Source organism: Streptomyces sp. NPDC005402 (assembly GCF_040606575.1).
Classification (GTDB): Bacteria; Actinomycetota; Actinomycetes; order Streptomycetales; family Streptomycetaceae; genus Streptomyces.
The window spans coordinates 115,039-228,660 of sequence record NZ_JBEXFB010000004.1; the positions used below are offsets into that span (position 1 = coordinate 115,039).

At 69.6% G+C, this 113,622-nt stretch carries 100 protein-coding genes and 2 pseudogenes (2 of these 102 cut by a window edge); 40 read left to right on the forward strand and 62 right to left on the reverse strand.

The genetic code is table 11. The features are described 5' to 3' along the window. From ABZT02_RS08950 to ABZT02_RS08960, 3 genes are all read left to right on the forward strand, one after another. A protein-coding gene (locus tag ABZT02_RS08950) for a DEAD/DEAH box helicase (protein WP_356015726.1) crosses the window boundary here: on the forward strand, positions 1-311 show its 3' end. It extends 6,352 nt beyond the left edge of the window; 311 of the gene's 6,663 nt are visible here — the last part of the coding sequence; its start codon lies off the left edge, out of view; it ends in the stop codon at positions 309-311. Continuing rightward, entirely contained in the window at positions 308-2,566 is a 2,259-nt protein-coding gene (locus ABZT02_RS08955; RefSeq protein ID WP_356015728.1) for a UvrD-helicase domain-containing protein, read from the forward strand. The genes ABZT02_RS08950 and ABZT02_RS08955 overlap by 4 nt, the downstream gene beginning before the upstream one ends. A gap of 384 nt (positions 2,567-2,950) precedes the next feature. Further along, positions 2,951-5,227, forward strand: coding sequence for a DUF262 domain-containing protein (locus ABZT02_RS08960; protein ID WP_356015729.1), 2,277 nt, complete (start codon positions 2,951-2,953; stop codon positions 5,225-5,227). A 49-nt stretch (positions 5,228-5,276) separates the two neighbouring features. On the opposite strand, the pseudogene ABZT02_RS08965 reads toward ABZT02_RS08960, so the two are convergent. From ABZT02_RS08965 to ABZT02_RS09000, 8 genes and pseudogenes are all read right to left on the reverse strand, one after another. Then, positions 5,277-6,123, reverse strand: a pseudogene (locus tag ABZT02_RS08965) (IS5 family transposase). 290 nt (positions 6,124-6,413) lie between these two features. Then, positions 6,414-6,851 (reverse strand): hypothetical protein, encoded by a 438-nt coding sequence (locus ABZT02_RS08970; RefSeq protein ID WP_356015731.1) that lies wholly within the window; start codon positions 6,849-6,851, stop codon positions 6,414-6,416. 352 nt (positions 6,852-7,203) lie between these two features. Beyond that, complete coding sequence (locus tag ABZT02_RS08975) at positions 7,204-8,730, reverse strand: putative T7SS-secreted protein (RefSeq protein ID WP_356015733.1); 1,527 nt, start codon at positions 8,728-8,730, stop codon at positions 7,204-7,206. 22 nt (positions 8,731-8,752) lie between these two features. Beyond that, the gene (locus ABZT02_RS08980; protein ID WP_356015735.1) at positions 8,753-9,337 is read right to left on the reverse strand and encodes a hypothetical protein; all 585 of its coding nucleotides are present in this window, start codon (positions 9,335-9,337) and stop codon (positions 8,753-8,755) included. A 107-nt stretch (positions 9,338-9,444) separates the two neighbouring features. Next, a complete protein-coding gene (locus ABZT02_RS08985) occupies positions 9,445-9,753 on the reverse strand; it encodes a hypothetical protein (protein ID WP_356015737.1) in 309 nt (102 codons plus the stop codon). Between the two features lie 136 nt (positions 9,754-9,889). Next, on the reverse strand, positions 9,890-11,011 hold the full coding sequence (locus ABZT02_RS08990; RefSeq protein ID WP_356015739.1) for a Xaa-Pro peptidase family protein: 1,122 nt from the start codon (positions 11,009-11,011) through the stop codon (positions 9,890-9,892). A 116-nt stretch (positions 11,012-11,127) separates the two neighbouring features. Then, complete coding sequence (locus ABZT02_RS08995) at positions 11,128-11,484, reverse strand: MazG-like family protein (RefSeq protein WP_356015740.1); 357 nt, start codon at positions 11,482-11,484, stop codon at positions 11,128-11,130. Between the two features lie 100 nt (positions 11,485-11,584). Further along, entirely contained in the window at positions 11,585-12,160 is a 576-nt protein-coding gene (locus ABZT02_RS09000) for a DoxX family membrane protein (protein WP_356015742.1), read from the reverse strand. A 132-nt stretch (positions 12,161-12,292) separates the two neighbouring features. On the opposite strand from ABZT02_RS09000, the gene ABZT02_RS09005 reads away from it, so the two are divergent. Continuing rightward, positions 12,293-12,619, forward strand: a complete 327-nt coding sequence (locus ABZT02_RS09005) for a nuclear transport factor 2 family protein (RefSeq protein WP_356015743.1) — start codon at positions 12,293-12,295, stop codon at positions 12,617-12,619. A 68-nt stretch (positions 12,620-12,687) separates the two neighbouring features. Further along, the gene (locus ABZT02_RS09010) at positions 12,688-13,668 is read left to right on the forward strand and encodes an aldo/keto reductase (RefSeq protein WP_356015746.1); all 981 of its coding nucleotides are present in this window, start codon (positions 12,688-12,690) and stop codon (positions 13,666-13,668) included. 12 nt (positions 13,669-13,680) lie between these two features. Here ABZT02_RS09010 and ABZT02_RS09015 read toward each other — a convergent pair whose 3' ends face one another. From ABZT02_RS09015 to ABZT02_RS09025, 3 genes are all read right to left on the reverse strand, one after another. Continuing rightward, positions 13,681-14,373: an ABC transporter ATP-binding protein gene (locus ABZT02_RS09015; protein WP_356015748.1), complete on the reverse strand. Its 693-nt coding sequence runs from the start codon at positions 14,371-14,373 to the stop codon at positions 13,681-13,683. A 78-nt stretch (positions 14,374-14,451) separates the two neighbouring features. Beyond that, positions 14,452-15,921 carry an ABC transporter permease gene (locus tag ABZT02_RS09020; RefSeq protein ID WP_356015750.1) on the reverse strand — a complete coding sequence of 490 codons (1,470 nt, stop codon included), beginning with the start codon at positions 15,919-15,921 and terminating at the stop codon, positions 14,452-14,454. Between the two features lie 343 nt (positions 15,922-16,264). Further along, positions 16,265-17,044, reverse strand: coding sequence for an SDR family oxidoreductase (locus ABZT02_RS09025; protein ID WP_356015752.1), 780 nt, complete (start codon positions 17,042-17,044; stop codon positions 16,265-16,267). A 146-nt stretch (positions 17,045-17,190) separates the two neighbouring features. Between ABZT02_RS09025 and ABZT02_RS09030 the strand changes: the two genes are divergently transcribed. Next, complete coding sequence (locus tag ABZT02_RS09030; RefSeq protein WP_356015754.1) at positions 17,191-18,831, forward strand: alkaline phosphatase D family protein; 1,641 nt, start codon at positions 17,191-17,193, stop codon at positions 18,829-18,831. On the opposite strand, the gene ABZT02_RS09035 is transcribed toward ABZT02_RS09030, so the two are convergent. Beyond that, positions 18,818-19,840, reverse strand: a complete 1,023-nt coding sequence (locus tag ABZT02_RS09035) for a Gfo/Idh/MocA family oxidoreductase (protein WP_356015756.1) — start codon at positions 19,838-19,840, stop codon at positions 18,818-18,820. The two genes, ABZT02_RS09030 and ABZT02_RS09035, sit on opposite strands and share 14 nt — an antisense overlap. An 88-nt stretch (positions 19,841-19,928) precedes the next feature. On the opposite strand from ABZT02_RS09035, the gene ABZT02_RS09040 reads away from it, so the two are divergent. From ABZT02_RS09040 to ABZT02_RS09050, 3 genes are all read left to right on the forward strand, one after another. Then, positions 19,929-21,263 carry a multidrug effflux MFS transporter gene (locus ABZT02_RS09040; RefSeq protein WP_356015757.1) on the forward strand — a complete coding sequence of 445 codons (1,335 nt, stop codon included), beginning with the start codon at positions 19,929-19,931 and terminating at the stop codon, positions 21,261-21,263. Further along, on the forward strand, positions 21,260-22,390 hold the full coding sequence (locus ABZT02_RS09045; RefSeq protein WP_356016322.1) for a serine hydrolase domain-containing protein: 1,131 nt from the start codon (positions 21,260-21,262) through the stop codon (positions 22,388-22,390). The genes ABZT02_RS09040 and ABZT02_RS09045 overlap by 4 nt, the downstream gene beginning before the upstream one ends. Positions 22,391-22,649: 259 nt before the next feature. After that, on the forward strand, positions 22,650-23,639 hold the full coding sequence (locus ABZT02_RS09050; RefSeq protein ID WP_356015759.1) for a small ribosomal subunit Rsm22 family protein: 990 nt from the start codon (positions 22,650-22,652) through the stop codon (positions 23,637-23,639). A 118-nt stretch (positions 23,640-23,757) separates the two neighbouring features. Here ABZT02_RS09050 and ABZT02_RS09055 read toward each other — a convergent pair whose 3' ends face one another. Next, on the reverse strand, positions 23,758-23,952 hold the full coding sequence (locus ABZT02_RS09055) for a DUF6243 family protein (protein WP_356015762.1): 195 nt from the start codon (positions 23,950-23,952) through the stop codon (positions 23,758-23,760). 108 nt (positions 23,953-24,060) lie between these two features. On the opposite strand from ABZT02_RS09055, the gene ABZT02_RS09060 reads away from it, so the two are divergent. Together ABZT02_RS09060 and ABZT02_RS09065 are read left to right on the forward strand one after the other, a co-directional pair. Beyond that, complete coding sequence (locus tag ABZT02_RS09060) at positions 24,061-24,690, forward strand: TetR/AcrR family transcriptional regulator (RefSeq protein WP_356015763.1); 630 nt, start codon at positions 24,061-24,063, stop codon at positions 24,688-24,690. A 122-nt stretch (positions 24,691-24,812) separates the two neighbouring features. Then, positions 24,813-25,550, forward strand: coding sequence for a bifunctional DNA primase/polymerase (locus ABZT02_RS09065; RefSeq protein WP_356015765.1), 738 nt, complete (start codon positions 24,813-24,815; stop codon positions 25,548-25,550). A 19-nt stretch (positions 25,551-25,569) separates the two neighbouring features. Here ABZT02_RS09065 and ABZT02_RS09070 read toward each other — a convergent pair whose 3' ends face one another. Genes ABZT02_RS09070 through efeO form a run of 4 tightly spaced genes read right to left on the reverse strand, consistent with a single transcriptional unit; the run spans position 25,570 to position 29,807 of the window. Further along, a complete protein-coding gene (locus ABZT02_RS09070) occupies positions 25,570-26,568 on the reverse strand; it encodes a hypothetical protein (RefSeq protein WP_356015767.1) in 999 nt (332 codons plus the stop codon). Then, positions 26,528-27,400, reverse strand: coding sequence for an iron uptake transporter permease EfeU (gene efeU / locus ABZT02_RS09075; RefSeq protein WP_356015769.1), 873 nt, complete (start codon positions 27,398-27,400; stop codon positions 26,528-26,530). Before efeU ends, ABZT02_RS09070 begins: the two co-directional genes overlap by 41 nt. A 3-nt stretch (positions 27,401-27,403) precedes the next feature. After that, entirely contained in the window at positions 27,404-28,651 is a 1,248-nt protein-coding gene (gene efeB, locus ABZT02_RS09080) for an iron uptake transporter deferrochelatase/peroxidase subunit (RefSeq protein WP_356015771.1), read from the reverse strand. A gap of 10 nt (positions 28,652-28,661) precedes the next feature. Next, complete coding sequence (gene efeO / locus ABZT02_RS09085; protein ID WP_356015772.1) at positions 28,662-29,807, reverse strand: iron uptake system protein EfeO; 1,146 nt, start codon at positions 29,805-29,807, stop codon at positions 28,662-28,664. A 212-nt stretch (positions 29,808-30,019) separates the two neighbouring features. Between efeO and ABZT02_RS09090 the strand changes: the two genes are divergently transcribed. Beyond that, complete coding sequence (locus ABZT02_RS09090; RefSeq protein ID WP_356015773.1) at positions 30,020-30,664, forward strand: PhzF family phenazine biosynthesis protein; 645 nt, start codon at positions 30,020-30,022, stop codon at positions 30,662-30,664. An 11-nt stretch (positions 30,665-30,675) separates the two neighbouring features. Here the strand turns inward: ABZT02_RS09090 and map are convergent, their stop codons facing one another. Then, complete coding sequence (gene map, locus ABZT02_RS09095; RefSeq protein WP_356015776.1) at positions 30,676-31,533, reverse strand: type I methionyl aminopeptidase; 858 nt, start codon at positions 31,531-31,533, stop codon at positions 30,676-30,678. A 58-nt stretch (positions 31,534-31,591) separates the two neighbouring features. On the opposite strand from map, the gene ABZT02_RS09100 reads away from it, so the two are divergent. After that, positions 31,592-31,822: a hypothetical protein gene (locus tag ABZT02_RS09100; RefSeq protein WP_356015778.1), complete on the forward strand. Its 231-nt coding sequence runs from the start codon at positions 31,592-31,594 to the stop codon at positions 31,820-31,822. Here the strand turns inward: ABZT02_RS09100 and ABZT02_RS09105 are convergent, their stop codons facing one another. Both ABZT02_RS09105 and ABZT02_RS09110 read right to left on the reverse strand, forming a co-directional pair. Beyond that, a complete protein-coding gene (locus tag ABZT02_RS09105) occupies positions 31,823-33,079 on the reverse strand; it encodes an MFS transporter (RefSeq protein ID WP_356016323.1) in 1,257 nt (418 codons plus the stop codon). Positions 33,080-33,172: 93 nt separating this feature from the next. Then, a complete protein-coding gene (locus ABZT02_RS09110; RefSeq protein ID WP_356015780.1) occupies positions 33,173-33,811 on the reverse strand; it encodes a hypothetical protein in 639 nt (212 codons plus the stop codon). A 183-nt stretch (positions 33,812-33,994) separates the two neighbouring features. Here ABZT02_RS09110 and npdG point away from each other — a divergent pair, with 183 nt between their 5' ends. Both npdG and ABZT02_RS09120 read left to right on the forward strand, forming a co-directional pair. Beyond that, positions 33,995-34,702, forward strand: coding sequence for an NADPH-dependent F420 reductase (npdG, locus tag ABZT02_RS09115; protein ID WP_356015782.1), 708 nt, complete (start codon positions 33,995-33,997; stop codon positions 34,700-34,702). Positions 34,703-34,761: 59 nt separating this feature from the next. After that, on the forward strand, positions 34,762-34,941 hold the full coding sequence (locus tag ABZT02_RS09120; protein WP_356015784.1) for a hypothetical protein: 180 nt from the start codon (positions 34,762-34,764) through the stop codon (positions 34,939-34,941). On the opposite strand, the gene ABZT02_RS09125 is transcribed toward ABZT02_RS09120, so the two are convergent. Next, a complete protein-coding gene (locus ABZT02_RS09125; RefSeq protein WP_356015786.1) occupies positions 34,931-35,728 on the reverse strand; it encodes a site-2 protease family protein in 798 nt (265 codons plus the stop codon). The genes ABZT02_RS09120 and ABZT02_RS09125 overlap by 11 nt on opposite strands. Before the next feature lie 106 nt (positions 35,729-35,834). On the opposite strand from ABZT02_RS09125, the gene ABZT02_RS09130 reads away from it, so the two are divergent. Next, the gene (locus ABZT02_RS09130) at positions 35,835-36,458 is read left to right on the forward strand and encodes a DUF6578 domain-containing protein (protein ID WP_356015788.1); all 624 of its coding nucleotides are present in this window, start codon (positions 35,835-35,837) and stop codon (positions 36,456-36,458) included. A gap of 722 nt (positions 36,459-37,180) precedes the next feature. After that, complete coding sequence (locus ABZT02_RS09135; RefSeq protein WP_356015790.1) at positions 37,181-40,540, forward strand: BTAD domain-containing putative transcriptional regulator; 3,360 nt, start codon at positions 37,181-37,183, stop codon at positions 40,538-40,540. A gap of 18 nt (positions 40,541-40,558) precedes the next feature. Here the strand turns inward: ABZT02_RS09135 and ABZT02_RS09140 are convergent, their stop codons facing one another. Both ABZT02_RS09140 and ABZT02_RS09145 read right to left on the reverse strand, forming a co-directional pair. After that, a complete protein-coding gene (locus tag ABZT02_RS09140; RefSeq protein WP_356015791.1) occupies positions 40,559-41,380 on the reverse strand; it encodes an ABC transporter permease in 822 nt (273 codons plus the stop codon). After that, positions 41,377-42,402 carry an ATP-binding cassette domain-containing protein gene (locus ABZT02_RS09145; RefSeq protein WP_356015792.1) on the reverse strand — a complete coding sequence of 342 codons (1,026 nt, stop codon included), beginning with the start codon at positions 42,400-42,402 and terminating at the stop codon, positions 41,377-41,379. The genes ABZT02_RS09140 and ABZT02_RS09145 overlap by 4 nt, the downstream gene beginning before the upstream one ends. A gap of 101 nt (positions 42,403-42,503) precedes the next feature. Between ABZT02_RS09145 and ABZT02_RS09150 the strand changes: the two genes are divergently transcribed. Beyond that, the gene (locus ABZT02_RS09150) at positions 42,504-42,977 is read left to right on the forward strand and encodes a hypothetical protein (RefSeq protein ID WP_356016325.1); all 474 of its coding nucleotides are present in this window, start codon (positions 42,504-42,506) and stop codon (positions 42,975-42,977) included. A gap of 64 nt (positions 42,978-43,041) precedes the next feature. On the opposite strand, the gene ABZT02_RS09155 is transcribed toward ABZT02_RS09150, so the two are convergent. The 4 genes from ABZT02_RS09155 to ABZT02_RS09170 form a co-directional block, all read right to left on the reverse strand. Next, on the reverse strand, positions 43,042-44,262 hold the full coding sequence (locus ABZT02_RS09155) for an MFS transporter (RefSeq protein ID WP_356015793.1): 1,221 nt from the start codon (positions 44,260-44,262) through the stop codon (positions 43,042-43,044). Positions 44,263-44,355: 93 nt separating this feature from the next. Further along, on the reverse strand, positions 44,356-45,405 hold the full coding sequence (locus ABZT02_RS09160; protein WP_356015794.1) for an endonuclease/exonuclease/phosphatase family protein: 1,050 nt from the start codon (positions 45,403-45,405) through the stop codon (positions 44,356-44,358). A gap of 222 nt (positions 45,406-45,627) precedes the next feature. Then, complete coding sequence (locus ABZT02_RS09165; protein ID WP_356015795.1) at positions 45,628-46,251, reverse strand: TetR/AcrR family transcriptional regulator; 624 nt, start codon at positions 46,249-46,251, stop codon at positions 45,628-45,630. Between the two features lie 420 nt (positions 46,252-46,671). After that, on the reverse strand, positions 46,672-48,258 hold the full coding sequence (locus ABZT02_RS09170; protein WP_356015797.1) for an MFS transporter: 1,587 nt from the start codon (positions 48,256-48,258) through the stop codon (positions 46,672-46,674). Between the two features lie 181 nt (positions 48,259-48,439). Between ABZT02_RS09170 and panB the strand changes: the two genes are divergently transcribed. Continuing rightward, positions 48,440-49,306: a 3-methyl-2-oxobutanoate hydroxymethyltransferase gene (gene panB / locus ABZT02_RS09175; RefSeq protein ID WP_356015799.1), complete on the forward strand. Its 867-nt coding sequence runs from the start codon at positions 48,440-48,442 to the stop codon at positions 49,304-49,306. Positions 49,307-49,410: 104 nt separating this feature from the next. Continuing rightward, positions 49,411-49,915, forward strand: a pseudogene (locus ABZT02_RS09180) (VOC family protein). Here the strand turns inward: ABZT02_RS09180 and ABZT02_RS09185 are convergent. Further along, entirely contained in the window at positions 49,912-51,948 is a 2,037-nt protein-coding gene (locus ABZT02_RS09185) for an NAD(+) synthase (protein ID WP_356015801.1), read from the reverse strand. The pseudogene ABZT02_RS09180 and the gene ABZT02_RS09185 overlap by 4 nt on opposite strands. 143 nt (positions 51,949-52,091) lie before the next feature. On the opposite strand from ABZT02_RS09185, the gene ABZT02_RS09190 reads away from it, so the two are divergent. Next, complete coding sequence (locus ABZT02_RS09190; protein ID WP_356015802.1) at positions 52,092-52,520, forward strand: hypothetical protein; 429 nt, start codon at positions 52,092-52,094, stop codon at positions 52,518-52,520. An 86-nt stretch (positions 52,521-52,606) separates the two neighbouring features. Here the strand turns inward: ABZT02_RS09190 and ABZT02_RS09195 are convergent, their stop codons facing one another. The 3 genes from ABZT02_RS09195 to ABZT02_RS09205 all read right to left on the reverse strand — a co-directional run bounded on the left by ABZT02_RS09195 (position 52,607) and on the right by ABZT02_RS09205 (position 55,964). After that, positions 52,607-54,547, reverse strand: coding sequence for a S53 family peptidase (locus ABZT02_RS09195; protein WP_356015804.1), 1,941 nt, complete (start codon positions 54,545-54,547; stop codon positions 52,607-52,609). Positions 54,548-54,693: 146 nt separating this feature from the next. Next, complete coding sequence (locus ABZT02_RS09200) at positions 54,694-55,293, reverse strand: DUF305 domain-containing protein (protein WP_356015805.1); 600 nt, start codon at positions 55,291-55,293, stop codon at positions 54,694-54,696. Positions 55,294-55,304: 11 nt separating this feature from the next. Continuing rightward, on the reverse strand, positions 55,305-55,964 hold the full coding sequence (locus ABZT02_RS09205; protein ID WP_356015806.1) for a DUF3105 domain-containing protein: 660 nt from the start codon (positions 55,962-55,964) through the stop codon (positions 55,305-55,307). A gap of 340 nt (positions 55,965-56,304) precedes the next feature. On the opposite strand from ABZT02_RS09205, the gene glnA reads away from it, so the two are divergent. Then, positions 56,305-57,666: a type I glutamate--ammonia ligase gene (gene glnA / locus ABZT02_RS09210; RefSeq protein ID WP_352383150.1), complete on the forward strand. Its 1,362-nt coding sequence runs from the start codon at positions 56,305-56,307 to the stop codon at positions 57,664-57,666. Positions 57,667-58,177: 511 nt separating this feature from the next. Here the strand turns inward: glnA and ABZT02_RS09215 are convergent. From ABZT02_RS09215 to ABZT02_RS09290, 16 genes are all read right to left on the reverse strand, one after another. Beyond that, entirely contained in the window at positions 58,178-59,722 is a 1,545-nt protein-coding gene (locus ABZT02_RS09215) for a hypothetical protein (protein WP_356015808.1), read from the reverse strand. A 109-nt stretch (positions 59,723-59,831) separates the two neighbouring features. Further along, positions 59,832-61,082: a tyrosine-type recombinase/integrase gene (locus tag ABZT02_RS09220; RefSeq protein ID WP_356015810.1), complete on the reverse strand. Its 1,251-nt coding sequence runs from the start codon at positions 61,080-61,082 to the stop codon at positions 59,832-59,834. An 80-nt stretch (positions 61,083-61,162) separates the two neighbouring features. Then, complete coding sequence (locus ABZT02_RS09225; protein ID WP_356015813.1) at positions 61,163-61,408, reverse strand: helix-turn-helix domain-containing protein; 246 nt, start codon at positions 61,406-61,408, stop codon at positions 61,163-61,165. Positions 61,409-61,888: 480 nt separating this feature from the next. Then, the gene (locus tag ABZT02_RS09230; protein ID WP_356015815.1) at positions 61,889-63,364 is read right to left on the reverse strand and encodes an ATP-binding protein; all 1,476 of its coding nucleotides are present in this window, start codon (positions 63,362-63,364) and stop codon (positions 61,889-61,891) included. 2 nt (positions 63,365-63,366) lie between these two features. Then, positions 63,367-64,242, reverse strand: coding sequence for a bifunctional DNA primase/polymerase (locus ABZT02_RS09235; protein WP_356015816.1), 876 nt, complete (start codon positions 64,240-64,242; stop codon positions 63,367-63,369). Positions 64,243-64,329: 87 nt separating this feature from the next. Next, a complete protein-coding gene (locus tag ABZT02_RS09240; protein ID WP_356015818.1) occupies positions 64,330-65,610 on the reverse strand; it encodes a DNA cytosine methyltransferase in 1,281 nt (426 codons plus the stop codon). Between the two features lie 87 nt (positions 65,611-65,697). After that, complete coding sequence (locus ABZT02_RS09245; RefSeq protein ID WP_356015819.1) at positions 65,698-66,300, reverse strand: hypothetical protein; 603 nt, start codon at positions 66,298-66,300, stop codon at positions 65,698-65,700. Positions 66,301-66,314: 14 nt separating this feature from the next. Beyond that, positions 66,315-66,509, reverse strand: coding sequence for a hypothetical protein (locus ABZT02_RS09250; protein ID WP_356015821.1), 195 nt, complete (start codon positions 66,507-66,509; stop codon positions 66,315-66,317). Continuing rightward, positions 66,506-66,781 carry a hypothetical protein gene (locus ABZT02_RS09255; RefSeq protein WP_356015823.1) on the reverse strand — a complete coding sequence of 92 codons (276 nt, stop codon included), beginning with the start codon at positions 66,779-66,781 and terminating at the stop codon, positions 66,506-66,508. The genes ABZT02_RS09250 and ABZT02_RS09255 overlap by 4 nt, the downstream gene beginning before the upstream one ends. A 141-nt stretch (positions 66,782-66,922) precedes the next feature. Continuing rightward, a complete protein-coding gene (locus tag ABZT02_RS09260) occupies positions 66,923-69,166 on the reverse strand; it encodes a cell division protein FtsK (protein WP_356015825.1) in 2,244 nt (747 codons plus the stop codon). Between the two features lie 129 nt (positions 69,167-69,295). Beyond that, positions 69,296-69,463 (reverse strand): pRL2-8, encoded by a 168-nt coding sequence (locus tag ABZT02_RS09265; protein WP_356015828.1) that lies wholly within the window; start codon positions 69,461-69,463, stop codon positions 69,296-69,298. Between the two features lie 2 nt (positions 69,464-69,465). Beyond that, entirely contained in the window at positions 69,466-69,879 is a 414-nt protein-coding gene (locus tag ABZT02_RS09270) for an RRQRL motif-containing zinc-binding protein (RefSeq protein ID WP_356015830.1), read from the reverse strand. Then, entirely contained in the window at positions 69,879-70,529 is a 651-nt protein-coding gene (locus ABZT02_RS09275; protein WP_356015832.1) for a GGDEF domain-containing protein, read from the reverse strand. The genes ABZT02_RS09270 and ABZT02_RS09275 overlap by 1 nt, the downstream gene beginning before the upstream one ends. Beyond that, positions 70,526-71,527: a DUF2637 domain-containing protein gene (locus ABZT02_RS09280; protein ID WP_356016327.1), complete on the reverse strand. Its 1,002-nt coding sequence runs from the start codon at positions 71,525-71,527 to the stop codon at positions 70,526-70,528. Before ABZT02_RS09280 ends, ABZT02_RS09275 begins: the two co-directional genes overlap by 4 nt. Before the next feature lie 8 nt (positions 71,528-71,535). Then, on the reverse strand, positions 71,536-71,796 hold the full coding sequence (locus ABZT02_RS09285; RefSeq protein ID WP_356015834.1) for a hypothetical protein: 261 nt from the start codon (positions 71,794-71,796) through the stop codon (positions 71,536-71,538). Beyond that, the gene (locus tag ABZT02_RS09290) at positions 71,796-72,080 is read right to left on the reverse strand and encodes a hypothetical protein (RefSeq protein ID WP_356015836.1); all 285 of its coding nucleotides are present in this window, start codon (positions 72,078-72,080) and stop codon (positions 71,796-71,798) included. The genes ABZT02_RS09285 and ABZT02_RS09290 overlap by 1 nt, the downstream gene beginning before the upstream one ends. A 491-nt stretch (positions 72,081-72,571) precedes the next feature. Here ABZT02_RS09290 and ABZT02_RS09295 point away from each other — a divergent pair, with 491 nt between their 5' ends. Next, complete coding sequence (locus tag ABZT02_RS09295; RefSeq protein ID WP_356015838.1) at positions 72,572-72,967, forward strand: GntR family transcriptional regulator; 396 nt, start codon at positions 72,572-72,574, stop codon at positions 72,965-72,967. Positions 72,968-73,183: 216 nt separating this feature from the next. On the opposite strand, the gene ABZT02_RS09300 is transcribed toward ABZT02_RS09295, so the two are convergent. The 3 genes from ABZT02_RS09300 to ABZT02_RS09310 form a co-directional block, all read right to left on the reverse strand. Continuing rightward, entirely contained in the window at positions 73,184-73,684 is a 501-nt protein-coding gene (locus ABZT02_RS09300) for a flavoprotein (protein WP_356015841.1), read from the reverse strand. 59 nt (positions 73,685-73,743) lie between these two features. Further along, on the reverse strand, positions 73,744-74,979 hold the full coding sequence (locus ABZT02_RS09305; protein ID WP_356015843.1) for a helix-turn-helix domain-containing protein: 1,236 nt from the start codon (positions 74,977-74,979) through the stop codon (positions 73,744-73,746). 250 nt (positions 74,980-75,229) lie between these two features. Continuing rightward, positions 75,230-77,521, reverse strand: coding sequence for a HEAT repeat domain-containing protein (locus ABZT02_RS09310; RefSeq protein WP_356015845.1), 2,292 nt, complete (start codon positions 77,519-77,521; stop codon positions 75,230-75,232). 471 nt (positions 77,522-77,992) lie between these two features. Between ABZT02_RS09310 and ABZT02_RS09315 the strand changes: the two genes are divergently transcribed. Beyond that, a complete protein-coding gene (locus tag ABZT02_RS09315; protein ID WP_356015847.1) occupies positions 77,993-78,169 on the forward strand; it encodes a glutamine synthetase in 177 nt (58 codons plus the stop codon). Positions 78,170-78,228: 59 nt separating this feature from the next. On the opposite strand, the gene ABZT02_RS09320 is transcribed toward ABZT02_RS09315, so the two are convergent. Further along, positions 78,229-78,663, reverse strand: coding sequence for a VOC family protein (locus ABZT02_RS09320; RefSeq protein ID WP_356015849.1), 435 nt, complete (start codon positions 78,661-78,663; stop codon positions 78,229-78,231). Positions 78,664-78,703: 40 nt separating this feature from the next. Further along, the gene (locus tag ABZT02_RS09325) at positions 78,704-79,213 is read right to left on the reverse strand and encodes a pyridoxamine 5'-phosphate oxidase family protein (RefSeq protein ID WP_356015851.1); all 510 of its coding nucleotides are present in this window, start codon (positions 79,211-79,213) and stop codon (positions 78,704-78,706) included. 457 nt (positions 79,214-79,670) lie between these two features. Between ABZT02_RS09325 and ABZT02_RS09330 the strand changes: the two genes are divergently transcribed. Beyond that, a complete protein-coding gene (locus tag ABZT02_RS09330; protein ID WP_356015853.1) occupies positions 79,671-82,658 on the forward strand; it encodes a bifunctional [glutamine synthetase] adenylyltransferase/[glutamine synthetase]-adenylyl-L-tyrosine phosphorylase in 2,988 nt (995 codons plus the stop codon). On the opposite strand, the gene ABZT02_RS09335 is transcribed toward ABZT02_RS09330, so the two are convergent. Both ABZT02_RS09335 and ABZT02_RS09340 read right to left on the reverse strand, forming a co-directional pair. Then, complete coding sequence (locus ABZT02_RS09335) at positions 82,646-83,542, reverse strand: phosphatase PAP2 family protein (RefSeq protein ID WP_356015855.1); 897 nt, start codon at positions 83,540-83,542, stop codon at positions 82,646-82,648. The genes ABZT02_RS09330 and ABZT02_RS09335 overlap by 13 nt on opposite strands. A gap of 131 nt (positions 83,543-83,673) precedes the next feature. Beyond that, positions 83,674-84,708 (reverse strand): LacI family DNA-binding transcriptional regulator, encoded by a 1,035-nt coding sequence (locus tag ABZT02_RS09340; RefSeq protein WP_355737955.1) that lies wholly within the window; start codon positions 84,706-84,708, stop codon positions 83,674-83,676. Positions 84,709-85,069: 361 nt separating this feature from the next. Here ABZT02_RS09340 and ABZT02_RS09345 point away from each other — a divergent pair, with 361 nt between their 5' ends. The 9 genes from ABZT02_RS09345 to ABZT02_RS09385 all read left to right on the forward strand — a co-directional run bounded on the left by ABZT02_RS09345 (position 85,070) and on the right by ABZT02_RS09385 (position 100,181). After that, positions 85,070-86,338, forward strand: a complete 1,269-nt coding sequence (locus tag ABZT02_RS09345; protein WP_356015857.1) for an extracellular solute-binding protein — start codon at positions 85,070-85,072, stop codon at positions 86,336-86,338. Positions 86,339-86,471: 133 nt separating this feature from the next. Next, positions 86,472-87,476 (forward strand): sugar ABC transporter permease, encoded by a 1,005-nt coding sequence (locus ABZT02_RS09350; protein ID WP_356015860.1) that lies wholly within the window; start codon positions 86,472-86,474, stop codon positions 87,474-87,476. Positions 87,477-87,489: 13 nt separating this feature from the next. Further along, positions 87,490-88,398: an ABC transporter permease subunit gene (locus ABZT02_RS09355; protein ID WP_356015862.1), complete on the forward strand. Its 909-nt coding sequence runs from the start codon at positions 87,490-87,492 to the stop codon at positions 88,396-88,398. A gap of 193 nt (positions 88,399-88,591) precedes the next feature. Beyond that, complete coding sequence (locus ABZT02_RS09360) at positions 88,592-90,253, forward strand: glycoside hydrolase family 13 protein (RefSeq protein WP_356015864.1); 1,662 nt, start codon at positions 88,592-88,594, stop codon at positions 90,251-90,253. A gap of 129 nt (positions 90,254-90,382) precedes the next feature. Continuing rightward, on the forward strand, positions 90,383-90,949 hold the full coding sequence (locus ABZT02_RS09365) for a dihydrofolate reductase family protein (protein WP_356015866.1): 567 nt from the start codon (positions 90,383-90,385) through the stop codon (positions 90,947-90,949). Positions 90,950-91,083: 134 nt separating this feature from the next. Then, a complete protein-coding gene (locus ABZT02_RS09370) occupies positions 91,084-92,475 on the forward strand; it encodes an alpha-amylase family protein (protein WP_356015869.1) in 1,392 nt (463 codons plus the stop codon). 225 nt (positions 92,476-92,700) lie between these two features. After that, positions 92,701-98,106 carry a pullulanase-type alpha-1,6-glucosidase gene (gene pulA / locus ABZT02_RS09375; RefSeq protein WP_356015871.1) on the forward strand — a complete coding sequence of 1,802 codons (5,406 nt, stop codon included), beginning with the start codon at positions 92,701-92,703 and terminating at the stop codon, positions 98,104-98,106. A 73-nt stretch (positions 98,107-98,179) separates the two neighbouring features. Further along, a complete protein-coding gene (locus ABZT02_RS09380) occupies positions 98,180-99,799 on the forward strand; it encodes a fused response regulator/phosphatase (protein WP_356015872.1) in 1,620 nt (539 codons plus the stop codon). A gap of 28 nt (positions 99,800-99,827) precedes the next feature. Beyond that, positions 99,828-100,181: an isomerase gene (locus ABZT02_RS09385; RefSeq protein WP_356015873.1), complete on the forward strand. Its 354-nt coding sequence runs from the start codon at positions 99,828-99,830 to the stop codon at positions 100,179-100,181. Here ABZT02_RS09385 and ABZT02_RS09390 read toward each other — a convergent pair. The 3 genes from ABZT02_RS09390 to ABZT02_RS09400 form a co-directional block, all read right to left on the reverse strand. Beyond that, positions 100,178-100,867: a TetR/AcrR family transcriptional regulator gene (locus tag ABZT02_RS09390; RefSeq protein WP_356015875.1), complete on the reverse strand. Its 690-nt coding sequence runs from the start codon at positions 100,865-100,867 to the stop codon at positions 100,178-100,180. The two genes, ABZT02_RS09385 and ABZT02_RS09390, sit on opposite strands and share 4 nt — an antisense overlap. A 97-nt stretch (positions 100,868-100,964) precedes the next feature. Then, positions 100,965-102,920, reverse strand: coding sequence for a hypothetical protein (locus tag ABZT02_RS09395; RefSeq protein ID WP_356015878.1), 1,956 nt, complete (start codon positions 102,918-102,920; stop codon positions 100,965-100,967). Between the two features lie 109 nt (positions 102,921-103,029). Beyond that, positions 103,030-103,530 (reverse strand): tetratricopeptide repeat protein, encoded by a 501-nt coding sequence (locus ABZT02_RS09400; RefSeq protein ID WP_356015880.1) that lies wholly within the window; start codon positions 103,528-103,530, stop codon positions 103,030-103,032. A gap of 129 nt (positions 103,531-103,659) precedes the next feature. Between ABZT02_RS09400 and ABZT02_RS09405 the strand changes: the two genes are divergently transcribed. Further along, positions 103,660-104,094: a hypothetical protein gene (locus tag ABZT02_RS09405; RefSeq protein ID WP_266381194.1), complete on the forward strand. Its 435-nt coding sequence runs from the start codon at positions 103,660-103,662 to the stop codon at positions 104,092-104,094. A 59-nt stretch (positions 104,095-104,153) separates the two neighbouring features. Here the strand turns inward: ABZT02_RS09405 and ABZT02_RS09410 are convergent, their stop codons facing one another. The 3 genes from ABZT02_RS09410 to ABZT02_RS09420 form a co-directional block, all read right to left on the reverse strand. Continuing rightward, the gene (locus tag ABZT02_RS09410; protein WP_356015881.1) at positions 104,154-105,728 is read right to left on the reverse strand and encodes a DUF1996 domain-containing protein; all 1,575 of its coding nucleotides are present in this window, start codon (positions 105,726-105,728) and stop codon (positions 104,154-104,156) included. Between the two features lie 183 nt (positions 105,729-105,911). Further along, positions 105,912-106,565, reverse strand: coding sequence for a response regulator transcription factor (locus tag ABZT02_RS09415; RefSeq protein WP_356015883.1), 654 nt, complete (start codon positions 106,563-106,565; stop codon positions 105,912-105,914). Continuing rightward, entirely contained in the window at positions 106,556-107,827 is a 1,272-nt protein-coding gene (locus ABZT02_RS09420) for a sensor domain-containing protein (protein WP_356015885.1), read from the reverse strand. The genes ABZT02_RS09415 and ABZT02_RS09420 overlap by 10 nt, the downstream gene beginning before the upstream one ends. Positions 107,828-108,083: 256 nt before the next feature. On the opposite strand from ABZT02_RS09420, the gene glnII reads away from it, so the two are divergent. The 4 genes from glnII (at position 108,084) to ABZT02_RS09440 (ending at position 112,075) form a co-directional block, all read left to right on the forward strand. Next, on the forward strand, positions 108,084-109,112 hold the full coding sequence (gene glnII / locus ABZT02_RS09425; protein ID WP_356015887.1) for a glutamine synthetase: 1,029 nt from the start codon (positions 108,084-108,086) through the stop codon (positions 109,110-109,112). Between the two features lie 85 nt (positions 109,113-109,197). Next, positions 109,198-110,139 carry a hypothetical protein gene (locus ABZT02_RS09430; RefSeq protein ID WP_356015889.1) on the forward strand — a complete coding sequence of 314 codons (942 nt, stop codon included), beginning with the start codon at positions 109,198-109,200 and terminating at the stop codon, positions 110,137-110,139. A 303-nt stretch (positions 110,140-110,442) separates the two neighbouring features. Further along, positions 110,443-111,003 (forward strand): winged helix-turn-helix domain-containing protein, encoded by a 561-nt coding sequence (locus ABZT02_RS09435; RefSeq protein WP_356015890.1) that lies wholly within the window; start codon positions 110,443-110,445, stop codon positions 111,001-111,003. Between the two features lie 64 nt (positions 111,004-111,067). Beyond that, positions 111,068-112,075: an NAD-dependent epimerase/dehydratase family protein gene (locus ABZT02_RS09440; RefSeq protein WP_356015892.1), complete on the forward strand. Its 1,008-nt coding sequence runs from the start codon at positions 111,068-111,070 to the stop codon at positions 112,073-112,075. Between the two features lie 26 nt (positions 112,076-112,101). On the opposite strand, the gene ABZT02_RS09445 is transcribed toward ABZT02_RS09440, so the two are convergent. Further along, positions 112,102-112,551 carry a MarR family transcriptional regulator gene (locus ABZT02_RS09445; RefSeq protein WP_356015893.1) on the reverse strand — a complete coding sequence of 150 codons (450 nt, stop codon included), beginning with the start codon at positions 112,549-112,551 and terminating at the stop codon, positions 112,102-112,104. Between the two features lie 67 nt (positions 112,552-112,618). Here ABZT02_RS09445 and ABZT02_RS09450 point away from each other — a divergent pair, with 67 nt between their 5' ends. Continuing rightward, complete coding sequence (locus tag ABZT02_RS09450; protein ID WP_356015895.1) at positions 112,619-113,488, forward strand: alpha/beta fold hydrolase; 870 nt, start codon at positions 112,619-112,621, stop codon at positions 113,486-113,488. Positions 113,489-113,490: 2 nt separating this feature from the next. On the opposite strand, the gene ABZT02_RS09455 is transcribed toward ABZT02_RS09450, so the two are convergent. After that, positions 113,491-113,622, reverse strand: partial view of a hypothetical protein gene (locus ABZT02_RS09455; protein WP_356015896.1) — the final stretch only. It continues 537 nt past the right edge of the window; only the last 132 of its 669 coding nucleotides appear in the window; its start codon lies beyond the right edge, outside the window — the gene reads right to left on this strand; it ends in the stop codon at positions 113,491-113,493.

A 113,622-nucleotide genomic window follows, 5' to 3' on the forward strand; every position in this document is an offset into this window, starting at 1 on the left:
CCCTCCTCGACGAAGAGGAACCGGGGCTGCGCGACCTCGCCCACCGTCTCGCCGACATGGGCGTGCCAGCGGCCGAGGCAGGCCACGAGTTGAACGACTCCGGATGGCAGGCCGAACTGGCATGGCCCGCCGCCAAGGCAGCCGTCGTCCTGGCCGCGACGGAGGACGACGGCCCCGACTACGAGGCGGCCGACCGCGACGCGGCATTCGCCACGGCGGGCTGGGACGCCCGGACCGCCCTCCAATGGGACCCCACCGACCTCGCACGACGTATCGCCGGAACGGACCGTACGGGAGCAGACGAACGATGACCACGCCCACCCCCGCCGCCCCGACCAAGGTCACGCTGCGCCTGCTGGAGAAGACCGACCGGGAGATCGTCAAGCTCGACCGCGCGATCGTCGGCGCCGTCTACAAGTTCCAGCACGACTTCCGGGCCAACCCCCGCCAGCAGAGCCTGCGGCTGAAGAAGCTCGAAGGCCATGACCGCCTGCACTCCGCGCGCGTCAACGCCGACTACCGGGCCCTCCTGCTGCAGCTGAGCGAGTCGGAGTGGCTGCTGGTCGCCGTCAAGCACCGGGGGCACGTGTACGAGAACCTCGACCGTCTCTCGTACGGGATCAACCAGATCACCGGCAGCATCGACTACGTCGACCTGGAGATCGTCGAGTCCGGCGTGCTACGCAAGGGACGCCCGCCGGTGCCCCGCTCGGCCCCTGAGACGCCCCAGCCGGTGCAGGAGCGTCCGCTGTTCGCCGACGTCACCCCGGAGCAGCTCGTGGAGCTCGGCGTGGCGGAGCCCCTCATCCCGGTCGTCGCCCGGCTGACCTCCGACGAGGAGCTGCTCGGACTCGTCGAGTACGCCCCGCGGCACACCGGCGAGGTGCTGTTGCGGCTGCGTGACACCCCGTACCAGCAGGTCCTTGACGAGGTCACCAAGCCGGTCGAGGTCAAGGACATCGACCCGGAGGACTACCAGGCGGCGGCGGAGCGCACCGACACCACGGTCATCACGACGGACAAGGACCTCGAAAGCATCATCGAGGAAGGTGACTTCGGACGCTGGAAGGTCTTCCTCCACCCCACCCAGAAACGGCTCGTGACCCGCCGGTACTCAGGTCCGGCCCGGGTCGGCGGCGGTCCCGGCACCGGCAAGACGATCGTCGCTCTGCACCGGGTGAAGCACCTCGTGGACCAGCTGGGACCCGGCAACAACAAGCAGATCCTGCTGACCACCTTCAACAAGAACCTGGCCGCGGACCTGCGCGCGCGGCTGCTGGCCCTCGGTGGCCCCGAGACCGTGGCCCGGGTGGAGATCGCTCATGTCGACCAGTTGGCGACCCGGGTAGTCAGGGAGGCGGACCCCGGCAGCGTCAAGAGCCGTATCGACGACACACGTGCCCTGAACGAGTGGCGGCAGATACTGCTCGAAACCGGTGAGACCAAGTGGGACGCCGAATTCCTGATGGACGAGTGGACCCAGGTCATCCTCGGCCAGGCGGTCAATTCCCGGGCCGGGTACTTCAAGGCACGCCGAGCCGGACGGGGCAGGAGCATCACCCGCGCGGACCGGGCCGACATCTGGCAGTTGACCGAAAGGTTCACCCAGAGGCTCGACGAGAAAAACCTGGAGACCCACCGCCAAGTCGCCGAACGGGCCGCTCGTCTGGAGATGGAACGCACGGCACGGATCGAGGCGGCGGCACGGGACAAAGCGGAGCGCGGTGGTCTCGGCAACGTGCACGCCGAGTCGGCGACGGGCGCCTGGCAACGGTATCGGTACCGGCACATCGTCGTGGACGAGGCCCAGGACCTGGCCGCTGCCCATTGGAAGATGCTGCGGGCCATGGTTGCTGCCGGGCCGGACGACATCTTCCTGGTCGGTGACACCCACCAGCGCATCTATGACAATCGCGTCACCCTGGGCAGCCTAGGCGTACACATTCGTGGCCGCTCCGCCAAGCTCACCCTGAGCTACCGCACCACCCGCGAAATCCTCAAGGCCGCCCTTCGTGTGCTGGGCGACGAGAGCTACGACGATCTGGACGGCGACGAGGAGACCCTGGCCGGCTACCGCTCGGTGCTGTACGGGAGCGAGCCGGTGGTCCGGCGCACCCACTCCGCGGGGGAGGAACTGGACGCGATCACCGAGCAGATCAAGGCCTGGCACGACATCCGTCGTGAGGACATCGCGGTGTGCGTCCCGACGAACGACATGGTCGCCCAAGTGGTGGCCAGGCTGGCGAAGAGCGGCATCGTGTCCACCGAGATCACGGCTGACGGGCCCCGGGTCGACGAGGGTGTTCACATCGGCACGATGTACCGGTTCAAGGGGCTTGAGTACCAGCGGATGGTCATCGCGGGGGTGCAACGGGGCCTTGTCCCGAGGGCTTCCGTGGAGGCATTGCGCCGCACCGACCCGGCCCGGTACCAGGCGGAGTGCAAGCGGGCCCGATCACTGCTCTTCGTCGCCGCGACACGGGCCAGGGACGCGCTCACCATCGTCTGGCACGGCGAACCCAGCCCGCTGATGGGAGGCGTGGCAGTTACTGCCGGTACCCACTGAGGAGAGTGATCTCGTGTGGCTACTGCGCAACGGACGCAGTGCGAGGCCCCCTGCCCCGCGACGTGATCGCGCATGATCGTGGGCCGATGTCGACATGAGGCGCTTGTTACTGAGTCCGTCGTTTCGGTGCCGGTGGTCCGGGCGAAACGTGCCGTGCAAGGGTCTCGCGACGAAAGCACGTTACGCACGACGATGCCCTCCGGCGAGACTCATCCCCATGGCACCCGAAAATCGCCCTAGTTGGGTCCCGCCGCCGGGCATTCCTCCTTGTGGCGAGCGCCATTGGCCCTGCGTTGCACCGTGTCCGCGTGGTAGAAAATAATGCTGTTCCCACGCTCTGACCGCTTCCGGCCATCTGCCCTCGGGCGTTAGGAGCCCTCGGCTGTGTCACCCACTTTGTATCGAGACACTGGTTACACGCTCCGGCACCTGATCGAGAACATCGAAGGCGGCCGTATCGGACTCCCCGACATTCAACGCCCGTTCGTCTGGTCCGCGGCGAAGACCCGCGATCTCTTCGACTCGATGTATCGGGGCTACCCGATCGGCACCCTGATGTTCTGGGAGACCGGTGCTGAGGTGGGGACGCGGCAGATCGGCACGGAAGCCGGTGATCGGGCTCCTCAACTGTTGGTCGTTGACGGGCAGCAGCGGCTCACCGCTCTGTTCGCTGTCCTCACCGGACGCAAGATCGTCACCAAGTCTTTCGACGAGATCAACGTTCGCATCGCGTTCCACCCGGAGGCCCAAACGTTCGAGGTCACGGACGCGGCGATCGAGCGTGACGCCCACTTCATTCCGGACATCACGGCGCTCTGGGCCCAAGGTGGTTACAAGCCCTCCGTCCGGAAGTTCTTCCACCGGCTCGAACAGGCCAGCGGCCAGCCCTTGTCGGACGCTGCCAAGGATGAGCTGGAAGAACGCGTAGACAGGGTCCGGGACCTGCACGAGTTCCCCTTCCAGGTTGTGGAGCTGGGTGCTTCGGCCAACGAGGAGCAGGTCGCCGACATCTTTGTGCGCATCAACTCCGAAGGCGTGAAGCTCAACCAGTCCGACTTCATCCTCACCCTGATGTCAGTGCATTGGGAGAAGGGCCGCCGCCAGCTCGAAGACTTCAGCCGCAGTGCGGTGGTCGCAGGACTCCCTGGTCCGAGCCCTCGAAACGCCTTTCTGGACCCCAGCCCCGACCAACTGCTGCGCGTAGCCGTCGCTGTCGCCTTCCGGCGCGCCCGGCTGCAGCACGTCTATAGCGTCCTACGAGGAAAAGACCTTGAAACCGGCAAGGTCACCGCCGCTCGACGGCAGGAGCAGTTCGACCGGCTTGCCCAGGCACACACGAAAGTCCTGGACCTGACCAGCTGGCACGAGTTCTTCCGGTGCGTCACGGCGGCCGGCTTCCGCAGTCGCAAGATGATCACCTCCGACAACGCCCTGCTGTACAGCTACACGATCTGGCTGATCGGACGCCACGATTTCGGGCTGACGGTCGAGGAACTCCGTCCCGTGATCGGACGGTGGTTCTTCATGGCGCACACCACCGGTCGGTACTCCAACTCGCCGGAGTCACAGATGGAGTTCGACCTGGGACGGATCGGTAGTCTGCCGCCAGGTGACGGCCGAGCCTTCACCGCGGAACTCGACCGGATCATCGCAGCGAACTTCACCGGCGACTACTGGGACATCTCCCTGCCTAACCGGCTGGACACATCCTCGTCGCGTTCACCGGTGCTGTTCGCCTACCAGGCGGCGCTCAACATCCTCGACGCCGAAATGCTCTTCGGCGACCAACGAATCCGTGACCTGCTGGACCCCTCAGTCCAACCCGCCAAGGCTGTCGACCGGGACAACCTGTTCCACCGCAAGGCGCTCGCCGAATTGGGTATCACTGACCGGCGCCAAGTCAATGCCATCGCCAACATGGCCTATGTGACCTGGCCGGCAGACGGGCTGTCCAGCGCCGACACGCCACTTGACTACTGGCCGCGTATCACGGACGCGATGGACCCGGAGGTGCTTGAGCGGCAGGTACGGTGGCACGCGCTCCCGGTCGGCTGGGAACAGCTCGACTATTTCACCTTCCTGGAACGGCGGCGCCAGCTGATCGCCAAGGTCGTGAGGGAAGCGTTCGAAACCCTCACGGGAGAACGCCCTGCGTACGTCCCGACCACCCCGGCCGACATGATCGCCGCGGGCGAGTCCCAGGGCACCGAGTTCAAGGCCAGCGCCCGCTGGAACGTGCACACCCGGCAGGCCGACAAGTCTCTACGGCACAACATCGTCAAGGCCGTCTGCGGGTTCCTGAACGGCGAGGGCGGAAACCTGTTCATCGGTGTCGCTGACGACGGAACCGTCCTCGGCATTGAGGACGACCTCACCACTCTGGAGTCGCAGGCCAGCGTCGACGGGTATGAGCTCTTCATACGCCAACTCCTCGACAGCAGTCTGTCGACCCCGACAGCGACCACCGTCCGCGTACGCTTCCCCGAGATTTCTGGCAATGTCGTCTGTCAGATCAGCGTTGCCGCGGCAGGTAAGCCGGTGTTCGCCAAGCCTTCCAAGGGTGGCAACGGCACCACCGACTTCTGGGTCCGGGTCGGCAACGCCACCAAGCAACTCCACGGCGATGACCTCCTGCGCTACCAGGAGGAACACTGGGGATGAGCATCCGTGGAGGTCGTTTTCTCCCGTTATTTCATCCCGGGATGCGAATTTAATCCGGTGATGTCGGGTCGCGCCAGGAGAATGCTGTTCTCTCCGGTGAGGCGTCGGGCCATGAGGTCGGTCATGGCGAGGTGGACCATGGCTTCGGAACGGTGTGGGTGGGTTTCGTAGTCGCGTGCCAAACGTCGGTGGAGCATCAGCCAGCCGTAGGTCCGCTCTACCGCCCACCGTTTCGGAATGGGGGTGGATCCCCTGGTCCCAGGGGCGCGTTGGACGATTTCGAGGTCGATGCCGAGAGCGAAACGGAGTGCTCGGCGAAGTGCTTGCGGTAGCCGCCGCCGACCAGGCCTTGCGCAGGTGATCGGCGGCGGCCTGCTCCAGGAGGGTGCGGCCGGCCGTGGAGTTCTGGATGCCTGCGACGGTGACCAGCACGGCGAGGAGCAGGCCGAGGGTGTCGGTGATGATGCTGCGCTTGCGGCCCGCGATCTTCTTGCCCGCATCGATTGCCTGCGTCCTGGCGGGGACCGAGGTGGAGGTCTTGACGCTCTGCGCGTCGATCACGCAGGTCGAGGGGTGGCGGTGCTTGCCCTCCTGCTGGCGCACCAGCTCCCGTAACAGGCCGTTGAGCTGGGCGAAGTTGCTGGCGGTCTGCCATTTGGCGAAGTAGCCGTAGACCGTCTGGCGGGGCGGGAAGTCATGTGGGAGGTAGGTCCACTGGCAGCCGGTGCGGTCCACGTACAGAATCGCGTTCATGATCTCGCGCAGGTCGTGCGGGGCGGCCTGCCGAAGTCCAGGGTCCGTCCACAGCGCTCGAAGCGCCAGGCGGACAGCACAGGCTCGATCAACTCCAAGCGGGCATCGGACAGATCACTCGGATACGCACGACGGTCGGTCACGACCTGGGCATACCGCCGATAGGGGGCGTGTGCCCAGGCGTGCACCCTGCCCTGCCGAATCACGGAACAGACCCGGGCGTCCTGGAATGAGACAGGCGTAGGGCGCCCCTCGTCCCAGTCACCCACACCATCCGCCTCACCATCCACGACCCACACTGCAGACCCGGCAGCACCAAACCATCAGTAGGTGCAAAGCTAGAGATAACACCGCATCCAAATGAAACAGCCTGCCCTTCACGAGGATTCACATCCGGTGCTGATGCCTCTACCCTGCCCTCCCCGCCCCCAGATCAGCGCACCCGCTCCCACGCATGCAGCACCGCCTGCGCATAGGCCACACGGACGTCCAGCCCCCGGGGCTCGTAGTGGTACACCTTGTTGATTCCCCGGTAGTCCAGGGCCGTGCCCGCTCCACTCATACACCATCGCGTACGGGTCGGGCCGTCGAGGCTGGTGTCGCTCGTGTCGCCCTCGAAGAGTGAGTAGACCAGCATGCAGAGGAAGAAGAGCAGCCAGACCGGAGAGCTCAGGACGTACAGCATCCAGGTGACCCCCCTCCCGACCTTCCCCGTGAACGCCCGCGGCGCGCCGCTGAGTTGTACGGTCCACCGGATGCGGCGAGGCCAGGGGAGGAACCGGCCCGCGCGGCGCGTGATGCGGGCCAGTGGGGTGCCGTCGGCGGCGTACACGTCGTGGACGTCCGGGCCGGCCGGCTGGATCGAGCACATCAGCCCACCCCCGCCTCCGCCGTGGATCCAGAAGGGAATCGGAGACCGGCGACTCCACCGCTCCGTCGACCGCCGCTCGAAGACCTCCGCCGCGGGGGCGGCCTCACGCTGAGCACCCGTCAATTGGATCGTCGAGCTCATCTCGATGTCGGGCTGAGATCCTGCCGGGACAGGGTTGTTCGCTTTGACCACGAATGTGTATCGGGTCTGCGGCGACTGCATCGGCGCGGGAAAGGCCGAAGAGGGGCGCTCCTGGGGAGTGGGGTGCATTCTGGTCTCCGGCTCCGGGTGAGATACGGATTCGTAGAGGATACGGCCGCTGTTGACGCAGGTTCGAAGTTGCTGGGCCAACTCAGCCGAAGGGATTCACGGCGGCTGCGCGGTCGGCGAACTCCCCGGCGGCATTACGCGCCCTGTCGACGCTTTCGTGGAACTTCTCGGAGGCGTACTGGACGTCGTCCGTGACGAGACGGGCGCCTTCCGTGTACAGCCCTTTCGCGCCCATCACCGCTTCGTAACCGCGCGCCGTCCATGACCTGGGATCGACGTAGTGGGAGACCGTGTTGCCCGCGCCGTCGATCACGGGCCTGACGGAGTCGGCGATCGCCGGAATGCGACCCAGAGGTGTGTTCTCGACCAGCGTCGGCATGAGTTTCTGGAACGGCTTGTCCAGCAGCCCGGCACCCGCCCGGTACAAGGTGGAGTCCCCGAACTCCTTGGCGACGGCGACCGCGAAGCGATCCTTGAGGGTGTCGGCGGTGACGTGGATGGCATGCGCCTTCGAGCCGAGCTCACCCCAGTTCCGCATCACCCATTTCTCGGCGTCCTCGCCGAACTTCGCGGTTCCGCCGACACTCTCGACGATGTCACCCGCACGCTTCCAGGAGTCGGCGGCCTTCACCCCGAAGTCGAGGACGTTCATGGGGATCTTGACGCCGGTGAACGTTCCCTTGGCCACCTTTCCGACGCGAGCCAGGTCACCGAAGGGGATGAAACCGGCCAGGTCGAGACCGATGTCCATCCAGTTGCCCTTCTTGGAGCCGGCCGCCCAGCCGACCCCGTGAAAGGCGAGCGCCCCGCCGTTCAGCACCATGCCGATCGCCTCGAAGGCGATCGCGCCGATCACCGTCTCGGAGAAGACGACGGCCAGGACGTCGCACGCGGCGCTGGCGTAACCGAGCCAGTCACCGATCTCGTAGATCGTGTCGGCGTGCTCCTGTATCCATTTCCAGACGTCACCGGCGAGATCCTTGATCTTGTCGCCAAGGCCGTCGAGGGCGTCCATGAAACGGTCGAAGAGGCCCGGTTCGTCAGGGGCGCCCTCGGCAGCCCTGCGAACGGCCTCGGCGGCCGCACGCGCGGCCTGCTCGTGCTCACTGAGCAGGTCCTGGGCCCTTTTGATGATGGCGTTGAGGTCGCCGGTGGCCTCGTCGACCCGTTTGACGGCGTGGTCGAGCGCCTTCTGGGCGTTGTCCAGGGCGGCCTGAGTGTCGAAGGTCCGGCCCGCCAGCCGGAGATCCGGGTTGGACTTCGCCTCCTCGAGCGCACGGCGAGCGTCTTCCGCTTCCCTCTCGTAGCGGGCGGCGAGCGTCTGGAAGTCGGTGAGTTGCGTGTGCCAGGTGTTCAGGGCATGCGCGGCCTCGATCAGCGATGCGTGTCCGTCGGCGAGGTATTTCGGCAGCTCTCCGACCTTCTTGGCGAAGCCGGCCGCGGCGTCGCCCTCCCAGGCGCCGTCGGCTTTGCCCACGCGGGTGAGTGTGCTGTGGGCACTGTTCAGTTGGTTGCCCACCTTGCTGAGAGCCGTGACGAGCTGTGCCACTGATGGCGGCACGCCGGGGGCCGGGTCGAAACCGAGCGCGTCGTAGGTCTGTGTGCTCATGCGTGTGTCTCCCTCGACGCGATCAGCCGAACGGGTGTGCCTGCGGGACGAGGTCGTCCCCGACTGCGGGGTCGTCCTCGGCGTCGCCGAAGGCAATGGTGTCGGCGATGTCCGCGAGGACTGCCTGGTAGTGGAAGAGATCCTGGACGTCGGCTGTGCTCAGACACAACAACAGGAGCCGGTCCTCCTCCGGGAACGGCAGCCAGAGCTCGACGCGCACGAAGAATCTCTCCTGCTCGCCGTCGGCGAGTGTCCAGACCGCGCGGGAGCCGGCGATGTGCACGACGGCCGGACCGGCGGGCAGGGTGACCAACTGGGCTTCGCCGTCCGCGCTCTGGTCGAGCGTTTCCGCGATGCCGGCCGCCGCGATGTGGGGAGCGGGATTGTCGAGATCGCGGACGCTGACGGTGAGCGTGCAACGACTCACCCGCTCGGGCGGCTGCGACCCGTCGGCGGTCCCGCCGATGGGGAAGATCCCGAGGGCTTGGTAGACCGTGCCCCCGGCCGCGAGCCGCTGGGAGTTCACGCCGTACAGGGCGGCGGTGAATCTGCGGATCGGCTCCAGCTCGTCCTGTTCGCCCCAGTAGCCGCGGGCGAACTCCCGCATCCGCTCGTCGAAGGTTTCCTCCTCGACGCCTGTGCCGATGGGTATCGGATGAAACTCCGGCTGAACCAGGAAACGGAGTGCCGCAGATGCGGGTTCTCGGTCCCGTATCACTTGGCGTCAGCCTTCCCGGCTCCCCTGAAGGCCTCGGCAATCTGGTCTTCCAGCGCCTCGTAGATCTTGCGAGACGCTGAGAGCCCTTCGGTGACGCCACCGGTGGCATCGGCGATCAGACCAATGCCGTAGCCCCACTTTTCCTGGAAGTCGTCGCAGGCCTGCTCCAGTTCGGCATAGCCCGACCCCTTGGGGCCGATGTCCTTGAGCTGCTTCATCGCCGAACGCATCTCATTGGCACACTCGCTGAGCTGTGTGGTCAGCTGAGCGAGCGCCTCCAGTTCAACCTTGTAATAGCCAGCCACGGTTGTCGTACTCCCCCGATGATGTCTGCGCGCCGCCACCCGACCGAAGAAACGGCACATCATCCTATGCTTCTGACATCTCGCCAGGGTGTTCGATCCTAGGCCGTACACAGACCCTTCACCGGCCGCCTCTCGGTCACTCCACGATCGTCATCCCGTGTTCGGCCGAGTTCAGCCACCGCCCGTCGTCCTCCGTGCACGTCACCCCGTCCGCGATCCGTACGCCGAAGCGGCCCGGCAGATATACGCCCGCCCCGATCGAGAAGCACATGCCGGGGACGAGGACGGTCTCGTCGGTCTCGGTGAGGTGCGGCGGCTCGTGTGGGGTGATTCCGACGCCGTGGCCGGTGGGTTCGGTGGCGTACTCGCCGTATCCGGCGTCCCTGAGCAGCCGGCGCGCCCTGCGGTCGATCTCCTGGCAGGTCATGCCGGGGGCGGTCGCCTCGACGGCCGCCTGCTGGGCTGTGCGGACGGTGTCGTGGACCGTGCGTTGCTCCTCCGTCGGTTCGCCCACGTGGAGGGTGCGGGCCGTGTGCGAGTAGTAGCCGTCCATCCGGCCGCCGAAGGCCAGGATCACCATGTCGCCCTTCTTGAGCGTCCGGTCGCCCGACCTGTGGTGCGGGTTCGCGCTGTTCCGGCCGGACGCCACCGTCGTGAAGACCTCGCTGAGGCCCTGTTCGTGGAGCGCGTGGGCCAGGTCGGCGGCCACGTCGGACTCGCCGCGGCCGGTGAAGCGGGCGGCGAGGATCTCCTCGTACGCCGCGTCCGCCGCCGCTCCCGCCGCCGTGAGGCGGGCCACCTCGTGGGCGTCCTTCACCGCGCGGAGCAGGGGGAGTACGACGGTCAGGGGGCGGTAGGCCGTCAGCGGCAGGGCCTCCTGGAGGCCGAGGAGGTGGAGGGCCCAGGTGGTGTCGGAGACGCCGTAGCGGCCGTTGGGGAGGAGGAGGCCGGTGGCTGCCGCGTACGGGTCCTGGCCGTCGCGCCAGTCGGAGACGCGGAGGGCGTTCGCGCCGGGGGCCGCTTCCGCGTCGGGGCGTTCGAGGGACGGGACCAGCAGGCGGGGTTCGGAGCCGGGGCTGAGGACGAGGAGGGTGAGGCGTTCCGTCGTCGCGGTGGGGCGGTAGCCGCACAGCCAGGTCAGGTCGGGGCCGGGGGTGATGAGCAGTCCGGCCAGGCCGGCCTCGGTCGTGTCCCTGGCCGCCCTGGTCATACGGGCCGCGTAGTCCTGTTCTGTGAAGGGGGCGGGCGTGTCGTTCATCGGGCTCCTCCGACCGCTGCCGTCGTCCGGTTCATCGTCGGAGGAGTGGGGTGCGGGGTGCCCGGGGGCGTAGACCGACCGGGTGACAGTTCGGCGCTGTGCTCACCGTGGGTGAGTCAGGCGTGGCCGTGCCCCAGCGAACGTTCCGTCACCCTCGTCAGATGGCGGTGGAAGACCTCGCGCGTGTCCGGGGTCAGCGTGCGCAGTGCCACCAACGCGGTGATCACCACGTCGCACAGCTCGCCCTGGACGTCCTCCCAGGTGTGGCTGACGCCCTTGCGGGGGTTCTGGCCGATCGCCCCGATGACCGCCTCGGAGACCTCGCCGACCTCCTCGGAGAGTTTCAGCATGCGCAGGAGGAGGCCCTCGCGGCCGCTCACCGGCTGATCCGACTCCAGCCAGGCCCACAGGGCGTAGACGGACTCCCAGAGGTCACAGTCGTCCGGAGAGGGGGTGGTGGCCTGATCACTCATGTGGAGCAGCTTGTCATGGGTGCCGGCGGGCAGGGGGCCGGGCGCCCGCCTCCCAGAAAGGTCAGGCCAGGGGGGCCGGCTGGTCTGTCCACTCCCCGAACTACTCCCCGAACAACGCCTCCTCCTCCTCGAACAGCGACGCCTGCCCGTCGTCGCCCCCGCTCTCCTTCTCCCGCAGCCGCCGGTTCCGCGCCCCCACGACCAGGGTCGTCACCAATGCCGTCGCTCCGAGCGCCACCGGCACCATCCAGCCCCGGTTCACCGTGTGGCCGAGGGCGTGGTCCAGGGAGATGCGGCCGGGTCCGGTGACAGCGAGTCCGGCCAACGTCAGGCCGAGCGAGGCCGCGTACTCGTAGCCGCCGCCCGCGTTGAAGAAGCCGTTGGGTGCGTGGACCGCGGACGCGCCGGCCATCGCGCCGGCCGCCGCCGCGCCCGCCGCCGGGGTTGCCAGGCCCAGGGCCAGCAGGGTGCCGCCGCCCGCCTCGGCAAGGCCCGCCGCCGTGGCGCTCGCCTTGCCCGGCGCGTAGCCGACGGACTCCATGAACTGGCCGGTTCCCTCGAGGCCACCGCCACCGAACCAGCCGAGCAGTTTCTGCGCGCCGTGGGCGGCCAGTACACCCCCGGTTCCCAGCCGGAGCAGCAGCAGGCCCAGATCGCGTCGGTCGTAAGCGGTCACGATGACTCCCAGCACAAGAAGTGGAACGAGACCCCCCTCGCGTTTCCACCGTCGCACCGCTCACACCTGCCCGGAACACTCGCGCGGCCGTTCGGGTGGCGGGCCCGGGGGCGCGGTGTGAGTCTGGCTGGCATGACGATTCAGACCGCCCGATTCAGCGACCCGGCCGTCCGTGCCTTCGTTTCCGCCGTCAACGCCCATGACCGCGAGGCCCTCCTGGCCCTGCTCGCGCCGGGTGCGACCATGGCGGACGACGGCAGCGACCGTGACCTCGGCGAGTGGCTCGACCGGGAGATCTTCTCCTCCAACGGCCATCTCGACGTCGACAACGAGTCCAACGGCGGCCGTTCCCTCCTCGCCCACTACCGCAACGACGCCTGGGGCGAGATGCGCACCCGCTGGGACTTCACGGTCGGCGACGACGGCAGGATCAGCCGCTTCGAGACCGGCCAGGCCTGAGAGTCGTACAACCCGGGTGCGGAAAGCCCTTGCCTTGAAGCGCACTTCAACTCCTAACGTTCCGGGGCATGGAGATCACACGCACTTTCGGCCGCTCCGGCATCCAGGTCAGCGCGCTCGGCTTCGGCTGCTGGGCGATCGGCGGCGAATGGCAGGACGCCGACGGGCAGCCGCTCGGCTGGGGCAAGGTCGACGACGAGGAGTCCGTACGGGCCGTCCGGCGCGCCCTCGACCTGGGCATCACCTTCTTCGACACGGCCGACACCTACGGCGCCGGGCACAGTGAGCGGGTGCTCGGACGGGCGCTGGGCAAGCGCCGTGACGACGTCGTCCTCGCCACCAAGTGGGGCAACGTCTTCGACGAGGACACCCGCACCCTCACCGGTTCCGACCACACACCGGAGTACGCCCGCCGCGCTCTCACCGCGTCCCTGGACCGCCTGGGCACCGACCACATCGATCTGTACCAGCTCCACCTGTCCGACCTCGACCCGCTCCTCGCGGCCGAACTCCGGGACCTGTGCGAGGAGTTCGTGAGTGAAGGGCTCATCCGCGCCTACGCCTGGAGCACCGACGACCCGGCCCGCGCCGCGGTGTTCGCCCAGGGGGAGCACTGTGCGGCCGTACAGCACGCGCTCAACGTGATGCAGGACGCTCCCGAAATGCTGGCACTGTGCGATGAGTTGGAGCTCGCGAGCGTCAACCGCAGCCCGCTCGCCATGGGGTTGCTCGCGGGCAAGCGGCAACGTCCGCAGGACGCCGGGGACATCCGCAGCAAGCCCCCGGCCTGGCTCCAGGGCTTCGGTGACGGCACGTCGGCCGACCCGGAGTGGCTGTCCCGTATCGACGCGCTCAAGGAGATCCTGACGAGCGACGGCCGTACCCTCGCCCAGGGCGCGTTGGCCTGGATCTGGGCCCGCAGCCCGAGGACGGTCCCGATCCCGGGCTTCCGCTCGGTGACCCAGGCGGAGCAGAACGCGAGCGCGATCGAGAAGGGACCGCTCGCCGCGGACCGGTTGACCGAGATCAACCGGATCCTGGAACGGTAAGCGGCCCAACCCCTACTGCGCGTAGGACTGTTGCTGATCGGTCAGCGTGATCTGCCCCGCCTTGATCGTCGCCAGCCGCGGCGCCCGCCGCGCGATCGACGAGTCATGCGTGACCATGATGAACGTCAACCGGTACTCGTGCCACAGCCCTTCCAGCAACGCCATGATCTCGTCCCGCATCGACTCGTCGAGGTTGCCGGTCGGCTCGTCGGCGAGCAGCACCTTCGGCTTCTTGACCAGCGCCCGCGCGATGGCCACCCGCTGCTGCTGCCCGCCGGAGAGTTCGGCCGGCGCGTGGCTGAGCCGCTCGCCGAGACCGACGGACCGCAGTGCCTCGGCCGCCCGCTCACGCCGTTCCGCCGGCTTCACTCCCAGCGGGACCAGCGCGGTCTCGACGTTCTCCTGCGCGGTGAGCGTCGGGATGAGGTTGAACGACTGGAAGATGATGCCGATCTTCTCGGCCCGCAGCCGGGTCAGCTTGGCCTCGCTGATCTTCGCGAGGTCGACGCCGTCCAGCTCGACGCTGCCCTCGGTGGGGCGGTCCAGGCCGCCGATCATCTGGAGCAGCGTGGACTTGCCGCCGCCGGTGGGGCCCTGGATGACCAGCTGGTCGCCGTCCTCGATGGTGAGGTCGACGCCGCGCAGTGCCTCGACGGTCTCCTTGCCGCGCGTGTAGCGCTTGGTGACGCCGGTGAGTCTGTACATGGGAGCTCCGTAGGAAAGAAGTGTGGGTGGGGCCCGCCCCGGGGGGAGTGGAAGCGGGCCCCGGCTCGAGGGGGAGGGTCAGGACACGCTGCGCAGCGCGTCCGCCGGCCGCATCCGGGAGGCCCGCCACCCGCCCATCGCCCCGGCGATCAGCCCGCCGGTCACCGCGAGGCCCACGGCGAGCGCGATGGTGGTCAGCGAGACCGGCGCCGACAGTGCGATCTCCATGGTGTTCCGGGTGGCCTGCCCGCCGGGGCCGCCACCACCCGGGCCGCCCGCGCCGCCACCGCCACCGGTGCTGCCGAGCTGCGCGGTCAGCTTGGGGCTGATCATGGTCACCGTGTACGCGGCCGCGAGGCCCAGGCCGATGCCGAGGGCGCCGCCGAGCAGGCCGTTCACGATCGACTCGCCGACGACCTGCCGGGTGACCCGGCGACTCGGCCAGCCGAGCGCCTTCAGGGTGCCGAACTCCCGTACCCGGCGCGAGACCGCCGAGGAGGTCAGCAGCGCGGCCACCAGGAACGCGGCGGCGAGCACGGCGACGGAGAGCCACTTGCCGACGCTGGTCGCCAGGTTGGAGGCGGTGGACAGTGACCCGGAGACGGTCTCCGCGAGGTCGGCGGAGGTCGTGACGGTCGTACCGGAGACGTTCTTCTGGATCGCCGCCTTGACGGAGTCGATCTGCTGGGAGTCGGTCGCCTTGACGTAGATCGTGGTGACCTGGTTCTTGGCGTCGGCCAGCGTCTGGGCCTGCTTGAGCGGCAGGTAGACGTCGGTGGTGGATTCGCTGCTGTCGGGCGTCGCGATGCCGATGACCGTGTACGTGGTGCCGGAGATCTTCAGGGTCTTGCCGACCTTGAGGGAGTTCTCCTTGGCGTACGACGTGCTGACGACGGCGACCTTCGCGTCGGTCTGCGCGGCCGTGAACGTCCTGCCGGTGGTGATCTTCGAACCGGCCAGCGGGCCGAGCGTCTGGTCGGTGACGTCGACGCCGGCGACGGAGTAGGAGTTCACGTCGAAGTCGGCGCCGCCGCCCTGGACCTGGGGAGCGGCGGTGCTGTTGCCGCCGGAGCCGCCGGCCGGGCCGCCCTGGCCGCTGTTCCCGGTGTTTCCACCGGAACTCTGCGCCTTGCCCTGGGTGAACGAGCCGTCGACCTTGGTGACGTTCAGGGTCAGCGCGCCCACCGCGCTCGCCACGCCCTTCTGCCGGGCGACCTTCGTGACCACACTGGACGCCAGGGCCTGACCGCCCTGGGTCATCACGCGGTCGGAACTCTGCGTGGTGTCGCTGTCGTTGGAGCCGGCGTCGAACTGGAAGTTCGGTCTGCCCGAACTCCCGGACGTGGGGGCCGTCCTGGTCTTGGTGACGGTCATGTCGGTGCCGAGGCCGTACAGCGACTTCAGGACCTTGTCCTGAGCCTGAGTCATGCCGGCCGACACCGAGTTGACGGTGATGACCAGCGCGATACCGAGCGCCAGACCCAGAGCGATGACCAGGGCCGCCTTCTTGCGCCGGCCCAGCTCGCGCTTGAGATAGATGCCAAACATCCCGTTCCTCGAAGGTTCTTGGCGCCCGCTGTGGGCGCGCCCTCAAGGTAGGGACGAAGGATTGCGGGGCCGTGAGGAAGGGATGTGCGCAGGCTGGGAAGGGATGTGCGCGAGCTGAGAATGTGCGCGGCGGCCGTCCACGGACCGGTGCGTACCTCGCGGTCCCACGCGAGATCCACCCCCATCCGGTCCATGGACGGCCGCCGCGCTCCCCCCTCGGGTGAGGTCGACGGAACGCCACCCCTCAAGTGTGAAGCTCTTGTGGAGGACGCGTGATGAGCATAAGCCGCCAACCGGTCGCGGCGGGGTGGAAGCAGATATTCCGTTTGTGGAAATCGGCTGCTCAGCCACGTCCCACATATGGCATCGCCGTCGCGAGTACCGTCGCGAACTGCACGTTCGCCTCCAGCGGCAGCTCCGCCATGTGCCGCACCGTGCGCGCCACGTCGGCCACGTCCATCACGGGCTCCGGCACGACCTCACCGTTGGCCTGCAAGACCCCGGCCCCCATGCTCGCGGTCATGTCGGTCGCCGCGTTCCCGATGTCGATCTGCCCCACCGCGATGCCGTACGGTCGCCCGTCCAGCGAGAGCGACTTGGTGAGGCCGGTCAGCGCGTGCTTGGTCGCGGTGTAGGCGACGGAGTGCGGCCGGGGCGTGTGCGCCGAGATCGAGCCGTTGTTGATGATCCGGCCGCCCCGCGGGTCCTGCTCCTTCATCTGCCGGTACGCCGCCTGCGCGCACAGGAACGCCCCGTTGAGGTTGGTGTCCACCACGTGCCGCCACGCCTCGTACGGCAGCTCCTCCACCGGCACCCCGCCGGGCCCGAACGTCCCCGCGTTGTTGAACAGCAGATCCACCCGCCCGAACCGCTCCACGGCGGCGGCGAACAGCGCGGTCACGTCGTCGGGCCGTGACACGTCGGTGCGTACGGCGATCGAGGTGCCCCCGGTGCCTTCGGGAGCCAGCGCCGCCGTCCCCTCCAGCGCCTGTGTCCGCCGGCCTGCCAGGGCGACCGACCAGCCCGCGCGCAGCAACTCCACGGCCACCGCGCGGCCGATGCCGGAGCCCGCGCCGGTCACCACCGCGATCCTCGAATGTTGCGCAGTTCGCATGGCGTTCATGGTCCCGCAGCGTACGGGAGGGCTCGAGCGGGGTCCGTCATGCGGAACTCATCCGTCCGCCATCTGAGTGTTGTGTACGTGTCAAGCAGCCGTTGTCCCCGGCCACTCCAATTGGCTCCTGCATCCATCAGTCAGGGGAGGACCGGATGACACTCGACACCCGCCCGTCACAACACGCCCCCGAACTGCGCGCCGCCGCACGGCACATGGGCCGCCGCCGCTTCCTGACGGTCACCGGCGCCGCCGCCGCGCTCGCCTTCTCCGTGAACCTGCCCGCCGCCGGCACGGCGAGCGCCGCCGAACTCGACGCCGCGAAGATCACCGAGAACCCCTTCACCCTCGGCATCGCCTCCGGCGATCCGCAGTCCGACTCCGTGCTCCTGTGGACCCGCCTCGCCCCGGTCCCCTTCCAGTCGGACGGCGGCCTCCCGGCCGAACGCGTCCTGGTTCACTGGGAGCTGGCGCACGACGAGGGATTCCGCCGGATCGCCAGACGCGGCACGGCCGTCGCGCACCCCGAGTTCCACCACACCGTGCACGCCGAGGTCGGGCACCTCGACGCCGACCGCTTCTTCTACTACCGCTTCCGGGTGGGCAGGTGGATCAGCCCCACCGGCCGCACCCGCACCGCACCGGCCCCCGGCAGCCGCGCCGCGGCTCTCACCTTCGCCGCGGTCTCCTGCCAGGCGTACACCGACGGCTACTTCACCCCGTACGGCCATCTCGCCGCCGAGGACGTCGACATGGTCTTCCACCTCGGGGACTACCTCTACGAGTACGCCGTCAACTCGGTGGGCGGATACCGCAACTACACCGACCGCACACTCCCGGCGGTCTTCAACCGCGAGACGGTCACCCTGGAGGACTACCGCCTGCGCTACGCCCTCTACAAGTCCGACCCGGACCTGATGGCCGCGCACGCCGCACACCCCTTCGTGGTCACCTGGGACGACCACGAGACCGAGAACAACTACGCCGACGACATCCCCGAGAACGACGTGCCGCCCGAGGAGTTCCTGCTCCGCCGCGCCGCCGCCTACCGCGCCTACTGGGAGAACCAGCCGCTGCGCCGCCCGCAGCGGCCCGCCGGCCCGGACATGCGGCTGTACCGGCGCCTGCACTGGGGCCGGCTCGCCCGGTTCGACGTCCTCGACACCCGCCAGTACCGCTCCGACCAGGCCTACGGCGACGGCCTCGACCTGCCGGGCCCCGAGATCGACGACCCGGCGCGCACCATGACCGGCGAGACCCAGGAGCGGTGGCTGCTCGACGGCTGGCGCACGTCACGGGCCCTGTGGAACGTCGTACCGCAGCAGGTGAACTTCTCGCAGCGCAAGCTCGACCTCACGGACCCGGCCCGGCTGTCGATGGACGCCTGGGACGGCTACCGGGCCTCCCGCCGCCGGATCCTCGACGGGGCGAAGGCGGCCGGCATCGACAACCTGATGGTCCTCACCGGTGACGTGCACGTCGCGTACGCCTACGACATCAAGGACGACTTCGACGACCCGGCCTCCCGCACCCTCGGCACCGAGATCGTCGGATCGTCGATCTCCAGCGGCCGGGACGGCGCCGACAAGCCCTCCACCTGGGACACGTACACCCGGGCCAACCCGCACATGAAGTTCTACAACGGGCTGCGCGGCTACGTGACCGTCGAGCTGGGCCGCGAGCGGGCCCGGGCCGACTTCAGGAGCGTGCCGTACGTGACCAGGCCCGGGGCGCCGATCGCCACGGCCGCGTCCTTCGTGACGGAGGTGGGGAACCAGGGGCTCACGCCGACGTGAGTTCCGTCTCGCCGACCTCGCCGGGATAGCGGACGCCTACGCGGTCACGGATCGCGTCCAGCGTCCGCATCACCGCGAGCGTGCCCTCCAGCGGCACCAGTGAGGACTCCGTCTCACCGGCCCGCAGCGCGCGCATCACCTCGCGGGCCTCGTGCTTGAGGCTGTTGCGGGGCCCGTCGGCCGGGTCGGCGACGAACTCCTCGGGGTCCCGGCCGTCGCGGTGCAGGACGAAACGGTCCGGGTGGAAGAAGCCGTCGGGGATGTCGATCCGGCCCAGCGAGCCGGTGACCGACGCGATCGTGGCCGTGCCGCCGGTCAGCGAGCAGTGCAGGGACGCGAGCGCCCCGCCGTCCCAGGAGAGCAGCGCGCCCGTCTGGAGGTCCACGCCCTCCTCGGAGAGCACCGCCTTCGCCGTGACGTCCGAGGGCTCCCCGAGCAGCAACTGCGCGAACGACACCGGATACACCCCGAGGTCGAGCAGAGCGCCCCCGCCCTGCGCCGGGTCCCGCAGCCGGTGCGAGGGCGGGAAGGGGCCGGCGAGCCCGAAGTCGGCCTGCACGGTGCGCACCTCGCCGATCGCGCCGTCGTCGACGAGGGCCTTGAGCCGCCGGACCATCGGGTTGCAGTACATCCACATGGCCTCCATGAGGAAGCGCCCGTGGTCCTTCGCGAGCCGGACCAGTTCCTCGGCCTCCCGCGTGTTCAGCGTGAACGCCTTCTCGCACAGGACATTGCGCCCGGCCTCCAGGCACAGCCCGGCCGCCGCGCGATGCGCCGCGTGCGGAGTGGCGACGTACACGACATCGATGTCCGTGTCCTCGGCCAGGGCGCCCCAGTCGCCGTACGCCCGCTCGATCCCGAACCGTTCCGCGAACGCCTTCGCCGAGGCCTCGGACCGCGAGGCCACCGCGACCACCTCCGCGTCCGGCAGATCCACCAGGTCCGCGGCGAACGCCGCCGCGATCCCGCCCGTCGCCAGAATCCCCCAGCGCACCTTCTGCTCCGTCATTCCCGGCTCCACCCTCGCTCACCTGACCGTCGCCACCCTGTACGAGCTGAGAGCATAGGTGGCGGATCAATCGGAGAGGGAGGGGCACATGCCCGAGCAGGGGGCACCGACACCGCGCCTGGAGCAGCAGGCGGCCGCACCGGGCGCGGACCCGCCCGCCCTCGCCGTGCGCCGCACCGGTCTGCTGGTCACCCTGCTCCTCGGCGGCCTGACCGCCACGCCCCCGCTCGCGATGGACATGTACCTGCCGTCGCTGCCGGAGGTCACCGACTCCCTGCACGCGCCCGCCGCCACGGTCCAGCTCACCCTCACCGCCTGTCTGCTGGGCATGGCGCTCGGGCAACTGGTGGTCGGCCCGATGAGCGACCGCTGGGGCCGCAGGCGCCCGCTGCTCGCCGGTCTCCTCGTGTACGTCGTCGCCACCGCGCTGTGTGCCGTCGCGCCGACCGTGGAGTTCCTGGTCGGCTTCCGGCTGCTCCAGGGCCTCGCGGGCGCCGCGGGCATAGTGATCGCCCGGGCCGTGGTCCGGGACCTGTACGACGGCGTGGCGATGGCCCGGTTCTTCTCCACTCTCATGCTGATCGGCGGGGTCGCGCCGATCGTGGCGCCGCTGATCGGCGGGCAGATCCTGCGGGTGACGGACTGGCGGGGCGTGTTCGTGGTCCTGACGGTCATCGGGGCGCTGCTCGCGGGCCTGGTGTGGGCGAGGCTGCCCGAGACCCTCCCGTCGGCCGAGCGGCACACCGGAGGCGTCGTCGACGCCCTGCACTCCATGCGCCGCCTCCTCGCCGACCTGCCCTTCACCGGCTACATGCTCACCGGCGGCTTCGCCTTCGCCGCGCTGTTCGCCTACATCTCGGCGTCCCCGTTCGTGGTCCAGGAGATCTACGGCGCCTCCCCGCAGACCTTCAGCCTGCTGTTCGGCGTCAACTCGGTCGGCCTTGTCGTGGTCGGCCAGATCAACGGCAAGGTGCTGGTGGGCCGGGTCGGCCTGGACCGGGTCCTGGGCGTTGGCCTGCTCACCGTGACGGCGGCGGCCGCGGCCCTGCTGCTGATGACGACCGGGGTCTTCGGCGAGGTGGGCCTGTTCCCCGTCGCCGCCGGCCTCTTCGTCCTGATGTCCGCGATGGGTGTCACCTTGCCCAACGCCCAGTCCCTCGCCCTCCTGCGCACCAAGCACTCCGCCGGTTCCGCGTCCGCCCTGCTCGGCACGTCCTCCTTCCTGATCGGCGCCATCGCCTCCCCACTGGTCGGGATGGCCGGAGAGGACACGGCCGTCCCGATGGCGGTCGTCCAACTGGCGGCTGCACTGGTAGCGCTCCTGTGTTTCATGGCAATGTGCCGTCCTTGGAACAAGCGTGCGACTGCGGAGGATGGGGGTTTCCCCGTGCGAGCGGATTCGAGAACGGGGGAGGAGCACTGAGCGCACCGAGACTGCGCACCGACACACCGGAACGAGCCGGGCTCGACCCCGAGGAACTCCGACGGCTCGTCCGGGATTTCCGCGTCCTCACCACCGGCGAACGCCCCTGGACCCCGGGCGCCGTCCTGGTCGCGGGGCGCGGCCCGGTGATCGCCGTGGAGGAGGCGTCGGGCTGGGCCGTCCGCTACGCGACCTACGACCCCGAAGCCGACGCGGGCGTGGAACTGCCCCCCGAGGCACGTGTCCCCGCCCGGGTGGACACCCCCTTCGACCTCGCGTCCCTCACCAAGCTGTTCACGGCCGTGGCGGCGGTGCAGCAGATCGAGCGCGGCACGCTGGGCATCGACGCGCGGGTGGGCGCGTACCTGCCGGACTTCACGGCGGCCGCGACGCACGGGATCACCGTCCGCGAACTGCTCACCCACACCTCGGGACTGCGCCCCGAACTCCCGCTCCACGACTGCGACGACCACGAGGACCGCCTGAACCTCCTGCGCGCCGAGCCGCCCGTCGGAGTCCCCGGCACCTACACCTACTCCGACCTCAACCCGCTCCTCCTCCAGCACGTCCTGGAACGCATCACCGGCCGCCCTCTCGACGTCCTCTTCTACGAGGGCATCACCCGCCCCCTCGGCATGACGTCCACCCGCTTCGGCCCCTGCCCGGAGGCAGCGGCCACGGAGGACCAGCGCCGCCCGTGGGCCAAGGCGGACCGGGGGATGCTGCGGGGCGTGGTCCACGACGAGAACGCGTGGTCGCTGGGCGGGGTGGCGGGCCACGCGGGCCTCTTCTCGACCGCCCGCGACCTCGCGATCTTCTGCCGGGCGCTGCTGGCGGGCGGCGCGTACGGCCCCGCCCGCATCCTCGGCCCGGACTTCGTGGAGCTGCTGCTGACTCCGCCGGGGCTGGGGTTCGCCATCGACCAGAAGTGGTTCATGGGGGAGCTGGCGGGGCGGGGAGCGGCGGGCCACACGGGCTTCACGGGCACGTCGCTGGTCCTGGACCCGGCGACGGACACCTTCGTCGTCCTGCTGGCCAACACGGTGCATCCGAGAAGACGCCCACCGGACAACCGGCCGCGGGCGGAGATGGCGACGAGGGTGGCTCGGGCGGTGAGGGGGGCGTGAGGGCGGCGTGAGGGGCTTCGCTCTCCACACCGGTCCAGGCCGTCTCAGCCCGTCTGAGAGTGCCCCCTCTGGCGGAGTTCTAGTACGAGGCCCCTCAAGGACCGACGGGTCCGGGGGCCCAGCCCCCGGGCGGGTCGAAGGGGCGGCACGTCTGGGGACGGGACGGGACGGGTAGGGGCGGCGGGGGCGAGAACCCGCGAGGCCCCAGCCCCCACACCGCGAATCCCAGCCCCCCACCGCCCCCCTCTAGAATCACCGGGTGACCGCCCCCGCACCCTCGGCCGAGACCCTTCGCAGCACCCTCGCCACCCTCCTCGACGGCCTCCCGCCCAAGCAGGCCGCCCAGGCCGTGGACCGCCTGATCGCCAACTACCGCGGAACCACCCCCACGGACGCCCCCATCCTCCGCGACCGCGCGGACGTAGCCGCCTACGCCGCCTACCGCATGCCCGCCACCTTCGAGGCCGTCCACGCGGCCCTGGAGGCACTCGCCGAGGCCGTCCCCGACTGGACCCCCGCCGACCACACCGACGTCGGCGGCGGCACCGGTGCCGCGACCTGGGCCGTCACCGCCACCTGGCCCGGCGACCGGGCGGTCACCGTCCTCGACTGGTCCGACCCCGCGCTCGCCCTCGGCCGCGAGATCGCCACCGCCAACCCGGCCCTGCGCGACGCCCACTGGCAGCGCGCCCGGATCGGCAAGGACCTCACCCTGCCCGCCACGGACCTGGTGACCGTCTCGTACGTCCTCAACGAACTCACCCCCGACGACCGCACCGCCCTCGTGGACACCGCGGCGGCCTCGGCCCGGGCGGTCGTGATCGTCGAGGCCGGCACCCCCGCCGGGTACGCCCGCGTCATCGAGGCCCGCGACCGCCTGATCGCCGCCGGCTTCCGTGTCGCCGCGCCCTGTCCGCACAGCGCCGCCTGCCCGATCGTCCCCGGCGAGGACTGGTGCCACTTCTCGGCGCGGGTCAGCCGTTCCTCCCTGCACCGCCAGGTCAAGGGCGGCTCGCTGCCGTACGAGGACGAGAAGTTCAGCTACGTCGCCGCGACCCGCCTCCCCGCCACCCCGGCGACCGCCCGGGTGATCCGGCGCCCCCAGATCCGCAAGGGCCAGGTCCTCCTCGACCTCTGCGAGCCCGACGAGCGGCTGACCCGCCGCACGGTCACCAAGCGCCACGGCGACCTGTACCGGGCGGCGCGGGACACGGCGTGGGGCAACCCCTGGCCCCCGGCGGACCGCTAGGACCTGTCGTTCGGTTCAGCTCGGTGTCGCGGGGTCTGGGTTGACCAGGACGCGCCGTTCCTCACAGCCGACCCGATCCGAACGACAGGCCCGAGCTCCGATCCGCGGCGGCCGCCGGTCAAGCCTGTGGTTCCCCCGCCGCGTCCGCTTCCCGCTTCTCCTGGAGTTTCCGCACCAGCTCCCGCTTGTGGGCCTGCGGGTCGCGCGCGCCGCCGATCCGGCCGTCGCGGTTGCCGCCGCGCAGGGCCTTGCGGCCGATGTTGCTGCGGGTGCCGCCGACTCCGAGCATGCCGCCCGTTCCACCTCGTGCCATGACCTGCCCCTTTCGCTCCGTCAGCACTGAACGAGACGTATCGTCTCGCCTGACGTCACTCACTCTCCAGCGAGACGCACCGTCTTGTCAACCTGGTAGGTTCGCCCCATGGCCACCCAGAGCTCCAAACAGCCCGCCCCCGACACCACCCGTCGTAGCGAGAGGTCCCGCCGCGCCATCTACGACGCCGCCCTCGACCTCGTCGCCGAGGTCGGCTACCCGAAGACCACGATCGAGGGCATCGCCGCCCGTGCCGGTGTCGGCAAGCAGACGATCTACCGCTGGTGGTCGTCGAAGGCGGAGGTGCTGATGGAGGCGTTCCTCGACCTGAGCGAGCAGGCGGCACACGAGGCCGGTCCCGAGGGCGCGTACGCCATTCCGGACACCGGTGACCTCGCCGCCGACCTCAAGGCCGTACTGCGGCTCACCGTCGACCAGCTCAAGGACCCCCGCTTCGAGGCCCCCTCCCGCGCCCTGGCAGCCGAGGGCGTCGTCAACGAGGAGGTCGGCCGGGCCTTCATGACCAAGCTCCTCGAACCCTCGCTCCAGCTGTACGTCGACCGGGTGCGCGCCGCCCAGCAGGCCGGCCAGGTGCGCCCCGAGATCGACCCGCGCATCGCCCTCGAACTCTGGGTCTCCCCCCTCGCCCAGCGCTGGCTGCAGTACACCGGCCCGATCGGCTACGACTACACCGACACCCTCGTCGACTACGCCCTCCACGGCATCGCACCCCGCTGAGCCGTACGCGGTCATCGCGCACTGGTTCCCCACCCCTCATATCCGCTCAGGGCCCCCCGAAGCAGAGGAAGGTGGGACCATGAGGCATGCTGTTTTGCACGACAGCGAGGCGAGGGTGGTAGATGAGCGCGGAGTCGGGAGGCCGGAACGGCCTGCAGGGCAAACTCACCCAGTGGCTGCGCGGACGCCGGCCGAAGGAGACCGCCGCCGGGGACGAGGGCGGCCGTGAGGCCCTGCTGCTGGCCGCCGCCTCAGCGGGACTCCCGCTCGCGCCCGCCGCGCATCCCGCCCCCGGATACCGCTGTTCCTGCGATCGGGTCGGCTGTCCCACGCCCGCCCGTCATCCCGTCTCCTTCGCCTGGCAGACCCAGTCGACCACCGACCGCGCGCAGATCGAGCGCTGGGCCCGACACCAGCCGCAGGCCAACTTCATCACCGCGACCGGCCTGGTCCACGACGTCCTCGACGTACCCCTGGAGGCCGGCCGGGAGGCCCTGGAGCGGCTCCTGGACGCCGGCATCGACGTGGGCCCGGTCGCCGAGAGCGACGACGGGCGGCTCCTCTTCTTCACCCTCACCCGCGGCACCCCCGAGGACGAGGACGAGTGGTGGCCGTGCGAACTGGACTGCCACCCCGAGACGGCGGACGAACGCCCCGGCCTGCGCTGGCACTGCCGCGGCTCCTACGTCCTCGTACCGCCCGCCCGGCTGCCCGGCGACCAGTCCGTGCACTGGGTCCGCGGCCTCGAACACCCGCTGCCCGACCCGCTGACCCTGCTGGAAGTCCTCACCGACGCCAGCGCCCGCCACGAGCGCGAGGAGCCGGACCACACGAACGCGGCCTGGCCCCTGCGCCGGTAGCGGCCCGGCCTCCGGGCCGCTACGAGCCCTTCGCGGACGTCAGGCCCTGGATCCGGCCGAGCACGGAGACCTTCTGGTCGCCCGAACCCTTCGACGGGTCCACGGCCACCGAGTTGGAGACGATCTCCATCGTCAGGGACTGCTTGATCTCGCCGGTCGTCAGGGCCCGCACGTCGTCGGTGGTGGAGATCGAGGTGCCCGGGGCGGCCGTCTGCTTCGTGAAGAGATGCGTGGCGAAGAACACCAGCGCCCCGCCGTCCGCCGTCCGCAGGGCCAGCGGCGCGTAGTCGCCGTTCGTCATCGGTTCGTCGATGTACTGGGTGACCAGACCCGGCCGTTTGCCGTCCTTCTTCCGCGCCGCCCGCCAGGTGCTGGTGTACGCGCCGTCCGCGAAGGTGTCGCCGCCGCTCTTGAGGTAGGTGGCGTACTCCTGGCCCAGCTCGCCGGGCGGGACGGCCAGTTCGGCCGAGTTCACCGGCACGGTCTCGGCCCAGCCGTCCGCGTCCTTCTTGAACTCCGGCACCTGGCCCCGGGCCACCAGCGTCAGATACGACACCTGGAACGGCTCGTCCATGCCGTCGCGGGTGAACACGAGCAGCCAGCGCGCGGTGCCGCCCTTGTTTCCGGCCGCGTCGGCGACGAACCAGCGCGGCCAGCCCGCCTTCTTCGGGATGGTGTACGTCACGTCCGACAGCTTCAGCGGCGTGTGCGTGGCGTTGCCGCTCGGGCTGTTGACCTTGCCGGCCTTCAGCCGCGCCGCGTCGATGGCGCCGAGCGCACCCGTGACATGGGCGGCGTCCAGCGAGCTGTCGTACGCCTTGTCCGCCGCGTTGTACGCGTTCGTGAACTGCTGGAGCGCCTTGGCGGCCTCCGCCTTCGTGGTCGCGGGAAGCACCTCCCGCTCGCCGTGCACCACCATGCATCCGCTCGCCGTCAACGACAAAGCGGTCACACAGGCTGCTATCAGTGCGCTCCGGTCAAGCCTGCGGAGCCTTCGAGGGCCGCGATCCCTGCTCATCAGGTGCCTTCACCTTCCCCTTCCCGGAGGCGAACCCTACCGGGGCGAGGAAGAGCGCGAGCGTCGGGATCAAGTACAGCAGCCACACCGTGACCTGAAGGACGGTCGGGTCCGGCTGGAAGTTGAACACGCCCTTGAGGAGCGTGCCGTACCAGCTGTCCGGCGGGATGGTGTCGCTGATGTCGAAGGCCCGGTCGGTCAGGCCGGGCAGCCAGTTGGCCTCCTGCAGGTCGTGGAAGCCGTACGCCAGCACACCCGCGGCCACGACGACCAGCATGCCGCCGGTCCAGGTGAAGAACGTGGCCAGGTTGATGCGCAGGGCGCCGCGGTAGAACAGCCAGCCCAGGAAGACCGCTGTGGCGATACCGAGGGCCGCGCCGAGCAGCGGGCGCGGGGTGCCGTCGCCGGCCGCGTGCACGGACGTCCACACGAACAGGGAGGTCTCCAGGCCTTCCCTGCCGACGGCGAGGAACGCGGTGGCGACCAGGGCGCCGGTGCCCATCTGCAAGGCGGCGTCCAGCTTGCCGTGCAGCTCGGACTTCAGGTGCCGGGCGGTGCGCCGCATCCAGAAGACCATCCACGTCACCAGGCCGACCGCGATGACCGACAGGGAGCCGCCGAGGGCCTCCTGCGCCTCGAACGTCAGCTCCTGGGAGCCGAATTCGAGCGCGCACCCGAAGCCGAGGGCGAGCGCCACCGCGACGCCGATGCCGATCCAGATGGGCCGCAGGGCGTCCCGGCGGCCCGTCTTCACCAGGTAGGCGATGAGGATGCAGACGACCAGGCTGGCTTCCAGGCCCTCGCGCAGACCGATCAGGTAGTTGGAGAACACGGGTCAGGCCTCCTTGGAGAACAGCGTGCTGCCCCACCAGTCGTCCTGGTCACGGACGCCGGGCGGGACGGCGAAGACCGCTGAACCCACGTGCTGGATGTACTCGTTGAGCGCGTCGGTGGACAGATGGCGCTGGATGCGGATGAAGCCCTCGCGGACGTCCTTCTGGTACGCGAGGAAGAACAGGCCCGCGTCCAGCCGGCCGAGGCCGTCCGTGCCGTCGGTGAAGGAGTAGCCGCGACGCAGGATCGTCGCCCCGCCGTTGGAGTCGGGGTGCGCGAGCCGCACGTGCGCGTCGGGCTTCATCGCCGGCAGGAACGGCTTGTCGCGCTCCTTCGCCTTGCCGACCGGGGCGCCCTCGCCCTTGTCGCGGCCGAAGACGTCCTCCTGTTCCTGCAGGGAGGTGCGGTCCCAGGTCTCGATGTGCATGCGGATGCGGCGGGCGACGAGGTAGGAGCCGCCGGCCATCCAGTCCGCGTCCTTGCCGTCCGCCCACACGAACTTCTTCAGCCGGTCCGTCTCCGTGCCCGCGATGTTGCGGGTGCCGTCCTTGAAGCCCATCAGGTTGCGCGGGGTCTGCGCGTCGGGCGTGGTCGAGGACGTCTTGCCGAAGCCGAGCTGCGACCACCTGATGACGACCTTGCCGAAGCCGATCCGGGCGAGGTTGCGGATCGCGTGCACGGCGACCTGCGGGTCGTCCGCGCAGGCCTGGATGCACAGGTCGCCGCCGCTGCGGTTCTTGTCGAGGTTGTCCCCGGCGAACTGGGGGAGGTCGACGAGCGCCTCGGGCCGCCGGCCGGCCAGGTCGAACTTCGTGAAGAGGGAGGGGCCGAAGCCGATCGTCAGCGTCAGCCGCGACGGCTTGAGCCCGAGCGCCTCCCCGGTGTCGTCCGGCGGGGCCTCGGCGAGGCCGCCGTACGCCCCCTCACCGACCGCCTTGCCCGCGGTCATCCGCCGGGCGGCCGCCGTCCAGTCCTTGAGCATCTGCACGAACTCGGCGCGGTCGTCGGTCGTCACGTCGAACGCGGCGAAGTGCAGCCGGTCCTGCACGGGCGTGGCGATGCCGGCCTGGTGGGTGCCGTGGAACTCCACGGCGGCACCCGCGTCGGCGGCGGTCGGGGTGATGTCGTCCCCGGTGCGGGTCATGGCGACCGTGCCACCGGCCGCGGCGGCACCGAGCGCGAGCCCGGCCCCGCCCCACCCGATGAGCGCGCGGCGCGAGGGAGCCGTGGTGTTTTCCGTGTCCGTCATGGCCCCCGCCTCAGGCGGACTTGGTGACGACGGCGGCGGCGAGCTTGGACAGCGGTTCCGCGAGCGCGTTCACACCGTCCGACAGCTGCTTGCGATCGGCGTCGCCGACCTTGTCGTACGAGGTGAAGTCGTAGGACGACTTGTCGGCGCGGTACTTGTCCAGCAGCGCGTCGATCGCCGCGAACTGCTTGTCGAGCTCGGTGACCAGGGCGGCGTTGTTCTCCTTGGCGACCGGCTTCAGCAGTTCGTACGACTTCTCGGCGCCTTCGACGTTGGCCTTGAAGTCGACGAGGTCGGTGTGCGAGTAGCGCTCCTCCTCGCCGGTGACCTTGCCGGTGGCGACCTCGTCGAGGAGCTCCTTGGCGCCGTTGGCCATCGAGGTCGGGGTGATGTCCGCCTTGCCGACCCGGTTCTGCCAGTCGGTGAGGTCGGTGATCAGCTGGTCGGCGAGGGCCTTGTCCTCGGCGGTGATCTTCTTGTCCTGCCAGAGGGACTTCTCCAGGCGGTGCCAGCCGGTCCACTTCTGGCCGTCCTCCAGGCCGTCGGCCCGGACATCGACCTTGGGGTCGATGTCCCCGAAGGACTCGGCGACCGGCTCGGTGCGCTCCCAGCCGATGCGGGAGGGGGCGTAGGCCTTCTTGGCGGCCTCCAGGTCACCGGCCTTGACCGCGGCGGCGAAGGTCTTCGCCAGCGGCAGGGTCGCGTCGGCCTGCTCCTGGGCGTACTTGCGGTACGAGGCGACGGCCGCGTCCAGACGCGGGTCGCGCTTGGCCGCGGTCCCGCCGGTGGCCTTGACCTCCTGGCGTATGCCGTCGCCCTTCATGCCGGGCTTGCAGGCGATCGTGTAGGCACCGGCCTTCACCTCGGCGGTGACCTTCTGCTTGGTGCCCGGGCCGATGTTCTCCCGCTCGGTGACGATCCGGTCGTCCGGGAACAGGACGTAGACCTCGGTGACCTTGGAGCCCTTGTTCTCGATCGCGAGCTCCACGTGGCCGGCCGGGAACTCCTTCTTGGAGATCTCGCACTTGCTGTCCGTGGCGGTCACCTCGATCACGCGGTCGCTGTCGCCGGAGCTTCCCTTCTCCGTGCACCCCGTGACGGCGGTCAGGGCCGCCACGGCGGTGGCGGTGACGACGGACAGTCTGGCGGCTCGCATGCGGGCTCCTGGTGCTGGCTGAAACATCACGTGACGGGCATCACAAAGTAAGTGAGGCTAGCCTAACTTATCTGAGGCTTACCTGAGTGATACCGCGGGATGGCTCAAAACAGACACCAAGGGAAGGTCAAAGGAAGTTCAAAGGTTCGGCGCCGGGGGCGTGCGCCCTTACCCGTCCCATGGTGCTGCGAGGCGGATGTTTCAATTCCCCCGTGACTGACTACGACGTGCTGCGCGTCTTCTGTGCGGCGAACGGCGGCTACGGCAACGAGCTGGGCGTCGTCCGCGAGGGGTCCGTGATGCCGGACCGGGACGAGCGGCAGGCGTTCGCCGCGAAACTCGGGTTCAGCGAGACCGTGTTCGTCGACGATCCCGAGCGCGGCGTCATCGACATCTACACGCCCTCCGTGCGGCTGGCGTTCGCCGGGTACCCGTGCGTCGGCGCCGCCTGGTTGCTCGACGTGCCCGAGCTCGTCACGCCCGCCGGAGTCGTCGGCACCCGGCTCGACGGGGAGTTCAGCTGGATCGAGGCCCGGGCCGAGTGGGCGGCGCCGCGGACGTTCCGCCAGTACGGCACCGCCGCCGAGGTGGACGATCTCGCCGTCCCGCCGACGGGAGAGTGGATCTACGCCTGGGCCTGGGAGGACGAGGCCGCCGGGCGGGTCCGGGCCCGTGGCTTTCCCGGCCGGGGCGACGGTGTCGAGGAGGACGAGGCCACCGGAGCGGCGGCACTCCAGCTCACCGACACCCTGGGGCGCGCCCTGAACATCGTCCAGGGCGCCGGCTCCCAGATCCTCACGGCTCCGCAGCCGGGCGGCTGGGTCGAGGTGGGCGGACGGGTCTTCCTGGAGCGCTGAGCACCCACCCGCTACGGCAGCGTCAGGATCTCCGCCCCCGTCTCCGTCACCACCAGGGTGTGCTCGAACTGGGCCGTCCGCTTGCGGTCCTTCGTGACGACCGTCCAGCCGTCGTCCCACATCTCGTACTCGTGCGTCCCGAGCGTCAGCATCGGCTCGATCGTGAACGTCATGCCGGGCTGGATGACCGTCGTCGCGTGCGGGCTGTCGTAGTGCGGGATGATCAGGCCGCTGTGGAAGGACGAGTTGATGCCGTGGCCCGTGAAGTCGCGGACGACGCCGTAGCCGAAGCGCCTGGCGTACGACTCGATGACCCGGCCGATGATGTTGATCTGGCGGCCCGGCCTGACCGCCTTGATCGCGCGCTCCAGGGACTCCCGGGTCCGCTCGACCAGCAGGCGGCTCTCCTCGTCGACGTCACCCACCAGGTACGTCGCGTTGTTGTCGCCGTGCACCCCGCCGATGTACGCCGTCACGTCGAGGTTGATGATGTCGCCGTCCCGGAGCACGGTGGAGTCCGGGATGCCGTGGCAGATCACCTCGTTGAGGCTGGTGCACAGGGACTTGGGGAAACCCCGGTAGCCGAGTGTCGACGGGTAGGCGCCGTGGTCGCACATGTACTCGTGCGCCACCTTGTCCAGTTCGTCGGTGGTCACCCCGGGGGCGATCAGCTTCGCGGCCTCCGCCATCGCCCGGGCCGCGATACGGCCGGCGATCCGCATCGCCTCGACGGTCTCCGGGGTCTGCACCTCCGGACCCTTGTACGGCGTCGGCGCGGGCTTGCCGACGTACTCGGGGCGACGGATGTTTCCGGGCACGGAACGGGTGGGGGACAGTTCCCCGGGCACGAGCAGCGACTGGCCAGACATGCGGACGAGTCTATCCAGCGGCGATGGGGGAACATGTCGGTGGCGAGAGGAGCAGGTCATGTCCTTGTTCAAGAAGCGCACGGTCGGCAAGCCGGGCGAGTGGTACTACTGCCTGGAGCACAAGAAGGTCGAGGAAGGGCCCGAGTGCCCGGCCAAGGACCGCTTCGGGCCGTACGCGAGCCGTAAAGAAGCGGAGCAGGCGATGGAGACGGCCCGCGAGCGCAACCTTGAGTGGGAGAACGACCCCAAGTGGCACGACGCCCCGGCGGGGGGCCGCGACGACGACTGATCACACCTGGGCGGCGGCTCGCTGCTTTCGCACCCGTGCCGCGTGCTCGTCCGTGCGGGCGTCGTAGGACATCAGTTTCGGCAGGCACAGGGCCAGCAGGCCCACCGCCCCCGCGCACAGCACCCCGCCCGACCAGACCGACGTCCGCACGCCCCACCACGCGGCGAAACCACCGCTGCGGACCTGACCGACGGTCGGGCCCACCGAGTACGACAGCAGCTCGATCCCGGCGAGCCGTCCGCGCAGCTCGTCCGGGATCGTCTGGTTCCACATGATCCCCCGGAAGATCCCGCTGACCATGTCGCAGCCGCCGGCCACGGTCAGGAACAGCAGCACCAGCCACACGTCGTCCATGACTCCGGCCGCCGCGATCGCCAGGCCCCACAGGGCGGCCGACAACACCACCATCCGCCCGTGCCGGTGGATCCGCGCGGTCCAGCCGCTGACCAGGCTCACCAGCAGGGCGCCGAGCGGGACGCTCGCGTACATCAGGCCCAGCGACCACTCGGCGTCCAGTTCGTCCGCGAGGAACGGCAGCAGGGCCAGCGGCATCGCCAGGAACATCGCCGCGAGGTCGACGGCGTAGGTGCCGAGGAGCTCCTTGCGGCTCCAGGCGTACCGCGCGCCCTCCGCGATGGCCCTCAGGGAGGGTTTCGCCGCTTCGTGGGAGGCGGGGGCGGCCGCGATCCGCACGACCAGCGCGACCGAGACGACGAACGTCAACAGGTCCGCGCCGTACGCCCAGCCGAGGCCCGCGTACGCCACCACCACACCGGCCAGCGCCGGGCCCGCGACCCCGCCGACCGTCCAGCGGAAGGAGTTCAGCGAGGCCGCCGCCGGGAGGTGGTCGTGGGCCACGATCCGCGGCCAGAGGGAGTCGAGCGCCGGGCGCTGCACCGAGACCAGGGCGGAGGACAGGGCGGCGACGACGTACAGCGGCCAGACGGCGGGCTGCGGGAGCAGCGCGTTGAGCAGCAGGGCCGCGCTCAGCAGGCCCTGCCCCACCTCGGTCCACACGATCAGCTTCCGCTTGTCCCAGGCGTCCGCGAGCGCCCCGCCGTACAGGCCGAAGACGAGGAGGGGGATCAGCTCCACGGCCCCGATCGCGCCCACGGCCGCCGCCGAGCCCGTCAGGTCCTTCAGCTGCACCGGCAGTGCCACGAAGGTCAGGAAGCTGCCGAAGTTCGAGATCAGCCCCGAGTACCACAGCCGCCTGAAGTCCCGGGAAGCCCGCCAGGGGGCGAGGTCGGGGAGCATCGCGCGCAGGCCGGAAGGGGGTCCGGGGGAGTCGTCGGTCACGACCCGTCATGGTCCGGGGAGGCCTCCCGGTCCGGCAACTGCTTTTCGCCGCTACCAGCGCGCCGGAGGCGGCGCCGTCAGCTGGTCGGCCAGTCTCGACAGCCGGTCCCTGAACCGCCGTCGGCCCCTGGGCGTGGGGACCGCGTTCTCCCCGGCCGCCGCGCTCACCAGGTGCTGCACGGTGTCCAGATCGAGGTCCGTGCCCTCCGGCACGGCCAGCGACTCGTGGGCCATCGCGGCGAGTTCGCCCGCACCGGGGCCGAGGGAGAGGACCGTCGCACCGGCCCGCCGGGCGTCGTGGACCTGCTCCAGGAACGGGGCGCCCGGCCGTCCCCCACTCTCGGCTCCGCTCGAGCGGGGGCACCCCCACGGTGACACCACCAGCAGGGTCTCGCCGCGCCGGGCCGCCGCGAGCCGCCCCGGCCCGACCGACAGATGCGGGGGGTCGGAGGGGCGCGCGTCGTGGCGTACGAGAGTGGGGGCCAGCTCCGGAGTACCCGACCAGGCGGCCTCGTCGACCAGGTGGGCCGCCAGATGCCACGGCTCGTACTCCGGCGTGCCGACCAGGAGCAGTCCGCCGCCGTGCGAGACCACCGAGCCGCGCAGCACGCCCGCGAAGCGTCGCGTGGCCCCCAACCACTCGGTCCCGGCGAGCACTTCGCGCAGCAACGCGACCCGTACGGCGTCCATGGGGCCGCATCCTGCCGCAAGTGGACGCCCGTCACCCGCGGTTCACCCCGGATTCGCCCGAACCGGGCAGGGCCGCACTCCTCACGAGACCGGGACTTCGGCGCCCGCGAGCTTCCGGTGGGTGTCCGTGACGCGGCTCACCCGATCGGCCGGGGCGGCCGGGGCGGACGTAAAGTCGGCGCCATGACCTCTACCGACAGTGCTGCACAGAAGGCTCCCGCCAAGGACCCCTGGGACCTTCCCGACGTCTCCGGGCTCGTCGTCGGCGTGCTCGGCGGGACCGGGCCGCAGGGCAAGGGCCTCGCCTACCGGCTGGCCCGCGCCGGACAGAAGGTGATCATCGGCTCACGTGCCGCCGACCGCGCGCAGGCCGCCGCCGACGAACTCGGGCACGGTGTCGAGGGCGCCGACAACGCCGAGACCGCGCGCCGCAGCGACATCGTGATCGTCGCCGTGCCGTGGGACGGCCACGGAAAGACCCTGGAGTCGCTGCGCGGGGAACTCGTCGGCAAGCTCGTCGTCGACTGCGTCAACCCGCTCGGCTTCGACAAGAAGGGCGCCTACGCGCTGAAGCCGGAGGAGGGCAGCGCCGCCGAGCAGGCCGCTTCGTTGCTCCCGGACTCGCGGGTCACCGCCGCCTTCCACCATCTGTCGGCCGTGCTGCTCCAGGACCCCGAGGTCGAGGAGATCGACACCGACGTCATGGTGCTCGGCGAGGAGCGGGCCGACGTGGAGATCGTGCAGGCGCTGGCCGGCCGTATCCCCGGCATGCGCGGCATCTTCGCGGGCCGGCTGCGCAACGCCCACCAGGTGGAGTCGCTGGTCGCCAACCTGATCTCGGTCAACCGCCGGTACAAGGCGCACGCGGGGCTGCGGGTCACGGACGTCTGAGCCGATGGGGGACACTGGACGCCGTACCGCAGCCGTGTCCCCCGACAGGAGCCCCCGACATGCCCCGCCTCGCCCTCTACGCCCTCGCGGTCTGCCTCCTCGCCGTCGCGGCGGCGGTCGTCTCCTTCACACAGGGCAGCTGGCTGGGGATCGTGTGGGTGCTGCTGGCGGGGCTCTCGTCCAACATGTGCTGGTACTACCTCAAGCGGGGTCGGGCCGAGAGGTCCGTCACCCGCTGACCGAGCAGAAATCGCTCGTCTGCCAGAACCGGTACAGGTCCTGGCCGCAGGCCGTCTCGAGATCGTTGATGCCGAGCGAGGTCAGAATCGAGTCGATCACGTCGAAGAACACGTGGTTGACCGCCGGCACCCACAGCAGCGCGAACACGAACAGCAGGCCGAAGGGCGCGAAGGGCTCGATCTGGCGCTTGATGCCGTACGACAGCCAGGGCTCGATGACGCCGTAGCCGTCCAGGCCCGGCACCGGCAGGAAGTTCAGGAGCGCGGCGGAGACCTGGAGCAGCGCGAGGAACGCGAGCGCGTACCGGAAGGCCCTCGGGACCCCGTCGAGGGTGTCCAGCCAGAAGGGGGCGGTGCACACGGCAGCGAACAGGACGTTCGTCAGCGGGCCCGCCGCCGAGATCAGGCTGTGCCGCCAGCGGCCCCGGATCCGGTCGCGCTCGATGAAGACCGCGCCGCCGGGGAGGCCGATGCCACCCATGATCACGAACAGCACCGGCAGCACGATGCTGAGCAGGGCGTGCGTGTAGGCGAGAGGATTGAGGCTCAGGTAGCCCTTGCTCCCGACGGTGATGTCACCGCTGTGCAAGGCGGTACGCGCGTGTGCGTACTCGTGCAGACAAAGGGAGACGACCCAGGCGCCGGTCACGAACAGGAACACGGCGATACCGGACTTCTCGGCGAAGCCGGTCCAGGTGGCCCAGCCCGTCACCGCCGTCACGGCGACGATCCCGATGAAGACCGGGCTGATCCGCCGGTCGCTGTGGCGGGTGGTGGCGGTGGTCATGGGGCTCCCTGGACTGGAACATGCGCGCGGCGAGACTGCCCGACGGTACCGGGCACAGGTGAAAACGTCTTGGGGTGGGCCGGGGGTTCCATGGGAGGGTGGCGACATGGGGCTCTGGCACGTGTTCTACGCGGACTGGCAGATGGAGTGCTGCGGTACGCCGTTCTCGGTGGGGGAGGACGTGGGCTGGCCGCTGCTGTTCCGGGCCGCCGGAGATGTCCTGGGAGGCGGCTGGCACGACCAGCTCACCGAACTCGCCGGGCCGTTGGAGCAGGGCGCCGGGCCGGTGCTGCGGGACAGGAGCGGCCTGGTCGTCGGGGTGGGGGAGAGCGCGGCGGCACCGGGCGACTCCGCCCCGCTCGTCGGTTTGCTCACGGTCGAGACGCACGGGGGCCGGCTGCCCGAGGTCCGCGGCCGGGTGCGGAGCGTGCAGGTCGTGACACAGGAGTACGGCGAGACGGAGGCGGGTTCGAGGACCTGGGAGCCGGTGCCGGGGCGCCGGTCGCTGCGGTCGGTGGACGCGAGCCCGAAGTGGTTCGCCGACGGCGGGGGCGCGCGGTCCGAGGCGGGGACGGTGGTCACGCTGGAGGTTCCGGACACGGACTCGGGGCTCTCGCACGCCGTCCGCAGGATCCGGAATCTCCCGCCCGGCTCACCGCCCGGTACGGAGACGGCGGGCCTGCCGGCCGACGCCCTGGCCGAGCTGCTGACGGAGTTGAGCAGGGCCTGAGTACGCGGTGGTGGGGCGGGGGCTCCGGGTCGGCGCTCACCACGACGGCCCAGAGGCGCGGGTACGGGGCGCCCAGCCAGAACCCGGTCGCGGCTGGTCTGGAGGGGACCGGTGTGATCCGCCTGGACCTGCTCGCGATCTGTCCGGAGGGGATCGGTGCGATTCGCCATGGCCCGTCTGCGGCTGGTCTGGAGGGGACCGGTGTGCTCCGCCTGGACCTGCTCGCGATCTGTCCGGAGGGGATAGGTGCGATTCGCCATGGCCCGTCTGCGGCTGGTCTGGAGGGGACCGGTGTGCTCCGCCTGGACCTGCTCGCGACCTGTCCGGAGAGGATCGGTGCGATCCGGCATGGCTCGTCTGCGGCCTGTTCGGAGGGGATCGGTGTGATCCGGCATGGCTCGTCTGCGGCCCGTCTGGAGGGGATCGGTGTGATCCGGCATGGCTCGTCTGCGGCCCGTCTGGAGGGATCGGTGCGATCCGCCTCGGCCTGTTCGGAGGGATCCGTGCGATCCGCCTCGGCCCGTCCGGTGGAATCCGTGCGATCCGCCCCGACCCATCCCTGACCACCCGGAGGAAACCGCGCGACCAGCCCCGACCCACCCACGCCCCCCACAACGCGACCCACCCGCGCCCCAACCCGACCCGGTACATCCGGCGGCGACCGATCCGTCGACACCCCGTGAGCGGAACCCCGTGACCGGCCCCCGACTCCAGCAGAGACAATGGACCCCGTGCGCTATCGCATCCTCGGTACCACCCAGGCACTCCGCCCCGACGGAACATCCGTCCCGGTCGGCGGCACGCGGCTGCGCGCGCTGCTGACCGTTCTCGCGCTGCGGCCCGGCCGTACCGTGCCGGTGAGCGTCCTGGTGGACGAGGTGTGGGACGGCGAAACGCCCGCCGACGCCACGGGGGCGGTGCAGGCGCTGGTCGGGCGGCTCAGGCGCGCGCTCGGGGCGGACGTGGTCGCTTCGGTGGAGGGCGGCTACCGGCTGACCGCCGCGCCGGACGACATCGACCTGCACCGTTTCGAGCGGCTCGCCGGTGACGGCATGCGGGCGCTGGCCGACGGCGACGCCGCGAAGGCGGCCGTGGTCCTGGACGACGCCCTCGCCCTGTGGCGGGGTCCGGCCCTGGCCGACCTGCCCGACCGTACGGCCGAGGCGGCCCGCGCGGAGGCCCGCCGCCTGGACGCCCTGCGCGCCCGGCACACCGCCGCCCTCGCCCTCGGCCACGCCGACCAGTCGCTGCCCGAACTGACCGCCCTCTGCGACACCCACCCCCTCGACGAACGCCTCCAGTCCCTCCGCCTGCGCGCCCTGCGCGACACGGGCCGCACGGCGGAGGCACTGGCCGCGTACGAGTCCGTACGACAGCTGCTCGCGGACCGGCTCGGTGCGGACCCTGGGTCCGAACTGCGGGCACTGCACGCGGAGTTGCTGCGGCCCGAGCCGTCTGCCGCGGGCGATCCGGGCGGCCGGGTGCCCGCCGTGGCCCTGGAGAGGAGCGGGGCGGCAGGACCCGCCGACGCCCCCGCTCCTCCGGCTCCCGCCTCCGCCCCTCCCTTCGGTAACCTCCGCGCCCGTCTCACCTCCTTCGTCGGACGGGAAGCCGACATCGAGGCGATTCGGGGCGACCTCGCCGCAGCCCGGCTGGTCACGCTGCTCGGGCCGGGCGGGGCCGGGAAGACCCGGCTCTCGCAGGAGGCCGCCGAGAGCGTGGGGGACGTGGTGCGGGATGGGGTGTGGCTGGCCGAACTCGCGCCGGTCGACGACCCCGAGGCCGTGCCCGAGGCCGTGCTCACCGCCGTCGGCGCCCGCGAGACCGTGCTGTACGGCGCCGGTGCCGAGGCGATGCGCGCCGCCGGGAGCGAGCGGCTCGACGACCCCGTCGAGCGGCTCGCGGAGCACTGCGGCCGGCGCAGCATGCTGCTGATCCTCGACAACTGCGAGCATGTGGTCGACGCGGCCGCCCGCCTGGCGGAGAGGCTCCTGGAGCGCTGCCCGGGGCTGACAATCCTGGCCACCAGCCGTGAACCCCTCGGCGTGCCGGGGGAGTTGCTGCGCCCGGTGGAGCCCCTGCCCGAGCCGGTCGCACTGCGGCTGCTCGCCGACCGGGGTGCCGCCGCCCGGCCCGGATTCCGGGTCGACGCCGACGAGGAGACCGCGGCGGCCTGCGCGGAGATCTGCCGGCGCCTCGACGGACTGCCCCTCGGCATCGAGCTCGCCGCCGCCCGGCTACGGATGCTGACTGCACGTCAGATCGCGGACCGGCTCGACGACCGTTTCCGGTTGCTCACCTCCGGCAGCCGTACCGTCCTGCCCCGCCAGCAGACCCTGCGGGCCGTCGTCGACTGGTCCTGGGACCTGCTCGACGAGGAGGAACGGGACGTCCTGCGGCGCCTTTCGGTGTTCGCCGGCGGCTGCGACCTGGCCGCCGCCGAGGCCGTGTGCGGCCCCGCCGCGCTGGACGCGCTCGGTTCGCTCGTCGACAAGTCCCTTGTGGTGGCGGCCCCTTCGGGAGACGGCGAGATGCGCTACCGGCTCCTGGAGACGGTCGGCGAGTACGCCGGTGAGCGCCTCGACGAGACGGACGGATCGCGTGCCGATGCCGAGCGCGCGCATCTGACGCACTACCGCGAACTCGCCCGCACCACCGACCCGTTGCTCCGGGGTCAGAACCAACTCGTCGCCATCGAGCGCCTGGAGCGCGAGTACGAGAACCTCCGCACCGCCCTGCGCCGGGCCGTCGCCGACCGGGACGAGCAGGAAGGGCTGTGCCTGGTCCTGTCGCTGGCCTGGTACTGGCAGATGCGCGACCTGCGCATCGAGGCCCGCAACTGGTCCCGCGAGGTCCAGGGCCTCGGCCCCGATCCCTTCACCGAGCCGGTCCGCCCCGCCGCACCGGTGTGGGAGCGCTGCACCGATACCCCGCCGCCGTGGACCGGCGAGGTGCTGGAAGAGGCCCGGCGCGGCGTCCACCTCGTCCATCTCGCCTGCATGGACACCGAGTTGGACGCCTGGCAGAACCAGCACGCGCAGGCGAAGCTGCGGTCCATCGCCGCCACCTACGAGCCCGGTATGGCGCAAACCTGCCGGATGCCGGGCTCTTTGTGGTTCTTCGCCATCATGCTCACCGGGGACATGGAGCGGCTGCGGGAGGTCATCCAGGCGACGGTCGACACCTGTCGGGCCACGCCGGGCTACGAGTGGGAGCTCGCCGCGGCGCTCCAGTGGCGGGCCAACCTGCTCGCCAACCGCTCCGACTGGGCCGGCGACGCCATCCACGACGCCGAGGAGGCGCTGGAGATCTACGAGCGGCTCGGCGACGTGTGGGGCACCGCCGAGGCGCTCTCCGCGCGTGCCGAGGCGCATGAGCGCAAGGGGAAGTGGAGCGCGGCCGCCGCCGACTACGAGAGGGCGATCGAGCGGGCCGAACAGCTCGGTGCCCGCGCCCAGCGGTCCGTGCTCAACGCCCGGCTGGGCAGCGCGCTGCTGGAGACGGGGGAGGCCGAGCGCGGTGAACGCCTGCTGCGCGAGGTGATCGCCGACCAGGAGGGTGCCCGCAACGAGGCGATGCCCGCCTCCCGGATGTTCCTCGCCGGCTGGCTCGGGCTGACCGGCCGCATCCCCGAGGCCCGGGAACAACTCCGGCTGCTGCGCCAGCAGTTCGGCATCGCCCACTTCGTCATCTTCGACGCCTTCATCCTCGGCTCGGAGGCCTGGCTGGAGGCCCTGGACGGCTGCTACGAGGAGTGTCTGGCCCTGACCCGCCGGGCGCTGGAGAGGTCCGAGGACCCGCTGGCCCTGACCATCGCCCCGCACATGCGCACCATCTACCTGCACACCGCGGGGCTCGCCCTCGCCGGGGCCGACGGCGGCGCTCGCGCCCGCGACGGCGCCCGCTGCCTCCGGGCCGGGGACGCGCTGCTGCCGCCCGGTCACGTCCCGACGACCGTCGAGCGAACCCTGCGGGGCAGGGCCGAGCAGGAGCTGCGTGCGGTGCTCGGCGACGCGGCCTACGAGTCGGCGTACGCGCAGGGCGACGGCCTCTCCCCGCAGGAGGCCGCCGCCCTGGTGTGACGCGCACCGAGCCGGACTTCAGTTCTTCGTGCGGAACTTGTGGATCGCGTAGGGTGCCGCGACCGCCGTGATGGCCGCCGACCAGCCGAGCGTCACCCACAGGTCGTGGGCGACCGGGCCGCCCACCATCAGCCCGCGGGCCGCGTCGGCGAGCGTGGACAGCGGGTTGTAGTCGGTGAAGTGCTGGAGCCAGCCCGGCATCGAGTTCGTCGGGGCGAAGATCGACGAGCCGAACTGGAGCGGGAACAGCACCAGGAAGCCCATCGCCTGCACGGACTGCGCGTTCTTCAGGATCACGCCCAGGGTGAGGAACACCCACATGATCGAGGAGGCGAACACGGCGGACAGGCCCACGGCGGCGAACAGCCCGCCCCAGTGGTTGATGTCGAAGCCGACCAGCAGGGCGACGATCATCAGCACGGTGGTCGCGAACAGCATCCGCAGCAGTTCCACGGAGATCTTCGCGAACAGCACCGAGCCGCGCCCGATGGGCAGGGACCGGAAGCGGTCCATGACACCGGAGTTGAAGTCCTGGCTGAAGCCGGTGCCGACGCCCTGGGACAGGGTCATGCTCATCATCGCGATCATGCCCGGGATGACGTACTGCACGTACCCGTCCTGCCCGCCGCCCAGGGCCTGCCCGATCGAGCCGCCGAAGACGTAGACGAACAGCAGGGTGAAGACGACCGGCATCAGGATCGCGTCGAACATCGACTCGGGGTCCTGGCGGATCCACAGCAGGTTGCGGCGGATGAGGGCGCCGGTGTGCCTCAGATGCCCGCGCAGGGGGATCCGGGCGTCGGCGTCGACGGTGGTGGCGGTGGCGGTTGCGGCGCTCATACGGCGACCTCCTCGCGGGTCTCGGTGGGGACGGTGTCCTGCGGGGCACTGGCGCGGTGGCCGGTGAGGGACAGGAACACCTCGTCCAGGCTGGGCAGTTCGGTGGTGATGGAGGAGAGGGTGGTGCCACGCGCGGTGACCGCGCCGACCACGGCCGTCAGCTGCTCGTCGCTGAGGATCGGGACGATGAGGGTGCCGCTCTCGGTGTCCACGGTGGAGGTCGCGAGGCCGGTGATGCCGAGCTCGTCGATCCACCCGGAGAGCGGCTGCAACTGCAGCGGATCCACGGGTCGTACCCGCAGCGAGCGTCCGCCGACCTTGGCCTTGAGCTCCTCGATGGCACCGGCGGCGATGACCTTGCCGTGGTCCACGACGGTCAGCTCGGAGGCGAGCTGCTCGGCCTCCTCCATGTACTGCGTGGTCAGCAGGACGGTCACTCCCTCCCCAACCATCCGCTTGACCTCGTCCCACACCTCGTTGCGGGTGCGGGGGTCGAGACCGGTGGTGGGCTCGTCGAGGAAGAGCACCTGGGGCCGGCCGATCATGGAGGCGGCGAGGTCGAGCCGCCGCCGCATACCGCCGGAGTACGTGCTCGCCGGCCGCTTCGCGGCATCGGTGAGCGAGAACCGCTCCAGCAGCTCGTCGGCCCGGGTGCGGGCCTCCTTGCGGGGCAGGTCGAGCAGCCGCCCGATCATGTACAGGTTCTCCCAGCCCGGCAGCTTCTCGTCCACCGAGGCGTACTGCCCGGTGAGCCCGATCACCCGCCGCAGCTGCCGGGGCTGCCGTACGGCGTCGTAACCGGCGACGGTGGCCTGCCCGGCGTCCGGGGTGATGAGGGTGGACAGAATGCGTACGAGGGTGGTCTTCCCGGCGCCGTTCGGCCCGAGCACACCCATCACGGTGCCCTCGCGCACGTCCAGGTCGACGCCGTCCAGCGCCTTGGTCTCGCCGTAGTGCTTGACCAGCCCCCGCACGGAAACGGCGGAGTCCCCGCTCTTGGGGTTCTTGTCGATTCGCGTCATAACGAGGACAGTGCCAGCCCCCACCGACAAACCACCGACAGGCCGCCGACAGGGACCTACAGGCCACCGACAGACCCGGCGTGGACCACCTCCGTGGGACGATGACCCGCATGTCGGGCCAGGTCTGGGTGTCTCTGATATCGCTGGGTGGCGTCGCTCTGGGCGGCGTGCTCTCCTACCTCGTCCAGCACCGCACTCAGTCGGCGGAACGCGCCGAGTGGCAGCGCCGGCAGCTCGCGGTGTCGGAGGCCCGGCGCGCGGAACGCCTGGCCCTGCTGGAACGGTTCATCGAGGTCGGCGCCGAGGCAGAACGCGCCGCCTTCTCCCGCCCCGCCGACCACGACCACACCGACCCCTGGTATCTCACGGCCAGCGACGCCATGAACCGCCTCTGGGTGGCCGAACGCCTCATCCGTATCCAGTTCCCCCTCCCCGTCCACGAGGCGGCTCGCGCCTACTTCCTCGACCTCAACCGGACGGTGTGGGAGGGCCTGCCGGAGGGCGAGAGCGTGCGGGACCACCTGGAGGCCAACCGCCTGGCGTTCCTGGACGCCGCCCGCGGAGCCATGGGGTAGCGGGCCACGGACACGGAAAGGGGCGCCCGGTGATCACCGGGCGCCCCCTTCGTCGTACGACCGCTCAGTGGCGCACTGCCTCCGCGTGCTCCGGGAGATGGGTCGCGACCACGCGCTCCCGTGCGGACGGCAGGACCGCGCGACGCCGGTCCACGACCGTGGCCACCGCGGCGACTCCGAGGCCGAGGACGGCCAGGGCGGCGCCCGTCAGGGCCGGGGACGTCGCGCCGAGGCCCGCGGCCAGGGCGAGGCCGCCGCTCCAGGCGCCGCCGGCGTTGGCCAGGTTGAAGGCGGCCTGGTTGGCGGAGGAGGCCAGGGAGGGGGCGGCCGACGCCTTCTCCATGACCATGAGCTGGAGCGGGGAGCCGGTGACGAAGGCCGCCGTGCCCAGCAGCACGACCGCCACCGCCGCGCTCCACTGCGCGGACATCAGCACCGGGAACACCGCCAGGACCACGACCAGCGAGGTCAGGCCGCCGAACAGGGTGCCGCGCAGCGAGTGGTCGGCGAGGCGTCCGCCGACCAGGTTGCCCGCCGTCGCGCCGACGCCGAACAGGGCGAGGAGAAGCGTCACGCTGGAGTCGGCGTATCCGGCCGCGTCCGTGAGCATCGGCGTGATGTAGCTGTACGCGGCGAACAGCGCGCCGAAGCCGGCGACCGTGGTGCCGAGCGCCAGCCAGACGGGCAGCGACTTCAGGGCGACCAGTTCGCGGCGCAGGCCCACCGCGGGCGCGTGCGCGTGGTCCTGCGGGATGAGGAGCGCCAGGGAGGCTATCGCCGCCAGGCCGATCGCGCTGACGCCGAGGAAGGTCGCCCGCCAGCCCAGGTGCTGACCCATGAGGGTGGCGACGGGGACGCCCGCGATGTTGGCGAGGGTCAGGCCGAGGAACATCAGGGACACCGAGCGGGCCTTGCGCTCCGGCGCCACCATGCCGGTGGCGACGACCGCGCCCACCCCGAAGAAGGCACCGTGCGGCAGCCCGCTCAGGAAGCGGGCCGCGAGCAGCCAGTGCTCGTCGGGGGCGAAGGCGGAGAGCGCGTTGCCGACCACGAACAGTCCCATCAGGCCGATGAGGACCGTACGGCGGGACATCCGGGCCGTGACCGCGGCCAGCAGCGGGGCGCCGATCACCACGCCCAGCGCGTACGCCGAGACCAGGTGACCGGCGGTGGGGATCGAGATGCCCAGGTCGTTGGCGACATCGGGCAGCAGGCCCATCATCACGAATTCGGTGGTGCCGAGACCGAATGCGCCGACGGCCAGTGCGAGCAGGGCCAGAGGCATAAAGAGGTCGAGCCTTTCAGGGGAGAGCGGAGTTCCGTACCTAGCTTATGTTCAGTTACGGAACAAAGACCGCGTCCCCAGGCTTCCCACGGGTTACGAGGAGGTGGCGAGGTTCACACGGGCCGCCACCGGCAGATGGTCGCTCCCGGTGGCGGGCAGCGTCCACGAGCTCACCGGCTCCACGCCCTGCACCATGATCTGGTCGATCCGCGCCATCGGGAACGACGCCGGCCAGCTGAACCCGAACCCGCTGCCCGCCGCTCCCTGTGTGGAGCGCATCTGGGAGGTGACCGCGTTGAGCGCCCGGTCGTTCATCGTGCCGTTGAGGTCGCCGAGCAGGATCTTGCGGGGGAGCTTGTCGTCGGCGATGGCCTCACCCAGCGCGTCGGCGCTCTTGTCGCGCTGCCGGGCGGTGAACCCGGCCTCCATCTTCACCCGTACGGACGGCATGTGGGCGACGTACACCGCGATCTGCGCGTCCGGCGCGGTCACCGTGGCGCGCATGGCCCGGGTCCAGCCCAGCTTGATGTCGACGGCCTTCACGCCGGTCAGCGGGTACTTGCTCCACAGTCCGACGGTGCCCTCGACCGCGTGGTACTTGTACGTCGACGCGAGCGCCTTCTCGTACACCGGCACCGCCGAGGCGGTCAGCTCCTCCAGGGCGACCACATCCGCACCGGAGGCGGCCACGTCCCGGGCGGTGCCGGACGGGTCGGGATTGTCGGCGTTGACGTTGTGGGTGGCCACCGTGAGGTCGCCGCCGGCGGCGGACTTGTCGGAGAGCAGCCCGCCGAAGAGGTTCAGCCATACGGCCGCCGGGAGCAGCACCGCGATCAGCGCGATCGCGGACCTGCGCAGGAAACCGAGCACGAGCAGCACCGGGACGAACACACCCAGCCAGGGCAGGAAGGTCTCGGTGAGACTGCCGAGGTTGCCCACGGCGTTCGGGATCTGCGCGTGCAGCAGCATCACCAGGGCGACGATCACCGCGAGGCCGGTCAGGACCAGGCCGCGGCGCCAGATCCGGCGGTCACCGCGCCAGCCGGAGAGCGGGCGGCCGAGCAGACGCCGGAAGCGGTCTCTGCGGCGCTCGGGTCCCGAGCCGCCGTCCGCCGTCTCCGTCACGTATGCCTGCTGCGCCATACCGTCGCCTCACTACCTGCCGTGCACACCGTTCGCCCCGCTGCCGTGGGGCGCAAACACCCCGTACGACCCTAGGGGATGATCGGCTTCGATCTCGTCGTCCCATGACGACCGTACGGGGGCGATGACGTACAAGTCGCCTTCCGGAGTTCCCCGTCCGAGCGGGGAAAGCGCCCTCTGTGACGAAACGCGCACACTCGGGCCGCAGGGCCCCGACGGGCGCTAGGAACTGACGGGGCGTAGGCCCTCGAGGACCGTGTCGACGATCTGTTCGGAGAGGCCCTCCGGCAGGGCGGCGTTGGGCTGCATGATGGTGCGGAAGAGCATGGGGCCGATGAACAGGTCGTTGACCAGTTCGACGTCGATGTCCGTGCGCAGCTCGCCGTCGGCCTGTCCCTGGCGCAGGATGGCGACCTGCTTGCGGCGCCGGGGCGCGACGACGATCGCGTGGTAGGCGTCCCAGACCTTCGGGCTGCTCTTCATCTGGGCGAAGACACTGTGCAGCAGCGCCGAGGAACGGGTCATCAGCCCACGTTGCCTCAACTGCTCGAGCAGGGCCACGAGATCGTCGCGCATCGAGGTGCCGGGCAGTTCGGCGTCCGGGGGCTCGGCGGTGCGCACGACGTCGACGAAGAGCTCCTCCTTGCCGTTCCAGCGGCGGTAGATGGTGGCCTTGCCGACGCCCGCGGTACGGGCGATGCGCTCGATGGACAGCTCGGCGAGCGGCACGCCGTCCTCCAGCAGCTTGATGACGGCCTCGATGATGGACCGCTCCACGGCCTCACTGCGGGGCCGCCCCCGCCCGGCCCCCGTCTGCCTGGACTGACTGTCGGCGAGGCCGCTCACGTCGCTTGGTCCTCTCTGTGGGATGAGGTGATTCTCCCTGGTCCATGGCGTCGCGGGAGGGGCGGGGTGAGGTTCGGCCCACCTCCCCGGCGGGGCTGGCCCGCCGCCCGCTCCGGTCCGGTGACCTCCTCAACTCCCGGTCGTGGCCCGGTCGATCCACCTGGCCGGGTCGGGAGCGGGGGTCGGGGTCGGCGCCGGGTCAAGCGCCGCCGGGCCGGGCCCAGGCCGGTCGGAATCCCGTCGGCGTCGGGGCTCGGGGCCTCCGACTGCCGCCGCGGGCTTCCGGTCTCCGGCCTGGGCACGGCCCCCGGCATCAGGGCTCCCGGCACCACGGCTGCGGGCTCCACTGCCCGGCTGCCTTGCCCGGCCTCGCTGCCCTGCCCGGTGGGGCACCGTCCCTGTCGGTGCCCCCAAGCCGACTCACTCGCCCGCGGGCACCAACTCCTGTTCCTCCTCGCCCGGCTGACGCTCCGTCGGGCGGCCCGGCAGGTACAGGGCCACCACCACGGCGCCGACCAGGGCCACGCCCGCTCCCCACAGCGCGGTGACGTGCATCGCGTGCAGGAAGGCGTCGTTGGCCGGGCCGACCAGGGCGTCGCCCCGGGGGCCGAGCTTCGCGGCGACGCCGAGCGTGGCCTCGATGGACTCGCCCGCGGTGTGCCGTACGCCTGCCGGAACCATCCCGAGGTGGGACTCGATGCCGTTGCGATAGGCCGTGGAGAGCACCGAGCCGAGGACGGCGATGCCGAGTGCGCCGCCGACCTGCCGGAAGGTGTTGCTGAGCGCGGACGCGGAGCCGGCCTTCTCGCGCGGCAGGGCCTGCATGATGACGACGCTGGTCGGCGTCATGATGTGCGCCATGCCGGTGCCCATGAGGAAGAAGATCACCTCCAGGAGCCAGATCGGCGTGTCCGCCTCCAGCCCGGCGAACGCGCACAGCATCGCGGCGATCAGCAGCATGCCTCCGGTCGTCGTCGCCCGGTTGCCGAAGCGGTCGACGACCAGCCGGGCGCGCGGCGCGAAGATCAGCTGTGCGGCGGCCAGCGGCAGCATCAGCAGACCGGTCTGCAGCGGCGAGTAGCCCCGCACGCTCTGGGTGTAGAAGACCGAGAAGAAGGTCACGCCCATCAGCGCGAAGAAGACCAGCCCTATGGCGCCGATCGCGGCGGAGAACACCTTGTTCTTGAAGTAGGTGACATCGATCGACGGGTGGTCGCTGCGCTTCTCGAACACCACGAACGCGACGAGCACGGCGAGACCGGCACCGATGGTGGCCAGTACGGTCGCGTCCGTGAAGTCGGCGAGCTGGCCGCCCTTGATGATGCCGTAGACGAGCAGGACCAGTCCGATGACCGACAGCACGACGCCGACGGGGTCGATCCGGCCCGGGTTCGGGTCGCGGGAGTCGGGCACCAGCCACAGCATCAGCCCGAGGGCGAGCACCACGATCGGCACGTTGATGAGGAAGACGGAGCCCCACCAGAAGTGGTCGAGGAGCACACCGCCGGTGATCGGCCCGATGGCGATGGCGAGTCCGACGCCGCCGGCCCAGATGCCGATGGCCTTGGGCTGCTCCTCGCGCTCGAAGACGTTCATCAGGACGGCGAGCGTGGCCGGCATGACGAACGCCGCGCCGAGGCCCATCAGCGCCCGGAAGGCGATCAGCTGGTCCGGCGAGCCGGAGAAGGCGGCGAGCGCGGAACCGGCGCCGAACACGACCAGGCCGCCCAGCAGCACTTTCTTGCGGCCGAGCCGGTCGCCCAGCAGGCCCGCGGTGAACAGGAGGCCGGCGAAGACCAGGGTGTAGGCGTTGATCGCCCACTCCAGCTCGCTCTGGGTGGCGCCCAGTCCGGTCGGGGCGGGGGTCGAGATCGTCTTGATCGCGACGTTCAGGATCGAGTTGTCGAGCACCACGATCAGCAGGCTCAGCATCAGTACACCGAGGATCGCCCAGCGGCGCCGGTGCACCGCCTCCGATACCCGGGAGTCAGGGACTGCGGTAGTCATGCGGTCGAGAGTAACCCTATTACGATACGGAACCGTCTCGTATCGTAAGTCTTTACCGAGACCTTACGTGCCTGAACGCTCACACTTACCCCCTCTGGCCCTCACTGGCACGAGGTGCCACCATGGAGGTGATCCGGGGACGCCGTGAGGGCGCCTCGAGATGACGTAAGGAGCCGTTGCAATGACGCAGCTTTCGGCTGCCCACAACAAGCCCTCCGACGGCAGCAAGGCGCTGTACGGGGGGAAGGGCACGCGCCGCATCACGGTCCGGGACATCGCCCTCGCCAAGGAACGCGGCGAGAAGTGGCCCATGCTCACCGCCTACGACGCGATGACCGCGTCCGTCTTCGACGAGGCCGGCATCCCGGTCATGCTCGTCGGCGACTCGGCGGGCAACTGCCATCTCGGCTACGAGACCACCGTGCCCGTCACGATGGACCAGATGACCATGCTGTCGGCGGCCGTCGTCCGGGGCACCTCGCGCGCCCTGATCGTCGGCGACCTGCCCTTCGGCTCGTACCAGGAGGGACCGGTGCAGGCGCTGCGCTCGGCGACCCGACTGGTCAAGGAGGCGGGCGTCGGCGCCGTGAAGCTGGAGGGCGGTGAGCGCTCCCACGAGCAGATCCGGCTGCTGGTCGAGTCCGGCATCCCGGTCATGGCCCACATCGGCCTGACCCCCCAGTCCGTCAACGCCATGGGGTACCGCGTCCAGGGCCGCGGCGAGGAGGCGGCCCAGCAGTTGCTGCGCGACGCCAAGGCCGTCCAGGACGCGGGCGCGTTCGCCGTCGTCCTTGAGCTGGTCCCGGCGGAGCTCGCGGCCGAGGTCACCCGGGTGCTGCACATCCCGACGGTCGGCATCGGCGCGGGCCCCGAGACCGACGCGCAGGTCCTCGTCTGGACCGACATGCTCGGCCTCACCGGCGGGCGGGTCCCGAAGTTCGTCAAGCAGTACGCCAACCTGCGCGAGGTGATGTCCGGCGCGGTCAAGGCCTTCGCGGAGGACGTCGTCGGCGGCACGTTCCCGCTGGAGGAGCACTCCGTCCACTAGGGCCCACGGCCCCTCAGAACCACAGTGGCACCACGCGCCCCGCCGATCTTCCCCCGTCGGCGGGGCGCCCTCTGTCCCAGGACGCGAACTGACCTACCGGGCGCCTGGGCTGCACCTTCGTCGCACCCTGGGTCGTCACCGACGACGCCGGAGCCTTCCTCGACCTCGTCACCGAGGTGTTCGGCGGTGCGGAACTCAACAGGGCACCGAGGACGGCTCGACCGGCCACGGAGAGATCCGGATCGGCGACACGGCCGTCCTGGCCTCCGACCGACGCGCGGACTGGTCGGTGACGCCGAGCCTGCTGCGGGTGTTCGTCGAGGACGCGGACGACACGTTCTCCTGGGCGGTGGCGGCCGGCGCCCGTGTCGTCACCCCCTGGCGGACAGCGCCTTCGGGCAGCGCGGCGGCCGCATCAAGGACCCCTTCGGCAACATCTGGTGGGTGGTCGCCCACGTCGAGGACGCCCCCGAGGAGGAGATGCGGAAGCGGCTCCAGCAGCCCGTGTACGCGGAGGCGATGCGAGTGGCCCAGGAGACGTCCGGCGGGGAGATGAGGGGGCGGGGGAGCGCACCCGTACCTCCCACGGACGTGCCCCCCGCCGACTAGTCGAAGCGGCTGAGGTCCCGCAGCCACGCCTTCGCCGAGCTGTCCGACGGGGCCCGCCAGTCGCCGCGTGGGGACAGTGAACCGCCTGCCGAGACCTTCGGGCCGTTCGGCATGGCGGAGCGCTTGAACTGGGCGAAGGCGAAGAAGCGCTTGCAGAACACCTCCAGCCACCGCCGGATCTCCGGCAGGTCGTACGTGCCGCGCTTGGCCTCGGGGAAGCCGGGGGGCCACTCACCCGCGTCGACGTCGTGCCAGGCGTGCCAGGCCAGGAAGGCGATCTTCGACGGCCGGAAGCCATAGCGCAGGACGTGGAAGAGCGTGAAGTCGTGCAGCGCGTACGGGCCGATCTTGGACTCCGTGGACTGCATCTCCTCGCCCGGTACGAGTTCCGGGCTGATCTCGGTGTCGAGGATCGCGGCGAGGATGTCGCCGGTCTCCTCGTCGAACTGCTCGCTGCTGATCACCCAGCGGATCAGGTGCTGCATCAGCGTCTTCGGCACGCCCGAGTTGACGTTGTAGTGGCTCATCTGGTCGCCCACGCCGTACGTGGACCAGCCGAGCGCCAGCTCGGAGAGGTCACCGGTGCCGAGCACGATGCCGCCGCGCTGGTTGGCCAGCCGGAACAGGTAGTCGGTGCGCAGCCCCGCCTGGACGTTCTCGAAGGTGACGTCGTACACCGGCTCGCCGGAAGCGAAGGGATGGTCCATCTCCTGGAGCATCAGCCGCGCGGTCGGTGTGATGTCCAGCTCGGCCCCGGTGACACCGAGGGCCCGCATCAGGCGGTGGGCGTTGCCCTTGGTGTGGTCGCTGGTGGCGAAGCCGGGCAGCGTCCAGGCCAGAATGTCGCTGCGCGGACGCCCCGCCCGGTCCATCGCGCGGGCGGCGACGATCAGCGCGTGCGTGGAGTCCAGGCCACCCGAGACGCCGATGACCACCTTGGGGCCGCCGATCGCCGCGAGCCGCTGCTGGAGCCCGGCGACCTGGATGTTGTAGGCCTCGTAGCAGTCCTGGGCGAGCCGCTCGGCGTCCGCCGGCACGAACGGGTAGCGCTCCAGACGCCGCTTGAGCCCCAGGTCGCCCGACGGCGGGTCGAGCTCGAACGACACCGTCCGGAAGTCACCGGTCCGCGTCCGATGGGTCCGCCGGTTCTCGTCGAACGTGCCCATCCGCATCCGCTCCTGCCGCAGCAGGTCCAGATCCACGTCGGCCACCGCGTACTCGTCACCCTGCGGGAACCGCTCGGTCTCGGCCAGCAGGACGCCGTTCTCGTAGACCATGGCCTGCCCGTCCCAGGACAGGTCGGTGGTCGACTCGCCGAGTCCGGCCGCCGCGTAGACGTACGCGGCGAGGCAGCGTGAGGACGCCGAGCGGCACAGCAGCTTGCGGTCCTCGGCCCGCCCGACCGTGATCGGGCTGCCGGAGAGGTTGACCAGCACGGTCGCACCGGCGAGGGCGGCCTCCGCGCTGGGCGGCACCGGCACCCACATGTCCTCGCAGATCTCCGCGTGCAGCACGAGCCCCGGCACGTCGGCCGCCTCGAACAGCAGGTCCACACCGAACGGCACGCTCGCGCCGCCGACCCGGATCGACCCACCGCGCTCGTCGGCGCCGTCGCCGATCTGCCGACGCTCGTAGAACTCACGGTAGTTGGGCGGGTACGACTTCGGTACGACACCGAGGACCCGGCCGCGGTGCACGATCACCGCGCAGTTGTAGACCCGGTTGCGGTGGCGCAGCGGGGCGCCGACGACCAGCACCGGGAGCAGGTCGGCCGACCCGGCGACCACCTCCCCGAGGGCCGCCTCGACCTCGTCGAGCAGCGCGTCCTGGAGGAGCAGGTCCTCGATGGAGTAGCCGCACAGCCCCAGCTCCGGGAAGACGGCGACGGCGACCCCTTCCTCACCGCACCGGCGCGCGTGACGCAGCACCGCTTCGGCGTTGGCGGGCGGGTCCGCGATGACGGTGTGACCCGTACACGCGGCGACGCGTGCGAACCCGTGCTGATAGATGGACCAGAAGTTCAAGGCAGGCACCCGGTCAGTGTAATCGTCAGAGCGACGCGATGGGGGAGCGGGCCCACGCGGTGCGGGGACGGTCTGCCGGAAGCCATGTCTGCGTGATGCTCCGGCAATGACTCCTCGACGCCCCTTGCCCGAATGTCATGACCTTGCCTTCAATGAGCGGCATGACCGGCATGAGCGGTACGAGAGACGACGGCCCGGCCCGTACGGCCGGATGGGGCTGGTTCCTGGCCTGGCTTCTCGTGGGAGCGTGCGGCGGCATCGGCCTCGCGGCGATCCTGACGGTGGGGGCGGCGCTCCTCGTACTCGCCGCGGTGGCCGCGGTGTTGCTGCTCCGCAGGGGGCCTGTACGCGCTGTCGTGGGCGGCGTCTCGGGGCTGGCCCTGCCCCTGTTCTACCTCGCGTACCTGAACCGGGGCGGTCCGGGCGAGGTGTGCCACGCGGTGTCCGGCGGACAGACCTGCACCGACGAGTACACGCCGGTCCCCTTCCTCGCCGCCGGGGCCGCCCTGCTGCTCGCGGGTCTGGTGATCCACGTGATGATCGGCCGCCGTGCGGGCACGGACCCCGGTTCGCCGAGGTAGTCGGGACATGCGCGGGGGCCCGGTCCCGAAGGTTCTCGCCTTCGGGACCGGGCCCCCTGTGGATGCGCGCCGTGACGCGCGTCCGGTCAGTGCCGGCCGAACGACTGCACGTAACCGTTCGCGGGCGTACCCACGCCGGTGACGTCGTCGTACCCCTTCACCGCGGACAGCGAGCTGTCCTTGCCGAGGCTGCGGACCGAGGTGCTCAACCCACCGCTGGCGTCAGAGCCGTTGATGAAGTCGACGCGCGCCACCGCGAGTCCGGAGCCCGTGGGGTTGTCCGTGACGTCGTGGTACACGCGGGAGCCGAACTTGGAGTAGATCGACGGGTTGGCGAAACCGAGCGCCTTGCCGCCGGCCGCCTGCTGCGCCAGCGCCTGCACGGCCGCGATCACCGGCGAGGCCAGCGACGTGCCGCCGATGCGGTACTCGCTGTACTGCTGCGAGCCGTCGGGGAACGTCTGCGTCTGACCCACCAGGAAACCGGTGTTCGGGTCGGCGATCGCGGAGATGTCCGGGACGACACGGTTGCCGGCGGCGTTGTTGGCCGTGGCGAGCGCGTCCGGGACGACACCCTTCTGGTAGAAGGGCTCGGCGACCGTCTTGCTGGTGCCGCCGCCCGCGCCCGAAGTGAACGCGCCGGGGAAGTTCGTCCAGCTCTTGCCGTCCGCGGACAGCGTGGCCTTCTCGGTGCCCCAGCCGGTCTCCCACAGGTACTTGTCGCCCTTGCCGACGGCGAGCGAGGTACCGCCGACCGCCGTCACCCACGCCGAGTTGGCCGGGGTGTCGACCTGCTTCGTGCCGGTGTTGGCGACCTCGTCGCCGTTGTCGCCGGAGGAGAAGTAGAAGCCGATGCCCTCGACCGCGCCGAACTGGAAGACCTGGTCGTAGGCGGCCGCGAGGTCCGGCGTCTGGTTGGCCTCGATGTCGCCCCAGGAGTTGGAGACGATGTCGGCCAGGTGGTTGTCGACGACCTTGCTGAGCGAGTCGAGCAGATCGTCGTCGTAGCAGGACGCGGCACCCACGTACGTGATGTTCGCGTCCGGCGCGACCGCGTGCACGGCCTCGACGTCGAGGGTCTCCTCGCCGTACCAGCCGGCCGCCCCGCACTCCTCGGTCTTGGTGTAGTTGTCGGGCAGGACCTGCTTCAACTGGCTGCTCTTGTAGGCCGCGTCGCCGTTCTTCTTCGCGTAGGTGGCCGCGTCGAAGGCGATGGTCGGGGAGGCGTAGGCGTCGGTGATGGCGACACGCACCCCCTTGCCGGTGTACTTGCCCGCGCCGTAGGCGGCGCGCAGCTGCTTGCCCGTGTAGCCCTTGATCGCGTACGGGATCTTCGAGCCGTAGGCCTCGGGCAGCGTGCTCGCGGTCTTCGAGCCGTAGTACGAGGAGAACGGCCCGGCGTTCTTGAACACGGCGTCCGGCGGCGGCAGTTGGTCCTTGCTGCTGGCCTTGTGCGGCGCGTTGTCCAGGCCGGTGACGGTCAGGACGGCACCGTCGAGACCGGCCGGCGCGGAGGCGGCCTTGGCCGGGGCGCGGTAGGTCTTCGAGCCCTTGGTGTAGTTGTGCAGCTGGGTACCGAAGGCCTTCTCGGCGGCGGCCACGTCACCGGTGACGGAGACGTAGTGCTGCGAGACCCCGGTGACCTTCAGGCCCGCCGACTCCAGCCAGGACTTCACCGCGGCGACCTGCGCCTTGGTGGCGCCGAAGCGGGCCTGTGCCTGCTTCGCGCTCAGGTACTTGCCGTACGACGCCGAGGCCGGGTCGGACACCGACTTCGCGTAGGCGGCGAGGCCGGCGGCGTTCTTGCCGGCGAGGTAGACCCGGGCGGAGACCTGGGCACTGTCCGACGCGGAGCCCTTGTCGGCCTTGGCCGTGGCCCACGCGGGCTTGGTCCCGGCCAGCGTGTCACGGTTCGGGCTGTCCGCGGCGTGAGCCACGGGTATACCGAGCGCCAGCGCGCCCGCGAGCATCGGCAGTGTCGCCGCCATGCTCACTCCGGCGCGAAGTTTGGCGCGGTTGGATCTCATGGAACCCCCTGGATGCGGTTCGTCGCGAGTGATCACTCGACGGTGTGGCCACTCTTGCGACGAACCGTTCATGTCTGGGGAATGGGCATGCCAAGAAGAGCCCAATTAACCTAATGAAAAAGGCTCGTTCGAGGGTTAACCCTCTATCATCGCGCCTTCGCGCCCCGCTCCTTCAGCATTCCGGCCATCAGGTCGATCTCCGACTGCTGCGCGTCGACCATCCCCTGCGCGAGCTGCTTCTCCACGCCGACCGTGCACTTCTCCACACAGCCCTTCGCCATGTGGATGCCGCCCTGGTGATGGTCCGTCATCAACTGCAGATAGAAGATCTCGGCCTGCTTGCCGTTCAGCGTGCCCAGCTTCTTCATCTCGCTGTTGGTCGCCATGCCCGGCATCAGCGAACCCTCGCCGGCCGACGGCATGTCGCCCATGTCCATCCACGTCATCGGCGGATCCGCCGACACCTTGGGCAGCTCCCACAGGTCCAGCCAACCCAGCAGCATGCCGCGCTGGTTGGCCTGCGTCTGCGCGATGTCGTAGGCGAGCCGCCGCACCTCGACGTCCTTGGTACGGTCGCGCACGATGTACGACATCTCGACGGCCTGCTGGTGGTGTACGGCCATGTCGCGCGCGAAGCCGGCGTCCGCGGACTCAGCGGACGGGGTGTCGCCCGAGCCGCCGTCCTCGGCCACGGCGTAGGTGATCGCGCCCGCCGCGACGAGCACGCCCGCCACCGCCACGGCCACTCCCGCGAACCTCACTGCGACAGACCGCTCGTGCACGCCGCACCGGGCTCGGGCGTCTGCGCGCCCTGCACGAACTTCGCGAAGAACTTGTCGACGTTCGGGTCCTTCGCCCCCGTCACGGTCCGCTGGTGGCCCCACGCCGACAGCATGATGGGGTCCTTCTGCTTGTCGTCCGGGCTCATCAGCGTGTACGGCGTCTTCTTCACCTTCGCCGCGAGCGCGTCCACGTCCGCCTTCTTGGCCTTGCTGGTGTACGTCACCCAGACCGCCCCGTGCTCCAGCGAGTGCACGGCGTTCATGTTGTTGAGCGCCTTGGTGTACACGTCACCGTTGCAGTTCATCCAGACCTGGTTGTGGTCTCCGCCGACCGGGGGCTCCATCGGGTAGCTCACGGTCTTGGCGACGTGGTTGCGGCCCAGCGTGCCCTTCCAGGTCTTCACCCCGTCCGAGCCCGTGACGAAGTGCCCCTTCCCCTTGCCGTCGGCCGCCGTGCTGTCGTCGGACTGCGACTGCACCAGCACGATGCCGCCGACGACCAGACCGGCGACGACGACCACGCTCGCGGCGATCGTGAGGATCCGGTTGCGGCGCTCTCTGGCCTGTTCGGCGCGCCGCATCTCCTCTATGCGCGCCTTGCGAGCCGAGGCGGTGTTCTTCTTGGCGGAACCCATGAGGTGTGTCCTTCTGGGGGAAAGGGGCGGGACGGATGGTGGCGATCGGTCCGCTGATCGTAGTGGGACGGGGGTGGCTTCCAGCAGGGAGCCCACAGGAAACCCGGGACGCGCGGTGAGACGGGGAGGGCCGGGCATTACGTATGTCAGTCCGAGCAGGCAAGATGGGCGGCAGAGCAGTACATCCACCAGCCGTGAGGCGTTCACTCCCGGGTCGCCGGGACGATCAAGGTCGGCAACGCGCACGAAATGCTGTTGTGGTGTGATGCTCAGGTGCCCGACCGCCTCCTGCGGGACACGGAGACAGGCGGCCTGACCAGCAAGGATGGGGAAGCGGAAGATGGACAAGCAGCAGGAGTTCGTGCTCCGGACCTTGGAGGAGCGCGACATCCGGTTCGTACGCCTGTGGTTCACGGACGTGCTGGGCTTCCTCAAGTCCGTCGCCGTGGCCCCGGCGGAGCTGGAACAGGCCTTCGACGAGGGCATCGGCTTCGACGGTTCCGCGATCGAGGGATTCGCTCGCGTGTACGAGTCCGACATGATCGCCAAGCCGGACCCCTCGACCTTCCAGGTCCTTCCGTGGCGGGCCGAGGCCCCCGGCACGGCCCGGATGTTCTGCGACATCCTCATGCCGGACGGCAGCCCGTCCTTCGCGGACCCCAGGTATGTGCTGAAGCGCGCCCTGGCCCGCACCTCCGACCTGGGCTTCACCTTCTACACCCACCCGGAGATCGAGTTCTTCCTCCTGAAGGACCGCCCGCTGGACGGCTCGCGCCCCACCCCGGCCGACAACTCCGGCTACTTCGACCACACCCCCCAGAACATCGGCATGGACTTCCGCCGCCAGGCGATCACCATGCTGGAGTCGATGGGCATCTCGGTCGAGTTCTCCCACCACGAGGGCGCCCCCGGCCAGCAGGAGATCGACCTCCGCTACGCCGACGCGCTCTCCACGGCCGACAACATCATGACGTTCCGCCTGGTCATGAAGCAGGTGGCACTGGAGCAGGGCGTCCAGGCGACGTTCATGCCGAAGCCGTTCTCGGAGCACCCCGGCTCGGGCATGCACACCCACCTCTCCCTCTTCGAGGGCGACCGGAACGCGTTCTACGAGTCGGGCTCGGAGTACCAGCTCTCCAAGGTCGGCCGCTCCTTCATCGCGGGCCTGCTGAAGCACGCGGCGGAGATCTCCGCGGTCACCAACCAGTGGGTCAACTCCTACAAGCGCATCTGGGGCGGCACCGAGCGCACCGCCGGCGCCGGCGGCGAGGCCCCCTCCTACATCTGCTGGGGCCACAACAACCGCTCGGCCCTGGTCCGCGTCCCGATGTACAAGCCCGGCAAGACCGGCTCGGCCCGCATCGAGGTCCGCTCCCTGGACTCCGGCGCCAACCCTTACCTGGCGTACGCCCTGCTCCTGGCCGCCGGCCTCAAGGGCGTCGAGGAGGGCTACGAGCTCCCGCCGGGCGCCGAGGACGACGTCTGGGCCCTGTCCAACTCCGAGCGCCGCGCCATGGGCATCGAGCCCCTGCCCCAGAACCTGGGCGAGGCCCTCACCCTGATGGAGCGCAGCGACCTGGTCGCCGAGACGCTGGGCGAGCACGTCTTCGACTTCTTCCTGCGCAACAAGAAGAGCGAGTGGGAGGAGTACCGCAGCGAGGTCACGGCCTTCGAGCTGCGGAAGAACCTGCCGGTGCTGTAAGGGCAGGTCAGAGCGGGTTTCCCGCTGATTCGGCGGATGGGGCCGACGGTCGTCGACCGTCGGCCCCATCGCGTCTCGCTGCCCCTGGGCCGTCTCCGGGCCGTCCGATGCCCGATCGGTGCCCTCGTACAGGCCGTCCAGGGCCTTCCTGGGCCGTGCGTCGCTGCTGGCATGAGCTGTGTGTAGTGAATCCCGGGTCGTTGTGCCCGAGGTAGTTGCTCAGCGCCTTGACGTTCTTGCCGGCGTCTAGCAGCACCGAGGCGTAGAAGTCCCTGAGGGCACGCACCCCGTGTTCGCGGGCGGCCTGGTGACGGGATCGCCCGCCTTCGGCTGGGGGATCATCCCAGCCGCGACGAGAGCCAGCTTCCACACCCGGTCAATTGAAGTCGGTCCGCCGAACCACACCTGCGCCGCCGAGACGGGTGAACAGCAGTCGCGTGGTGGCAACCGGGTTGTCCGTCCGATAAATGGGGCAAAGGGATAATTGGCTCTTTTTCGTGCAGGGACGAACCTAGGCTAGGTTGAAGGCCTTCCAAAGGCCTGGGTGCAACTGCATGGATTCGTCATAGACGAGGGCGGCATACGGATTCCGAAACTTGAAGCGGAAATACTCCTCGTGGCCACTGGCTGGGTCGCTTGAAACGTTCCCAATGAAACCATTCTCGAATAGGGCCATGAGCGCATCGTGCAAGTCTATTCTCCCTTTGAATCGCCCGTCCGTCTCGGCTATCTCACGCAGCTCATTGTAGGAGAAGCGACGTTGGCGCAAGGTGCCCAACAGCTGTGTAATCCGCGACAACTGATCCTCGTTGAAGTAAGTGCTCAAGGCATCTCGCATCTCATGTGCAAAATACTTCTCGGAGTACTCCCTTGATCCCGCTTTCACTATTTCCTCAGGAATCAAATTCGGTTCTTCTGTGTGTCGCTGGATCGATTTAAGGAGCTGCAAGAGGTCTCGCGGTGTATGCCTCGTCTGCAGCAAGAGAAACTCGATGGCATTCTTCCTTGCGATCTTCCTGGGAAAGAACTCGCTAAATATATCCCTTGTGCCCTTGTCGGCGAGTTGGGCTCTTTGGTTAGCCAGCTTTATAAGATGTGTCCTTTGGTAATTCCTCGGGTTCTGATACCAGTTTAGTTCCAGTCCGTAGTCCTCTCGGATCTTCCCGGACCGGGCCAGACTGAGCTTGGAGTACAGGTCGGTACGGCAGCAGACTATGATTTTGATAGGCGAGCCTGACTCGAAGTATATTGCGTTCAAATCGGCAGCAGCTTCGATCAGTCCGCCCAAAAGTCCCTCGCGGCCTCCCCTAACAAGTGAAGAGTCATCGAGGCCATCGATGAATAGGTAATGCCTGCGACTGCTTCTGAAGCTTGAAGTGGCGCCTTCCAGATATGAAATCCAGTCGACAAGACTGCTCGCATCGGTCGCCCTCTGAACCTCCGCCGTCAGGCTCGCGATGTTTGGCACACCCGCTGTTGCGGTCACCTTTGTGGTGCGGAATTTTTTCATGGTCGAGGGATGCCGTGAAGTAATCCCCTCTTGCTGTAGCTGGGCCGACACTTCGGACATGACTGCTTTAGAATTCCATTCCGCCTGACCGTCTGTGCTAAGGGACGCGGCTATGTGAACTAGCAGGTGCAGCGTCCATACGTGTCGATGTCGAACCGGAGCTCCGAAGGTATCCGGAACGATGCCTTTAAACTCCCCGAGAGGGAGTTTATCTATGAAGATGGGTGGAGGTGCTGAATAGTGGGCAGGGGAATCCATAGCACGTATTCGGAGTCGCGCACCGATGGCAGACTTTCCTGACCCCTTATATCCGAGGACTAGGAATTTGTGAGAATTCACAATTTGTTCTTCGGCGTGTCCGAGGTCATAGTAGCCATGGCGAAGAAGTTTGGGGGCATGTCGGAATTCGCTGCCCGAGTCCGCGTAGCCGAAGTCGCACCTTCTGAAATCTGCAACTCTAGACGACATGGGTGCATCCCATTTCTGCGAGAGTCGAGAAATGGAGTCTGGGGCGGCGTAGTCAATGCCGCGTATCTGCTCCTCCATAGCATAGCTCCGGGGCAACAGCAATGCGACTGGGACGAGATGCGATCGCCGGTCCCGGCGTCTGGGAGGTGTCGTATGCTGCGACGTCACTCCCAGACGCCTGGCAGCCTCAGTCTTGGTTCGCCGATGCGCCTCGGGCGTCGTACAAGCTGTCCAGGGCCTTCCGGGCCCGTGCGTCGCTGCTTGGCATGAGGTGTGTGTAGACCCGGAGCGTGAATCCCGGGTCGTTGTGTCCGAGGTAGTTGCTCAGCGCCTTGACGTTCTCGCCGGCGTCCAGCAGCACCGAGGCGTAGAAGTGCCTGAGAGCGTGCATACCGTGTTCGCGGGCGGCCTGGTAGCGCTCGCCCCGCTTCGGGGCGGGGATGATTCCGGCCGCGACAAGAGCGGGCTTCCAGATGCGGTCGTTAAAGTCGGTTCTCCGGACTGCACCCGCACCGTCGAGGCGAGTGAAGAGCAGCCGTCTCGTGACAAGCGGACCGTCCGGTCGGAGCCACGGCAGCGTGACTTCTACTGGGGGGAACGCCTCCACGTGGCTCTTGAGGGCGTGCGCCACGCGGTCCGGCAAGGGAACGTCACGGATCTTGTTTCGCTTCGGAGGGGAAAAGACGAGACCCTCCTTCGTCACCTTCACCTGGTTAGCGATGTGCAGCCATCCGGAGTTGAAGCCGATTTCGTCGACCGGAAGCCCGAAGATCTCCCCTTGCCGAAGTCCGCACCCTCCCCCGAGGTCGACCGTCGCGCGGTAGCGCTCTGGCAGCGCTGCCTGTACGGCGAAGACGCGCTCCATGGTCCAAGGCACGATGCGGCCAGATCCCGGGGCAGGGGGCCGCACGGATTGCGCGTGACAAGGGTTCTTCGGCAGGTGACCGTCATCGACGGCCGCGTTGAGAACCGTCGACACGTTGTTGTAGATCACGCGTCGGTACGACGAAGCGGGAACGGCCCGCTCCAATTCGCTGAGCCAGTCTCGGATGTGTTCCGGCTTGAAGGAGCCAAGCGGTCGCGAGCCGAGGTAGGGGATGGCATGGCCACGGATCGCGGAATCGACTGACTCTCGTGTAGTCATCTCGGTGGTCTGCGTGCTCAGCCACTTCTCGGCGTACTGCCGGAACGTCACCTTGCTGGCGGTGGGGTCGATGTACTGGCCGCGCGACATGTCGGCCTCGATGTGGGCAAGCCACTGGTCGGCCAGTCGCTTCTGTCCGTCGGAGAATGACTTGCTCTTTTCGGTGCCGTCCGGGCCGATGTACCGGGCGCGGTACCGCATGCCGGTGCCGTATCGAACGGTGCGTACGCGGCGGGGCTTGCCGTTGGCGTCGGGTTCGGTCTTGTACCAGCGGTCTTGAATGTGGCCTGCCATATGGCGGCGGTCCTTTCTGAACGTGCCGAGGGGAGAGCCGCTGATAGCGGCTCTCCCCTCGTGTTTCTGGCGGGTGTTTGTCAGGCGGCGTCGCGGTCGGCGTGCTTGCGCTGGCTGACGTAGGTGCGTACGTCGGCGGGGTCGTATCGGATGTACCTGCCGATGCGGAAGCCGGGCGGACCGATGCGCTTCTTGCGCCACTGGTAGACGGTCTCCTTGGGCACCTTGAAGATCACGGCGATGTCATCGGCGGTGAGGTACCGGTCCGGGAGACCTCCCCGAAGGATGGCGCCGGGATCGTCTCTGGCGGGGGCAGGTGCGCTCACTGAGTCCTCCACTAGTTGGAGATAGAGGGAGTTACTTCCAGGGGCCTTGCCGGAGCCTGCGTCTGTCCGAGGTTCGGATTTCTGCGTCATTGCGTCATCAGCGTCATTCAGGCTTCTGACCTGCTGCTTTGTGTGACGTAGCGGAATGGGGCTGCGTCATCGGCGCGTCATGGGCCGCGTCATCGGGTGACGCAGATGACGCAGGATGACGCAGGCGTGGCCGTCTGCGTCATGGCTGTAGCCGCAGGTCAGGGGCCGTTTTCCCGCCCGCATGACGCAGATGACGCAGCGTCTTCCCCCTTAGGACAAAAGAAGGGGGTGTCTGTTGTGGTGCGGTGCCGCTTCAAGCGTGAAGAAGGAGCCGCTTCGCGACGCGACCTTGGGGCGGCGTTCCGCCGTAACAACAAGAAGAGCACCCCACCCCCCCCGCCGACCCCGGTGCTCTTCTTGCTTGTCCGGGTTGGTCGTGCGGATCGCGGGTCAGAACACTCGCTTCTGCTCGTGCGGCGGCGCGGCCGGCTGGCGGGTCATTTCGAGGTAGCGGCCCTCGCTGGTGCGCCCGGAGTCGATGAGGACCCCGCGGGCGGCGAGCGTCGGTTGAAGGCGCTTGAGGCGGTCGGAGAGGACCTTTCCGGTGGTCGGCCACCCTTTGGGCAGCGGACGGCAGTCGTCGCCGCTGTAGAGGCCGCTGAGGAGGTGCAGCCACTCGGTGGAGGTCATCCGTTGTTCTGCGCCCGGTTCGAGGGTGTCGGCGTGTCGAAGGACGGTCTGTGCGAGTAGGTCGCCTTCGATGACGTCGTCGTTGAGGTCGTCCAGGCTGGCCCGGTACGCGGTGAGCGCCCCGAGGCCGGTGGCCGCGTCGAGTTGCGCGCACAGGTGCGCGAAGTCCGCCATCCGCAGGTCGGTGGGGGTCTCCGCCTCCACCGCGCGGACCTTGACCGTGAGGTCCAGGAGCGAGCCGAGCACCACCGGCAAGACCTCCGCGTACTCCGTCCACAGCTCCGCCTCGGTACGCCGGACCTTGGGCCGTTCCAGACGCAGCGGCAGGAGCCGTTCAGCCAGGTCGGGCCGGATGACTCCGACGTCGATACCGGTCAGGAGCAGGGGGCGGCGGTAGCGGGCGCGGAAGACGTCCCCGTCGGTGAACAGGGCGCGCTTGACGTTCTCGGCTCCGGTGACGATGCAGCACATGGCGTCGGACAGGTCCGGGGTCATGTGGGAGAGGTTGTCCAGGGCGGTGACCCATCCGGCTGCGACCGCCGCGATCAGGTTCTCCTCGTCCTTCGGTGCCCGGCGCAGGTCGCCGCTCATGCCCTCAACGATCCTGATGAGCATGCGTCCGCCGGTGGACTTGCCCGCGCCCTGCGGCCCGGTGAGGAACGGCGCGGGGACGGGCACGGACGGTCCGAGGCAGCCGATGAGCCAGGCGATGGCCAGGCACTCGGTCTCCGCGTTGGCGAAGTTGCAGAGCCTCAGTAGCAGGTCGATGCCCTTGCCGTCGGTGTCCTTGACAGGCAGGGGCAGTTCCCCGGTGAGCTGGGTGCGGCGCCAGCACACCTCGCGCGGGTCGGGGACGGCGATGTCCCAGCCGGTGGGGTGGATGCGGACGGACTGCCCGTCGTTGCGGCCCAGGTCCAGCCACGTCGCCCCGTCGAATCCGGGGGCCACGCGGATGTGAACGGGCTGCACGTCCTCGGTCAGCGCGAGTGCTTCGATCAAGTCCAACGCCTCCTTGAGGGCGGTTCCGTTGAACACGCCGACCCCGTCCTTGAACAGGCCGACCATGAGTTCTTGGCGGTGGCTGCCGGTGGTGCCCTGGGATCGGATCGGGCGGGCGACGGGGTGGCCGTTGCGCTGCGCGTACACGGTCCCGTCGGCGGTGCGGAAGTACCGGAAGTGGCTCTGTGCGTAGTCGGTGATGACCTTGCGGGCGGGGTCCTTCTCGTCGTCGGACATGCCTAGAGTCCCAACCTGGTGCGGGCGTTGGTCCACGCGTCGGTGCAGTGCCGGACCGTTTCGCCCTTGGCCTGCGCGGCGTTGAACAGGCGCGCGATGTCGGCGTCGGTGAGGCAGCCGCACCCGCCGTGCGCGGCCAGCACGGCGAGGAACGTGCGGTAGACCGTGGTGTGGATCGCGCTGCGGGCCGCGGTAATGCGCTGCTCCGCCATGGTGATCCCGCGTTCCAGGTAGGCGGGCGTGCGGTGGCGGCACACCCCACCCGCGCCCCCGGCGGGCACGGTGAGGGTCTGCGGCAACGGCCGGGCCGGGGGTTTCTTCACGGCCAGCGCGCGCACGGCCTCCGGCAGGGCGATCATGACGCCGGTGCCGGGACCGAGCCAACGGGCGTACGCCATGGCGGACTTGATGTCCACGCCGGACCGCACGGCGTTGTGTGAGGGCATGACGCCCTGGTAGATCCAGTGCTGGCCGCGCGTGGTGGGCACGGTGCGGGTGGCGGGCAGCGTCTGGTGTGCCCAGGTGATGGCCGCCGGGTTGTCGAGGTCGAGCACGGTGAGCCCGGCGCCGCCGGGGTGGTAGCCGACGCAGACGGCCTGACGCCACGCCGGGGCCCATGCCGGGGAGGTGATGGCGGCGCGGTCGGTGGTGGCGGCGGCCCATGCGTGGCAGATGCCGGGGCACTGGCAGGGGCCCGCGTTCTTCATGTTCGGCCGACCGCCGCAGGCGTTCTTGGCACACGCGCGGCAGTTCCCGAACGGCACCTTCCCCTGTCGTAGGGGCAGCACCGGCACGCCGGCGGAGGCGAGTTCCAGCGCGGTGCACAAAGGGGTGGTTTGGGCCGGACGGCCCTCACCGATTGACGCTCGTTGGGTCATGCTGGTGGTTCTCCTGCTCTCTTGGAGGGACTGGAGGACCGGGGCGGGCGCAGGCTGGTGGTGAGACGGCGCCCGCCCCGGGCGTATTCAGGCGATGTCGAGGGCGAGTTGGGCCGGGACCGGGTCCGCAACCATGGACGCGTCGGCGGCGAGCAGCGCGCGGTAGGCGTGGATGGCCTGGTGGATGACGACGCCGTTGCCGAGGATCTTGAGCTGGTCGGAGCGGGACAGGCTCAGGTCGGGGCCGGTGACCCAGCCGGGATCGGCGCCCATCATCCATTCCACGAATGCCGGGGACAGCCGGCGGTTGCCCTTGGTGCCCGGTTCGGTCGGTTCCGGCGCGGGGCGCCCGAGGACGGTTTCCCAGCGGTGGATGGCGGGGCCGTAGTCGGTGCCGTTGGTGGCCACCCAGCGCCCGTCCAGGCGGACGGCCTGGCCGGGCAGGTAGTAGTTGCCGGCGCTGTCGCGCTGGTTGGGTCCGCCGTGTGGGCCGTCCGACGCCTTGGGCGTGGGCAGCAGGTTGACGACCACCTCGTTGAGCGGGCGTGAGCTGGTGCCGAGCAGGTTGGAGGCGCCGGACTTCCAGTCGCGGGCGGCGGGGGTGGGAAGCAGGGTGACGGCGGTGCGCAGGTTCATCCCGCCGCGCCGTTTGGGGGAGGTGCCGGGGCCGCCGGTGCCGTCGGCGGCGGCCGGGGTGGGCAGCAGCCTCAGCCCTCGGTCGGGGGCAGCAAGAAGACCACTTCGTCCTCCAGCGTGGGCCCGTGCCCGCCCGCCTTGCGCTTGTCCGGGTGCTGCGGTCCGCCGTTTCTGCCGAGCTGGGAGGTGGGGGTCTTCAGCAGCGGGATACGCGACGGCGAACCACCGGTCGCGTCGGTGGCAGGCTCCCACTTCGGGATCTGAAGCGCGTAGGCACATCCACCGCGCGTCGTACCCGAGCGCGGCCAGGTCGGCGGCGACGACATCGAGCCCGCGGGAGCGGAGGGCGGCGACGTTCTCCAGGAAGACGAGTCGGGGTCGAAGGTGGCGAATGGCTCCGTGGGCGATGGTTTTCCAGAGTCCGGAGCGGTCACCGGCGATCCCTCCCCGAGGTCCGGCATTGGAGATGTCCTGGCAGGGAAACCCGGCGGTCAGCGCCGCCGGACGCGCGATTTCGGCGGCGAGCGCGGGCCAGTCGACGCTCTTGATGTCGCCGAGGTTGGGCACGTCGGGCAGGCGGGCGGCGAGCAGCCGGGAGGCGGCCGGGTCCTTCTCGCCGACCAGGACGGTGGGCAGACCGGTGACGGCCTCCACGGCCTGGTCGAGGGCGCCGGACCCGGTGCACAGGCTGATGTTGCCGCCCTCCGGCGGCACGGCGGGGGGATGGGGCATGCTGGGGGTTCTCCTGCTCTCTTGGAGGGACTGGAGGACCGGGGCGGGCGCAGGCTTGTGGTGAGACGGCGCCCGCCTCGGGCGTAGTTACAGGGCGTCGGCGGCGCCGGGCGGCAGCGTGGGCAGGCCCGTGCGCTCAAGGGCGATGGGGTCGAAGCCGGGCAGTGTGGCGCGGGTTACGAGTGCCTGTGCGAGGGATTCGGCGTAGGCCCCGCCGGCGCGGGCCACCTCAACCTGGGTGGTGGCGCGGAGGGTTTCGACGCGTTCGATGTGGGCGCGTTCCTCGCGCCGGTCGGTGATGTCCCGCTGGTGGGCGACGGTTTCGCGGCGGTCGGTGCGCCAGTAGCGGGCGGCCAGTGCGTAGGCGCCGGTGGTGGCCAGGGACCACAGCAGCAGCGGCAGCGGCATGCCGTCGGCGTATCCGGCGACGCCCGCGAACGCGAGCGCGCCAGAGGCGGCGAACGCGGTGCCCACCAGAACGGAGTCGCCGGTGCTGTTGCCCGCGACCAGGCCCGCGGCGGCGGCTCCCAGGGAAAGGGCGCCCATCAGGACGGCGTTGCCGACGGAGTGTTCGGCGCCGTTGGCGTTCCAGATCCGGGCCAGCGCGAGCACGGTCGTGGTGGCGATGGCGGGCGCGGCCTTGGGGGCGGCGATGGCGAGCCAGTGACGGGCGACGATGGGCTCGTTCACGAGGGTGTCTCCTCTCAGTTGCCGAGGGCGGACAGGGCGTCGGCGGACGCCTGCACGAGGTTGTGGATGGGCTCGTACGCGCCGGTCCCGGCCGCGAAGAACCCGAACAGGAACAGCACGATGGCGGCGCTGCCCCCGGCGGACTTGGTCTTGACGGCGAGGGCGGAGGCGGCGCCGAACAGCAGCACGGCGGAGACGCTGAGAATCATCGGGAGCCTTCCGGGCGGGGGGTGTCGGTGCCCGCGCGGTAGATGCGGGCCCAGCGGTTGTAGAGCCAGCGGCCGACGCGGATGCGCTTGCCGGTGGCGTGGCAGCGGCGGCAGTCCTTGCCGCGCTTGAGCCGTCCCTTGCGGTCGTGCTTGATCTGGTGGCCCATGCCGTGGCAGCGGCGGCAGTCGCCGAACGGCGAGGCCGCACACAGTCCGCTGTAACCGATCGTGACGGCGAGCAGGCAGGCGATAGCAACGAGGATGAGGGTCATCGAGGGCCCTTCCGGGCGGTTTTCAGGGGTTTCCGCAGGTGGGGTGCTATCCGCTAGATCGCAGATGGGATGCGGTTTGGGGTGCTAGCGGGGGTGCTACCGGTAGCAGGTGTAGCTGCTACCGGTAGCACCCTGTCGGGGCTATGCCGCGCCCGGCCTTTCGCTACGCTCCGCAATCGCCTTGGCGAGGTCGGCGCGGGCGATACCGCGGCGGGTGGTGCGGGTGCCGTCCTCGGTCGTGCCCGCCACGTCGCGGGTCTTGATGCCGTGCGGCTTGAGCGCGGAGGTGACGTTCTCGCCCTTCCACCCGCCGTAGACGTCGGGGCGGAGTTCGGCGAGGCGGGCGGCGATCCGCTCGTTCCACACCCGCTCCTCTGCTTCCGGCACCACCGCGACGACGTCGGCGAGCAGGTCGTAGGCGGGGCCGGTGACCGCCTCGGGGGCCTCTCCGAGGGCGTAGCCGGACAGGAGTCCGGCCTTCTCGCGCATGGTGCGGGCGCGGGTGGCGACGCGTTCGGCCATGGGCGCGTCCAGGAACGTGCTGGAGACGATCCGGGCGTCGGAGCCCTCGCCCACGAAGTAGTGCAGGCCCTTGTCACCCCAGGCGAACATGGTCGCCCGTACCCCGCGCTTGTAGCTGGACGTGCCCAGCACCATGTCGTTCTCCGTCTGGCCCATGACCTTCAGGCAGAAGCGGGTACTGGCGTTCGCGGAGATGCCGGTGGGCAGTGACTTGGCGTCGGGCCGCTGGGTGGCCAGCAGCAGCACGATCCCGGTGGCGGGGCCGCGCTTGACCAGGTCGGTGGCGATCTCCTCGAACTCCTTGCCGTGTTCGGCGTGCTCGAACAGCACCTGGCACTCATCCACCCCGATCACGATCGGGTGCAACCCCAGGGAGCGCTTGTCCGCGAGAGCGCTGGTCACCTTGGACTCGGGGCAGATGTCCCGGGGCAGCGAGCGGATCACCTTGGTACGGCGCCGCAACTCCTCACGCAGGGCGCGGAAGTCGTTCAGCACGTACAGGATCGTCTCGATTTCCTCGCCGACGCCGTGCCGGTGGGAGACCGCCTCACCGACGGTGTCGAGGTCGCCGGTGCCCTTCATGTCGTAGGTGTGCAGCTCCGCCCGCGGATCGAGTGCGGCGATGAGCAGCAGCAGCCGGAGCAGGAAGGTTTTGCCCATGCGGGGAATCGCACCGATGACTCCGGCGATGAACATGAGCGTGACCTCAACCCAGCGTCCGCGCTGGTCGGTGCCGTACGGGATGGCCTTGAACAGGTCCACCGTGCCGGACTTCAGCAGCGGCCATGCGGGCTTGGGCGCCGACTTCAGCGTCTGGTCACCGACCCACAGCACGAGGTGCCCGGGGTGTTCCTCCGACTCGGCTTCAGGCCACACACAGCCCAGCGGCCGGCGCAGACCCGAGGCGAGACGCTCGCGCTTCTCGATGACGTCGGTGACGGTCACGCCGAAGGGCAGGTTGCCCTCCGCACGCCAGCCGGGACCGTCGCGGGTGATGGGGGCGGTGAACTCGAAGCCGTCCCGGCCCTTGGCCTGCGCCTGGTTGATCGCGGGAATGCCGATTGCCCCCAGCGCCCGCAGCACGATGTCACTGGTGAGCTTGGACGCCTTGGGCACCTCGACCGCCCGGTGAATGACGGGCTGGTCGGCCTTGCGGCCGTTGATGCCCAGCGCCAGCACCAGGGCGCCGACCGACAGGGCCTGAAGCCAGTCGGGGGCCAGGATGTAAATCGCCAGAGCCAGACCGAGGCCGATGAACATGCCCAGCACGGTCACGAGGGTGCGCAGTCGGACCCGGCCGTCGCGCTGCCGGGACAGTTTCAGGTACTCGGCAGCGTCCTCGCGGCGCACGGCGGCGAGGCGGACCGGTTCGCCCTCGCGGTCGGCCATCCACCGCATGGTGCCGCCCACGAACCGGGCCAGCCCGATGGGGGCCTGCATGGTGAAGCGGGCGGCATACACCGGCGAGCGCAGCGCGTGATACCCGGCCGTGTGGGCGTAGTGGCGGGCCACCCACGCGGTCGCGGTCTTCAGTTCGGCCGGCGAGCGCAGCCACAGCGGGATGACGTCCCGCCGCTTGGCCGCGGCGAGGCGACCGAGGTAGCCCGGACCGGCCGACTTCACGGCCGGGTCGTCGACCAACCGGAAGGCGGTCGGGTCGCCCGACTCGTCACCCGACCGACCGGCGTCGGAGTCGGCCGACCGGTCGGCGCCCGGTCGGGTGGTCGGGTCGCCCGACTCGGTACGGGCCGACCGCGCCTTGTCGAGGTCGACTACCTCGCCCCCAAAGTCGGGGCGGGAGTCGGCGCTCATCTCTGCTTCGAGTCGGTTGAAGAGTTCGTTGTCGTCGTCGGGGTGCTTCACTGAGGTTCCTTCCACTTTCGGGTGTGAGGGAGAGCGGGGTCGGTCCGTCGCTGTAGGAGGTGTGCGGACCGGCCCCGCCGGTCGTTGCGGGGGATCAGACAGAGGCGTGCGAGCCGGGCGGCGGCCCGGTTACCACCAGCTCGACTTCTTCTTGGGCACGAGGTAGGGGCAGCCGTTGACCATGTGGTCAACGCACTGCGGGCAGTCCTCGCGCGGCTTCAGGTGGCGGTGGATGCGCCGGTTGTGGGCGTGCTCCCAGCACTGCGGGCACTGACCCGGGGGTGTTTTGGAGGCCATGGTCAATCCCTCCCGAGGGACGGCCGGTTGGCGCCCGGAGTGGTGGGGGTGTCGGGATAGGCGCACAGCACGCACATGCCGAGCGAGGTCGGCAGGCAGTAGCTGTAGACGACCCGGCACTTGGGGCAGGTGCGGCGGGCGAGCATCGCCAGCGCGAGCGCCCCACACCTGCGGGAGGTCATCGGCCGGACCGGCTTGGCCAGGTCGAGGCGGTAGAGGTAGGCGACCTGCACCCCGCCCCTGCGGCCCCGGTGGTGACGCATCACCTGTGCGGCGACCGGCTGACCCCCGGGGCGCAGGCCGCGGGCGCGTAACTGGCGGCGGGTGGCGTAGCCGTCCGGGGCGAACTGCCAGGGGAACGTGGGCACCCCGAACCGGGCGCCGGACGGGTCGTAGCACTTGGCGTAGGCGGCCATCAGGCAGCCACCCCCACGACCGGCGCATCGGTGCGGGCGCCGGTGCGTCCGGCGCGGCGGCCGGTGACGGTGGCGAACAACCAGCCGAGCCCTGCACGACGGGTTCCGGCACGGGCCTGCTTGGCCGCGTACATCGCCTCATCCGCGCGCCGCAGCAGCCCGGACAGGTCGTCGGCGGGGAAGTCCGCGGCGCGCACCCAGCCGAGCGAGACCGTGGTGCGCACGTGCGGGTCCTGGCCGTCGACGGGCCGGGCCAGCGTGCGGTGCAGCACGGCGAGCAGGTCGGCCGCGGTGCCGTGGTCATCGATGAGGACGGCGGCGAACTCATCGCCCCCCAGCCGCCCGGCCACCCCGGACGGGCCGACGTGGCGGGCGAGCCGGTCGGCGGTCGCCTTCAACAGCGCATCCCCGGCCGCATGCCCGTAGGTGTCGTTGATCTGCTTGAACCTGTCGACGTCGGCCAGCACCACCACCGCACGCGGGTCCTTGAGCAGGGCCGTGGCGCGGCGAGTGAACCCGTCGCGGGTGCGTAACCCGGTGAGCGGGTCACGCCGGGCGGTGCTCAGGCAGCCGCGCAGCCACCACACATGCCCCGCCCACCCAGCGGCGAGCGGCAGCGCGGACAGCAGGGCCGTGGCCAGGGTGCTCATGCCGCCACCCCCTCGGCATCGTCGCCGGACGCCGGGGCGTCGGCGTTGTTGACGGGGTGCAGGGCGTGGCCGACGGCCCGCTCAGCGAGCAGCGCGTCACGCACCTGCCGGGCCGGAGCCGAGCCGCAGTGCAGCGCCTTGCGCAGCGCCTCGCCGTTGATCTGGCTGTCCGGCCAGTCGGCCGTGACCGTGCGCGCCTCAGCGAGCAGTTCGGCCGGCGTGCGCTGCGGGGCGGTGGGCTTGCCCTTGACCGGCCGCTTGCGCGGCTTGGGCGCCTCCTGCTTCGGCTCCTGCTTGGCGGGCTCCGGATCCGGCGTCGGCTCGGGCCCCAAGTCTGCGGCGGCCGGGGCGAGTTCCCCCATGCGCAGCAGGACCCGTTCGCGGCGCGGTGTCTCACGGCGCCAGCCGCGGCCGTAGCGCTCGCGCAGATCCGCGCGGGCCAACAGCCGCTCCCGCTCCAACGTCAGCGCGTGGTTGTAGGAGGTGACCTCCCACAGCGTCATGCACCGCCACAGCGCGAACGTCGACACGGGGGCGAGCAGCCAGCGAGAAAAGCGGATCTTCTCCATGCGGCGGCCGGTTGCCGCGCCGATCCGGACGGCGTAGATGTGCGCGCCGATCTCGGAAAACACCACCCACAGCAGCGGCATGGTGCCGTGCGCGACCTTCGCCCACAGGTCCTGTCCGGCCGCGACGTTCAGACCGCACGTGATCAGGGTGAGCACCCAAGGCACGAACCGCACCCAGGCCAACGCCATATCCATACGGATCAGCAGCAGGTTGGCCACGGTGAACACCGGGATAGCCACGTCGATACCGACCGGCAGCATCCACGGCGAGGAGAACCCCCACCGCAGCGCGGCAGCCGAGACGGCATCGAAAGAGGAGATCAAACCCAGCGCGCCGACTGCGGCCGCGGCGAACGCGCCGACTCCGGCAAGTCCCAGCTCCGGACGGGTCAGGGGCGGCACCGCCCGACGGTCCTGTGTGGAAGCCATGGTGGCCATCACCGGCGCCCCTTCCGGTCGTCGTGGAAGGAGGCGTACTCGCCGTGAGGGTAGACGTAGTTGCTCAACGCTCCCTCGGCAGCGACCGCGGCGGCTCCAAGCCCCGCGACGGTGGCTGCCGTTCCGACGTGTCCGTGCTGGGCTGCGGCGTGCGCGACCACGGAGGCGACCTGCGTTGCGCGCCGCGCGGAGGCGGGCGAGCCGTCGTTATTCGTCATGGTCCGGTACGCAGCCTCTTGGAGGCGGTCTCGCAGTCCCATCACGCCACCTCCTTGCGAGCCGGACGGCGGCGGGTGGGGCGGGTGAAGGGGATGACGTCGAACAGGTCCCGGTTGTCCTCGATGACCTGAGCGGCGATGCGGATCAGGTCGTCGGGAAGGTCGGGGTTGTCGGCGAGGATGTCGCGCGCCGCGTCCTCGCGGGCCGCACGCTCTTCCTCGCTCTCGCCCTCGACCCCGAGCCACAGCTCGATGGGGGTGCCCAAGGCGAGTTCGGCGAAGTCCTCGGCAGAGACGGCCTGTTGGCGACCGATGTACGCACGCATGAAAGCTCCTGAAAGGGGAGGGACGGAGAGCCGGAGCAGCCGCAGGCGTGTTGGTGAGACGGCGACTGCTCCAGGGGGCCCGGGGCCGCAGAGCGCGGCGGGGTAGCGCCCCGATCAGGAGTCGAACCTGATCCGAAGACCGTCGGGGCTGGCGAGGGCAGGGCCCTCGCGAAGGTGCTGCGCTTGTCAGATCACGCGATGCCGTCTCCGCCCAGAGGGCGGATCGGGGCAGGTCACCCGGCCCGACATGGGCGGTCGGGGTGGTGACCCGCACCCATCGACCACCCGTGTTCAGGTGGCTGGGTCGGCACTCTGTTGAGTTCTTCGCAGTGCTGAATCCGGGCCTTGCTTCCGGGCACTGACATGGCCGTTGAAGCCCTTCCGGGCCTCGCGTTGGGCGATGACTTCAGATTGACCTAGGTCAATCTGACTGTCAAGAGGGTGCGGTTGAGCGACATGAGATTGACCTAGGTCCGGTTACTCTCGGGGGCATGGATCAGAGCCCCGAAGTGCCCAAGCCCACGCCGACGGCCAAGGAGATTGCGGCGCAGTTCCGCGAGAAGATCACGGGCCCCGATCGCGAGTACGACGCAGGGGACCGGCTCCCGGCAGCTCGCGCGCTTGCCAAGGATCTTGGCGTGCAGCTCATGACGGTTCAGAGCGCGTACGGCCAACTCCGTGATGAGGGGTTGATCCTCACTCAGCAGGGGCGCGGGACGTTCGTCCGCGACCCTGCGGCACCCCTCGGCACCGAGCCGGGCAGCAGCCCTGCTTTCGCGGCCCTGGCTGCAGAGCTCAGCACGATTCATGACGCTCTCCGGTTGCTCGGGGAGCGGCTTGACCGGCTTGAGCGGCTTGTGGGTAGCGAGACTCCACCGTCGCCGTGAGTTCGTCCGCACGCCTCAACAGTCGTTCGGCCTTGAGGCGTGCGTCCCTCAAACTCGCTTTGATCAAAGCGAGTTCAGCAGGAGTCATGCATTCCAGCTCGCCGCTTCGCTCATTGATCCTTGGCATGCCAATGAGCATGTAGCCCAGAACGGCAGAGGACCCGGACAGAGTGTCCGGGTCCTCTTTCCCTGCAGGTCAGGGCAGTTGACGACTCGTCATCGAGTCGCTTCGTCCACGGCATTCAGCACTTCCTCCCAGGGCAGTTCGCGCCCTGCCGGCGCCTCGCGCGGTTCGTACAGAGGCCACACCTCCGGGCCGTAGACGATGCGCACGCCTCCCGCCCGGAGGGTGTCGATATGGTTCTGCCATGCCGGGTGGCGGGCGTGCGCCGCGTTCACCCGCGGAAAGACGACGACGGGCAACCCGAGGGTGCCGATCGCCTCGCCCACCTGCGTGAGCGCCTGGTTGTCCATCAGGCCTGCGGCGAGCTTGGCCACCATGTTGGCCGACGCGGGGGCCACCACATAGCAGTCAACCGGCGGGTGCTGTCGTGCCTCGCCAGGAAGGCGGGGTTCATCGCGCACGGGTAGACCGGTGACTTTCTCCAGTTTCTCGACCTCGCCGCTCATCCGTAGCCACTGACCAGCGGTCGGTGTCAGAGTGACCGCCACCTGCCAACCGCGCCCCATCGCGGGCTCAACCAGGCCGGTGCGCAACGCCTCTACGCCTCCTGCCGCCGACCCGACGACTCCGAGCACCCCACGCTTGCCTGAACTCACTGCACCGCCCTGCACCTTTGGGCCATCACGAACACCTCGGATGATCGCGAGCCGCCGGTAACCGGTGATTGCTTGATCAGATCCCGCAGCGTCTCGCGAACCCTCGGATTGTTGCGTACGAGCTGCGGCGACGTGCGTTCGGCCGTGCGGAGTTCCATGAATGCTTCATCGCCCTGACCGTTGAGCGAGAGAGCGCGTGCGAAGTCGATGCGGTGCGACACGCTGCGTTCCTGAGGCATGTGGTCGACGTTGATCCGGCCGTGTTCCACCACGTACGACACGTTGTCGAGGTCCAGCTCAACAGACAGACGGTGAAGCAGCACGTTCGTGGGCCCGAAGCCGGTCTGCCAGTAATTCGAATCCGAGCCGAGATCATTCGCGAGTTCTTCGGCTCGGTCCAGCAGGCCAGCAGCGGTGGGCCGGTCCTGGTGGCGAGCCGCCGCGACAGCGGCTCGTAGGTGGATCATTCCCAGCAGACTCAGCGCGGCAGGGTCGTTGTCGGTCACCTGAGACGAGAGCCATGCGGCGGCCGTGTTGCCCAGCTCCAACGCGTCGTCGTACCGCCCGTTGGCCAACAGGGCGTGCGTGCCGGACCGGGCGGCGGACGCCAATACGAGCGGGTCCTCAGACTCATCTGCGGCACGCATCGCGCGTTCGGCAGCGAGCCATGAGATATCCGATTCGCCGATTTTCGCGAGGGTCGTTGCTGCGAGGTGGTGAGTACGGGCCGACACTGCCCAGCAATCGCTACAGTCCTCGCTGCGCCGTGCAGCTCGCTCCTCCAGCTCCTGGGCGGTCTGGAGGAGCGCGGGAAGGGCGGCAATGACGCTGCCGAGCCGCCCAGCCTGGTAGTCGTTCCATGCTTGCTCCACACGCACGGCAACGGGTGCCGGCGTGGGGAGCTGCACTTCAGCCTCGGGGCCGAAGAGCAGACGAGAGAGCCGTCGCGGGCTCATGAGCGCATCGCGTACCGCCGGAACGTCATCCTGCTGCTTCTCGTCCTCCATGAGCACCGTCTGACCCAGCAGGTCCCCGAGGGGCACACGCAGGATGCGCGACAGCTCCGCGAGCATGTCGATCCGCGGAGGCTTCCGGCGTCCCGTTTCGATCTTCGCCAACCAGTCGGTACTACGCCCGACCAGACCGGCGAGCACCTCTTGCGTGTAGCCGCGACGCTTCCGGTAGAACGCGATGCGCTCACCGATGCTGAGGTGATCTCCAAGACCATGCATAAAATGCCGCCTCCTACTGGTTGGCGCTGCTTCACGGTACCGAGGCAATGGAGATGCTGGTAGCTGACATCGGGCAGCGCAGGGTCAGAACTAGAGTCAAGTGTCGAGCCCCGAGGAACCCGGACACAGTGTCCGGGTTCCTCGGGGCTCGTTTCGAACGCGACTGCGTCGTGCCGGTTTGGGCAGGGTCGGAGCGGCCTCTCAACATCGTCAGTACTGGCACCCTCACTACATTTGGCTGACTCTTTCACTACCAGCTTAGGAATGTTCCGCGCTCGCGAATTCGGTGCCTTCCAAGACGGATTTGCTTTGCCCCGACGAACGTATAGCGCTTGGCATTTGCGGTTGATATGATGAATTGCGATCCCTGCTTGGCGATTTCTTCCATTTTTGCCGTGATCGCTTTAGTGCTGTCTAGGTCATACGCTCCCAACGGCTCGTCGAGCAGGTAGAGGCGATACTTGCTTCTCGTGCTCAAAGCATCCTCTAGTAGGGCGACTCTTTCCCTTTCGGGGGAATTTATGTTGAGATAAAAACACTCCAATACCGGCTCGCCGTTCCAGAGTAATTCCAGGTGCTCTGCGATTTCCCGGGCAAGCCTAGGGGCGTAATGGCCCACGAGTTTCCGCCACTCCGTAGCTCCTACCTTAAGGGCTAGGGCCATCATTAGAATCGTCTTTCCTGATGCATTTGCGCCCGATATTACGTTGATGCCAGGATCGAAACTCATAACCCTACGGAGCGCCCAGACGGCTTCGAGGGGTCGCTCGGTACTAAAATCGTATGGAACGCGTGATCCGATCAGCGTGCCGTGCTCGGTCGTGTTGGCGGGCTGCTCTGCTTGGAAGGTGTCCTCACGGTTTCTTTGTTCGGCGGAAAGGTTTTCCAGCGGTTGCCCTTCTTGAGCCAGCGCACGCTCAGCTATCCAGCGGATAAGTGCAGCGCTGTCGTGTTGTAGCTCGTGGAATGCGGCTGTGACTGATGCTTCTCCAGGCCAACCGGCATAGAGGCTTGCCGCAGCAGCCTCTCGCATCGAGACATCGTCGGATTGGAGAAGATTGATGAGGGTTTCTTGGGCGGTGACGTCTCCTGGCCACCTCTCCAATAGAATCTCGACGGCCGTTTGGCGCAAGTGACTTGCCTCGTCACATGTGAGACGCACTAGAACGTCCCGTACCGTCTCGTCGTCGGGCCATCCTTCTGCGAGGCCCTCAACGGCAGTTTCTCGTGCTTCTTCAGAGCCGTCGAGAGCTAGTGCCACCACGGCGTCACGGGCGATGACATCGCCTTGCCAGTTCTCGGTCAGTACCCACACTGCGAGAGCTTGGACCTTAGAGTCAACGTCACGCATTCTTTCGATGACAGCTTGCCGAGCTGAATCGTCACTGGACCAGTATTTGCCCAGAATCTGCGTTGCAGTCCTGCGAATCTCGGATTCCTCATCGCGGCTCAGCCGGAGCAGGACGTCACGAGTAGTAGGGCTGTCAGGCCAGCTCCTGGTGAGCGTAACTAGGGCCATCATTCGGGCCGCATCGTCACTGAGTCTTGTGGCTGCAAGGAGAATCGCCTGTTCGTCGACCGACTCCAGATCAGTGGCCGGAGCAAGACTTTCCTGCCATTCGTGGGTTTTGCGGTCTTCGGCAATATTGATTCTTTCTGCCTTGGTTAGAGCGGCGGCAATATCATCAAGTGCCGGATGCGTCGAAAGATTCATTGAAAGAATCTCCAGCTGTGGCAGAGCCGGACCAGTTGGGAGGGTTTCGATCTTCGGGATATCAGGGTGTTTTGATAGGCTGTGAACGTTGGCGTGTGCCTGCCCCCAGAGACTCTCCAAAAGAATTCGGCGTTCGTTTACGCGAGCCAACTGAGATTCGGCAGTGGCTTTCTGTGTCGCTGCTTGCAGCCGAAGATCCTCTGTAGATCCAGCTACTGGTGACTCGGTATTTAGATGGAGTGCCTGAGTATGCTTGGTGTCCAGCTCGATAATGATTTCTCGCAGGGAGCTAATGATCTGAAGGAGAGTGGTCATTAGGATTTGGGAATCGCTCAATGCCCATCGGAGTCTGTCCTCAAAACGGTGGGCCCGCTCAAGTTCTACCTGGAGTTGCAGAGTGGCCACAGCGGCTTCGGGAGGCACGGCTGGTGTTGCCACGGTCGAGTTCTTGATGCGTGCATGCCTGCGGTATTGGTGAAGGGCGCTCAGTAGATCGTGCGCCTTGCGACAAAGTTGCTGGTGATGTGCAGAATTCACACCAGCAGCGCTGCTTGTGATCTCCAGGAACATCATGACGAAACGCTTGGAGGGTGGGGAGGTTGCGCCCTTGAATAGTCGATCCAGGTGGGACTTGGAGAAGTTCATACTGCTCACCGGATCGGCTGGTGGGGCCTGCCCACCCGCGATCTGCGCTTGTTCCTGGTCGGCGCGAAGCCGGAAGCGCTCTTCGATTTCTCGCGCGGTCAGGCCGGCCGCTCGGCTCTGTTGCTGCAAGAACTGACCCAGCGCCTTGCTGGCTCCCTCGTCCGGACCTGCTGGTCGTGTCACGTCCGCACCCGTCCCCGCTCTGTCCCAGGGGCGCCTCTGGGACAGAGCGGGGACGGGCATGTCATCCCAGCTCAGCTTCCCAAGGGGAGCAATGTGTCCCAGGCCGCCCCAGCGAACGTTGGGGACGCCCCGCCCCATCACGATTCTCGCCTCAGAGGCCTACGCAGGTAGGCGGCTTTCGTAAATGCGTTGAGGAGAGCAACGGTGGCCATACCCATCCACAACATTGCAGGCATGGACTGCATCACTCTGAGTAGCCATGTCGTCTCGTCTGCTGTGCCGGAGTTCCTTGGGGGGCTCGCCGCCACGCTCGTCAGCTCGGTGGCAACCTGGGCCCTTCGCAAGTGGTGCAAGCGTGACAGGCCTCAGGCCAACGAGGACGACGACATGTCTTGCTGAGATCGGCGCCGCTGTGGCTGTGCTGCGGCGCTGAAGCGGGGCCGTCTGTGGGCCGTCGAACGGCAACCTGCCGTGACCAAAGACGACCATCAACCACCGTCTGATCTTGGCGGGACGCTGCATCGACGTTCACTGCAGGAGGCTCGGTCGGGCCGCGGTCACTTCCTGCGCAACAAGAAGTCGGAGTGGGAGGAGTACCGCAGCGAGGTCACGGCCTTCGAGCTGCGGAAGAACCTGCCGGTGCTGTAGGACTTCGCCGTAGGGGCGCGGGGTTGTTCGCACAGCTCCCCGCGCCCCCGGCAGGCGGCCTACTGGGCCGCTTGCTGTGCCAGTACCTGGTGCAGCGGCTCGGTCTCCCTCCGCTTGTACTCCTGGATCGCCCAGCCGTTGCCGTCCGGGTCCTTGAAGTACATGAAGGTGGCGCCGTCCTGCGGGGCGAACTGGACCGGTTCGCTCACGTCCAGGCCGCGGGAGGTGAGTTCCTCGTACGCCGCCTTCGCGTCCGTCACACACAGTTGCATGCCGTGGTACGTGCCGGGCTGCGGTGCTCCCGTCGGGATCTGGAGGCCGTCGACCAGGGCGATGGAACAGCCCGAGCCGGGCGGGGTCAGCTGGCAGATGCGGACGCCCTCCATCACCTCGCCGTCCAGATCCACGTGGAATCCGACCTTGTCGCGGTAGAACTCCTTGGCACGGTCGACGTCCGTGACCGGCAGCATGATCACTTCGAGGCTCATGTCCATGGCGTGACTCCCTTGTCGACGTCAGTACAGAGGGCCGTCCTCAGAAGCGCCACCGCGTCTGGCTGAACGGCTGTCCCTTACCGAAGCCGAAAACCGTGCGTGGCGCCACCGCATAGACGACAGCGTGTCCCGGTCCGTGGTGGAAGTAGCCGTCCCGCACCTCGAAGCGCCAGAAGTCGCCGTACTTGGCCTCCCACGCGGCGGCCAGCTCGCGCAGCCTCGTGTCGTCGGACACCCGCACCGCCTCGCCCTCCACCACCAGGTCGTAGCCCTTGTCCCAGATGTTGGTGCCGGTCGTCAGCGTCACGTGCGCGTTGTGCGCGAGGTTCTTCGCCTTGCGCTCCTCGGGGCCGGTGCAGAAGTGCAGCGCGTCGTGCGCCCACACGCCCGGCAGTGGTGTGACGTGCGGGCGCCCGTCCGGTCGTACCGTCGAGATCCAGAACAGTTCGGCGGAGGCCAGCAGCGACTTCGCGTCGGCCCAGGAGTGCGCCGTCGCGTCGGGGTCGCTGTAGCGCGGGTCGAGGTGGGTCTCGGGTTCCTTCTCGGTCATCACGAAGCCTCCGGCTCGGGAAACACCCGGGCCACCGCGGCGGTCCGGCTCGACACTTCCAGTCTGCCCAAGGGGTACCCCGGATACGGGGAGGACGACGATCTGCCCGACGACGGGGCCGCGCCCGGCCCGAGCCCTGCGCCGGCTGCCCCCGCTCCCGCCACCCCGTGCCCGCGGCCCCGCAAGATCCGCCCGCCGCCCTGCTCCCGCCGCCCTGTGCCCGTGGCCCCTGCCCCCACCGCCCTGCGCCTGCTGCCCCCGCTCCCGCTGCCCCGTGCCCGCGGCCCCGCAAGATCCGCCCGCCCTGCCCCAGCAGCCCGGCTCCCACCGCCCTACGCCCGCCACCCCGCCCCGCCCCGCCCCCGCCCCGAAATCCCCCCGCCCGCACCCCGGCGCTCATCCCCGGCTCTCCGGTTAGGCTCAGTCGATACGACCTTGATCGGACGGGAGGCCGGGGATGACGGCGGCGCCGGGGCGCAGGAGCAGTACCTTCACGCGGCTGCTGCGGCACGGTTTCACCGATCCGTCGGCCGCCGAGCGGCTGCTGGAGAGCGCGGAGCTGAGCGGCGTACGCAACGACCCGGTGCTCCTTGAGGCGCTCGGTGCGACCGCCGACCCCGATCTCGCCCTGCACGGTCTCGTACGGCTTCTGGAGGCGCAGCCCGACCGGGAACTGCTCGACACGGTGATAGCGGCGAAGCCGTTCCGCGACCGGCTGCTCGGGGTGCTCGGCGCGTCCGCCGCGCTCGCCGAGCATCTCGCCCGGCATCCCGGCGACTGGCAGGCCCTCGTCACCTACGAGCCCCGAGACCTGCACCCCGGCGTCGAGGAGTTCGAACGCGGGCTCGCCGAGGCCACCGACCCCGTCGCCCTGCGCGTCGCCTACCGGCGCTGTCTGCTGTCGATCGCCGCCCGTGACGTGTGCGGCACCACCGACCTCGCCGAGACCGCCGCCGAGCTCGCCGACCTCGCCACCGCGACCCTGCGCGCCGCGCTCGCCATAGCGCGGGCAGCCGCCCCCGAGGACGCGGCGCTGTGCCGGCTCGCGGTGATCGCGATGGGCAAGTGCGGCGGCCATGAACTCAACTACGTCTCCGACGTCGACGTGATCTTCGTGGGGGAGGCGGTGGACGGCGCCGACGAGGGCAAGGCCCTGCGCGCTGCCACGAAGCTGGCCTCGCACATGATGCGTGTCTGCTCCGAGACCACCGTCGAGGGGTCCATCTGGCCCGTCGACGCCAATCTGCGGCCCGAGGGCCGCAACGGCCCGCTGGTGCGCACCCTCTCCAGCCACCTCGCCTACTACCAGCGCTGGGCCAAGACCTGGGAGTTCCAGGCCCTCCTCAAGGCCCGCCCGGTCGCCGGCGACCTGGAGCTGGGCGAGGAGTACGTCGCGGCCCTCGAACCCCTCGTCTGGAAGGCCGCCGAGCGCGAGAACTTCGTCGCCGATGTGCAGAAGATGCGGCGGAGGGTGGTGGAGAACATCCCCGTTGCCGAGCTGGACCGGCAACTGAAGCTCGGGCCCGGCGGTCTCAGGGACGTCGAATTCGCCGTACAGCTCCTGCAGTTGGTGCACGGCCGCGAGGACGGCTCCCTGCGCAGCGGCACCACCCTCAACGCCCTGCACGCCCTCGCCGCCGGCGGCTACGTCGGCCGGGCCGACGCCGCCCAGCTCGACGACGCCTACCGCTTCCTGCGCTCCATGGAGCACCGCATCCAGCTCTACCGGCTGCGCCGCACCCACCTCGTCCCCGAGGACGAGGCCGACCTGCGGCGCCTCGGCCGCTCCCTCGGCCTGCGCGCCGACCCCGTGACCGACCTGAACCGCGAGTGGAAGCGGCACGCCTCCGTCGTACGACGGCTGCACGAGAAGCTGTTCTACCGGCCGCTGCTGGACGCGGTGGCCCAACTCGGGCCCGGTGAGATCAGGTTGAGCGCCGGGGCGGCACGGGAGCGGCTGGTCGCGCTCGGGTACGCCGACCCCGCCTCCGCCCTGCGTCACCTGGAGGCCCTCGCTTCCGGCGTCAGCCGCAAGGCCGCCATCCAGCGAACCCTCCTTCCCGTACTGCTGGGTTGGTTCGCCGAGTCCGCCGACCCGGACGCCGGACTGCTCAACTTCCGCAAGGTGTCGGACGCGTTGGGCAAGACGCCCTGGTATCTGCGGCTGCTGAGGGACGAGGGCGCCGCCGCCGAGAACCTGGCGCGCGTGCTGTCCGCCGGCCGCCTCGCCCCGGACTTGTTGATGCGTGCCCCCGAGGCCGTGGCGCTCCTCGGGGACGGCGACGGCGGCGGTCTCGCCCCGCGCGGGCGGCCCGGCCTCGAACAGGAGATCCTCGCCGCGGTCGGCCGCGCCGGCGGCGCCGTTCAGGGCGTCACGGCGGCCCGCGGAGTCCGCCGCCGCGAACTCTTCCGTACGGCCGCCGCGGACATCGTCGGCTCCTACGGGACCGAGACCCAGCCCGCCGAACCGGACCAGGGCGCCCTGGTGGACCGCGTCGGCGCCGCCGTGTCCGACCTGACCGCCGCGACGCTGTCCGGCACCCTGCGCGCGGTCGTGCGGGAGGGCTGGGGCGACACCCTGCCGACCCGGTTCGCCGTCATCGGCATGGGCCGCTTCGGCGGTCACGAACTCGGCTACGGCTCCGACGCGGACGTCCTGTTCGTGCACGAACCGCGCGACGGCGTCGACGAGCGGGAGGCCTCCCAGGCCGCCAACAAGGTCGTCTCCGAGATGCGCCGCCTGCTCCAGATCCCCAGCGCCGACCCGCCCCTGCTCATCGACGCCGACCTGCGTCCGGAGGGCAAGTCGGGGCCGCTGGTGCGCACGCTGACGTCGTACGCGGCCTACTACCGCCGCTGGTCGCTCGTCTGGGAGGCGCAGGCGCTGCTGCGGGCCGAACCGGTCGCCGGGGACGAGGAGCTGGGCCGCCGCTTCGTCGAGCTCGTCGACCCCCTGCGCTATCCGCAGGCCGGCCTCGGCGACGACGCCGTACGCGAGATCCGGCGGCTCAAGGCGCGCATGGAATCCGAGCGGATGCCGCGCGGCGCCGACCCGAAACTGCACACCAAGCTCGGGCCCGGCGGGCTGTCGGACGTCGAGTGGACGGTCCAGCTGCTCCAGATGCGCCACGGGGCGCGGGTGCCGGGGCTGCGCACGACCCGTACCCGCGCCGCCCTCACCGCCGCACGGGACGCCGCATTCCTCTCCGCGGACGACACCCAGGTCCTCGACGAGGCGTGGGTGCTGGCGACCCGGGTGCGCAACGCGGTGATGCTGGTACGGGGACGGGCCGGCGACACGTTTCCGACCGAGGCGCGGGAACTCGCCGCCGTCGGACGGTACCTGGGATACGGGCCGGGGCACGCGGGGGACATGCTGGACGACTACCGGCGTACGGCCCGGCGGGCCCGGGGCGTGGTGGAGGAGTTGTTCTACGGGGCGTAGACCTTCCGGGCCCGATCCCGGCCCCGGTCTCGATCCCGGTCCCGGCCCCGGACCCCCGTGTCCGGGACCGCCTTCGGCAGCGCGTACGGCAGCGCCCCGTACCAGAGCCGTGCCACCGTGTAGCCGAACAGCAGGCACAGGATGCCGCCGACCGCGTCGAGCCAGAAGTGGTTGGCCGTGGCGACGATGACCAGGAGCGTCGCCGCCGGGTAGAGAAGGCCCAGGACGCGCACCCACGGCACCGACGCCAGCGCGAAGATCGTCAGGCCGCACCACAGGGACCAGCCGATGTGCATGGACGGCATCGCGGCGTACTGGTTGGACATGTGCTTCAGGTCGCCGGAGGCCATCGAGCCCCAGGTCTGGTGGACCATGACCGTGTCGACGAAGCCCCCGCCGTTCATCAGCCGCGGGGGTGCGAGCGGATACAGGTAGTAACCGACCAGGGCCACGCCCGTCGTCGCGAAGAGCACCAGACGTGTTGCCGCGTAGCGGCCGGGATGGCTGTGGTAGAGCCAGACCAGGACGCTCAGCGTCACGACGAAGTGCAGCGTCGCGTAGTAGTAGTTCATGCCGACGACGAGCCAAGTCACCGAGTTCACCGCGTGGTTGACGGACTCCTCGACCGCGATGCCCAGATGGTGCTCCATCCGCCAGATCCAGTCGGCGTTGCGCAGCGCCTCCGCCTTCTGCTCCGGCACCGCGTTGCGGATCAGCGAATACGTCCAGTAACTCACCGCGATCAGCAGGATCTCGAACCACAGGCGCGGTCGGCTCGGGGTGCGCAGCCGACGAAGGAGACCCGGCCTGTCCGCGGCCGTGAGGGAGTCAGGAGCGGCCGCGTCCTCGCGGTCTTCCAGACTGGTCACCGTCGAGTCACCCATAGACACAAAGTCTGCCAGAAGCGCCTTACCCCACCGATCATCCCGCGGTCGGGTTCGGGCCGCATGTCCTACGACGGGCGGACTGTCCTGTTCTCCTACCAGCGCACCGGTGGCAGCCCGGTTTCTCCGCCCTACGGACGAGAGCGTTCCCCAGGGGCCGAAGCCGTCGAACCGCGTACCACCAGCTCCGGCATGAACACGAACTCGCTGTGCGGCGCGGGCGTTCCGCCGATCTCCTCCAGCAGCGTCCGTACCGCCGCCTGTCCCATGGCCGGCACCGGCTTGCGGACCGTCGTCAGCGGCGGGTCGGTGAAGGCGATCAGCGGGGAGTCGTCGAAGCCCACGACCGACACGTCCCGGGGGACCTCGAGGCCCCGCTGCCGGGCCGCCCGTATCGCGCCCAGCGCCATCATGTCGCTCGCGCACACGACCGCCGTGCAGTCCCGCTCGATGAGGGCCGTCGCGGCCGCCTGCCCGCCCTCCAGGGTGTACAGCGAGTGCTGGACGAGGTCCGCCTCGACGGTCGCCGCGGCCAGCCCGAGCTGGTCCTGCATGGTGCGCACGAAGCCCTCGATCTTGCGCTGCACCGGTACGAAGCGCTTGGGGCCGAGGGCGAGACCGATCTTCGTGTGGCCCAGCGACACCAGGTGGGTCACCGCGAGCGCCATCGCCGCGCGGTCGTCGGGGGAGATGAACGGCGCCTGCACCTTCGGCGAGAAGCCGTCCACGAGCACGAACGGCACGCCCTGCGCGCGCAGCTGCTCGTAGCGCTGCATGTCCGCGGAGGTGTCCGCGTGCAGCCCGGAGACGAAGATGATGCCCGCCACGCCCCGGTCGACGAGCATCTCCGTGAGCTCGTCCTCCGTGGAGCCGCCCGGGGTCTGGGTGGCGAGGACCGGGGTGTAGCCCTGCCGGGTCAGCGCCTGGCCGATCACCTGGGCCAGGGCCGGGAATATCGGGTTCTCCAGCTCGGGGGTGATCAGGCCCACCAGGCCCTCGCTGCGCTGCCGCAGCCGCACCGGGCGTTCGTAGCCGAGCACGTCGAGTGCGGCCAGTACGGACTGGCGGGTGGTGGCGGCGACACCCGGCTTCCCGTTGAGGACGCGGCTGACGGTCGCTTCGCTCACCCCCGCCTGAGCAGCGATGTCGGCTAGCCGTGTGGTCACGGCACCGGACTGTACCGGCCGTATCGTCATCGCGGTCCCTCTGTTCTGGTCGGTGCCCCTTGTCCCGCAAGGGGATGATTCCTGTCCGGGACGGGGATGGCAAGAGCTTGCAGAGTCTTGCACAACCCGTAATCGTCCCGCTCAGCCTCGTAAAACAAGGGTCTCGTGACGGTCGACGAGGGGTCACAAGGGGGTAACTTCCGCAGTCCCTTGCACTTTTTTTCTGCAAGGTCTTTCGCAAGTCTTGCATCGCTGTTACGTTCCCACTCGCCCGGCGGCCGCAAAGGCGCAGTCGGCAGACGGGGAGGGCAGACGGGGCCTCTCTCCGCAGCACACGGGCTTTCACCCTCAAGGAGAACTCATGCGGCGTGGCATAGCGGCCACCGCGCTGGTGGCGTCTTTCGCCCTCGCGGCGACGGCCTGCGGCGGAAGTGACAGCGGCGACAAGGCCGACGGTCCGACCACCATCACCTGGTGGGACACCTCCAACGCCACCAATGAGGCGCCGACGTACAAGGCCCTGATCAAGGACTTCGAGGCCGCCAACAAGGACGTCAAGGTCAAGTACGTCAACGTGCCGTTCGACCAGGCGCAGAACAAGTTCGACACCGCGGCCGGCGCGAGCGGCGCCCCGGACGTGCTGCGGTCCGACGTCGGCTGGACCCCCGCCTTCGCCAAGAAGGGCTACTTCCTGCCGCTCGACGGCACCGAGGCCCTCACCGACCAGGCCAAGTTCAAGCCGAACCTGATCGAGCAGGCCAAGTACGACGGCAAGACCTACGGCGTCCCCTTCGTCACCGACACCCTCGCCCTGGTCTACAACAAGCAGCTCTTCGCGAAGGCCGGTGTCGAGGCCCCCAAGACCTGGGACGACCTGAAGACCGCCGCCGCCACGATCAAGTCGAAGACCGGCGTCGACGGCTACTGGGGCTCCACCGCGGCCTACTACGCCCAGCCGTTCCTCTTCGGCGAGGGCACCGACACCGTCGACGCCTCCGCCAAGAAGATCACGGTGAACTCCGCCGCCGCCAAGAAGGGCTACGGCACCTGGCTGAGCCTCTTCTCCGGCAAGGGCCTGCACAAGGCCGACACCACCGCCGACGCCTACGCCCACATCCAGGACGCGTTCGTCAACGGCAAGGTCGCCGCGATCATCCAGGGCCCCTGGGAGATCACCAACTTCTACAAGGGCTCGGCCTTCACGGACAAGGCCAACCTCGGCATCGCCACCGTCCCGGCCGGCTCCACCGGCAAGGCGGGCGCCCCGACCGGCGGCCACAACCTCTCGGTCTACGCCGGCTCGGACTCCGCCCACCAGAAGGCGGCCGAGAAGTTCGTGGGCTTCATGACCTCCGCGAAGTCCCAGACGCAGATCGCGCTGAAGAACTCCACGCTGCCCACCCGCGACGACGCCTACACCGCCGAGGTCAAGGCCGACCCGGGCATCGCCGGCTACCAGACGGTCCTCGCCTCCGCCCAGCCGCGCCTGGCCCTGCCGGAGTACAGCTCCCTGCTGACCCCGCTGGACACCGAGCTGCTCAAGATCGCCGGCGGCAAGGAATCCCTGGACAAGGGCCTGGGCAACGCCGAGGTCGCCATCGCCAAGCTGGTGCCCGACTTCAGCAAGTGAGCCCGTGCGGCCGCCGGATCTCCCGGTCATGGGGGGAGAGATCCGGCGGCCACCGGCCTGTGCCCGGCCACGCCGGGCGGCCGATTCGCCCAGCCACTTCTCAGAGCCGTAGAACTTCCAGAAGGTGTCGTACATGACAGTCGCCATCGACCGCGCCACCGGCAAGCGCCGCGGTGACCGCGCGCCGCGGCCCGGGCGGGGCCAACGCCTGAAGCACAGCTACCAGAAACACTGGTACGCCTACGCGATGATCACCCCGGTGGCCGTCGTCCTCGGCGTCCTCGTGCTCTACCCCCTGGTCTACGGCGTCTACCTCACCCTCACCGACGCCACCAGCCTCAACACGGCCCGCACGATCGGCGTCAACCACATCGACGCCACCTACAAGTTCATCGGCCTGGACAACTACGCCGACATCCTCTGGGGCGACACGGCCTACGACCGCTTCTGGTCGCACTTCATCTGGACGATCGTCTGGACGGCCCTGTGCGTGGCCCTGCACTACTGCATCGGCCTGGGCCTCGCGCTGCTGCTCAACCAGAAGCTGCGCGGACGCACGCTGTACCGGCTGATCCTGGTGCTGCCCTGGGCCGTGCCCACCTTCGTCACCGTCTTCGGCTGGCGGTTCATGCTCGCCGACGGCGGCATCATCAACACCGTCCTGGACACACTCCACCTGCCGAGTCCGGCATGGCTGGAGGACACCTTCTGGCAGCGGGCCGCCGCGATCATGGTCAACACCTGGTGCGGAGTGCCGTTCATGATGGTCTCCCTGCTCGGCGGCCTCCAGTCCATCGACGCCTCGCTGTACGAGGCCGCCGAGATGGACGGCGCGAGCGCCTGGCAGCGGTTCCGGTACGTCACCCTCCCCGCCCTCCGAAGCGTCAGCTCCACCGTCGTCCTGTTGGGCATCATCTGGACGTTCAACCAGTTCGCCGTGATCTTCCTGCTGTTCGGCAACACCGCGCCGGACGCGCAGATCCTCGTCACCTGGGCCTACTACCTGGGCTTCGGACAGCAGCCGCGTGACTTCGCGCAGTCGGCCGCGTACGGCATCCTGCTGCTGGCCATCCTGATCGTCTTCACCTCCTTCTACCGCCGCTGGCTGAACCGCAATGACCAGCAGCTCGCGATCTGAGGCAGGAGCTCCCATGAGTACGACCACAGTCGAGACCTCCGCCGAGGTGTCCCCGGCCGGCCCCGCGCAGGCACCCGGCCGGGTCCGCCGCCGCGGTGAGCAGAGCCTCGCCGGCTCCCTCGCCTCGCACGGCATCCTGATCGTCGCGAGCCTGATCGCGCTGTTCCCGATCGCCTGGCTGGTCTTCCTGTCGCTCGGCCCGGACAAGGACGACTATCTCCACCCGGGCGGCATCTGGAAGAAGATGACGTTCGACAACTACTCGTTCGTCCTCCAGCACACCGAGTTCTTCAGCTGGCTCAAGAGCTCCCTGATCGTCTCGCTCGGCACCACGGTGATCGGTGTGCTGATCGCCGCGACCACCGGGTACGCCGTGTCCCGGATGCGCTTTCCGGGTTACCGGAAGTTCATGTGGGTGCTCCTGGTCACCCAGATGTTCCCGGTGGCCGTACTCATGGTGCCGATGTACCAGATGCTCTCGGACCTCCAGCTCATCGACAGCTATCTTGGACTCGTCCTCGTGTACTGCACGACGGCGGTGCCGTACTGCGCCTGGCTGCTCAAGGGCTACTTCGACACCATCCCGTTCGAGATCGACGAGGCCGGACGCGTCGACGGGCTGACCCCCTTCGGCACGTTCGCGCGGCTGATCCTGCCGCTCGCCAAGCCGGGGCTGGCGGTCGCCGCGTTCTACAGCTTCCTCACCGCCTTCGGTGAGGTCGCGTTCGCCTCGACGTTCATGCTGTCCGACACGAAGTACACGTTCGCGGTAGGACTGCAGAGCTTCGTCAGCGAGCACGACGCCCAGCGGAACCTGATGGCCGCGACGGCGGTACTGATCGCGATACCGGTGTCCGCGTTCTTCTACCTGGTGCAGAAGAACCTGGTGACCGGGCTTACTGCCGGCGGCACGAAGGGGTAGGTGCCGGTTGTCTTTCGGCCGCGGCGCCGTCGTGGCTGGTCGCGCCCACGCGGCGGAGCCGCATATCGATGCAGCCCCGCGCCCCTAAAAGCCCGAGGTGGCCGTGGTCTCCATCCGACCCCGCTGTGACCACGGCCGCCTCGTCACTCTCCCTGCCTTTGACCTGATGAACCCGTTACGTATCAAGGACGCCATGAGCCAGCAGCACTCCGCCGTTGCCCCGGCCCCCCACTCCGCCGAAGCCCAGCGCAGCGACTGGTGGCGGGACGCGGTGATCTACCAGGTGTATCCGCGCAGCTTCGCCGACAGCAACGGCGACGGCATGGGCGACCTGGAGGGCATCCGTACCCGACTGCCGTATCTGCGCGACCTCGGCGTGGACGCCGTGTGGCTCAGCCCCTTCTACGCCTCCCCGCAGGCCGACGCCGGCTACGACGTCGCCGACTACCGGGCCGTCGACCCCATGTTCGGCAACCTCCTGGACGCCGACGCGCTGATCCGGGACGCCCGCGGACTGGGCCTCAGGACCATCGTCGACCTGGTCCCCAACCACTCCTCCGACCAGCACGAGTGGTTCAAGCGGGCGGTCGCCGAGGGCCCGGGATCGCCCCTGCGGGACCGCTACCACTTCCGTCCCGGCAAGGGCGCGAACGGCGAACTCCCGCCCAACGACTGGGAGTCGATCTTCGGCGGCCCCGCCTGGACGCGCGTCGAGGACGGGGAGTGGTACCTCCACCTCTTCGCCCCCGAGCAGCCCGACTTCAACTGGGACCACCCGGCCGTCGGCGACGAGTTCCGCTCGATCCTGCGCTTCTGGCTGGACATGGGCGTGGACGGCTTCCGCATCGACGTTGCACACGGCCTGGTGAAGGCGGAGGGGCTGCCCGACCTTGGATCCCACGACCAGGTCAAGCTGCTGGGCAACGATGTCATGCCGTTCTTCGACCAGGACGGCGTGCACGAGATCTACCGGCAGTGGCGGCTGATCCTCGACGAGTACTCCGGTGAGCGTATTTTCGTCGCCGAGGCATGGACCCCGACCATCGAGCGCACCGCGAACTACGTCCGGCCGGACGAGCTGCACCAGGCCTTCAATTTCCAATACCTGAGCACCGCCTGGGACGCCGAGGAGCTGCGCGAGGTCATCGACCGCACGCTGGAGGCGATGCGCCCGGTCGGCGCCCCGGCCACCTGGGTGCTCTCCAACCACGACGTCACCCGCCACACCACCCGCTTCGCCAACCCGCCCGGCCTCGGCACCCAGATCCGCACGGCGGGCGACCGGGAACTCGGGCTGCGCCGCGCCCGCGCCGCCACGCTGCTGATGCTGGCGCTGCCCGGATCGGCGTACATCTACCAGGGCGAGGAGCTCGGCCTCCCCGATGTCGTCGACCTCTCCGACGAGGTCCGGCAGGACCCGGCGTACTTCCGTGGCGCGGGCCAGGACGGCTTCCGCGACGGCTGCCGGGTGCCGATCCCGTGGACGCGCGAGGGATCGTCGTACGGCTTCGGCGCGGGCGGCAGCTGGCTGCCCCAGCCGGCGGACTGGGCGGAGCTGAGTGTGGAGGCGCAGACCGGTGACCCCGACTCCACCCTGGAGCTGTACCGCACGGCCCTCGCCGTCCGCCGGGCCCAGCCCGACCTGGGCGCCGGCGACTCGGTCGAGTGGCTCCGGGCACCCGAGGGTGTCCTCGCCTTCCGGCGCGGCGAGTTCGTCTGTGTCGCCAACACCGCAGGTGAGTCGGTGACGACTCCGGCGTACGGCCGTCTGCTGCTCGCCAGCGGTGAGGTCGCCGAGGTCGACGGGGACGCGAAGGTGCCGGCCGACACGACCGTGTGGTGGACGACGGCCTGAGCACATACGGGGGATCACCGGGCTCCCGAGGGGCCCGGTGATTTCTCCGGCGGGCGTGTCGATCGGCGTGACGCGCGATCGACGCTTGGGTGGAAGGGCGAACAGCGCCCGACGCCTAAGGAGACAACCATGCAGATCCGCGCCCGCCTGAGCATGAGCGCCGACGGCTATGTGACCACCCCGAGCGGCTGGCCCGCGCTGACCGCCGACCCCGCCTTCGTCTCCGGCCAGAGCCATGGGATCCGGGAGTTCCTGGCCGACTGCGAGGCCGCGCTCATGGGCCGTACGACCTTCGAGCCCGCGCTGACCAACAGCCGCTGGCCCTGGCCCGACCTCGACGTGTTCGTGCTCGGTTCGCACCGTCCGGAGGGCACCCCGGACCACGTCACCACCGACAGCGACCCGGTGCGCCTGCTGGAGAAGCTCCGCGCGGCCAACCGGGGCGGCGACGTCCACCTCATCGGCGGCCCGCGCACGATCGGCACATTCCACGCCCTCGGCGCGCTAGACCGCCTGGAACTGGTCGTCCTGCCCATGCTGTTCGGCGGCGGCATGCAGCTGACCCCCGCCCTCAGCCCCGAGACCGGCCTGACCTTCGTCAGCCAGCGGGCCCTGCCCGAGGGGGCGGTGGAGATCGTCTACTCCTGCGGAGGGAAGCGCGAGGACCTTCCGGTCAAGCCGGCCAGCCAGCGCTGAGCCGCCCGTCGAAGAGAGTGCGTGAAAGTTCTTGCCGTTGCTTTCACGCCTCTTGCTGTAAACATTTCAACAGCGGTACGTTCTCGCCGGCGCCGGGCAAAGACGCCCGGCCGTCACGTAAGGAGAACCCCCACGTGATACCGAGAAGGTCCGCAAGGGCGATCACGACCGCCGCGGCGACCGTGCTCGCCGCCACGGTCGCCGTCCTCACCCCCACCGCCGCCCAGGCCTCCCCGCCGGGCACCAAGGACGTCACCGCAGTCCTCTTCGAGTGGAACTACGCCTCCGTCGCCAAGGAGTGCACCAGTACCCTCGGCCCCGCCGGATACGGCTACGTCCAGGTCTCCCCGCCCGCCGAGCACATTCAGGGCTCGCAGTGGTGGACCTCGTACCAGCCGGTCAGCTACAAGATCGCGGGGCGCCTCGGCGACGCCACCGCCTTCCGGAACATGGTCGGCACCTGCCACGCGGCCGGCGTGAAGGTCGTCGTCGACACCGTCGTCAACCACATGTCCGCGGGCAGCGGCACCGGCACCGGCGGCTCGTCGTACACCAAGTACAACTACCCGGGCCTGTACTCCTCGTTCGACATGGACGACTGCACGTCCACGATCAGCGACTACACCAACCGCGCCAACGTCCAGAACTGCGAACTCGTCGGCCTCGCCGACCTGGACACCGGCGAGGAGTACGTCCGCGCCACCATCGCCAAGTACATGAACTCCCTGCTCGGCTACGGTGTCGACGGCTTCCGCATCGACGCGGCCAAGCACATCCCGGCCGCCGACCTCGCCAACATCAAGTCCCGGCTGAGCAACCCGTCGGTGTACTGGAAGCAGGAGGTCATCTACGGCAGCGGGGAGGCCGTCCAGCCCACCGAGTACACAGGCAACGGGGACGTCCAGGAGTTCCGCTACGCCTACGACCTCAAGCGGGTCTTCAACAACGAGAACCTCGCCTATCTGAAGAACTACGGCGAGGGCTGGGGCTATATGAGCAGCTCGGTGGCCGGCGTCTTCGTCGACAACCATGACACCGAGCGCAACGGCTCCACGCTCAACTACAAGGACGGGGCGAACTACACACTGGCCAACGTCTTCATGCTTGCGTATCCCTACGGCGCCCCGGACATCAACTCCGGCTACGAGTGGTCGGACAAGGACGCCGGACCGCCCGACAACGGTGCTGTGAACGCCTGTTGGCAGGACGGCTGGAAGTGCCAGCACGCCTGGCCGGAGATCCTCCGCATGGTCGCCTTCCGCAACGCGACCCGCGGCGAGTCGATGACCAACTGGTGGGACAACGGCGGCGACGCGATCGCCTTCGGGCGCGGCGCCAAGGGGTACGTCGTCATCAACCACGAGTCGAGCAGCCTGAGTCGGACCTACCAGACCTCGCTGCCCGCCGGGACGTACTGCAACGTCCAGAACAACACGAGCGTGACGGTCGGCTCGGGCGGCCAGTTCACCGCCACCCTCGGCGCCAACACGGCGCTGGCGATCTACGCGGGCAAGTCGAGCTGCTGAGTACCTCATGGGGAACGTGGGATTGGCGCTCAAGGAGTGTCGTCCTACGTTCCCTGCTGTCTATGGGAGCGCTCTAACCCCCTTCGTGAAGAAGTGCGTCATGCACGTTCCGGCGCTGAAAGTTCTTTCCTGCTGTTTCAGGACTCTTGCTGTAATCCTTACGGCGGCGATACGGTCACGCGGGGTCGGACCCGCAGAGCCGTACATCGCAAGGAGTCCACGTCTGTGATACCGAGATGGCCGGTGCCGTCCAGGCGCCGCACCACGCATGCCGGACGGGTCGCCGCGGTCACCGTGACCGCGCTGGCCGCAGCGCTCGTCCAGCCGCTGTCCGCCCGGGCGGACACCCCGCCGCCACCGCCCTCCGACGCGAAACTCGCCGCGGAACCGGCACGGCACGACGACACCCGTGAGCAGTTCTACTTCGTCCTGCCGGACCGCTTCGCCAACGGCGACACCTCGAACGACCGGGGCGGGCTCACCGGTTCACGGCTGAGCACCGGCTACGACCCCACCGACAAGGGCTTCTACCAGGGCGGCGACCTCAAGGGCCTCACGAAGCGGCTCGACTACATCAAGGGCCTCGGCACCACCTCCATCTGGATGGCCCCGATCTTCAAGAACCGGCCCGTCCAGGGCACGGGGGCCAACGCCTCCGCCGGATACCACGGTTACTGGATCACCGACTTCACCCAGGTCGACCCGCACTTCGGCACCAACAAGGACCTTCAGACCCTCATCTCCAAGGCCCACGCCAAGGGCATGAAGGTCTTCTTCGACGTCATCACCAACCACACGGCCGACGTCGTCGACTACGAGGAGAAGTCCTACGACTACCTGTCCAAGGGCGCCTTCCCGTATGTGACGAAGGACGGCGAACCGTTCGACGACGCGGACTACGCGTCCGGCGTCCGCAAGTTCCCGGCGGTGGACGCCGACTCCTTCCCCCGTACGCCCACAGTCACCGGCACGGGCGCCAAGGTCCCCTCCTGGCTCAACGACCCGACGATGTACCACAACCGCGGCGACTCCACCTACGCCGGCGAGTCCACGACCTACGGCGACTTCTCCGGCCTCGACGACCTGTGGACCGAGCGCCCCGAGGTCGTCTCCGGCATGGAGAGGATCTACCAGCGCTGGGTCAGGGACTTCCGTATCGACGGCTTCCGGATCGACACCGTGAAGCACGTGAACATGGAGTTCTGGACCCAGTGGGCCACGGCCCTCGACGCCTACGCGGCCAAGCACGGCCGGAAGAACTTCTTCATGTTCGGCGAGGTCTACTCCGCCGACCCGTCGATCACCGCGCCGTACGTCACCCAGGGCCGCCTCGACGCCACGCTGGACTTCCCCTTCCAGGAGGCCGCCCGGCAGTACGCCTCCCAGGGCGGCAGCGCACAGAAACTCGGATCCGTCTTCGGCGACGACTACAAGTACACGACCGACAAGGCCAACGCCTACGAGCAGGTCACCTTCCTCGGCAACCACGACATGGGCCGCATCGGGTACTTCCTCAACCAGGACAACCCCAAGGCCACCGACGCCGTACTGCTCGCCAAGGACAAGCTCGCCAACGAGCTGATGTTCCTCAGCCGCGGCAACCCGGTCGTCTACTACGGCGACGAACAGGGCTTCACCGGCGCCGGCGGCGACAAGGACGCCCGCCAGACGATGTTCGCGTCCACAACGGCCGACTACCTCGACGACGACGAGATCGGCACCGACCGCACCCACGCGAGCGACGCGTACGACACGAGCGCGCCGCTGTACCGGCAGATCGCGGCACTGGCGAAGCTCCGCAAGGCCAACCCGGCGCTGGCGGACGGCGTCCAGGAGGAGCGGTACGCGGCGGACGGGGCGGGGGTGTACGCCTTCTCGCGCACCGACGCGAAGACCGGCACCGAGTACGTCGTCGCCTTCAACAACGCGGGCGAGGCCAAGTCGGCCACCTTCGCGACCGGTTCGGCGAACATGGCCTTCAAGGGTGTCTACGGCGGCGCATCGAGCGTCACCTCCGACGCCGACAAGAAGATCACCGTCACCGTCCCCGCAGGTTCCGCGATCGTCCTCGAGGCGGCCGGCACGCTCGCCGAGCCCGCCACCGAGCCGACGCTCACCCTGAAGGCCCCGGCCGCCGGCGCCACCGGCACCGTCGAGCTCACCGCCGACGTGGACGGCGGACAGCTCGACCGGGTCGTCTTCGCGGCACAGGTCGGGAACGGCAAGTGGCGGACGTTGGGCTCCGCCGACCACGCGCCCTACAAGGTCACGCAGGTCATCGGCAAGGACGTACCGGCCGCAACGGCATTGCGCTACAAGGCGGTTGTCGTCGACTCGACGGGACGCACCGCGTCAGCGGCAGCGGAGTCCGTGACCGGCACCCCGCCCGCCGAGGAGCCCCCCACCGCGTCCTCCCGCGACTACGCGGTCGTCCACTACAAGCGCACCGACGGTGACTACGCCGACTGGGGTCTGTACGCCTGGGGCGACCTCGCCGACGGCGAGTCCACGACCTGGCCCGACAGCCACCTCTTCACCGGCCGGGACGCGTACGGCGCCTTCGCCTACGTCAAGCTGAAGCCCGGCGCCTCGAACGTCGGCTTCCTCGTCATCGACAAGGACGGCGACAAGGACGTCTCCACCGACCGCACGATCGACGTCACCAAGACCGGCGAGGTGTGGATCGAGCAGGGCAAGGACACCGTACGGACGGAACGCCCCGACTACCCGGCACCGGACAAGTCGAAGGCGGTCGTCCACTACCACCGCGCCGACGGGAACTACGACGGCTGGGGGCTGCACGTCTGGACGGGCGCCGCGAACCCCACCGACTGGTCGAAGCCGCTGGAGCCGGTGCGGACCGACTCCTACGGCGCGGTGTACGAGGTACCTCTCAACGACGGTGCCACGAGCCTCAGTTACATCATCCACAAGGGCGACGAGAAGGACCTGCCCACCGACCAGTCCCTGGACCTCACGGCGAACGGCCACGAGGTGTGGCTGCTGAACGGCCAGGAGAAGTACCTGCTGCCGCAGCCCGCCGGGTCCGCCGCCGCGCTCGACCTCACCACCTCCAAGGCGGTCTGGATCGAACGGAACACGGTCGCCTGGAACGGCTCCGAGGCGGCCGCTTCCACCCAGCTGCTGTACTCCCACGACGGCTCGATCACCGTCGACGGCGGAACCCTGACCAGCGACGACGAGCGGTGGCTGCGGCTCACCAAGACCACCCTCAGCGATGCCCAGAAGGCCAGGTTCCCGCAGCTGAAGGACTACACGGCCTGGTCCGTCGACCCACGTGACCGCGACCGCGTACGCCAAGCCCTCAGCGGCCAGCTCGTCGCCTCCCAACGGGCCGCGAACGGTGCCGTCCTGACGGCGACCGGCGTCCAGATCGCCGGCGTGCTCGACGACCTGTACCCGAAGGCGGCGACGGCAGACCTCGGGCCGACGTTCAGCAAGGGGCGCCCGACGCTCGCGGTCTGGGCGCCGACCGCGCAGTCGGTGAAGCTCGAACTCGACGGCTCCACGGTCGCCATGAAACGCGACTCCACCACCGGCGTCTGGTCCGTCACCGGCCCGGGGTCCTGGAAGGGCAAGCCCTACCGGTATGTCGTGAAGGTGTGGGCGCCCAGCGTCCAAAAGGTCGTCACCAACAAGGTCACCGACCCCTACTCGGTCGCCCTCACCACCGACTCCGCGCGCAGTCTCGTCGTCGACCTGGACGACAGGTCCCTCGCCCCGGGCGGCTGGTCGACGTACACCAAGCCCAAGGCCGTGCCCCTCAAGGACGCCGAGATCCAGGAACTGCACATCCGGGACTTCTCGGTGGCGGACAGGACCGTGCCCGCGAAGGACCGGGGCACCTACCTCGCCTTCACCGACAAGGGCAGCGACGGCTCGCAGCACCTCAAGGCGCTCGCGAAGTCGGGGGCGAGCTACGTGCACCTCCTGCCCGCGTTCGACATCGCGACGATCCCCGAGAAGAAGTCCGACCGGGCGACCCCCGACTGCGACCTCGCCTCCTACCCGGCCGACTCCGACCGGCAGCAGGAGTGCGTGGCCAAGGCCGCCGCGAAGGACGCCTACAACTGGGGCTACGACCCGTACCACTACACCGTCCCGGAGGGTTCGTACGCGACCGATCCGGACGGCACCGGGCGTACGGTCGAGTTCCGGAAGATGGTCAAGTCCCTGAACGACGACGGCCTGAGGGTCGTCATGGACGTCGTCTACAACCACACCGCGGCGAGCGGGCAGGCCGCCACGAGCGTGCTCGACCGGATCGTGCCCGGCTACTACCAGCGGCTCCTCGCCGACGGCTCGGTCGCCAACAGCACCTGCTGTGCGAACACGGCCACCGAGAACGCCATGATGGGCAAGCTGGTCGTCGACTCCCTCGTCACCTGGGCCAGGGAGTACAAGGTCGACGGCTTCCGCTTCGACCTCATGGGCCACCACCCCAAGGCCAACATCCTGGCCGTGCGCAAGGCCCTCGACGCGCTGACGCTCAAGAAGGACGGCGTCGACGGCAAGAAGATCATCCTCTACGGGGAGGGCTGGAACTTCGGCGAGGTCGCCGACGACGCCCGTTTCGTGCAGGCCACGCAGAAGAACATGGCCGGGACCGGCATCGCGACCTTCTCCGACCGAGCCCGTGACGCCGTACGCGGCGGCGGCCCCTTCGACGAGGACCCGGGCGTCCAGGGCTTCGCGTCCGGGCTGTACACGGACCCCAACTCCTCGAAGAACAACGGCACTCCGGAGGAGCAGAAGGCCCGCCTGCTCCACTACCAGGACCTCATCAAGGTGGGTCTGTCCGGCAACCTCGCCAAGTACCGCTTCACCGACACCGACGGCAAGGAGGTCACCGGCGCCCAGGTCGACTACAACGGGCAGCCCGCCGGATACGCGCAGGCGCCGGGTGATGCCCTCGCCTACGCCGACGCGCACGACAACGAGTCCCTGTTCGACGCGCTGACGTACAAACTGCCCGTCGGCACCAGCGCCTCCGACCGGGCCCGGATGCAGGTCCTCGCGCTGGCCACGGCCGCCCTCTCGCAGGGCCCGGCGCTCTCCCAGGCGGGCACCGACCTGCTGCGTTCCAAGTCCCTGGACCGCAACTCCTTCGACAGCGGCGACTGGTTCAACGCGATCCACTGGAACTGCCAGGACGGCAACGGCTTCGGCCGCGGACTGCCCCCGGCGGCCGACAACGCGTCCAAGTGGCCGTACGCCAGGCCGCTGCTGGGCTCGGTGAAGGTCGGCTGCGCGCAGATCGAGGGGGTGTCGGCCGCGTACCGGGACCTGCTGCGGATCCGTACGACACAGAAGGCGTTCTCGCTCGGCACGGCGGACCAGGTGCAGTCCCGGCTGTCCTTCCCGCTGTCCGGCAAGGAGGAGGCACCCGGTGTGATCACGATGGAACTCGGTGACCTGGTCGTCGTCTTCAACGCGACACCGAAGGCACAGAGCCAGCGGGTCGACGCCCTGGCCGGAAGCACCTACCGGCTGCACCCCGTGCAGGAGGCAGGGGCGGACTCTACCGTCAAGGAGGCGTCCTACGACAAGAAATCCGGCACGTTCGCCGTTCCGGCGCGAACCGTGGCCGTTTTCGTCCGCCATGCCTAGTTGAAGGCATTACCTTGGTGGAGCAGACCCCGAACCCCGGTCTGCTCCACCGGTGTTGCCCGAGGGGTGACGGATGGACGCAAAAGACAAGCTGACCGGCACGACCGTGATGGTCGTGGACGACGTGGAGGCCAGCCGGTACGCCGTGGGCACCGTGCTGAGCCGTGCCGGGCACCGGGTCGTACCGGTCGCCACCGGCGGCGAGGCCCTCGCCGAGCTCGACACCCGGCTGCTCAAGGGCACCCTGCCGGACGTGGCGCTGGTCGATGTCGGGCTGCCCGACATGAGCGGCTTCGACCTGTGCCGACTGTTCAAGGAACGCCCGCACACGGCCGGGATGCCCGTCGTGCACTTCTCGGCCTCCGCCGTGCCTCCCACCGTGCACTGTGCGGGCATGGACACCGGCGTCGAGGCCTATCTGAAGGTGCCCGCCGAGCCGCTGGAGATCGAGGCCGTCGTTCGGGCCGCCGTACGCAACGCGCAACTGCGGGCCGGTGACCGGGCACTGGTACGACGGCTCACCCTGCTGTCCGAGACGATCGTCACCATCCAGTCGGCGCGCACCCTCCAGGAGCTCTCGGTCGCGGCCGCCGAGGGGCTCTCGCGGCTCACCGGCACCCCCGCCGCCGTCTTCGTCCTCGACCAGGACGACATGCTCTACCGCGGGCTGTCCCGCGACCGCATCCCCGTCGCACTGCCCGACGAGGACGCCGACCGGGCCGTGGCCACCCTGCTGCGCCGGCTCACCCGGGGGCAGGCCGGAGTACAGCTCACCACCGTGCCGGCACCGCTGTGGCCCGCCGGGTTCTTCCGGCCCGGCGTCGAGCACGACGCCCGCCTCGCGCTCGTCGTCACCCAGGACGGCCGGGCCCCGGTGTGCCTCGCCGCACCGGCGCGCGGGATGCGCAGGGTAGGTCCGGAGGGCGAGGCCCTGCTGGCGCAGCTCGCACAGGCCACCGCGCTGGCCGCCGAGCCGCTGCTCATGTACAAGGTCGAGCGGCATGTCGCCCTCACCCTCCAGCACAGCTTCCTGCCCCAGCCGCACAAGTTGCCCGAACTGCCCGGCATCGACGTCGTGGTCCGTTACGTCCCCGCCTCCCGGCAGACCGAGATCGGCGGTGACTTCTATGCCGCGCTGCGCGTGGACGAGGGCGTGCTGACCGCGGTCGGTGATGTCGTCGGGCACTCGCTGGACGCGGCGACCGTCATGGTCGAGCTCCGGCACGCGCTGCGCGCCTACGCCGTCGACGAGAGCGACCCGGCCGTCCTCGCCGAGCGCCTCGACCGGACGCTGCGGCGCTATCACCCCGACACCACGGCCACCGTCTGCCTGGCCCTGATCGACCCGGACACCGGGCGTACCCGGATCGCCAATGCCGGCCACATCCCGCCGCTGATCGTCCGCGACGACGGCACCGCCGACTACGCCGAGGCGGCGGGACCGCTGCTCGGGGTCGGCCTGCCCCATCCGCCGGCCACCGAGCTGTTCCTCGAACCCAGCGACCGGCTCCTCATGGTCACCGACGGCCTCATCGAGACCCGCGGCACCGACCTCACGGCCTCCCTGGAACAGCTGCGCGCAGCCTCCTCCGGTGCCCTTCCCGGCCTGGACGCCCTGTGCGACACCCTCCTGGACACCTTCGGCCATGACCGGGAGGACGACATCGCCATGCTGGCGCTGCGGCTAGGGTGACCTGTGTCGCCGTAGAACAGGAGTGCCCATGCCGCAGATCACCGTCGAACGCTCCCCGCATCTCGACCATGTGGACTGGGAGGAGTTCGCCCTGGCACTGCACCCGGTCGTCGTCGAGACGGCGGCCGCGAAGCTGGAGGCGTGCAAGACGCGGGTGCTGCGCAGCGAGGACGAGGCGGTGGGCGGCGAGAAGGACAACCACGCGATCGTGAACGTCACGCTCGCCCTGCTCGCCGGACGGTCCGAGGAGACCAAGGCGAAGCTCACCGAGGCCGTCGTGGAACTGCTGCGCAAGCACGTCGGACCCGCGGACGGCCTCACCGTGCACCTCTCCGCGGAGGTGCGCGACCTGGACGCCTCCTACACCAAGGCCGTGCTCTAGGAGGCCAGCGCGATCAGCCGGGCCGCCAGGTCGGTGAACGGGCCGTCGTGCGGCTCGTCCTTCAGCATGTGGCGCAGCAGCGCGGTCATCTCCTCGTCGAAGGCCGCGCTCACCGCGGCCAGCGCGGCGAAGTCGTGGACGAGTTGGATCTCCAGTTCGGCACGCGGGATACGGCGGCCGTCCAGCCAGATCAAGGCCGTCGACTCGACGAGCGAGATCCAGGAGCGGACGACCAGTTCCAGTCGCGCGGGTGGATCGTCCACGCGCAGATGCGAAAGGATCTGGTCGTAGGCGACCTGCCGTACGGAGTCGATGAGCGCGTTCGTCGCCGACGAGCCGACCGCCGGGCCGCCGCGCATCAACGCGGAGAAACCCGGCCCGTGTTCGTCCACGAAGTCGAAGAACCGGCGCATCACCCGCAGCAGCCGACTGCCCAGCGGCCCCTCGTGCGGCTCCTCGAACCGGCTCGCCAGATCCTGTGCCGCCCGCTGCAACGCGGCCTCGTACAGGCTGAGTTTGCCGGGGAAGTAGTGGTAGACCAGCGGCCGCGAGATACCGGCCGCCGACGCTATCTCGTCGATGGAGACCTCGTCGGGCGAGCGGCGGGCGAACAGTTCGAGGGCGACGCCGATCAACTGCTGACGCCGTTCCTCGACTCCCATTCTTCGACGGACCCCGGTTGTCATACGAACACCTTACCGATCGGATCCGGCCGCGAACGGGCCGGTTCGGCCAGCGGTGTTCACCTGTCCGGCACCAGTCGGGCCACGGGGGGACGAAGCCCTACCGCAGCCCGCTGACCGTCCGCCCGTCCTCCAGGATCCCCTTCAGCTCGGCCCGGCCCCCCTGCTTCGCCTTCACCGCCAGCAGGTGGCCCCGGGCGGAACCCGTCACCCCGCCCGTGGCGCTGATCGACGACGTCCCCCGGCTCCCCGCCGCCAGCAGGTACCAGGAGCCGGCCCCCGACTTCCACAGCACCCCGGCCAGCACCTGAGGGTCCTTCGCCCCGCACGCCGGCACGTTCTCGGCCTTCGCCGCGACCGCCCCGTACGTCGAGCCCGGGGTGTGGAACTGGGCCAGCACCCGCTCCCCGCCGCCCTGCCAGGTCTCGGCCCTGGTGCACACCCAGTCGGCCGTCCCGGTCGCGTCGGGCAGCGGCTGCGAGGCGTAGGTCCAGGTGTTCACACTGCGCACGCCCGAGGAGCGCATCGCACCGAGCGAGCAGGCGTACGGCGCCCAGGCGCGCAGCCCTCCGGCTCCGGACGCGTCCTTCGCGGACCCGGGGCGGCCGGTGGTGAGGCGGGCCGGGACCAGTTCGCCGAGGTCGGTCAGCAGCCGGGTGCCGGAGGCGTCCGTCAGCTGGAGTACGTTCCAGGAGGTGCAGGCGCCGCTCTGCGCGGGCCCCGGCATCGGCGCGGTGGCACCGCCGGTCAACGGCAGGTCCGTGGCGCCGGAGCCCGGCTTCAGCAGGTCCCGCTCGGCGGCCTTCGTCACCCAAGGGGCCGTCAGATAGCGGATGTTGCCGTCGGCCCGGCCCAGGACGACCGCGCCCGCCCCGGCCCGGTCCGCGCCGTCGACCCGGGCGAAGTCGAGGGCGGCCCCCTTGGTGCCGTCCCGCGGCTCGGCGTAGCGGACGATGCGCAGACCGTCGTGGAGGAGCACCACGCGCGCGCTGTCGACGGTCCCGGCGTACAGAAGCTGCGGCGGGCCGGAGGGGCCGCCGGACGGGGTGCCGGGGGTCGCGGAGACCTGCACGTTCTCACCGGGGCGGGCCCAGACGGCGAGGGCGCGGCGCAGCAGGGCGCTGTCGCCGGTGAGGTCGCCGCGCGCGGGCCACACCGAGAAGTCGGTGCGCGCCGAGGACTCCCACGCGGCGGCCGGGACCTTGAGCAGCAGGGCCGGGTCCAGGGCGGCCCGGGCGGCGGGGTTCTGCGCGTAGGGGGGCGCGGCGGCGCCGTCGGGACCCCAGCCGTCGCCGGGCAGGCCGAGCAGCGCCCCGCACACGGCGGCGGCCGCGGCGGCGGCGAGCGCGGCCTTCATGTGCTGCCTGCGCCGCATCAGGTCGGTGGGGCGGGCCTGGAGCGAACAGGGGTCGAACTCGGGGGAGTCGAGGAGGGCGTACCGGTCCCCGGCGGAGGTGCTCTCTGCGGAGGTGCTCTCTGCGGAGCCGGCCTCGTCCAGCGCCGCGTCCACGTCGGCCACGCCGGCGGCCGTCAGGATTTCGCGTAGGTCGCCGTCGGGGAGCTTCTCCAGACCGCGCAGGACGAAGGCGGCGCGGGCCGGACCCGACATGGCCGACAGGCGCTGGTCCAGGACGAGTTCGTCGGCGCCGCCGGAACGCGGGAAGAGCTTGAGGCCCCACACCTGGGGGAGCAGCGGCGGGAGCTGGGAGCGCTTGGGCCACGCCCTGCGCCGGAGTGGCAGGCCGGCCTCCAGTGCCGTCCGCACCACCTGGAGGCGGACGAAGGCGTAACCGGGGTCGCCCTCGCGGCCGGCCGACTGGGCCGGGATCACGGGCGTCGCCGTGCGGCCCCGGGGCAGGGCACGCTGGGCGAGGGCGTGCGCGGTCAGGACCCGGCGGCCCCGGCCGAGTCCCGGCGGCAGTACCAGATAGGCGAGCCGGACCAGCCGGGGGTAGTGCTCGACCAGTGCGGCCTCGGCCTGCTCGACATCGACGACGGGGTCGGCGGCGGAGCCGGAAGCGGGGGCGGGGCGCGGGGCGACATCCTGTGACTGCACGTTCAGCAGAACGAGCGAATCGCCGGTTGGTCACCGCCGCCGTCGCGTCCCGCGTCTTCCGCGCCTCTGCGGCACAGCGCAACACGTGATCATCGCCGCTCGGGCGAGTTCAGTCGGCCGGTTCGACCAGGGCGCGCGCGTAGTTGGCCATCGACCGCTGGTAGCGCGGCAGATGGGGGGCGAGCGCGCCCAGGACCAGTGACAGCCCCTCGCGGTCGCGGCCGAGGCTGGACAGACACAGGGCGAGGGTGGCGCGTACGGCGTCGTCCAACTCGTCGGAGGGGCCGTCCAGTTCGGGCGTGAGCAGCTTGACGCCCTCCTCCGCCTGTCCGATGTTCCTCAGCGAACTGGACAGCTGGATCTTGGCGCGCCGCCCCTTGTATCCGCGCAGCCCCTTCGCGAGCGCCTCCCGGTACAGCGGGGCGGCCTTGTCGGAGTGCCCCGTCGAGTCCCAGGCACAGGCCCGCTCGAAGGGGCCGTCCGGGCTGCCGTCCGGCAACTCGGCCACGAGCGCGTCGATCACGGCCCGGAACTCGGCCGCCCGCTCCTCGGGGAAGTCGTCGAAGGTGTCCCACGCGGCGGTCACTCGCTTTTCCCAGTCCTCGTTCACCGGCACACTTTCGCACAGCCGTACCCGTGACGACACCAGGATTTGAGCGTCCCGCGCCCCACAGCCGTATGGGAGGAGACGGACCCCCGCCGGGGCCCGTCCGACGTGACCCCGTGACCGGAGGAACAGATGAGGTTGACCCGACCGATGCTCGCGCTGACCGGCGCGGCCGCGGTGCTGGCGCTGGCGGGCTGCGGATCCGGTGGTGACGCGAAGGCCGCCGCGGTGCCGTCCGCGGCCACCGGCAGCCTGGAGCACCTGGCCGCCGAGGTGAAGTGCACGCCCAACATCCAGATCGACGCCGACGAACTGCGCCAGGCCGTGTGCAAGAAGGCCAAGGACGCCGACGGCAAGTTCATCCTCGCCACCTTCGCCACCGACCGCGGCCAGCGCGAGTGGATCAACGGCGCCAAGGACTACGGCGGTCACTTCCTGGTCGGCCGCAAGTGGGTCGCCGTCGGTGACACCACCAAGACGGTGACGGTGCTGCGCAAGACGCTCGGCGGGGACATCGAGGAGGGCACGGACCACTCGAAGATGGGCGCCACGCACTCGGCCCACTGAGGACGCGGACACGCGAAAGCCGGCGGTGAGAGATTCTCACCGCCGGCTTTCTCAGTGCGTCACTGGCACTTCTTGCCGGTGTTGATGCAGTTGACCATCTGGTTCATCGTGTTCTGGGAGAAGAAGTTGATGAAGTCGTTGTGGTCGGTGATCGGCTTGTGCAGGTTCTCCGGGAAGGTGTCCACCGCGTACGGGTTGACGACCGTGCCGTTCTGGAGCTTCGGGGCCGGGACGTTGTAGACGAGCCGGACCTGGAGCTGCGGGATCGCCTTGAAGCCGTTGGCGCAGCTGCCGTCCGCCGCGGCGAACGCCACGTGGGTGCGGTGGTTGGCACTGTCGATGTTCTGACCGTCCCAGCAGCTCTGGAAGTTGGTCGTACGCACCACCTGGCTGCCCTGCGGGCAGATCGGGTACTTGTCGTGCAGCTGCACCTTGTTCTCGAAGCCGGTGCAGGACCAGTTCACGTTGGCGTTGGCGTTGCCGTTGACGAAGGCCTTGGCGTCACCGGTGATGATGCGCAGGGCGGTCGGCATCGCGACGACGTTGCCCTTCTTGTTGCCGACGAACTTGATCTGCGCCTGGGAGGCCTGCAGGATCTTGCCGACGTTGCCTTCCTTGCCACCGCCGTCGGCGTTCTGGTCGAAGTCCTGCGTGCCGTTCTGCAGACGCAGCACCGGCCAGAAGTACGAGGACTTGTCGCCCTGGTTCTGGCAGGTGCTCTGGGCCGCCGCCAGTTCCTGGTCGCTCGCGAAGGCGTCGTTGCTCTGGTTGCCGACGTAGTCGTGCAGGTGGTGGGCGCCGTTGGCGACACCGGGGGCCACGATCACGTTGTCCGTGTTGTGGTTCTTGTTCGCGTTGGTGCCGCACTTGGTGGTGAAGGTGCCCCGCGAGCCCGAGTTGCCGTTGGCGGGAAGACCGTTCGCGCCCACACCGAGCTGGGCGTTGCCCTGGACCTTGGTGATGTCCACGAAGTCGGCCGCGACCGGGCCGTTGCCGCCCTGTCCGCCGTTGCCCTGCTGGCCGCCCTGCTGCTGGCCGCCGTTCTGCTGACCACCGTTCTGCTGGCCGCCCTGCTGCTGACCGCCGTTCTGCTGCTGGCCGCCGTTGTTCTGGCCGCCGTTCTGCTGCTGGCCGCCGTTCCCGCCGGCGTTGGTCTGCGCGTTCTGCGTGGTGCAGGCGGCCAACTGGCTGAGCGAGGTGTTGAACTGGCCCCCGACCCGCTGGATGTCGATGCGGATCCGGTCGATCGTGGCCGCCCGCTTCTCCTTCAGGGGACCGACGATGGCGTTCTGGACGAATCCCGAGTCACCCGCCTGGGCCTGTCGCGTCGAGGCGAGCCTGGCGTAGGCCTCGGTGATCTGCTTGTCCAGGTTGGCCAGTTCGGTGGCCACCCCCTGACGCGCGTTCTGAGGCACGTTCGTCAGCTTCTGACCGACGTCGGGGCACGAGATGGTCGCCACCTGCGCGGCGGCGGCCTTGGTCTGGTTCTGGGACCAGCCGTTGTTGTTGGACTCGTGCGCCGAAGCGTAGAAGTTCGCCCAGATCAGCCCGCCCCCACCGAGCGCTAGGGCCGCCGACGCGGCTATGGCCTTGCCGGCCATCGACGAGCGGCGTTTACGTGTATTGCGTCCCATGGAACTCCTCTGACTTCCTTTTTCGGGGCTATCGAGGCGCCCGACAGGAGTGAAGCGGCGCCCTCCCATACGCAGGGCGTCCCAAGGGTGTTCAGCCGTCCCACAAACAAATCAGAGGTTTGCCGGGCCTCAGGGCAGCAACAGCCCCCTGAGCAGCAGGAGTTACAGAGAATGAGGATCTGCTCACCGGCCCCGGTCCAGGAACGCGAGCACCGCCAGAACGCGGCGATTGTCGTCGTCCGACACCTCAAGACCCAGTTTGGTGAAGATGTTGGCGGTGTGTTTGGCGATCGCCCGTTCCGTGACGACGAGCTTGCCGGCGATCGCCGCGTTCGACCGCCCCTGCGCCATCAGTTCGAGCACCTCCCGCTCGCGCGGTGTGATCCGGGCGAGCGGCTGGTCGTCGGCCGCCCGCCGGCTCAGCAGCTGCTGGATCACCTGCGGGTCCATCGCCGTACCGCCCGCCGCGACCCGCCGTACGGCGTCCACGAACTGCTCCGCGTCGAACACCCGGTCCTTGAGCAGATACCCCACCCCGCCGGTGCCGTCGGCGAGCAGCTCGCGCGCGTACAGCTGCTCCACGTGCTGGGAGAGCACCAGCACCGGCAGCCCGGGTCTGTCCCGCCGGGCGTTCAGCGCGCACTGCAGCCCCTCGTCGGTGTGGGTCGGCGGCAGTCGTACGTCGACCACGGCGACGTCCGGTTCCAGCTCGGCCAGCGCACGGGCCAGCTCGGGCCCGCTCTCGACGGCCGCGGCGATCTCGAAGCCGTGGGCCTCCAGGAGCCGGACGAGACCGTCGCGCAGCAGGAAGAGGTCTTCGGCCAGGACTACGCGCAAGGGATCTCCATGGTCACCATGGTGGGACCGCCCGCGGGGGAGCTGACGGCCAGGACGCCGTCGAATGTACCCAGCCGCCGCTCGACCCCGGCCAGCCCCGAACCGGCCGCGACGACCGCGCCGCCCCGGCCGTTGTCGGTGACGGTGATCCGCAGCATCCCCGCCCCTTCTCTCACGTGATGCAGGTCGATCCAGATCCGGTCGGCGCCCGAGTGCTTGACCGCGTTGGTGAGCGCTTCACTGACGGCGAAGTAGGCGGCCGACTCCACGGGGGCGTCCGCGCGACCCGGGAGGTCCACGCTCACCTCCGTCGGGATGGGCATCCTGAGCGCCAACGCCCTTACCGCGTCGCCCAGTCCGCGCTCCGCCAGTACCGGCGGATGGATGCCGCGCACCAGGTCGCGCAGCTCGGCGAGCGCGTCCACGGAGGACTGCCGGGCCTGCGCGAGGAGCCGCTTCGCCTGCGCGGGGTCCTTGTCGAGGAGCATTTCGATGGTGCCGAGATCCATGCCCATGGCGACCAGGCGGGCCTGCGCCCCGTCGTGCAGGTCCCGCTCGATGCGCCGCAGTTCGGCCGCGGAGGTGTCCACGGCGTCCCGGCGGGTCTCGGTGAGGACGCGGACGCGTTCGGCCAACTCGCCCTGTCCGGCGCCGAGTACCGCCCGGGTGAGCCGGAAGTGGAAGGTCAGCAGGCGCGGGGTGAGCGGGGTGAGTGCCAGCAGGGCGATACCCAGGGCGCCGGCGGCGAGTGCGGAGGTCTGGTCGGCGACGCGCACGAAGCCGTACCAGTACCCGCCCGACTCCGCGAGCGGCCGCCACAGCCCGGCCGCGACCGCGAGCCCCTCCAGCGGGTAGAAGACGAGCACGGCGGGCAGCAGGGCGGTCACGAACCCCACCGTCATGTCCACCGGCAGCCACCGCAGGTCCCGCCAGGTCGCCGGGTCGCGCAGCATCCCGAAGGTACGCGACCAGGGGTTGGCGTCCTCGGGTGCCGGCCGGTACGCCGACGGGATCCGCACCCCGCCCCACTCGGCGGCCAGGACCCGCCGCCAGTCCGCGAAGGCCCGCACCCCCGTCAGCACCCAGGGGGTCGTGACCAGCCCGACCCCGATCGGCACGAGCGCGATCGACACCACGGCCAGCGTGAAACCGAGCACCGCCCCCGGCAGCGTCACCAGCGCCAGCGCGAGCCCCCGTGCGGCTGCGAGCCCCAGGACCCGCACCCTCGTACCGATATCGCCGTTCCGCGTCTCGATGGTCATACGGTCAGTCTGGTCGAGGGGGCGAGGGGGGTCACTGGGGCTGGCCGCCCGGCCGGGGGGTGGTGCCAGATACACCGCTCGGCGCGCTCACACAGTGAATCGCGCCACAGCACCACCAGGTAACACGGGGTTCACATTCGAGCAATGACCGGGAAATCGCCTGTTGACAGGCTCGCGGGCATCGAGAGGCGGCGTTTCAGTGCCGCAGCGCCGCAGCACCCGCAGTGCCTAGACACATCCCCGAAGGAAGTGGCCCGTGACCTTCAAGGCTGAGTACATCTGGATCGACGGCACCCAGCCGACGGCCAAGCTCCGTTCCAAGACGAAGATCCTGGCGGACGACGCCAAGGGTGCCGAGCTGGGGATCTGGGGCTTTGACGGTTCCTCCACGAACCAGGCCGAAGGCCACTCCTCGGACCGTGTCCTCAAGCCGGTCTTCTCCTGCCCCGACCCGATCCGCGGCGGCGACGACATCCTCGTCCTGTGCGAGGTCCTCAACATCGACATGACGCCGCACGAGTCCAACACCCGTGCCGCGCTCACCGAGGTCGCCGAGAAGTTCGCCGCCCAGGAGCCGATCTTCGGCATCGAGCAGGAGTACACGTTCTTCAAGGACGGCTACCCCCTCGGCTTCCCCAAGGGCGGCTTCCCGGCCCCGCAGGGCGGCTACTACTGCGGTGTCGGCGCGGACGAGATCTTCGGCCGTGACGTCGTCGAGGCGCACCTGGACAACTGCCTGAAGGCGGGCCTCGCGATCTCCGGCATCAACGCCGAGGTCATGCCCGGCCAGTGGGAGTTCCAGGTCGGCCCGGTCTCCCCGCTGGAGGTCTCCGACCACCTGTGGGTGGCCCGCTGGCTGCTCTACCGCACCGCCGAGGACTTCGGCGTCTCCGCCACCCTGGACCCGAAGCCGGTCAAGGGCGACTGGAACGGCGCGGGCGCGCACACCAACTTCTCCACCAAGGCGATGCGCGAGGGCTACGACGCGATCATCACCGCGTGCGAGTCGCTCGGCGAGGGCTCCAAGCCGCTCGACCACGTCAAGAACTACGGCGCCGGCATCGACGACCGCCTGACCGGCCTGCACGAGACCGCCCCGTGGAACGAGTACTCCTACGGTGTCTCCAACCGCGGCGCCTCGGTCCGTATCCCGTGGCAGGTCGAGAAGGACGGCAAGGGCTACATCGAGGACCGCCGTCCGAACGCCAACGTCGACCCGTACCTGGTGACCCGTCTGATCGTGGACACCTGCTGCTCCGCCCTGGAGAAGGCCGGCCAGGTCTGATCCCCACCGCTTTCCCGAGGGGCGCCCACCGGCCACGGTGGGCGCCCCTCGGCGCGTTGTCAGTGGCGGCTGGCATGGTGGGGCCATGGAGATCGACGGGGGCCTGGCCGTCAAGGCCGAGACGGAGTACGGCGAGACGCTCATCCGCGTGGGCGAGCAGGGGTTGCGGGACCTGGTGCACCGCATCGGGGAGAGCGGCGACCGCTGGCTGGTGCTCCAGCGGATTCCCGACCGCCCGGACGTGTTCGCGCAGGTGTGGCACGAGAGCGGTGGTGTCTACCAGCTGGAGCACCGGGAGAGCCGCGACAGCTTCTCCGGTACGGAACTCACCCATCCGGACGCCGTCGCCGACGCGCTGACGGGCTGGGCCCGCGAGGAGGCGGGCTGGGACACGGGGATCGCCTGGGCGCCGGTCGCGGTCGATCCGCCCGAGGAGGTGCCCGAACTTGCCGCCGAGGTGCGGGAGGAGGTCGAGGCGCACGTCCGTGAGCAGTTGCGATGCGGCTACGACACCCGCGCGACGCTCGCCCGGTCCGCGGAGGAGTGGCTCGCCGACGCCGACGCCGACGCGGACACCGACAGGCGGCCCGTGTCCGCCGCCCAGGCCCGCCTGCTCGTCGACCGGCTCTGGCTGGAGCGCCTGGCCGAACAGGAGACCTGGGAGGGCACGACCGACCCGGAGCGGCTCACCCGCGCCTTCGAGGCGCTGAACACGCGGGGCGTCACCGCCCGCGAGAACTTCACCTGCTGCCGTACCTGCGGCACCGCCGAGATCGGCGCGCAGCGGGCCGAGGGCGATCGCGGCTTCGTGTACTTCCACACGCAGTGCACCGAGAGCGCCGCCGCCGGACAGGGACTGACACTGCTGTACGGCGGTTTCGACGGCTCCGCCGACACCACGGCCGCCGTCGGCCACGAGGTCGTCGCCGCTCTCACCGAGGTCGGCCTGTCCCCGCAGTGGGACGGCGACCCGGGCAGGGCGATCGAGGTCAGGCCCCTGACCTGGCACAGACGCCTGGTGGGTTGAGACCTGGTGGGTGGAGAGGGGCCACGCACATTTCACGCCAAGGAAGTGTCCGAGCAGTGAGAGGAGGCTCCTGTTGGCGGCCGACGTCTGCTTCAATGAGTTCATGGCCAGCTACCGGAAGTGCATCGCGACGGGTCGCCATGACCTCGAGCCCTTCTGGCCTTCCCGTCAGCACCACGACTTCGACCGGGTGTGTTGCCGCGCGATGAACGCGCCGGCCCTCTAAAGCCGTACACCCCGGCCTTCGGCCAGCGCGCAGACGTACGTCCTCCGACGACCCTCTCGCGCGAAAGAGCTGACCTCATGGCGACCCCTCGTTCCCTCTCCACCGCCACCCTCCCCGCCCCGTCCGAGAACGGCGCACGGCAGCGACTCCGAGCCGTCGGCCCGGACGAGGTCCCGCAGGTGGCGGAGTTCCTTCCCCCGGGCGCCACCTGGCTGCCCGCTCCCCAGCACACCCTGCCCAGCCTGCCGGGACAGCCCCCGATGATCGGCTACCTGGTGCTCGTGCCGGCCGACCAGCACCCGCCCTTCCCGCAGGAACCGCGCATCACGGATGCCGACGCCGACGCCCCTCTCGTACGGATCGACACCGGGCAGCGCACAGCCGAGGTGAACGGCAGGCAACTCGACCTCACCTACCTGGAGTTCGAGCTCCTCGCCCACCTCGTCCAGCACCCCCACCGGGTGCACACCCGCGACCAGCTGGTCACCACCGTCTGGGGCTACGGCCACGTGGGCGACGGCCGTACCGTCGACGTCCACATCGCCCGGCTGCGCCGCAAGCTGGGCGCGGAATTCCGGGGCGCGATCCAGACCGTGCGGCGGGTCGGCTACAAGTACACCCCGCCGACCGGCGGCTGAGACCGCGTCTGCCCTCGGCAGATCAGGGTTCCTCCGCACCGCCCCGGCGGGCACAGTCACCGGCATGAGACTTCTTCTGCTGGGCGGTACGGAGTTCGTCGGCCGGGCCGTCGCCGAGGCGGCCCTGGCACACGGCTGGGACGTGACCGTCTTCCACCGGGGACGGCACGCGCCCGTGCCCGGGGTGCGGTCGCTGCACGGCGACCGCACCACGCCCGACGGTCTCACGGCCCTCGCCGAAGAGGGCCCCTGGGACCTGGTCGTGGACACCTGGTCGGCGGCGCCCCGCGCGGTCCGGGACGCGGCACGCCTGCTGCGGGACCGCGCCGACCGGTACGCGTACGTGTCGAGTCGCTCGGTGTACGCCTGGCCGCAGCCGGCCGGGTTCACCGAGGAGGCAACTGTCGTCGAGGGCGCCTCGCCCGACGCGGACCAGACCGACTACGCCCGGGACAAACGGGGCGGTGAACTGGCCGTCCTGGACGCTTTCGGCGCGGACCGCTCGCTGCTCGTGCGGGCCGGCCTGATCCTCGGCCCGTACGAGAACATCGGCCGGCTCCCGTGGTGGCTGGGCCGTATCGCCCGCGGCGGCCCGGTCCTCGCGCCCGGCCCACGGGACCTTCCCCTCCAGTACGTCGATGTCCGCGACCTCGCGCAGTGGGTGCTGGAGGCTTCCGCGGCGGGGCGGAGCGGCCCGTACAACCTGGTCAGTCCGCGGGGTCACACCACGATGGGTGAACTCCTCGACGCCTGCGTGGCCGTGACCGGCGGGCACGCCGAACTGCGCTGGACCGACCCGGACATCGTCCTCGACGCGGGCATCGCCCCGTGGACCGATCTGCCGGTGTGGGTGCCGCCGGACACCGACCTGCACACCACCCTCCACGACGGGGACACCTCCCGGGCCGCGGCGGCGGGCCTGCGCTGCCGTCCGGTCAGCGAGACGGTGGCCGACACCTGGCGCTGGCTGCGGGAGATCGGCGGGGTGGCGCCGCAGCGCCCGGACCGGCCGGTGGTGGGCGTCGATCCGGAGACGGAGGCGAAGGCGCTGGCGGCCGGAGCGCAGGGCTGAGAAGCGGGACTCGGTTCGCGCGGTGGTCAGGCCCCCTCGGCCGCCGCGTCCCGCACCCCCGCCAAGAACCCCCGGATCGCGGCCCGTTCCCCCTCGTCGTAGCCCTGGAGCAGCTCCACCGTCCGCCCGATCAGCGGTCCGAAGAAGGCCTGCCCCAGTTCCACCGCCCGTTCGTCCACCTCGACGACCACCCTGCGCCGGTCCTGGCGCCCCCGTACCCGCCGCACATGACCGGCCCGCTCCAGCCGGTCGATCAGTGAGGTCGTCCCGGCCGAGTTGAGCCCGAGCTCCGCGCCGAGCCGTCCCGCCGTCATCTCCTCGCCCGCGCGGGAGGCGTCCATGAGGGCGATGAGGGCGCGTACGTCCGTCGGGTGCATGGCGTTGCGCTGCGCGAACCGGGCACTGTGCAGGCCGAGTTCGACGGTCACCGCGCGCAGAAGATGGACGATTTCCCTCTCGGGGCCCTGGGACGGCATGTGCACCCTCCGGCTATCATCTCGCTCATCGAGTATCTCGTTGAACGAGATAATACGGGAGGGATCGATGGGCCGGTACGACGGCGACGCGTTCGAGGCCGCCTACGACAAGGTGATGGCCAAGTGGCCCGCCGACCGGGAGGCGTTGCGAGTGCCCACCCCGTTCGGCACGACGTACGTCAACGCGTGCGGCCCGGCCGACGCGCCCCCGCTCGTCCTGCTGCCGGGCGGCGGGGGAGCGACCTCCGCGTCCTGGTACGCCCAGGCCGCCCACCTCGCCCGCACCCGCCGAGTCCTCGCCGTCGACCTGATCGGCGCCCCGGGCCGCAGTGAACCGGTCGCCGACCGTCACCCCCGTACGGTCGCCGACCTCGCCGCCTGGCTGGACGCCCTCCTCGACGGACTCGGCGTCACCCGGGCCGACTTCGGCGGGCATTCCTACGGCGCCTGGATCGCCCTGCACCACGCCCGGCGCGCCCCCGAGCGGATGCGCCGCCTGTTCCTCCTGGACCCGACCCAGTGCTTCGCCGGGTTCAAGGCGGCGTATCTGCTGCACGCCCTGCCGATGCTGCTGCGTCCCACGCCGGCCCGCGTCCGTGCCTTCCTGGAGTGGGAGACCGGGGGAGCGGACGCCCTGGACCCCGACTGGCTCCGCCTCCAGGAGGCCGCCGCCGGCTTCCCCGCCGCCAGGCCGGTCACCGGTCCGCGCCCCGCCCCCGACGCACTGCGCGCCCTGAAGACGCCGGTCCTGCTGCTCGTGGCCGCGAACAGCAGGACTCATGACCACGCGTACGAGGTGACGGCCCAGGCCGGCGAACTGCTGCCGCGGGCGGAGATCGACGTGGTCCCCGGCGTCTCCCACCATGCGCTGCCGCAGTCCGCACCTCCCGAACTGGCCCGCCGCCTCAGCGAGTTCCTAGGTGACGGACGCGATTAGCCTCACCCCACCTTCTCGATCAGGGCCCGGCGGATGAGGAACTTGCCGGGTTCCCGTACCTGTTCGAAGGCCGCGTTGTTGAGCAGGGCACAGCTGCCGGAGACCGAAGTGACCTCCACCGTCGTGGACTTGTT

Coding starts and splice junctions, on each gene's coding strand:
- ABZT02_RS09220 (WP_356015810.1), bottom strand. CDS start 61,082: ATGGCAGGCCACATTCAAGACCGCTGGTACAAGACCGAACCCGACGCC.
- ABZT02_RS09235 (WP_356015816.1), bottom strand. CDS start 64,242: ATGACCCAACGAGCGTCAATCGGTGAGGGCCGTCCGGCCCAAACCACC.
- ABZT02_RS09405 (WP_266381194.1), top strand. CDS start 103,660: ATGAGGTTGACCCGACCGATGCTCGCGCTGACCGGCGCGGCCGCGGTG.
- ABZT02_RS09155 (WP_356015793.1), bottom strand. CDS start 44,262: ATGCCTCTGGCCCTGCTCGCACTGGCCGTCGGCGCATTCGGTCTCGGC.
- ABZT02_RS09250 (WP_356015821.1), bottom strand. CDS start 66,509: ATGATTCTCAGCGTCTCCGCCGTGCTGCTGTTCGGCGCCGCCTCCGCC.
- ABZT02_RS09360 (WP_356015864.1), top strand. CDS start 88,592: ATGAGCCAGCAGCACTCCGCCGTTGCCCCGGCCCCCCACTCCGCCGAA.
- ABZT02_RS09365 (WP_356015866.1), top strand. CDS start 90,383: ATGCAGATCCGCGCCCGCCTGAGCATGAGCGCCGACGGCTATGTGACC.
- ABZT02_RS09125 (WP_356015786.1), bottom strand. CDS start 35,728: ATGACCACCGCCACCACCCGCCACAGCGACCGGCGGATCAGCCCGGTC.
- ABZT02_RS08955 (WP_356015728.1), top strand. CDS start 308: ATGACCACGCCCACCCCCGCCGCCCCGACCAAGGTCACGCTGCGCCTG.
- ABZT02_RS09410 (WP_356015881.1), bottom strand. CDS start 105,728: ATGGGACGCAATACACGTAAACGCCGCTCGTCGATGGCCGGCAAGGCC.
- ABZT02_RS09070 (WP_356015767.1), bottom strand. CDS start 26,568: ATGAGCAGGGATCGCGGCCCTCGAAGGCTCCGCAGGCTTGACCGGAGC.
- ABZT02_RS09450 (WP_356015895.1), top strand. CDS start 112,619: ATGGGCCGGTACGACGGCGACGCGTTCGAGGCCGCCTACGACAAGGTG.
- ABZT02_RS09030 (WP_356015754.1), top strand. CDS start 17,191: ATGACACTCGACACCCGCCCGTCACAACACGCCCCCGAACTGCGCGCC.
- glnA (WP_352383150.1), top strand. CDS start 56,305: ATGGACAAGCAGCAGGAGTTCGTGCTCCGGACCTTGGAGGAGCGCGAC.
- ABZT02_RS09005 (WP_356015743.1), top strand. CDS start 12,293: ATGACGATTCAGACCGCCCGATTCAGCGACCCGGCCGTCCGTGCCTTC.
- ABZT02_RS09230 (WP_356015815.1), bottom strand. CDS start 63,364: ATGTCCGACGACGAGAAGGACCCCGCCCGCAAGGTCATCACCGACTAC.
- ABZT02_RS09120 (WP_356015784.1), top strand. CDS start 34,762: ATGCCCCGCCTCGCCCTCTACGCCCTCGCGGTCTGCCTCCTCGCCGTC.
- ABZT02_RS09065 (WP_356015765.1), top strand. CDS start 24,813: ATGAGCGCGGAGTCGGGAGGCCGGAACGGCCTGCAGGGCAAACTCACC.
- ABZT02_RS09380 (WP_356015872.1), top strand. CDS start 98,180: ATGGACGCAAAAGACAAGCTGACCGGCACGACCGTGATGGTCGTGGAC.
- ABZT02_RS09105 (WP_356016323.1), bottom strand. CDS start 33,079: ATGCTCCCCGACCTCGCCCCCTGGCGGGCTTCCCGGGACTTCAGGCGG.
- ABZT02_RS09445 (WP_356015893.1), bottom strand. CDS start 112,551: ATGCCGTCCCAGGGCCCCGAGAGGGAAATCGTCCATCTTCTGCGCGCG.
- ABZT02_RS09285 (WP_356015834.1), bottom strand. CDS start 71,796: ATGGGACTGCGAGACCGCCTCCAAGAGGCTGCGTACCGGACCATGACG.
- ABZT02_RS09325 (WP_356015851.1), bottom strand. CDS start 79,213: ATGACCGAGAAGGAACCCGAGACCCACCTCGACCCGCGCTACAGCGAC.
- ABZT02_RS09110 (WP_356015780.1), bottom strand. CDS start 33,811: ATGGACGCCGTACGGGTCGCGTTGCTGCGCGAAGTGCTCGCCGGGACC.
- ABZT02_RS08995 (WP_356015740.1), bottom strand. CDS start 11,484: ATGAGTGATCAGGCCACCACCCCCTCTCCGGACGACTGTGACCTCTGG.
- ABZT02_RS09205 (WP_356015806.1), bottom strand. CDS start 55,964: ATGGGTTCCGCCAAGAAGAACACCGCCTCGGCTCGCAAGGCGCGCATA.
- ABZT02_RS09280 (WP_356016327.1), bottom strand. CDS start 71,527: ATGGCTTCCACACAGGACCGTCGGGCGGTGCCGCCCCTGACCCGTCCG.
- npdG (WP_356015782.1), top strand. CDS start 33,995: ATGACCTCTACCGACAGTGCTGCACAGAAGGCTCCCGCCAAGGACCCC.
- ABZT02_RS09140 (WP_356015791.1), bottom strand. CDS start 41,380: ATGAGCGCCGCAACCGCCACCGCCACCACCGTCGACGCCGACGCCCGG.
- ABZT02_RS09055 (WP_356015762.1), bottom strand. CDS start 23,952: ATGGCACGAGGTGGAACGGGCGGCATGCTCGGAGTCGGCGGCACCCGC.
- ABZT02_RS09145 (WP_356015792.1), bottom strand. CDS start 42,402: ATGACGCGAATCGACAAGAACCCCAAGAGCGGGGACTCCGCCGTTTCC.
- map (WP_356015776.1), bottom strand. CDS start 31,533: ATGTCTGGCCAGTCGCTGCTCGTGCCCGGGGAACTGTCCCCCACCCGT.
- ABZT02_RS09100 (WP_356015778.1), top strand. CDS start 31,592: ATGTCCTTGTTCAAGAAGCGCACGGTCGGCAAGCCGGGCGAGTGGTAC.
- efeO (WP_356015772.1), bottom strand. CDS start 29,807: ATGCGAGCCGCCAGACTGTCCGTCGTCACCGCCACCGCCGTGGCGGCC.
- ABZT02_RS09060 (WP_356015763.1), top strand. CDS start 24,061: ATGGCCACCCAGAGCTCCAAACAGCCCGCCCCCGACACCACCCGTCGT.
- ABZT02_RS09385 (WP_356015873.1), top strand. CDS start 99,828: ATGCCGCAGATCACCGTCGAACGCTCCCCGCATCTCGACCATGTGGAC.
- ABZT02_RS09270 (WP_356015830.1), bottom strand. CDS start 69,879: ATGGCCGCCTACGCCAAGTGCTACGACCCGTCCGGCGCCCGGTTCGGG.
- ABZT02_RS09295 (WP_356015838.1), top strand. CDS start 72,572: ATGGATCAGAGCCCCGAAGTGCCCAAGCCCACGCCGACGGCCAAGGAG.
- ABZT02_RS09035 (WP_356015756.1), bottom strand. CDS start 19,840: ATGACGGAGCAGAAGGTGCGCTGGGGGATTCTGGCGACGGGCGGGATC.
- ABZT02_RS09305 (WP_356015843.1), bottom strand. CDS start 74,979: ATGCATGGTCTTGGAGATCACCTCAGCATCGGTGAGCGCATCGCGTTC.
- ABZT02_RS09435 (WP_356015890.1), top strand. CDS start 110,443: ATGGCGACCCCTCGTTCCCTCTCCACCGCCACCCTCCCCGCCCCGTCC.
- ABZT02_RS08990 (WP_356015739.1), bottom strand. CDS start 11,011: ATGAACGACACGCCCGCCCCCTTCACAGAACAGGACTACGCGGCCCGT.
- ABZT02_RS09215 (WP_356015808.1), bottom strand. CDS start 59,722: ATGGAGGAGCAGATACGCGGCATTGACTACGCCGCCCCAGACTCCATT.
- ABZT02_RS09195 (WP_356015804.1), bottom strand. CDS start 54,547: ATGAGATCCAACCGCGCCAAACTTCGCGCCGGAGTGAGCATGGCGGCG.
- ABZT02_RS09135 (WP_356015790.1), top strand. CDS start 37,181: ATGGACCCCGTGCGCTATCGCATCCTCGGTACCACCCAGGCACTCCGC.
- ABZT02_RS09130 (WP_356015788.1), top strand. CDS start 35,835: ATGGGGCTCTGGCACGTGTTCTACGCGGACTGGCAGATGGAGTGCTGC.
- ABZT02_RS09170 (WP_356015797.1), bottom strand. CDS start 48,258: ATGACTACCGCAGTCCCTGACTCCCGGGTATCGGAGGCGGTGCACCGG.
- ABZT02_RS09430 (WP_356015889.1), top strand. CDS start 109,198: ATGGAGATCGACGGGGGCCTGGCCGTCAAGGCCGAGACGGAGTACGGC.
- ABZT02_RS09040 (WP_356015757.1), top strand. CDS start 19,929: ATGCCCGAGCAGGGGGCACCGACACCGCGCCTGGAGCAGCAGGCGGCC.
- ABZT02_RS09240 (WP_356015818.1), bottom strand. CDS start 65,610: ATGCCCCATCCCCCCGCCGTGCCGCCGGAGGGCGGCAACATCAGCCTG.
- ABZT02_RS08970 (WP_356015731.1), bottom strand. CDS start 6,851: ATGTGCTCGATCCAGCCGGCCGGCCCGGACGTCCACGACGTGTACGCC.
- ABZT02_RS09420 (WP_356015885.1), bottom strand. CDS start 107,827: ATGACCATCGAGACGCGGAACGGCGATATCGGTACGAGGGTGCGGGTC.
- panB (WP_356015799.1), top strand. CDS start 48,440: ATGACGCAGCTTTCGGCTGCCCACAACAAGCCCTCCGACGGCAGCAAG.
- ABZT02_RS08980 (WP_356015735.1), bottom strand. CDS start 9,337: ATGCGGGAGTTCGCCCGCGGCTACTGGGGCGAACAGGACGAGCTGGAG.
- ABZT02_RS08975 (WP_356015733.1), bottom strand. CDS start 8,730: ATGAGCACACAGACCTACGACGCGCTCGGTTTCGACCCGGCCCCCGGC.
- ABZT02_RS09255 (WP_356015823.1), bottom strand. CDS start 66,781: ATGACCCTCATCCTCGTTGCTATCGCCTGCCTGCTCGCCGTCACGATC.
- ABZT02_RS09020 (WP_356015750.1), bottom strand. CDS start 15,921: ATGTTTGGCATCTATCTCAAGCGCGAGCTGGGCCGGCGCAAGAAGGCG.
- ABZT02_RS09265 (WP_356015828.1), bottom strand. CDS start 69,463: ATGGCCTCCAAAACACCCCCGGGTCAGTGCCCGCAGTGCTGGGAGCAC.
- ABZT02_RS09275 (WP_356015832.1), bottom strand. CDS start 70,529: ATGAGCACCCTGGCCACGGCCCTGCTGTCCGCGCTGCCGCTCGCCGCT.
- ABZT02_RS09320 (WP_356015849.1), bottom strand. CDS start 78,663: ATGGACATGAGCCTCGAAGTGATCATGCTGCCGGTCACGGACGTCGAC.
- ABZT02_RS09010 (WP_356015746.1), top strand. CDS start 12,688: ATGGAGATCACACGCACTTTCGGCCGCTCCGGCATCCAGGTCAGCGCG.
- ABZT02_RS09350 (WP_356015860.1), top strand. CDS start 86,472: ATGACAGTCGCCATCGACCGCGCCACCGGCAAGCGCCGCGGTGACCGC.
- ABZT02_RS09335 (WP_356015855.1), bottom strand. CDS start 83,542: ATGGGTGACTCGACGGTGACCAGTCTGGAAGACCGCGAGGACGCGGCC.
- ABZT02_RS09160 (WP_356015794.1), bottom strand. CDS start 45,405: ATGGCGCAGCAGGCATACGTGACGGAGACGGCGGACGGCGGCTCGGGA.
- ABZT02_RS09345 (WP_356015857.1), top strand. CDS start 85,070: ATGCGGCGTGGCATAGCGGCCACCGCGCTGGTGGCGTCTTTCGCCCTC.
- ABZT02_RS09390 (WP_356015875.1), bottom strand. CDS start 100,867: ATGACAACCGGGGTCCGTCGAAGAATGGGAGTCGAGGAACGGCGTCAG.
- ABZT02_RS09290 (WP_356015836.1), bottom strand. CDS start 72,080: ATGCGTGCGTACATCGGTCGCCAACAGGCCGTCTCTGCCGAGGACTTC.
- ABZT02_RS09355 (WP_356015862.1), top strand. CDS start 87,490: ATGAGTACGACCACAGTCGAGACCTCCGCCGAGGTGTCCCCGGCCGGC.
- ABZT02_RS09440 (WP_356015892.1), top strand. CDS start 111,068: ATGAGACTTCTTCTGCTGGGCGGTACGGAGTTCGTCGGCCGGGCCGTC.
- efeB (WP_356015771.1), bottom strand. CDS start 28,651: ATGACGGACACGGAAAACACCACGGCTCCCTCGCGCCGCGCGCTCATC.
- ABZT02_RS09025 (WP_356015752.1), bottom strand. CDS start 17,044: ATGAACGCCATGCGAACTGCGCAACATTCGAGGATCGCGGTGGTGACC.
- ABZT02_RS09150 (WP_356016325.1), top strand. CDS start 42,504: ATGACCCGCATGTCGGGCCAGGTCTGGGTGTCTCTGATATCGCTGGGT.
- ABZT02_RS09015 (WP_356015748.1), bottom strand. CDS start 14,373: ATGTACAGACTCACCGGCGTCACCAAGCGCTACACGCGCGGCAAGGAG.
- ABZT02_RS09330 (WP_356015853.1), top strand. CDS start 79,671: ATGACGGCGGCGCCGGGGCGCAGGAGCAGTACCTTCACGCGGCTGCTG.
- ABZT02_RS09190 (WP_356015802.1), top strand. CDS start 52,092: ATGAGCGGCATGACCGGCATGAGCGGTACGAGAGACGACGGCCCGGCC.